The organism is Burkholderia sp. Bp8994 (assembly GCF_003853805.1).
Taxonomy (GTDB): Bacteria; Pseudomonadota; Gammaproteobacteria; order Burkholderiales; family Burkholderiaceae; genus Burkholderia.
Genome location: NZ_QTQH01000022.1, coordinates 1 through 109,866 on the forward strand (window position 1 = coordinate 1; position 109,866 = coordinate 109,866).

Genomic DNA, 109,866 nt, shown 5'->3' on the forward strand with positions numbered 1-109,866 from the left:
GGCCCCGGCCCCGGCCCCGGCCCCGGCCCCGGCCCCGGCCCCGGCCCCGGCCCCGGCCCCGGCCCCGGCCCCGGCCGCGTGCCGCGTGCCGGACCCCGGCGACGCCCGGGCGGACGGGCTTTCTCCAGGGCGCCGCCAATGCGTAGAATGCGCGCATGAGCCAATGGATCGCCGGACTGCCGATGTACAACGTGACGCCGCGCCACGCCGCGCTGTGGCGCGCGCTGCTGCGTGACGCGCTCGATGCGTTCGCGCGCGCCGGCGGGCCGGCCGGCGTCGCGTTGCTTGACGAGCCGTTCGGAGATCTGCACGCGCTGTGGCGCCGCAACGACCTGCTGTTGTCGCAGACGTGCGGATATCCGTACCGGATGCTCGGATTGCGCGATACCGCGCACCTGATCGCGACACCGGCCTTCGATGCCCCCGGCTGTGACGGCGCGCGCTACAGCAGCGTGCTGGTCGCGTCGGCGCGCGTGCATGCGGGCGGCGCGACGACGCTGGCAGCGTGTCGCGGATTGCGAGCCGCCTTCAACGGTGCGGATTCGCATAGCGGGATGAACGCATTCCGGCACGCGGTCGCGCCGCATGCGCATGACGGACGTTTCTTCGGTTCGGTCGTGCCGTTCGGCTCGCACCTGAACGTGCTGCGCGCGCTGGCCGCAGGCGTTGCCGATTGCGCGGCGATCGATTGCGTGACCTTCGCGTACGTGCGTGACGCGCTGCCCGAATTGTTGAAAGAGATCCGGATCATCGGCATGACGGCGTCGGCGCCGGGGTTGCCGTTGATCGCGTCGAAAGCGCTGGAAGGGCGGCTCGTGGAGGCGTTGCAGGATGCGCTCGATCACGCGGTCGCGCTCGATCCGGCGCGGGCGAGCGCACTGCGGCTGAAGGGATTCGAGCGCCTGCCGCCGGGCGCGTACGACACGATTGCCGGGTTCGCGCGGGACGCGGCCGCGCACGGGTATCCCGAGCTGGCGTGATCGCGTCGTCCGCGCGGCGGTGCGCTAGAACGGCAACGTGCCGGGCGGCGCGTTGCGCACCACCGCGAGTGTCGTGCCGATATGGTCTTCGAGCGCGAGCGCGGCGCGCGCATCGGCGCGGCGCATCGCGGCCTCGAACAGGCACGTGTGTTCCGCATGCACGTCGCGCTTCGAATCGCCGAGTCCGATGCACACGCGCCGGTAGCGCTCGCTTTGCTGCGACAGCATGCGCAGGATCAGATAGGTCCACGGCGTCGCGGCCGCCGAGATCAGCGCTTCGTGAAAGCGCCGGTTACACGCTTCCCATGCGGCGCGGTGCTCGATCGACACCGGCTGCTCCCACGCCGACAACTGCTCGAAGCTCTGCCGAACACGCTGCGCCCAGGCATCGTCGCCATGCCGCACGGAGTCGCGCAGCGCATCGACCTCGATATGAATGCGCAGGCGCGTGATCGCTTCCAGATCGTCGACCGACATCGGCGTCACGCGAAACCCGCGCTGCCCTTCCGCGACGACCAGCGCATCGCTGACGAGCCGCGTGAGCGCCTCGCGCAGCGTGCCCGCGCCGACGCCGTACACGTCTTTCAGGTGCTCGACGCGCAGCTTCGCGCCGGGCGGGTAATGCCCTTCGATGATGTGTTGCCGGAGCTGGTGATACGCGTGCTCGCTGAGCGTGCGGGCATGCGGTTCGGCGGCGTCGGCGGCGTCGGCGGCGGCCGGTTCGAGCGCCGGCGGCGGATCGTCGAACGGATCGGCGGGCAGGATGCTGTTCATGTCACGCGTCCTCCTGGTCCTGTCTGCGGTTGAGCCGATAGCTGAGCTGCGCGCGGGTCAGGCCGAGCAGGCGTGCGGCGGCCGACAGGTTGCCGTTCGCGCGGTCGACGGCTTCATGCAGCAGTGCCCGCTCGAGGCCGTCGAGCCCGCCGCCGCCTTGCAACTGGTCGAGGATCGACCCGCAGTCGATCGACATAGCGGCCGCCGGCCGGATCTGCCCGGCCCGGTCGACCGTCGCGCCGCCGGGTGAGCCGACGCCGGGGAACAGGTCCTTCGCGTCGACCGGACGGTTCGGCCGCGACAGGATCACCGCGCGCTCGATCAGGTTCTCGAGCTCGCGCACGTTGCCGGGCCAGCGATAGCCGCGCAGCGCGTCGTACGCGTAATCGGTCAGCGTGGGCGTCGGCTTGCCGTGCAGCGCCGCGAAGCGGTCGAGCATCGCGTCGGCGAGCGGTGCGATGTCGTCCTGCCGGTCGCGCAGTGGCGGAATCAGCACCGGATAAACGTTGATCCGGTAGTAGAGATCCGCGCGAAAAGTGCCGTCGCGCACGGCCTGTTCGAGATCGCGGTTGGTCGCCGCGACGACGCGCACGTCCACCTTCCGGCCGTCGGTCGCGCCGAGCCGCTCGACCTCGCCCTCCTGGAGCACGCGCAGCAGCTTCGCCTGCACGTCGAGCGGCAGCTCGCCGATCTCGTCGAGAAACAACGTGCCGCCGTCCGCGCGCTCGAAGCGCCCGGCGCGCGCGGTTTGCGAGCCCGTAAATGCGCCTTTCTCCGCACCGAACAGTTCCGACTCGATCAGCGCATGCGGAATCGCCGCGCAGTTGATCGCGACGAACGGCTTCGCCGCGCGCGGGCTGAGGCCGTGTAGCGCACGCGCGAAGCGTTCCTTGCCGACGCCCGTCTCGCCGGTGAGCAGCACGGCGACCTTGGTCGGCGCGGCCGTCTCCAGCAGCGCATAGGCCGCGCGGAACGCATCGGAGCGCCCGACGAGCCGGGTGCGGCCGTCGTCGGGCGTCATCTCGAGGCGCAGCGATTCGACCTCGGTCTGCAGGTCGCGGATCGTATTGATCAGCGAGTCGGCCTTGAACCACGACGTGATTTCCTCCGCGTCGGGCCATTCGTCGGCCGGCTTGCCGACGATCGTGCAGTGCGGGTCGTTCATGCCGACGCAGCTCGTTTCCTTGAACAGGATCGTGCGGCCGATGAACGCGCTGGTATAACCGGTCGCATAACCGATCAGCATCCAGCACACCGGTTCGGGCTGCGGCCCGAACGTGCGGCGGTGCACGTCGGCTTCCCATGAATGTTCCCAGCGGTATTCGCAGTAGAACGCACCCGTCGCGGGGTCGGCCTCGAACCGCAACGGGGTGACCTGCACGGCACCTTCGAGCATGTGCAGTTGCGGGCCGACGTGGAACATGTCGAACAGCGACGCGCCGCTGCGGATCTCGCGCGCGAGCGCGGCGTCGCGTTCGCCGGCCGCGAAGCCGACCCGCGTGAAGAAACGCCGCGTCTGCGCGGGGCCGACGCTTTCCATCAGTTCCTGGCGCAGCGTCGCCAGCGCGCCGGCATGCAGCAGCACCATCCGCTGTCCGGCCAGCCAGATGCGACCGTCGCTCGCCGAAAAATGGATCAGCTTGCGCAGGTCGGTGTCCGGCGGCAAAGGGGGCAGGCTGGGCCGCGTCATGTCTCCTCCGTCGAGATTTCTCGTGATTTTCAAAGTTCTCGCCAGCAGCGCCGCGGTGAGCGGATCGATTTGATCATTTCATCAAATGCGCTCGACCGAGTTGCTCAAATGATGAAAAAGGCCGCCGGATATAGGTTCCGGCAGGGTCGCCGGCGTGCGTTTGCCGTTCTGGTTAACCGCCATTGTGGATCGCGAATTCGAACTTTGCGTCAGGGCTTTCCCTGAATTATCGAGATTTTTTGAAGGTCGATCCGAACGTGGCACGGATGCTGCATTGAAGTCCGGCATGGAGGCGACACCGATCATGAATCAGCATCCGACCGATCTTTCCCCGCTCGATCCCGGCCGCAAGTGCGTCCGCGTGACGGGCACGAACGTGCGCGGCTTCGTCGAATTCGAGCTGTCGATCGGCGGTGCGCCGGAGCTGTGCGTCGAGCTGACGTTGCCTCCTGCCGCCTTCGATGCGTTCTGCCGCGAACAGCAGGTCACGCGGCTCGACGTCGAAGCGAACCCATGACATTGAGGAGCAAGAAGTGACCATCGAGCTAAAGACAGTCGACATCAAGCCGCTCCGGCACACCTTCGCGCACGTCGCGCAGCACATCGGCGGCGACAAGACGGCGACGCGTTACCAGGAAGGCATGATGGGCGCGCAGCCCCAGGCGAACTTCCATTACCGGCCGACCTGGGATCCGGACCACGAGATCTTCGATCCGTCGCGTTCGGCGATCCGGATGGCGAGCTGGTACGCGCTGAAGGATCCGCGCCAGTTCTACTACGCGTCGTGGGCGACCACGCGGGCGCGCCAGCAGGACGCGATGGAGTCGAACTTCGAGTTCGTCGAGTCGCGCCGGATGATCGGCCTGATGCGCGACGACGTGGCCGCGCACGCGCTCGACGTGCTGGTGCCGCTGCGCCACGTCGCGTGGGGCGCGAACATGAACAACGCGCAGATCTGCGCGCTCGGCTACGGCACCGCGTTCACGGCGCCCGCGATGTTCCATGCGATGGACAACCTCGGCGTCGCGCAGTACCTGACGCGCCTCGCGCTCGCGATGGCCGAGCCCGACGTGCTCGATGCGGCCAAGGCGGCCTGGACGAACGACGCCGCCTGGCAGCCGCTGCGCCGCTACGTCGAGGACACGCTGGTCGTGGCCGACCCGGTCGAGCTGTTCGTCGCGCAGAACCTCGCGCTCGACGGCCTGCTGTATCCGCTCGTCTACGACCGTTTCGTCGACGAACGGATCGCGCTCGCGGGCGGCTCGGCGGTCGCGATGCTGACTGCGTTCATGCCCGAATGGCACGCCGAATCGAATCGCTGGATCGACGCGGTCGTGAAGACGATGGCCGCCGAATCCGACGACAACCGTGCGCTGCTCGCCCGCTGGACCCGCGACTGGTCGGCCCGGGCCGACGCGGCGCTCGCGCCGGTCGCCGCACGCGCGCTGCAGGACGCCGGCCAGGCCGCGCTCGACGAAGTGCGCGAGCAGTTTCAGGCGCGCGTCGCGAAGCTCGGCATCGCGCTCTGACGACGGGCATTCACCTCACATCCCAAGGATAACCAGCATGTCCAACGTATTCATCGCCTTTCAGGCCAATGAGGACTCCAGACCGATCGTCGACGCGATCGTCGCCGACAACCCGCGCGCGGTGGTGGTCGAGTCGCCCGGCATGGTCAAGATCGACGCGCCGGACCGGCTGACGATCCGCCGCGACACGATCGAGGAGCTGACCGGCACGCGCTTCGACCTGCAGCAGCTGCAGGTGAACCTGATCACGCTGTCCGGCCACATCGACGAGGACGACGACCAGTTCACGCTGAGCTGGTCGCACTGAACACCGCGCTACGCGCACCGACAACACGGAGACACGCATGGACACGCCAACGCTCAAGAAAAAGCTCGGCCTGAAGGACCGCTACGCGGCAATGACGCGCGGTCTCGGCTGGGAGACGACCTACCAGCCGATGGAGAAGGTCTTCCCGTACGACCGCTATGAAGGCATCAAGATCCATGACTGGGACAAGTGGGTCGACCCGTTCCGCCTGACGATGGATGCGTACTGGAAATACCAGGGCGAGAAGGAGAAGAAGCTGTACGCGGTGATCGACGCGTTCACGCAGAACAACGCGTTCCTCGGCGTGACCGATGCCCGCTACATCAACGCGCTGAAGCTGTTCATCCAGGGTGTGACGCCGCTCGAATATCTCGCGCACCGCGGCTTCGCGCACGTCGGCCGGCACTTCACCGGCGAGGGCGCGCGCATCGCATGCCAGATGCAGTCGATCGACGAGCTGCGGCACTACCAGACCGAAACGCACGCGATGTCGACGTACAACAAGTTCTTCAACGGATTCCATCACTCGAACCACTGGTTCGATCGCGTCTGGTATCTGTCGGTGCCGAAGTCGTTTTTCGAGGATGCGTACTCGTCGGGCCCGTTCGAGTTCCTGACCGCGGTCAGCTTCTCGTTCGAATACGTGCTGACGAACCTGCTGTTCGTGCCGTTCATGTCGGGCGCCGCGTACAACGGCGACATGTCGACCGTCACGTTCGGCTTCTCCGCGCAGTCGGACGAATCGCGTCACATGACGCTCGGCATCGAGTGCATCAAGTTCCTGCTCGAACAGGACCCGGACAACGTGCCGATCGTGCAGCGCTGGATCGACAAGTGGTTCTGGCGCGGCTACCGGCTGCTCACGCTGGTCGCGATGATGATGGACTACATGCAGCCGAAGCGCGTGATGAGCTGGCGCGAATCGTGGGAGATGTACGCGGAGCAGAACGGCGGCGCGCTGTTCAAGGATCTCGCGCGCTACGGGATTCGCGAGCCGAAGGGCTGGCAGGACGCGTGCGAAGGCAAGGACCACATCAGCCACCAGGCGTGGTCGACGTTCTACGGCTTCAACGCGGCCTCCGCGTTCCACACCTGGGTGCCGACCGAAGACGAGATGGCGTGGCTGTCCGCGAAGTATCCCGATTCGTTCGACCGTTACTACCGCCCGCGTTTCGACTACTGGGGCGAGCAGGCGAAAGCCGGTAACCGCTTCTACATGAAGACGCTGCCGATGCTGTGCCAGACCTGCCAGATCCCGATGCTGTTCACCGAGCCCGGCAACCCGAAGAAGATCGGCGCGCGCGAGTCGAACTATCTCGGCAACAAGTTCCATTTCTGCAGCGATCACTGCAAGGAAATCTTCGACCACGAGCCGCAGAAATACGTGCAGGCGTGGCTGCCGGTGCACCAGATCCATCAGGGCAACTGCTTCCCGCCCGATGCGGACCCGAGCGCGGAAGGCTTCGATCCGCTTGCCGCGGTGCTCGACTACTACGAAGTGCAGATGGGCCGCGACAACCTCGATTTCGACGGCTCGGAAGACCAGAAGAACTTCGCGGCCTGGCGCGGCCAGGCCACCAGCAACTGACCCGCAATCGATACGCAACCTTGAACAGGACCCGCGCGCGCCACGGCGCGAACGCGGGCCGACAGGAGACAAACATGGCCGTCATCGCGCTCAAACCCTACGACTTCCCGATGAAGGACGCCATCGGGAAGTTTCCGGCGCCGCTGCTCTACGTGTGCTGGGAAGACCACCTGATGTTCCCGGCGCCGTTCTGCCTGCCGCTGCCGCCCGACCTGCCGTTCGGCGCGCTAGCCGACAAGGTGCTGCCGCCCGTCTATGGCTATCACCCCGACTTCGCGAAGATCGACTGGGATCGCGTCGCGTGGTTTCGCTCCGGCGAGCCGTGGACGCCCGACGCAGCGAAGAGCCTGGCCGACAACGGCCTCGGGCACAAGGACCTGATCAGCTTCCGCACGCCGGGCCTCGACGGCCTCGGCGGCGCGAGCTTCTGACCGCCACGCGGACGAGCGAACCATCATGAGCCATCAACTTACCATCGAGCCGCTGGGCGTGACGATCGAGGTCGAGGAAGGACAGACGATGCTCGACGCCGCGCTGCGCCAGGGCATCTACATTCCGCACGCGTGCTGTCACGGCCTCTGCGGCACCTGCAAGGTCGCCGTGCTCGACGGCGAAACCGATCTCGGCGACGCGAACCCGTTCGCGCTGATGGATTTCGAGCGCGAGGAAGGCAAGGCGCTCGCGTGCTGCGCGACGCTGCAGGCCGACACCGTGATCGAGGCCGACGTCGACGAGGAGCCCGACGCGGAGATCATCCCGGTCAAGGACTTCGCGGCCGACGTCACGCGCATCGAGCAGCTCACGCCGACCATCAAGTCGATCCGCCTGAAGCTGTCGCAGCCGATCCATTTCCAGGCGGGCCAGTACGTGCAGCTCGAGATTCCCGGCCTCGGGCAGAGCCGTGCGTTCTCGATCGCGAACGCGCCGGCCGACGTCGCGGCCACCGGCGAGATCGAGCTGAACGTGCGGCAGGTGCCGGGCGGGCTCGGCACCGGTTATCTGCACGAGCAGCTCGCGACGGGCGACCGCGTGCGGCTGTCGGGCCCGTACGGCCGCTTCTTCGTGCGCCGCTCGGCCGCGCGGCCGATGATCTTCATGGCCGGCGGATCGGGGCTGTCGAGCCCGCGCTCGATGATCGCCGATCTGCTCGCGAGCGGCGTCACCGCGCCGATCACGCTGGTCTACGGCCAGCGCAACGCGAAGGAGCTGTACTACCACGACGAATTCCGCGCGCTCGCCGAACGCCATCCGAACTTCACGTACGTGCCGGCGCTGTCCGAAGGCGCGCCGGATGCGGGCGGCGACGTCGCGCAAGGGTTCGTGCACGACGTCGCGAAGGCGCATTTCGACGGCGACTTCTCGGGGCACCAGGCATACCTGTGCGGACCGCCCGCGATGATCGACGCGTGCATCACGACGCTGATGCAGGGGCGCCTGTTCGAGCGCGACATCTATCACGAGAAGTTCATCTCGGCGGCGGACGCGCAACAGACGCGCAGCCCGCTGTTCCGGCGGGTGTGACATGGACGCGGGCCGCGTATGCGGGACGGTCCGGATCGCGCAGACCGACGAGCGCTATGCGTGCGTGTCCGGCGAGTCGCTGCTGGCCGGCATGGCGAAGCTCGGCCGGCGCGGCATTCCGGTCGGCTGCCTGAACGGTGGGTGTGGCGTATGCAAGGTGCGTGTGCTGCGCGGCGCGGTGCGCAAGCTCGGGCCGATCAGCCGAGCGCACGTGAGCGCGGAGGAGGAAAGCGACGGCTATGCGCTTGCGTGCCGCGTCGTGCCGGACGGCGACGTCGAACTCGAAGTGGCCGGCCGGTTGAAAAAGCCGTTCTTCTGCGGCGCGTCCTGTGCAGGCGCGCCGGCGATCGACAAGTAATCAGGAAACCAGGAGGAGACACATCATGGGTGTGATGCGTATTGGTCATGTCAGTCTGAAAGTGATGGACATGGAAGCGGCGCTGCGTCATTACGTGCGCGTGCTCGGCATGCAGGAGACGATGCGCGACGCGGCAGGCAACGTCTACCTGAAATGCTGGGACGAATGGGACAAGTATTCGCTGATCCTGTCGCCGTCCGATCAGGCGGGGCTCAAGCATGCCGCGTACAAGGTCGAGCACGACGCGGATCTGGACGCGCTGCAGCAGCGTATCGAAGCATACGGAATCGCGACCGAGATGCTGCCCGAAGGCGCGCTGCCGGCGGTCGGGCGTCAATTGCGGTTCCTGCTGCCGAGCGGGCACGAGCTGCGCCTGTTCGCGAAGAAGGAGCTGGTGGGCACCGCGGTCGGCTCGCTGAACCCCGATCCGTGGCCCGACGACGTGCCGGGCTCGGCCGTGCACTGGCTCGACCACTGCCTGCTGATGTGCGAGCTGAATCCGGAGGCCGGCGTGAACCGCGTCGAGGAGAACACGCGCTTCATGGCCGAGTGTCTCGACTTCCACTTGGCGGAACAGGTGATGGTCGGCCCGGGCAACACGATCCAGGCCGCGACGTGGATGTTCCGCAGCACGACGCCGCACGACATCGCGTTCGTCGGCGGCCCGCGCAACGGGCTGCATCACATCGCGTTCTTCCTCGACGACTGGGCCGACGTGCTGAAGTCGGCCGACGTGATGGCGAAGAACAAGGTGAAGATCGACGTCGCGCCGACGCGGCACGGGATCACGCGCGGCACCACGATCTACTTCTTCGATCCGAGCGGCAACCGCAACGAGACGTTCGCGGGGCTCGGCTATCTCGCGCAACCCGATCGCCCTGTCACCACGTGGACCGAGGAGGAACTCGGGCGCGGGATCTTCTTCCACTCCGGCGAGCTGAACGAAGCGTTCACGACCGTCTATACCTGACCCGCGAAGGAGCGCAGCGCAATGAACCGAAACGATACGACCCGCAGCGTCGAGCTGCGCACGATCGACTGGCCTGACGCCGCGCGTGCCGCGCAGGCGGCGGCCGAGGCCGCCGGGCGGCTCGGCGTGCGCGTGAACGTCGCGGTCGTCGATGCGGCCGGGCTGCTCGCGGCGTTCGTGCGCATGCCCGGCGCGCCGCTGCATTCGATCGACATCGCGATCGACAAGGCGTACACGGCCGCGAGCTTCGGTCTGCCGACCGGCGCGTGGCACGCCGCCCTGGCGTCGCACTCGGACGCCGTGCGGCAGGGCCTCGTGCTGCGACCGCGCTTCGTCGCATTCGGCGGCGGGCTGCCGATCGTCGACGACGGTGCATTGATCGGCGGCATCGGCGTGTCGGGCGGCAGCGAGGCACAGGACGCGCAATGCGCGCAGGCGGGGCTCGATGCGGCCGGCCTTGGCGGGTCGTGACGCGCGGCATGCGACACGGCAAGACACGGCACGACATCGCACGCGAACACGCTTCACGAACCCACGGATCACGGATTCACGACTATCGGTAACTCCATCATGTACGACACCGAACCCAACGCCGCGAAATGCGGCCCCGCCGGCGGGCAGCCGGAACCGCGGCGCGTCCGCAACTTCATCGACGGCGACTATCGCGCGGGCGAGCGCTGGTTCGACAAGCGCTCGCCGCTCGACAACGCGGTGATCGCGCGCGTGGCCGAAGCGAGCCGTGCCGACGTCGACGCGGCGGTGCAGGCCGCCCGCGCGGCGCTGGCCGGCCCGTGGGGCAGCCTGACGGTCGCGCAGCGCGTCGAGCTGCTGTATGCGGTGGCCGACGGCATCACGCGCCGCTTCGACGATTTCCTCGAAGCGGAAGTGGCCGACACCGGCAAGCCGGTGAGCCTCGCGAGCCATATCGACATTCCGCGCGGCGCCGCGAACTTCAAGGTATTCGCCGACGTCGTGAAGAACGTGCCCGGCGAAACCTTCGAGATGGCGACGCCTGACGGCGCGGGCGCGCTCAACTACGCGATCCGCCGGCCGGTCGGCGTGGTCGGCGTGATCTGCCCGTGGAACCTGCCGCTGCTGCTGATGACGTGGAAGGTCGGGCCCGCGCTCGCGTGCGGCAACACGGTGGTCGTGAAGCCGTCGGAGGAGACGCCGCAGACGGCCGCGCTGCTCGGCGAAGTGATGAACGCGGCGGGCGTGCCGCGCGGCGTCTACAACGTCGTGCACGGCTTCGGGCCGGCTTCGGCCGGCGAATTCCTGACGACCCATCCGGGCGTGAACGCGATCACGTTCACCGGCGAGACGCGCACCGGCGCGGCCATCATGAAGGCGGCGGCCGACGGCGCGCGGCCCGTCAGTCTCGAGATGGGCGGCAAGAACGCGGCGATCGTGTTCGCCGACTGCGACTTCGACGCGGCCGTCGAAGGCACGTTGCGCTCGTGCTTCGCGAACGCGGGGCAGGTCTGCCTCGGCACCGAGCGCGTGTATGTCGAGCGTCCGCTGTTCGAGCGCTTCGTCGCGGCGCTGAAGGCCGGCGCCGAGCAGTTGCAACCCGGCCGCCCGGAAGCGGCGTCGACCGGCCTCGGCCCGCTGATCAGCCAGGAGCATCGCAACAAGGTGCTGTCGTATTACCGCAAGGCGGCCGAACTCGGCGCGACGATCGTGACGGGCGGCGGCGTGCCCGACATGCCCGACGACCTGCGCGGCGGCGCGTGGGTGCAGCCGACGATCTGGACCGGCCTCGGCGACGATTCGCCGATCGCGCGCGACGAGATCTTCGGGCCGTGCACGCTCGTGATGCCGTTCGATTCGGAAGCCGAAGTGATCGGCCGCGCGAACGCGAATGCGTACGGGCTGTCGACCGCGATCTGGACGACCAGCCTGTCGCGCGCGCATCGCGTCGCGGCGTCGATCGACGTCGGCATCGCGTGGGTCAATTCGTGGTTCCTGCGCGACCTGCGCACCGCGTTCGGCGGCGCGAAGCAATCGGGCATCGGCCGCGAGGGCGGCGTGCATTCGCTCGAGTTCTACACGGAGCTGCGCAACGTCTGCGTGAAGCTCTGACCCAACCGTTACTGACCGGAACACTCTTATGGACTCCACGTTGATTACCACGCTGGGCGACCGGCTGTACGACGCGATGACGTCGCGCGAACCGATCGCGCCGCTGACGTCACAGCACGAGGACCTGTCGGTCGACGACGCGTACCGCATCCAGCAGCGCTTCTTGCAGCGCCGCCTCGATGCGGGCGAGACCGTGATCGGCAAGAAGATCGGCGTCACGTCGAGGGCGGTGATGGATATGCTCGGCGTGTACCAGCCGGACTTCGGCTACCTGCTGTCGGGCATGGTGGTCGGCGACGGCGAGTGCATCGCGCTCGACACGCTGATCCAGCCGAAGGCCGAAGGCGAGATCGCGTTCGTGCTGAAGCGCGACCTGCTCGGCCCCGGCGTGACGAACGCGATGGTGCTGGCGGCGACCGAATGCGTGATGCCGTGCTTCGAGATCGTCGATTCGCGCATTCGCGACTGGAAGATCCGCATCGGCGACACGGTCGCCGACAACGCGTCGTGCGGCGTGTTCGTGCTTGGCGACAAGGCCGTGAGCACGCGCAGCGTCGACCTGTCGACCTGCGGGATGGTGCTCGAGAAGAACGGCGACGTGATCGGCACCGGAGCCGGCGCGGCCGCGCTCGGCTCGCCGGTGAACGCGGTCGCGTGGCTCGCCAACACGCTCGGCCGCCTCGGCATTCCGCTGAAGGCCGGCGAAGTGATCCTGTCCGGCGCGCTCGCCGCGATGGCGCCGGCCGCGCGCGGCGACAACTTCCGCGTGTCGATCGGTGGGATCGGCGCGTGTTCGGTGCGGTTCGCGTGAGCGCCGCCCGTTCTCCTTTCCACGCTAACGAGGCATTCCCCATGACCCGAAAGATCCGTTGCGCGCTGATCGGTCCCGGCAACATCGGCACCGACCTGCTCGCCAAGCTGATGCGCAGCCCCGTGCTCGAACCCGTGTGGATGGTCGGCATCGATCCCGATTCCGACGGCCTGAAACGCGCGCGCGAACTCGGCCTCAAGACCACCGCGGACGGCGTCGACGGCCTGCTGCCGCACGTGCAGGCGGACGGCGTGCAGATCGCGTTCGATGCGACGAGCGCGTACGTCCACGCGGAAAACAGCCGCAAGCTCAATGCGCTCGGCGTGCTGATGATCGACCTGACGCCGGCCGCGATCGGTCCGTACTGCGTGCCGCCGGTCAACCTGAAGGACCACATCGGCTCCGGCGAGATGAACGTCAACATGGTCACCTGCGGCGGCCAGGCGACGATCCCGATGGTGCGCGCGATCTCGCGCGTGCAGCCGGTCGCGTACGGCGAGATCGTCGCGACCGTGTCGTCGCGCTCGGTCGGCCCCGGCACGCGCAAGAACATCGACGAATTCACGCGCACGACGGCCGCGGCGGTCGCGCAGGTCGGCGGCGCGAAGGCGGGCAAGGCGATCATCGTGATCAACCCGGCCGACCCGCCGCTGATCATGCGCGACACCGTGCACTGCCTGACGGAGAGCGCGCCCGAAGAAGCGCGCATCGTCGAATCGGTGCACGCGATGATCGCCGACGTGCAGCGCTACGTGCCCGGCTACCGGCTCGTCAACGGGCCGGTGTTCGACGGCAATCGCGTGTCGGTCTATCTCGAGGTCGAAGGCCTCGGCGACTACCTGCCGAAATACGCGGGCAACCTCGACATCATGACGGCCGCCGCCGCGCGCACCGCCGAGATGTTCGCCGAGGAACTGCTGGCCGGCCGCCTCGCGCTGGCATCGGCCGCGCAGGCGGCCTGATGCCCGCAGACGCGACTTCCACGACCGGACGAAAAGGAACGGAAATGAATCTCAAAGGCAAGCGAATCACCGTCCACGACATGACGCTGCGTGACGGCATGCACCCGAAGCGTCACCAGATGACGCTCGACCAGATGCGCTCGATCGCGAGCGGGCTCGACGCGGCCGGCGTGCCGCTGATCGAAGTCACGCACGGCGACGGCCTCGGCGGCTCGTCGGTGAACTACGGCTTTCCCGCGCATACCGACGCGGAATACCTCGGCGCGGTCATCCCGCTGCTGAAGCGCGCGAAGGTGTCGGCGCTGCTGCTGCCGGGCATCGGCACCGTCGATCACCTGAAGGAAGCGCACGCGCTCGGCGTGCATACGATCCGCGTCGCGACGCACTGCACCGAGGCGGACGTCTCCGAGCAGCACATCGCGATGGCGCGCAAGCTCGACATGGATACCGTCGGCTTCCTGATGATGAGCCACATGAACAGCCCGGAAGGGCTGGTGAAGCAGGCGAAGCTGATGGAGTCGTACGGCGCGAACTGCATCTACATCACCGACTCGGCGGGCTACATGCTGCCCGACGACGTGAAGGCGCGCCTCGGCGCGGTGCGCGACGCGCTGCAGCCCGACACGGAGCTGGGCTTTCACGGTCACCACAACCTCGCGATGGGCGTCGCGAACTCGATCGCCGCGATCGAGGCCGGCGCGAACCGGATCGACGGCGCGGCGGCGGGGCTCGGCGCCGGCGCCGGCAACACGCCGCTCGAAGTGTTCGTCGCCGTGTGCGAGCGGATGGGCATCGAAACCGGTGTCGACGTGTGGAAGATCCAGGACGTCGCCGAGGATCTCGTCGTGCCGATGATGGATTTCCCGATCCGGATCGACCGCGACGCGCTGACGCTCGGCTATGCGGGCGTCTATGGGTCGTTCCTGCTGTTCGCGAAGCGGGCGGGCGACAAATACGGGATTCCGGCGCGCGACATCCTCGTCGAGCTTGGCCGGCGCGGGATGGTCGGCGGCCAGGAGGACATGATCGAGGACACCGCGCTGACGCTCGCGAAGGCGCGCGCGGCGCAAGCGAAGCGGGAGGCCGCATGAACCTGTCGACCGACACGATCGAGGCGCTCGCCGCGCATCTCGACGACTGCATGCGTGAAGCATGCGACACACCGAAGATCACCGACCGTCATCCGGAGATGGACTGGGACGACGCCTACGCGGTGCAGGATGCGATCCGCCGCCGGCAGCTCGCGCGCGGCGCGCGGATCGTCGGCTACAAGGCCGGCCTGACGTCGCACGCGAAGATGCGGCAGATGGGCGTCGACACGCCCGTGTTCGGTTTCCTCACCGACGTCTACGACCTGCCCGACGGCGGCGAGTGCGACACGTCCGCACTGATCCATCCGAAGGTCGAGCCGGAAATCGCGTTCGTGACGAAGGCGGAACTGAAGGGGCCCGGCTGCCACGTCGGCGCGGTGCTCGCCGCGACCGATTTCGTCGTCGCCGGGATCGAGGTGATCGATAGCCGCTACCGCGATTTCAAGTTCGACCTGAAGAGCGTGGTGGCCGACAACACGTCGGCCGCGCGCTTCGTCGCGGGCGGCCGCCCGCTGCCGGTGGACGGCGTCGACCTGCGCACGCTCGGCATCGTGCTCGAGAAGAACGGGCTGCCGGTCGCATTCGGCGCCGGCGCGGCCGTGCTCGGGCATCCGGCCGCGGCGATCGCGATGCTCGCGAACCATCTCGGCGCGCGCGGCGAGTCGATCCCGGCGGGCAGCCTGATCCTGTCGGGCGGCATCACGGAGGCGGTGGCCGTCGCGGCCGGCGACAACGTGACGCTGCGCGTGCAGGACATCGGCTCGGTCGGCCTGCGCTTCATCTGAACGTTCCGAACGCAACGGGAGGCCATCGTGCCGGTAGCTCATCTGTACATCCTGGAAGGCCGCGACGACGACAAGAAGGAACGTCTGATCGCGGAAGTCACCGAAGCCATCCATCGCTCGCTCGACGCACCGCTCGAATCGGTGCGCGTGATCATCACCGAGATGCCGAAGGCGCATTTCGGGATCGGCGGGCAGAGCGCGAAGAAACGCGGGCGCTGACGCGCCGCGCGCCACCGAAACCGACTGGAGAAGCATCATGTCAAGCAATCCCGAACTGGGCCGCCGGATCGTCGCGGCCGGTCTCGACACCAACTATCACGACCTCGGCGACGGGCCGCCGGTGCTGCTGATCCACGGCTCGGGGCCGGGCGTCACGGCCTATGCGAACTGGCGGCTCACGATGCCCGCGCTTGCCGCGCAGTTTCGCGTGATCGCGCCGGACATGGCCGGCTTCGGCGAAACCGAGCGGCCGCGCGATTACGTGTATTCGATGGACCACTGGGTCGACCACGCACTCGGCCTGCTCGATGCGCTCGACGTCGAGCGCGCGCACGTGATCGGCAACTCGTTCGGCGGCGCGCTCGCGCTCGCGCTGGCGATCCGCGCGCCCGAACGGGTCGGCCGGCTCGTGCTGATGGGCGCGGCCGGCACGCGCTTCACGCTCACCGAAGGGCTCGACGCCGTGTGGGGCTATACGCCGTCGATCGGGAACATGCGCGGCCTGCTGGACATCTTCGCGTTCGATCGCACGCTGGTGAACGACGAGCTCGCGAAGCTGCGCTACGCCGCGAGTGTGCGGCCCGGCTACCAGGAGGCGTTCGCGAACATGTTTCCCGCGCCGCGTCAGCGCTGGGTCGATGCGCTCGCGAGCGACGAGGCGAAACTGCGCGCGCTGCCGCACGAGACGCTGATCGTGCACGGCCGCGAGGACCGCGTCATTCCGCTCGACAGCTCGACGCGGCTGCTGGAACTGCTGCCGAATGCGCAGCTGCACGTGTTCGGCCGCTGCGGACACTGGACGCAGATCGAGCACGCGGCGCGCTTCAACCGGCTCGTGATCGAGCACTTCAACGAATAGCCGGCGGGGGCGGCGCGCGGGACGACCATAAAAAATCAATTCAGTAGAACGAATATTGGAGACATCGATGAAACGAAAGGCTGCATTCGGACTGGTTTCGCTCGCCGCGTGCGCGGGCATGGCGCTGAGCACCGGCGCGTTTGCAACGGAGGGCGGCGGCGACACGATCGGCGAGGGCGCGGAAGCGTTCTTCGCCGGCGCGCTGCCGCCGGCCGGGCTGTACGCGCTGCTGTACTACACGCACTACCATGCATCGCGCTTCAACGATTCGCACGGCAACGGTTCGGTGCCAGGATTCAAGCTCGATGCCGACGTGCTGATTCCGCGCGTCGTGTGGATGTCGAACCTGTCGGTGCTCGGCGGGCGCTACGGTGCGTATGCGGTGCTGCCGATGGAGCATCTGGCGCTGGATGCGGGCGGCGCGTCGTTCGACCGCACCAATCTCGGCGACCTGATCGTCAGCCCCGCGCTGATCGCGTGGGGATCGGGCGCGTTGCGCACCGTCGCGGCGATCGAATTCGTGTTCCCGACCGGCCAGTACGACATGCATGCGGCGCTGAATACCGGCAAGAACTACTACACCGCGCGGCCGGTGTTCGGCGTGACGTGGCTGCCGAACGACAAGATCGAGGTGTCCGCGAAGATCACGTACAGCTTCAACTCGCCGAACAACGACACCCATTACCACTCGGGCAACCTGTTCCACATCGATTACTCGGCGAGCTACGCGGTCACGCCGAAGGCGCGCGTCGGGCTGTCGGGCTACTTCGTCAAGCAGACCACCGACGACATGCAGAACGGCCAGCCGGTCGCGGGCGACGGCTTTCGCGGACAGACGTTCGCGATCGGCCCCGGTGTCCGTTACCAGTTCGGCAAGGTCAGCCTGGAAGCGCGCGTCGTGAAGGAATTCTTCGTGCGCAACCGGCCGGCCGGCGAGGCCGTTTGGGCGAAGGCCGTCATTCCGTTCTGACGGTGCCGCGCGGCGCGGACGGCCGCGGGCGGTTGCGCGCGTGACGCCGCCGCGATGGGGCGTCACGCGGCACTGCGTCGCGCGTTATCGCGCGAGTGCGGCGAGGCGCGGGAACAGCGGCAGCGCGTTCGCGCGATTGAGCGCAGCGTGCCGGTCGGCGCCCAGCGCGGCATACGCGTCCTGCGCGGCGGTGAACGACGTGCCGACGGCCGGCGGCGCATACGGGAAGTCGCTGCCGTACAGCACGCGATCCGGTTGCGCGAACGCGGTGAGGCTCGGCAGCGCGGACGGCGACGACAGCGCGGTGTCGAAGTAGAACGTGCGCAGCAGGTCGAGCAGCCCGTCGCGATCCGGCACGTCGTTGCGCACGCCCGGCGCGAGTTCGGCAAAGCGGTACGCGGTGTACGGCAGGAAGCCGCCGGCGTGCGACAGGATGATGCGCACGTTCGGGTAGCGCGCGATCACGCCGTTGAGCACGAGCTGCAGCGCGGTGCGCGTCGTATCGAACGGGTAGTCGAGCAGCGGGCCGGGCATGCCGGGCAGCACGTCGATCGCGGGCTTGGCCGGATGAATGAACACCACCGCGTGGCGGCGATCCAGCGCGGCCCACACGGCGTCGAATGCCGCATCGCCGAGATAGGTGCCGCCGTAGTTGCTGAGCAGCACGACGCCGTCGGCCTTCAGCGTGTCGAACGCGTGATCAATCTCGGCGAGCGTGCCGTCGACGTCGGGCAGCGGCAGTGTCGCGAAGTTGCCGAAGCGGGTCGGCCGTTGCGCGACGAGGCCGGCCACGTATTCGTTGACCTGGCGCGCCATGTCGCGCTTGGCCTGGCCGTTCCAGCCCTGCACGCCGGGCGCCGTCAGCGACAGCACGCCGGTCTGGATCTCCAGCGAGTCCATGAACGCAAGCGCGGCTTCCGGGCTCCAGGTCGGGCTGCCCCAGCCGGACGGATCGCCGCCGTGCGACGGGAGGGCTGCGGCCCAGAACGGCGGGACGACATGCTGGTGAACATCGATGCGGTTGCGGTCGGACACGACGGGGCTCCTTGCAGGTGGGCTGTGACGCAGCGGATGACCATCAGGATGCGCGCGCTTGATTTTTCATTCCAATAGATTAAATTTCGAGATTAATCGTTTCGGGTGATCAATCGACCGTATGGACCTTCGCCATTTGCGCTACTTTCTCGCGGTTGCCGAAGAAGGGCATTTCGGCCGCGCGGCGGAGCGGCTCCATATCGTGCAGCCCGCGTTGAGCGCGCAGATCCGCGCGCTCGAGGAGGAACTGGGCGCGACGCTGTTCGAGCGCAGCACCCGCAAGGTGCTGCTGACCGACGCGGGCCGCTTGCTCGTGGCCGAAGCGCGGCACACGCTCGAGCAGGCCGCGCGCGCGAAGACGGTCGTGCAGCGCGCGGCGCGCGGCGAGACGGGCGTGGTGCGGATCGGCTTCGTCGGCAATGCGGTCGCGACGGGGCGGCTGTCCGACGACCTGAGCGCGTTTCACGCGGCGTGGCCGGAAGTGGCGCTCGACCTGCACGAAATGGCGCCGGCCGCGCAGCAGGACGCGATCCTGGCGGGCCGGCTCGACATCGGCTATTGCCCGGCCTTCGGCACGGCGTTCGATCCGAAGCTGGCCGTGCGCACGATCGGCAGCTGGGCGTGGGACGTGATGATGAGCGACCGGCATGCGCTCGCGAAGCGGCGCTCGGTGAGCGTCGCGGCGCTCGCGGACGAACCGTTCATTTTCTATGCCGCCGACGGCGACGACGAAGGGCAGCTGGCGATCCTGCGGCGGGTGCTCGGCAAGACGCCGCACATCGCGCACAAGGTGAGCAGCACGCTGTCGGTGCTGGCGCTGACGGGCGCCGGTCTCGGCGTGGCGCTGGTGCCGGCGCCGCTCAGCCGGATCGCGGCGCCGAACGTCGTGTACCGGAAACTCGCCGGCAGCGTGCCGGGGTCCGAACTCGTCGCGCTCAGCCGCAGCGGCGCGGAATGGGGCGCGGTACGGCAGTATCTGGCGATGCTGAGCGGGCGCGCGGCATGAGCGTCGCGGCGCGCGCCGGCATCACCGCGTCACTCTTCGTCCATCAACCGGACCTTGACTCGCTTGCCCTTGATCTTCCCCGCATTGAGCTTGCGCAGCGCGTCGCGCGCGACGCCGCGCTCGACCGCGACATAGGTCGAGAACTCGGTCACGTTGATCTTGCCGATCTGCTTGCCGTCGAAACCCGCATCGCCGGTCAGCGCGCCGAGCACGTCGCCCGGGCGGATCTTGTCCTTGCGTCCGCCGAGGATCTGCAGCGTTTCCATCGGCGGCAGCAGCGTGTCGTTGCCGGCCGGCTTCAGTTCCGCGAGCGGATGCCATTCGACGTCGCGCTTCTGCGCCTGCTCGATCGCGCCGACGCGGCCCATCTCGTCCATGCTGGCGAGGCTCAGCGCCCAGCCTTCCTGGTCCGCGCGGCCGGTGCGGCCGATGCGGTGCACGTGCACTTCGGGGTCGGGCGTCACGTCGACGTTGATCACGGCCTCGAGCTGCGCGATGTCGAGCCCGCGCGCGGCCACGTCGGTCGCGACCAGCACCGAGCAGCTGCGGTTCGCGAACTGGATCAGCACCTGGTCGCGTTCGCGCTGTTCGAGCTCGCCGTGCAGCGCGAGCGCGTGGAAGCCCTGCGCGTGCAGCACGTCGAGCAGGTCGCGGCATTGCTGCTTGGTGTTGCAGAACGCGATCGTGCTCACCGGCCGGTAGTGGTTCAGCAACTGGCCGACCGCGTGCAGCCGCTCGGTTTCCGTCACTTCGTAGAAGCGCTGGCGGATCTTGCTGTCGTCGTGGCGCTCCTCGAGCTTCACTTCCTTCGGATTGCGCAGGAACTGCTGGCTCAGCTTCGCGATGCCGTCCGGGTAGGTCGCCGAGAACAGCAGCGTCTGGCGCGTCGTCGGGCACATGCGCGCGACTTTCGCGATGTCGTCGAAGAAGCCCATGTCGAGCATCCGGTCGGCTTCGTCGAGCACGAGCGTGTTCAGCGCGTCGAGCTTCAGGTTGCCGCGGTCGAGGTGATCCATGATGCGGCCCGGCGTGCCGACGACGATGTGCGCACCGTGCTCGAGGCTCTGCGCCTGCGGGCGCATCGGCGTGCCGCCGCACAGCGTCAGCACCTTCACGTTTTCCTCGGCGCGCGCGAGGCGGCGCACTTCCTGCGCGACCTGGTCGGCGAGTTCGCGGGTCGGGCACAGGATCATCGCCTGCACGTCGAAGCGGCGCGCGTCGAGGCGCGCCAGCAGCGCGAGCGAAAACGCGGCGGTCTTGCCGCTGCCCGTCTTCGCCTGCGCGATCAGGTCCTGGCCGGCCAGCGCGACCGGCAGGCTCGCGGCCTGGATCGGCGTCATGTCGACATAGCCGAGCTGCGCGAGGTTCGCGAGCGTGGCGGGCGTCAGCGGCAGCGCGCTGAAGGGCGTGGCGGTCGGCTGGGTCATTCGAGGTCTCCGAGGTAAGGCTTGCCTTCCATCTGTTCGTAGGCGACGTTGCCTTCATCGTCCTCGAAGCGTTCGAGATAGTTGCGCGCGCCGCACAGCGGGCAGCGGAACAGCAGCCCCTGGCCTTCGTCCTTGATGACGACGTCGGACGTTTCCCACTGCGTGCCGCAGCTCTGGTTTCGGCAAGTAAACACGGTCTTTCTCCAGCTGAATTCGGTTGGTGGCGCGCCCGGGCGGGCGCGGCAACGAAGTGCGGCGCTCGCGCGGCTCGGGCGCGGGCCGCACCGGCGGTCGCGTGGACCGCGTCGATGCGGATGGTGGATCGGTGGCGACGGTGTCGCGCGTGCCCGCAATTCTAGCGGATGCGGGACGGTGGCTGGGGCGACCGGCCCCGCGCGGCCCGCAGCGGGGTCATCGGCAGCGGGTCGGCCGGTGGCGGAGGGCCGGTGGCGGAGGGCCGGTGGCGGACGGCCCCCGCAGCGGGCGATCGGCCGTGGTGCGGCGGGCGGTATGGCAGCCGGTGAAGCCTACGCAGGACGCAGCACGCAGCGCCGTCCGCATTCGCGATGAAAAACGGCCGCCCCGAAGGCGGCCGTGCGATGCGGCGAAACGGGACCGGACGCGTTACAGCGCCATGTCGGCCGCCGCCTTCGCGGGGCGCGCCGGAGCCGTGCCCGTCGCCTGCGACGGCGCCGTCAGGTCGATCTTCGGCGGCGGCGACAGCTGCAGCACGCCGCTCGTATAGGTCCATTCCTCGACGACCTTCGCCGGGCTGTCGTTCAGCTTCGTGCCGTAGCTCGGCACGATCTGGCGGAGCTTCTGCTGCCATTCGGGCGTCGCGACCTTGTCCTTGAACACCTTCTGCATCAGGCTCAGCATGATCGGCGCGGCCGTCGACGCGCCCGGCGATGCGCCGAGCAGGCCCGCGATGCTGCCGTCCTGCGAGCTGACGATCTCGGTGCCGAGCTTCAGCACGCCGCCCTTCTTCGGGTCGCGCTTGATGATCTGCACGCGCTGGCCGGCCTGCCACAGGCGCCAGTCTTCCTTCTTCGCGTCCGGGAAGTACTCCTTCAGCGCGTTGAAGCGGTCGTCGTCGGACAGCATCAGCTGGCCGGCGAGATACTCGACGAGCGGGAATTCGTCGACGCCCACGCGCATCATCGGCGCGACGTTGTGCAGGTTGGTGCTCTTCGCGAGGTCGAAGTACGAGCCGTTCTTCAGGAACTTGGTCGAGAACGTCGCGAACGGTCCGAACAGGATGATCTTCTTGCCGTCGATGATGCGCGTGTCGAGGTGCGGCACCGACATCGGCGGCGAGCCGACCGACGCCTTGCCGTACGCCTTCGCGAGGTGGCGCTTCACGACCTCGGGGTTGTCGGTCACGAGGAACGAGCCGCCCACGGGAAACGCGCCGTAGTCCTTCGCCTCGGGGATGCCCGACGCCTGCAGCAGGTGCAGCGCACCGCCGCCCGCGCCGATGAACACGAACTTCGCGTCGACGGCCTGCGGCGGTTCATCCGAATGCAGCTTCACCCACGACACGTGCCACGTGCCATCCGCGTTGCGCGAGATCTCGCGCACTTCGCTCGACAGCGACAGCGTGAAGTTCGGCTGGGTCTTCAGGTAGCCGACGAACTGGCGCGTGATCTCGCCGAAGTTCACGTCGGTGCCGATCGGCGTCCACGTTGCCGCGACCTTCTGGTTGCGGTCGCGGCCTTCCATCATCAGCGGCACCCACTGCTTGATCTGGTCGTAGTCTTCCGAATACTGCATGCCGCGGAACAGCGGGCTCGCCTGCAGCGCGTCGTAGCGCTTCTTCAGGAAGCGGACGTTGTCGTCGCCCCACACGAAGCTCATGTGCGGCGTCGAGTTGATGAACGAGTGCGGGTTCTTCAGCACGCCCTGCCGGACCTGCCAGGCCCAGAACTGGCGCGAGATCTGGAACGACTCGTTGATCTCGATCGCCTTCGAGATGTCGATCTTGCCGTCCGCCTTCTCCGGCGTGTAGTTCAGCTCGGCGAGCGCCGAGTGGCCGGTGCCCGCGTTGTTCCAGCCGTTCGAGCTTTCCAGTGCGACGCCGTCGAGGCGCTCGACCATCGTCATCGACCAGTCGGGCTGCAGCTCGTGGAGCCACACGCCGAGCGTCGAGCTCATGATGCCGCCGCCCACCAGCAGGACGTCGACCTTCTTCGTATCGGCGGCATGCGCGGACGACGTCGCGACGCACAGCGCGAGCGCCGACAGTATTACCCGTAACGTTTTGATCACAGCAGATCCCTTTTTCAACTTGGATGCATCGGTTTGCCATGCCGCCCGGCCGATGCGGATTCGCAACCGGATCGCGCATCCGGAGATCCGGATCGCGAATCCGGAATTCCGGACCGACCGCGTTCACCGTTGCATTTGCGCACGCGAGGCCGTTGCGAAGGACACCTTCGGATCGGCTTCATGTACGCGTGCAATCGGCTGCTTCGCGGTCGTGCGACAGGCGCGCAGGCCCTTGCTGCGGGCCTCGCCGGAAGGCGTTTCAGACCGCGTCGAAAGCGGCCGCGCGCAATGCGTTCCGCGGGGCGGGATGGCAAGGGGCGCGTAATATAACCGAACTCGATTGCCGTGTCGCTCGCGCGGAATATCCCTGATTTCGTGGGGTTTTTTGTGTGTCCGGGTTTCCGGAATGACGGTGCGCGGAACGGGAAAAACGGCGGGATCAGCGGGGCGAAACGCGCGCATCGCGCTTGCACTTCATCGGGGCGCGACGTTGCATCGCGACCCGGTCACATCGCATTACTTCACTTCGCTGCGCCGTTCCGGCAGAACTGCTCGTATCCCTGCGCCGAGTTCGCGAAGCCATGCGCCTTCGCAAGTTCCCACGGGCGCTCGCATTGTCGGGTCGTGTCGCACCAGGCATAACCGGCCGAGCCGATGCAGCCGTGCGCGTCGCGATCGCCGCCGACCATCGGCGGGGCGGCTTCGGTAGCCTGGGCGGTCTGCGTGCCCTGCGGGTCCTGCCCGGCGACATTGGGTGGAAGCGGGGCAGGCGGTTGCGTCGCGCACGCGCCCAATGCAAACGCGAGAGCGATCGCGGCGGCAAGCGGCGCGGAAGGAATGCAATGTTTCATGCGGTAGCGCTCCATGAGATGAAGGTCGACAGCGGATGCCCGTGCGCGGGCGCTTGATCGATCACGCGTCCGGCACCGGCACGCGCGACGAGAACTTGACCTCGCGCAGCGCGAGGCTCGACTGGATCGACGACACGCCAGCCTGCTTTCTCAGCACGCGTTCGACGAATTCCGCATACGTGTCGAGATCGGCGGCGACGACCTGCAGGATGTAGTCGGCCGCGCCGGTGATCTTGTGGCACGACGTCACTTCGTCGTGACGCCGCATCACGTCCTCGAAGTGATCCGAATCCTGGTCCGAATGCATGTTGAACGTGACCTGCACGAACGCGAACACGTTCATGCCGAGCGCGCGGCGGTCGAGGTTCGCCTGGTAGCCGGTGATCACGCCTTCGTCTTCTAGCCGCTTGCGCCGCCGCCAGCACGGCGTGACGCTCAGCGACAACCGTTCGCCGAGCGTCGCGTTGGACAGCGCGCCGTCTTCCTGCAGCAGGCGGAGCATCGCGCGATCGACGCCGTCCAGCTCTACCGAAGCGCGATTTTTGCTCATTTCCGGGTCTCCGTAGACGGTTTTCTCAAAATTGTACGAAACGAAGAGTTGAAAAGCAAAGTTATTGCCGGCTGGCCTCAATAGACTGTTGCCACCCCTCACAGCCTTCACTGCAACGGTCAACCATGCTCACGGTCTACAGCAGCGATCACCATCTGCACCGCGGCGTCGAACTGAAGGACGGCGCGATCACCGATTCGTTCGAGAACCCCCTTCGTGCCGAAACGGTGCTCGCGCAGGTCCGCGCGGCCGGCCTCGGCGACGTGATCGCGCCGCGCGCGTTCGACCGCTCGAGCTATGCCGGCGCGCACAGCGCGCGCTATGTCGACTTTCTCGCCGGCGCATGGGGCGAATGGGCCGCGACCGGCCGCACCTGCCAGGCGCTGCCGCTCGTGTGGCCCGTGCGCGCGATGCCGTCGGCGGCGACGCTGCCCGACTTCATCGACGGCAAGCTCGGCTTCTTCGCGATGGATGCCGGTGCGCCGATCAACGCCGGCACGTGGGACGCGGTGAGCGCGAGCGCGAACTCGGCGCTCACCGGCGCCGACCTGCTGGCGAACGGCAGCGCGCGCGCGGCGTTCGCGCTGTGCCGTCCGCCCGGCCACCATGCGGGCCGCGAGTACATGGGCGGCTACTGCTACCTGAACAACGCGGCGATCGCCGCGCAGCACGGCATCGCGAGCGGTGCGGCGCGCGTCGCGGTGCTGGACGTCGACTTCCATCATGGCAACGGCACGCAAGACATCTTCTACGAGCGTTCGGACGTGTTGTTCGCGTCGCTGCACGGCGAGCCGGCGGTGTCGTATCCGTACTTCTCGGGCCATGCCGACGAGCGCGGCGCGGGCGCGGGCGAAGGCTTCAACCTGAACCTGCCGCTGCCGAAGGGCACGCAGTGGGACACCTACTCGGCGGCGCTCGGCCAGGCCACTGCCGCGATCGCGAAGCACGCGCCCGACCTGCTCGTCGTGTCGCTCGGCGTCGACACGTTCGAGCACGATCCGATCAGCCATTTCAAGCTGCGCTCGCCCGACTACCTGCGGATCGGCGCCGCGCTCGCGCGCCTGAACCTGCCGACGCTGTTCGTGATGGAAGGCGGCTACATGGTCGAGGAAATCGGTATCAACGCGGTGAACGTGCTGCTCGGCTTCGAAGGGCGCGCGTGAGCGCATCGCTTTGCCTGCAATCGACGATGGTACGAATCACGAACCAACAGCGACAAGGAAGGAGACGAACATGAATCGGAATCGGCATCGGAACAAGGCGGCATGCGCGGTCGCGCTGGCGTGTGCACTATTCGCGCTGTCCGCGCACGCGGACGAGATCGTGCGCATCGGGCACGTCGCGCCGCTGACCGGCGCGATCGCGCATCTCGGCAAGGACAGCGAGAACGGCGCGCGGCTCGCGGTCGAGGAAATCAACGCGAAGGGGCTCGCGATCGGCGGCAGGAAGGTCACGCTGCAGCTCGACGCGCAGGACGACGCGGGCGACCCGCGCACCGCGACGCAGGTCGCGCAGCGGCTCGTCGACGACAAGGTGGTCGGCGTCGTCGGCCATCACAACTCGGGTACGTCGATTCCCGCATCGCGCGTCTATCGCGACGGCGGCGTCGTGCAGATCTCGCAGGCCGCGACCAACCCGACCTACACGCAGCAGGGCTTCAAGACGACCTATCGCGTCGTCGCGACCGATGCGCAGCAAGGGCCCGCGCTCGCGATGTACGCGGCGAAGCACCTGGGCATCAGGACGGTCGCCGTGGTCGACGATTCGACCGCGTACGGGCAGGGCCTCGCGACCGAGTTCGAAAAGGCGGCGAAAGCGGCCGGGATGAAGATCGTCTCGCGCGATGCGACCAACGACAAGGCGATCGACTTCCGCGCGATCCTAACGAAGATCAAGGGCGAGAACCCCGACGCGATCATGTACGGCGGGATGGACGCGACGGGCGGTCCGCTCGCGAAGCAGGCGCGCCAGCTCGGCATGCGCGCGAAGATCCTCGCCGGCGACGGCGTGTGCTCGACCGACCTGCCGAAGCTCGCGGGCTCGGCATCGGACAACGTCGTGTGCTCGGAAGCCGGCATCGCGCTCGAGAAGATGCCGGGCGGCGCGGCGTTCGTGAAGCGTTACGAGGCGCGCTATCGCCAGCCGATGCAGGTGTATGCACCGTTCTCGTACGACGCGGTGTACATCATCGTCGACGCGATGAAGCGCGCGAACTCGACGGACCCGGCGAAGGTGCTCGCCGCGATGCCGGCGACCGACTATCGCGGCGTGATCGGCGAAACGAGCTTCACGCCGCAGGGCGACCTGAAGCACGGTGCGATCTCGGTATTCACTTACAAGAGCGGCAGGAAGGCGCTGCTCGATATCGTCAGGATGTGATGCGAGCGGGGCGCACGGCGCAGCGCGCCATGCGCGGTCGTGCGCCCCGAGGTCTTACGACGCCTGTACGCGGCGCGGGTCGGCCCGGCGCTGCTGTTCGGCGTCATGCACGATGTGCAGTTCGCGCGTGCGGATCGGCAACGCGCAGTCCGCATCGGCGAGCGTCTTGCGCACCTGGCGCGCGAGGCGCCAGCGCATCGCCCAGAACTTGTCGGTGTGCGTCCACACGCGCATGTTCGCGATCGCCGTGCTGTCGTCGAAGCGCATCACCATCACGTCCGGTGCCGGTTCCGTCAGCACGTCGGGATCGGCTTCGGCCAGCGCGCGCAGCGCGTCGAGCGCGCGATCGATGTCGTCGTGCACCGACACTTCCACCTCGAGATCGAGACGGCGCGTCGGATTGCGCGTGTAATTGCGGATCGCGCTGCCCCACAGCGCGCTGTTCGGCACGTATTCGCAGATGCCGTCCGGCTTCGTCAGCCGCGTCATGAAGAGGCCGACTTCGTCCACCGTCCCCGCGACGCTCGAGCCGCCGTCGATGTAGTCGCCCACCTTGAACGGCCGCAGCAGCAACAGCATGATGCCGGCCGCGATGTTCTGCATCGTGCCCTGCAGTGCGAGCCCGATCGCGAGGCCGGCCGCGCCGAGCACCGCGACGATGCTCGCGGTTTCGATGCCCAGCTGCGACAGCGCGCCGACGATCGCGACGATGCGGATGCCCCACACGGCGACGTCGCAGAGGATTGGCCGCAGCGTGTCGTCGACGCGCTCCTTGTTCGCGAGCAGCCGGCTCAGCCAGTTGCCGATGCGTTTCGACAGCCACCAGCCCGCAACGAGCAGCGCGAGGGCGGCGCAGAGCCTGAGCGACAGCGTGGACAACGCGTTCCACAGGAACGTCCAGCGTTCCGGATGAAGATGATCGAGAAACATGACGGGATTCCGGGTTGAGGACAGAAGGCGCGACGGGCGGCGCACCCGCCGTGGCCCGGCGGGCATGCGCGCGTGCGCGGGCAACCCTCGACTGTACAGCCATGCGGGGTGTCACGCGACCGAAGGGGCGCATCCCGCGCATTTTTACGGCGACTTTTGTCTTTCGTTCATGTACTAAGACAACATCTGAACAAATCGGATTGGTCCTATTCGGCGATGTTGGTCGCGCCAGTACACTCGCCTCCAGGCTACCGGATCGCGACGCTCTTTCCTCCGCGATACCCGGTTCATTTCAAATTTTCATGGATAGCGAGTGACGACGCGATGCGGTTCGACCTGTGTTTACGTCTCGCACGCGAACAAGGTCGATCCGCGCAACGCGGCGCCATCCGCTTTCCCGTTCGCCGCGCGCTGCTGCGCGGTGTCATCGCGGCGGCGTGGCTTGCCGGCACACAGGGCGCGATGGCGCTGGCATCCTCCGGTGCCGTGCCGTCCGCGCCCGTGGCGGCGCAAGCGGCCGACCTTGTCGACGTGCCTTTCTTCAATTCCGCCCGCACCGTCTGGGGCGGCTTGCTTGCGTCGACGGTGGTTCCGCGCATCGTGGCGGATGCGCAGGCGGTGCGTGTGCGTGCGGAGGCCTATCCCGGCATGTTCGTCGTGCGTGCCGGCGCCTGTGCGCCGTACGTTGTCCTTTGCGATGCGGCACGGGGTGCGATCGAGCGGGGTTACGCAGGGCGTTTCGAGTATGGTTTTGCATCGCATCTTCCCGCGATCGGCACGCCTTCGGCATTCGCATCGCGTCGGGTCGAGCTGGCGTCCGCGCAACCGTTCGTGCTCGCGGAGCGGGAGAGCGGCGCGCGGGCCGGTGCGATCACCGGCAGCCTGCATGCGTCGCTGGCGCGCGCCGAATTGCCCGACGGTGTCGTGGCGCAGCTGACGCGCATGTTGGCCGGTCGTATCGACCCGAAGCTGCACGGCGCGACCGGCGACACCTTCCGTGTCGCATTCGAATCCGATGACGATGCGGCACTGCCGGACGGCGTGCGCGTGACGGCGCTCGACATCCGCTTTCGCGGCCGGCGCGTCGCGGCCGTGTGGTTCGCCCCCGGAGCGGCGGTGCCGGGCGCCTATTACGATCTCGACGGCATGCCGTTCGACGGCACCCGGTTCGCGATGCCGGTCCGGTCGACTCGCACCAGTTCGCGCTTCGGCGCGCGCGTGCATCCGGTGACCGGCGCGCGCCACGTGCATTCGGGCGTCGATCTCGCCGCGCCGACAGGGCGCGCCGTCCATGCCTCCGAGCGCGGCGTCGTGACGTTCATCGGCACCGAGCCGGGCGGTTACGGCAAGTATGTGGTGATCCGTCATGACGGTGGCTATGCGTCGTACTACGCGCACTTGTCGGCGTTCGAGCCCACGCTGCGAACCGGTGCGCGGGTCGCCCGAGGTCAACGGGTGGGCGCGGTCGGCAGTACCGGGACCGCGACCGGCCCGCATCTGCACTTCGAGGTCCGCCGACACGGCCGTCTTGTCGATCCGATCGGCCTCGTGCAGGCGGCGAAGGCAGCGAAACTGAAGGGTGAGCAGCGTGTCGCGTTCAACCGCGTGGCCTACGCCGCGCGCACGCAGTTGGCCGCGGCCAGCTTGACGTCGCCGCTCGCGATGTCGCAGCGTGGCGCCCGGCGTGACGGCTGATGTCGCGACGTCGCGCGTGCTCGCCCGGCGTACCGTGTGCAGGCGCGACCACGTCATGTTTCAGGCTATCCATCCGGTGTTTGTCATGCCCGTGTGCGATGCTCCCGGCGGGCATCGGGAGCAATAAAGGCAAGCGCCGGGCCAGTCAGCGCCCGGCGCTTGCCTTCCGTTTGACGGTCAGCCCGTCAACCCAGCGGCCAGTTCAGGATCGCGATGCCGTCGTTGTAGTCGCCGTCCGTACCGTCTTCAGAGCCGACCAGCCCGAAATAGGTCTTCTTGAAGATGTCGACCTGGCGCGAACCGATCTTCGACGGCTTGCCGTTCGCCGTCACGACCACGCGCACCTTCCCCTTGCCCGAGTTCACGACCTGCGTGTTCAGGTTCGCGTCCTGCGTGCCGGCGCCCTGGAACGTTGCGGCCGGTTTCGGGTTGTCGTCGACGAAGACTTCGATCGTCTGCTGCGCGGACGAATTGACGAGCGCCGTCACGCCGAATGCAATGTTCGGCGGCAGGTTGAAGATGCCGTCACGTTCGCCGCCGCCGGTCGTCGTGGTGTCCGGCTGCGTGGGTTGCGGTTGCGGCGTCGCCTTCGAGAAGTAATTGACCACCGCACCGACGCCGAACTTCGCCGCCGCGCCGGGCAGCACGCCGGGTGCGCCGGCCCACGTCACCGTGCAGGCGATCACCTGCCCGGCCGCATCGGCCTTCACCTTGTTCTGCCAGCTGCCGACATCGAAGCTGTACGGGATGGTCGCGATGTCGACGAACACATCGTATTGCGGCAGCTTCTCCACGAGCTGCGCGGTCATGAACTGACGCATCCGGTCGAGCACGGCCTGGTCGCCGTTCGATTGCACGGCGGTTGCATCGTTGCCGGCAAGTTGCAGCAGGGCGTAGAGATCGTCATGGGTAAACGGTTGTGACATGTCTTCCTCGTCTTGATGGAATGTCTCGCATCGCGCGGCCGGTGAGCGGATCTCGCCGTCGTCTCGCGCGGAGCGCGGCGTGGGACTGCAAATGACTGCTCGAATGAATCGCTTCACAACGGGTGGCCGGGGCGGTTGGCCCCGTCGCCATTGCGGCTTCGACGGCGGCGCGCACGCGTTGCCGCGCCGCGCATCGCCGGGTTCAGCCCAGCGGCCAGTTCAGGAACACGATGCCGTCGTTGTAGTCGTCGTCGGTGCCGTCTTCCGAGCCGACGATTCCGAAGTACGACTTCTTGAAGAGATCGATTTGCCGCGAGCCGATGCGCGACGGCTTGCCGTTCGCCGTCACGATCACGCGTACGCGCCCCTTGCCGGAGTCGAGCACTTTCGTGCCGAGGTTCTGGTCCTGCACGCCCGCGCCCTTGAACGTGGCGGCCGGTTTCGGGTTGTCGTCGATGTAGATGTCGATCGTCTGGTCGTTCGCCGCGTTGGTGAGTGCGGTCACGCCGAACTTGATGTTCGGCGGCAGGTTGAACGTGCCGTCGCGTTCGCCGCCGCCGGTTTCGGTGCCCTGATTCCCGCCGCCTTGCGACGACGATTGCGCGGCCGTGTCACCGATCGCGGAAATGCTCGCGTACGAATCGATATGCATCGCGCTGCCGCGCACGCTTTTCCACTGCCCTTTCACGAACGTGACGCCGCTGCCGACGTCGATCGTCGCGACGAGCGTGAACGGCATGCGCCCAGTGCTTTCGGGCACCTTCGAGGAATAGGTGAAGCAGCCGTCCGCGACGACGCCTTTGTCGGTCGCGATCGCGAAATAGATGCCGGGGAAATTGTTGCCGGTCGCGTACGGCGTCGGCACGTTGAGGATGACCTGCAGTTTCCCGTCGCGAATCTCTGCCTTGGCGATGTCGATATGCAGGCCGGGGATGTCGACGTACGTCTCGGACGTGACGACGGGTGCGCTGTTGATCGAAGCCGAAAGAAGCGGCATGGAAGTCTCCTGTGATAACGCTGTTCTGGATTGGGGTGCTGCGTGAGGGCCCGCTTGATGGGCGCGAACCGCTGGCCGGCCAGACGACGGTGGGCCGGCACGGCGCGGCCGCCGATCGTGCGTCAGGTCAGCCGATCGGCCACTGCAGCACGACGATGCCGTCGTTGTAGTCGCTGTCGTGACCGTCTTCCGACACGACGATCCCGAAGTTGACCGTGAACGGCGAACCGTCCGATTTCTTGCCGCTGATCGGCGCGAGGCGCGCATCGGTGGCCGACGTCTTGCCGTTTACCGTCACTTCGAAGCGCAGCTTGCCGTTGCCCGAATTCAGCGTGGCTTCGCGCGGGCCGTCGCGCGTGGTCAGCTTGTGATAAGCGGCCGGTTCCGTGCTGTCGCCGATGAAGAGCTTGATGTGCTGCTGCTCGGCAGCATTCGCGAAGAAAATCGCGCGGAAGTCGGTGTTCGGCGGAATCGAAAACTCGCCGGCGCGATTCGAGGACGTTTGAGTTTCGGCCATGCTTTCCTCCTGGAAGTCGATGGATAAGGCACTTCACCGTGTCTCGCAAACGCTTGCAGTTTCAAACACGGTTCAGTCAGCATGGCGAAAAATAAATGAAAAAATATTCGACCGGGAATGGGAATTGTTCAGAAAATCGGAAACCGAAACAGTTCGATTTAATGGTGAATATTCAATGGAGTGCCGTTCGATATATCTCGGAAATTATATCGATGCGTGTCACGCTTTTTTGAATAATGGCGGGGTGTGCAGGCGGGAATGAAGGGAATGGCGGGAGGGATCCGGCTTCGGCGCAGACGCTCGGCGTTCGCATATGGCAGCGTGTTGTTTCAACATCGTCTTTCCCTGTCGTGGCCGCGCCCACCGGCCACCATCGAGCGCCCGCGCCGAAGCCGGCTCGCAACGAAGCGGGGTGCGGCGCCGATGAAGCTCGATGACCGGCTCACTCCGAACTTGAACAGGGCATTTCACCGGCACCGCACCCGACGAAGCATATCGGCCTGCTGTCGCGACGCCTATCGGACGAGGATGATTTTTGCGCGCGATATTGCCGGGCGCCGGCCTGATATACCTGACAGGCGATCAATTTTGAGATTAGCGGTATCGTGCAAGACGCGCGTGCGCTCGCTATTCGGCGGCATTATTCATTCAATCGGCCCGTTACCGGGCCCTCACGAGGACAGTGCGATGACGAAACCCGATAGTCTGAAAGGCGAGATCAAGGGACAGGCACAGGACGCAGACCGTCACAACCTGGCGCGGCCCGCCGTGAACGGCGCGTTGTGGGCGCGCGGCCTGACGACGCAGCGCGTGGCCGACCTGTTCAGGACCCTGCCCGGCCTCCCGGGGCACTGGATGCAGTTGCAGAACGAAGTCAACGCAGGGAACCGCTATTTCTATGGTGTCCAGAACGGTCACCAGACGACCGACGAAGGAAAGGAACTGATTCGCTGGATTGCCGATGCGGTGGTCAGCGCCGCGCAGAAGGCGGGATTCGATTTCCCGTTGCAGCAGCTCAGGTTTACCGCCGACACGGGGTGGCTGAAGCTTCAGCGCGTGTCGGGGCGGGTGATGGTGTTGTCGAGGCCGTGAGCGTCGCCGATGGTAGTCGAAGTGCCGGCGAGTCGGCGGTCGAATCGGTCGCGGCTGCGGGAACGCGCGCTGCCATCGCCGATCGATCGTGGCGTCGAGCAGGCTGCCGACGACATCACTGACCGAAACGCTGCGCCACCGCGTCCTTCAAGCGCGCGGCGGTGAGCTCGCCCATGTGCGATTCGACGAGCTCGCCTTTCGCATTGAAGAACAGCGTTGTGGGCAGCCCGCGCGATCCGTACGCATGCATCGCATGCAACGACGGATCGAGCAGCACGTTGTCGAAGCGCAGCCCCTGCTGTTCGAGGAACGCGCGCACGGCCTGCGCGTTTTCCCCCTGGTTGAGCATCAGCACCGTAATGCCCGGATGATCGCGTTGCGCCTGTTCGAGGAGCGGCATCTCGCGCCGGCACGGTGCGCACCACGTCGCCCACAGGTTCACCACGACCGGCTTGCCTGCAAAGCGTTGCGGCAGGACGGGCGTCGCATCGAGCGCTTCGAGCTGCAGCGCGGCGAATGGCGGCGCGGTTCGCTGCAGTGTCGCCAGCGTGCCTTGCGCGATGCCCCACGCGGCGAGGCCCGCGACGATGCCGGCCGCCACGGGTTTGCGCAGCGCGGGCAGGCGACGCAGCCGCCAGACGGCGAACGCCAGTGCGGCGGCGATGCCGATGCGCCAGTCGAAGCCGCCGTCACCGAGCGCGACGATGGCGCGCGGCGTCGTCGCGTAGTCGCGCCACCATTGCGCGACATAGCCGATACGCGCGGCGACCAGCCCGAGCAGCAGCACGTCGAGGATCAGGCTCGACGCGCTCTTGTGATGTCCGTCGGGTGGGCGGCGCTGGATGAAACGGGCAACGAGCCACGCCAGCAGCGCGGCGGCGGCTACCGCGACGACGCGGATCGAGAAGGGACCGATGCTCAACATGGGGAGAAAAGGGTGCGGGGATCGTGGATCGACCGGCGAACGCGATGCCGTCGACGGTCATGTGACGTTTCGACCCTACGGGACGCACACGGGTTCCCTTGGCGACCGCGCGCCATGCACCGCCCGACGCGTGCGAATCGCATGCCGGGCGCCGGCATTCAGGACGACGTCGTTTTCGTCGAAGTCTTGCGACGCATCAGGCCGCCGACGTTCGCGCAGGCCAGGTAATTACTGCCTGCTTCCGCTCGAGCCGGAAGGCGCACCGCCAAGCCGGTACGCGGTAAAGAATTCGTACCACGGCGAACCCTGTCCGGCCGGCACGCCGAGTGCCGACGTCCGCTGCTTCAAGGCCGCGAACACATCGTTGATGCGCGCAGCCTGTTCGGCATCACTGAACGGACGCGGCTTCGCCCTGCCGGCCGCGAATGCGCCGTAGGCGATGGCGAGCAGGCGCGCGCCGTCGTCGATCGAGGTGACGGACCCGTTGATCGCCTCGACGAAGCGTGGCCGGTCCGCTTCCCGCGATGCGGCGATGCACTGAAACACGATCGCCGACACTTCGTGCAGGTCGCTCGCGCGCAGCAATGCCGGCAGGCGCGCAGCGATCCGGTCGGCCGGTTCCTCGTGCAGCGCGGCGGCGAAGTCGAGCACGGCGGCCATCGGATTGCCGTCCTGCTGCACGCGATCGAGCGCCGATGCGGGCGCCGCCGCCGCTTGCGCGACGTCGCCGGGTGCGCCGCGCAGCACGTCCGCGACCTGCCGTTGCCACGCCGGAAAGATCATCCGCACGTTGCCGAACTGCTCGCCGCCTTGCGCGGCCGGATTCCACCGATAGACGATCGTGCCGCCGCGAATGAACGGCGAATACAGATGCTCGGGCGTTTGCGGCAGCGGCCGCCCGTTGATCGGCAGCCATGCGAGCGTGAGCCAGTCGTAGCGGCCGGTGGCGGGCACCGACGGGCTGGAACTCGCGACGACCTGCCAGGTGCCGCGGTTCGCGTAACGCCGACGCGCGTCGGGCACTGCGACGGTTTGCCGTTTCGCGGTATCGAAGTAGGTATTGCCGGTCACGTTTTCGCCGCTGTCCGGGGCCGGCGTGAGGGTGGCGATGACCCACGATGACCCGTCGGCCGAACGATAGTCCGACGGCTGCAGCGTGGCGACGTCGTGCACCATCCGCGTTTCGGCGGCGACGGGGCTCGGCGGCAGATCGGCGGGGCCGGCGACGATACTCGGCATGGACGTTCCTCGGAATCGGGGGTGTATCGGCACGCGCGCCGAACGCGAACGATGTCCGGCGGCGCATGTCGTCCGTCGTAACAACTGTAGAACGCCGCCGCCGGAAACGGAAACCGGCCGCGGCGGCCTCGAGCCGCGCAACGCGCTCACGCGCACCGCCGCTTCGGCTTACCATGCGCATCCTGGGCCCGCACGACGAACACCGATCGGGAGCGAACATGACCGACAGCAAAACCATCACGGAACACTGGACTCACGTTGCCGACCAATGGATCGACTGGGCCGGCAGGCCGGGCCACGATGCGTTCTGGAAGTATCGCGACGGGCTGGCAGCCTACCTCGGCCGCGGCACCGGCCGCGCACTGGAGATCGGCTGCGGCGAGGGACGCGTGAGCCGCGAGCTGAAGGCGCTCGGCTACGACGTGACCGCGAGCGACGCGGTGCCCGCGATGCTCGACGCCGCGCGTCGCGCCGACTCGGCGCACCGCTACGCACTCGCCGATGCCGCCTCGCTGCCGTTCGATCCGGCCAGCTTCGACATCGTGATGGCATACAACGTGCTGATGGACCTCGACGACATGGCGGCCGCGTTGCGCGAGGCACGTCGCGTGCTGAAGCCGGGCGGGCTGCTGTTCGTGTCGCTCGTGCATCCGTTCCGCGATCGCGGCCGTTTCGCGGGGCCGCAGCCCGACGCGCCGTTCGTGCTCGAAGGCACGTATTTCGGCAGCGAGCATTTCGAGGGCGTGGAAACGCGCGACGGGCTGTCGATGCACTTCGCGGGCTGGTCGCTGCCGCTCCGGGCCTACATGGATGCGCTGGAGGCGGCCGGCTTCGCGATCGTGTCGCTGCGCGAGCCGCTGCCCGATCGCGCCGACACGGACACGCTGAAGCAGTGGTCGCGCGTGCCGCTGTTCCTGTGGATCAAGGCGCGGCCGCTGGATTGAAACCGTCGCGGCCGCGCGGCGTGCGGCCTGCGGCACGCCGCATGATCAGCGCGGCAAGACCTTCCGGTAGATCACGAATCCGGTTTTTTCCGCGACGGTGTCGTAGAGCCGCATCGCCGTGCGATTCGTCTCGTGCGTCTGCCAGTACACGCGTTCGGCGCGCTGCGCCTGCGCGGCGTCGTACACGGCTTCGATCAATGCGCGGCCCACGCCCTTGCCGCGTTCGCGCTCGAGCGTGAAGAGATCCTGCAGATAGCAGGTCGGCCCGGCCAGCGTCGTGCTCCGGTGATACAGGAAATGCACGAGCCCGACGAGCCGGCCGTCGCGTTCCGCGACACGCGCATGCACGGGCTCGTAGCCGTCGAAGAAGCGCGACCACGTGAGCTGCGTGATCTCGCGCGGCAGCGCGGTATCGCCGAAGCGGCCGTAGAAGCGGTTGTAGCCGTCCCACAGCGGCAGCCAGTCGTCGAAATCGTCTTCGCGCACGGGGCGCACGGTCAGGCCGGTGTCGGTAGCGTTCATGGTCGCGAACCTCTCGAGGATGGATGGAATGAAGCGTTGCCGGCACGGCCGGAAACGCGCGCAGACATCTACGATAGAAAGTTCGTGGCACCATGTGTAGACCCATGACATCCACACAATCTGGAGCCACGATGGATTACGCGTTGCTGCTGTCGACCTTCGAGCGCGAAGCGGGGCCGCACGCGGCCACGCGGATGTCGCAGCAGCAGCGGCTGTACGCGTGCCTGCGCGACGCGATCCTGAGCGGCCGGATCGCCGAGGGCACGCGGCTTGCCGCATCGCGCACGCTGGCCGACGAGCTCGGCATCGCACGCAATTCGGTGCTGTACGCGTACGAGCGGCTCGCATCGGAAGGGTTCGTGACCGGCACGCGGCAGGGCACGGTGGTCGCCCGGATGGGATTGCGCGGGTCGCAGGTCGCCGCCGCGGCGCCCGCCGGCGCTACGGCGGCGCTGTCGCGGCGCGTCGCGCAGACCGAGCGCGCGACGAGCGGCCTCGACGAATCACTGCCGTTCATGCCGGGCGTGCCGGCCGTCGACGCGTTCCCGCTCGAGCAGTGGCGGCGCTGCGTCGAGCGCGCATGGCGCTCGGCGGGGCCGGCGCAGCTCGGCTATCAGTCCGCGGAAGGCGACGCGGTGCTGCGCGACGCGATCGCCGGCTATCTGCGCGCGTCGCGCGGTGTGCGCTGCGACGCCGCGCAGGTGATCGTCACCGACGGCACGCAGGGCGCGCTCGACCTGTGCGCCCGCGCGCTGGCCGACGCGAGCGACGTCGCATGGATCGAGAACCCCGGCTACCACGGCGCGCGCAACGCGTTTCTCGCGGCCGACCTGCGCGTCGAGCCGATCGGCGTCGATGCGCAGGGGCTCGCGCCGCATCCGGACGACTGGCGCGATCGTCCGCCGAAGCTCGTCTACATCACGCCGTCGCACCAATATCCGCTCGGCGCGGTGATGAGCCTCGAACGGCGGCTCGCGCTCGTCGCGCAGGCGCGCGCTGCCGGCGCATGGATCGTCGAGGACGACTACGACAGCGAGTTCCGTCACCACGGCACGCCGCACGCGGCCGTGCAGGGGCTCGCCGACGACGCGCCGGTGATCTACCTCGGTACCTTCAGCAAGGTGATGTTTCCGGCGTTGCGGCTCGGCTTCATGGTCGTGCCGCCCGCGCTTGCGCAGCCGCTGCGCGACGCGGCGGGCGCACTGATGCTGCAGGGCCGCGCCGTCGAGCAGCGCGCGCTCGCGGATTTCATCGACGCCGGGCATTTCACGCGCCATCTGCGGCGCATGCGCCGCGTGTATGCCGAGCGGCGCGACGCACTGCACGACGCACTGGCGCGGCGGCTGAATACGCGGCTGACGGTGTCGGGCGGCGCGGGCGGCATGCATCTGTCCGCGCGGCTCGACGTGCCGGTGGCCGACACGGAACTGAGCCGCGTCGCGCAGGCGCACGGGCTGATCCTGCGGCCGCTGTCGTCGTTCTGCCTGCCGGGCACCGCGGCGGGTTACAACGGGCTCGTGCTCGGCTACGGCGGCGTGCCGGCCGAGCGGATGGACGGGCTCGCGCGGCGGATCGGCGAGATGATCGACTGTGTGCTGGCCGCGCGGTGACGGCCGTCGCGCCGTGTCGTCGCTACGTCGTTATGCCGTTACGCCGCTATGTCGCTAGGCCGTTACGCCGTTACGACGCTGTGTCTCCACGCCGCTACGTCGCTATGTCGCTATGTCGCTATGTCGCCACGTCGCCACGTCGTTGCATCATTGCATCGGAGCGCGACGGTCCGCTGCTCCGCCTACCCGCGCATCGGCGGATTGAGCCGCGCGAACGCGTCCTGCCGGCGATACGGGAAGTACGGATACGGCGCTTCGATCGCACTCGCCGCATCGAGCTTCGCGACTTGCGCATCGGTCAGCGACCAGCCGAGCGCACCGAGGTTCTGGCGCAACTGTTCCTCGTTGCGCGCGCCGATGATCACCGACGACACGGTCGGGCGTTGCAGCAGCCAGTTCAGCGCGATCTGCGGCACGGTCCTGCCGGTTTCCTCGGCGATCGCGTCGAGCGCGTCGACCACGTCGTACAGCCGTTCGTCGTCGACCGGCGGCCCGAAGCCGGCCGTATCGTGCAGGCGGCTGCGTTCGGGCAGCGGCGCGTGGCGGCGGATCTTGCCGGTGAGCCGGCCCCAGCCGAGCGGGCTCCACACCAGCGCGCCGAGGCCCTGGTCCGCGCCGAGCGGCATCAGGTCCCACTCGTAGTCGCGGCCGACGAGCGAGTAGTAGACCTGGTTCGCGACGTAGCGCGACCAGCCGTGCCGGTCGGCTAGCGCGAGCGATTTCATGATCTGCCAGCCCGCGAAATTCGACACGCCGATGTAGCGCAGCTTGCCCGCACGCACGAGGTCGTCCAGCGTCGACATCACTTCCTCGACCGGCGTGGCCGCGTCGAACGCATGGAGCTGCAGCAGATCGATGTAGTCGGTATCGAGGCGGCGCAGCGCGTCGTCGACCGCGCGGATCAGCCGTGCGCGCGACGTGCCGGCGTCGTTCGGGCCATCGCCGGTCGGCAGGCCCGTCTTGGTCGAGATCAGCACCTGGTCGCGCCGGCCGTGGATCGCGGCGCCGAGCACGCGCTCGGATGCGCCGTCCGAGTACACGTCGGCGGTGTCGAACAGGTTGACGCCGGCTTCGAGGCAGATGTCGACCAGGCGGCGCGCTTCGTCGACGTCCGTGTTGCCCCAGGCGCCGAACAACGGGCCGGTGCCGCCGAACGTGCCTGCGCCGAAGCTCAGCGCGGGAACCTTGAGGCCGGAGCGGCCGAGCGTGCGGTATTCCATGGCGGGTGTCCTTTCGTCGTCGAGGCCGGCGCGAGCGGGCGTCGGCAAGGTGAGCGTTCACTCTAGCGCTTGCGGTTCATCCGGATAATTGGGCAGACTTCGAAAATATCCTTCGGAGGAAGCGAAGAATGCTGCTCGACAACCTCGCGCTGTTCCTGCGCATCGTGGAGAAGGGCGGGCTGGCCGCGGCCGGCCGCGAGGTCGGCCTGTCGCCTGCCACGGTTTCCGAGCGGCTGACGGCGCTCGAGCGCCACTACGGCGCGGCGCTGCTCACGCGCACGACCCGCGCGATCAGCCTGACCGACGAGGGCCGCACGCTGGTCGCGGGCGCGCGGCGCCTGCTCGCCGAGGCCGACGAACTCGAAAGCCGCGTGCGGCTCGGCGCGCAGACGCTGTCGGGGCCCGTGCGGCTGAGCGCGCCGGCCGATCTCGGGCAGGCGCGCGTCGTGCCGGTGGTCGACGCGTTCCTGGCCGAGCACCCGGGCGTCACGGTCGACCTGCATCTCGGCGACGGCTACGTCGATCTCGTCGGGCAGGGGCTCGACTTCGCGATCCGTCGCGGCCAGCTCGCGGACAGCGCGCTGCGCAGCCGCTCGCTCGGCCGCTCGCGCCGCGTGGTGTGCGCCGCGCCTGCGTATCTCGCCGCGCACGGCACGCCGCGGCATCCGGCCGAACTTGCCGCGCACGACTGCATCGTGATGCGCTTCGGTCAGGAGCTGTATGCCGAGTGGCCGTTCCGTATCGACGACGAACCGAAGCGCGTGACGGTGCGCGGCCGGCGCGTCGCCAACGACGGCGCGCTCGTGCGCGCGTGGTGCGTCGCGGGGCACGGGATTGCGCTGAAGTCGCTGCTCGACGTCGAGCAGGATCTGGCGTCCGGCGCGCTGGTCGAGATCCTTCGCGAGTTCTCGCCGGGTGAAGTCGACCTGCAGATCGTCTATCCGGGCGGCGCGGTGCAGCCGCGGCGCGTGCGGGCGCTGATCGAACGGCTGGCGCAGGCGTTGGCGGCGGGGTGAGCGCAACCGGATCGCGCCGCGGCCGATGCGTTCGCGCGTCAGCGTCCGACGCGATGACGCCAAATGCGGCGCAGTAGCGGAACGGGGCCGCTTCCCCCGCGACAGTGAACGCAAGATCGCCCGCGAAGCGGGTTGTCCACGTTTCGTCATTTAGCTAATATTCAAAACGTCAAACGAGACCGGAACCATGGACGACGTCACCCGCATCAGCGCACTGGCCAACGAAAGCCGTCTGGCCGTGATGCGCTGGCTCAAGCAGCCGCGCAAGCATTTCCCGCCGCAGCCGCACGGCGACTTCGACGAGCTCGGCGTGTGCTGCACGTACATCACCGAGAAGCTCGGCATCGCACCGGCGACGACCACGCGCCACATGCGGATCCTCGCGGATGCCGGGCTCGTGCGGGCGACGCGCGTCGGCAAGTTCACGTACTACAAGCGGATCGACGATGCGCTGCATCGGTTGGGCCGCGACCTCCTGCAACTCTGATCTTCACAGAGGCAATCGACATGGATGAACTCGCCCTGCTGGCCGATGCCGACCGGCGCGCGCACGCGTATCTCGCCGCGACCGACGAACGGCGCGCCTATCCCGACGCCGCGGCGCTCGCGGGTCTTGCGGCCTTCGATGAGCCGCTGCCCGATGCGGGCCGCCCGGCCGACGACGTGCTGCGCCTGCTCGACGATAAGGGCACGCCCGCGACCGTCGCATCGAACGGCCCGAACTACTTCGGCTTCGTGATCGGCGCGACGCTGCCGGCCGCAGCAGCCGCCGAGCGGCTGATGCTCGCGTGGGACCAGTGCGCGTCGTCGTTCGCGAATTCGCCGGTGGCCGCGACGATCGAGCGGCAGGCCGCGCGCTGGGTCGTCGACGTGCTCGGGCTGCCGGAAGGCAGCGCGGTCGGCTTCGGCACGAGCGCGACGGCCTGCACGCTGGTCGCGCTGGTGGCCGCGCGGCGTGCGCTGCTCGCGCGCAAGGGCTGGGACGTCGACGCGGACGGCCTGATCGGCGCACCCGAGGTGAAGGTCGTGCTCTCGGAGCTCGCGCACATCACCGTGAAGAAGGCGCTGCGCGTGCTCGGCTTCGGGATGAAGCGCCTGATCGTCGCGCCGGTCGACGCGCACGGCCGCATCGACCCCGCGCAATTGCCGCCGCTCGACGACATGACGATCCTCTGCGTGCAGGCCGGCGAAGTGAACACCGGCGAATTCGATCCGTTCGCGGCGCTGATTCCGCGCGCGAAGGCCGCCGGTGCCTGGGTGCACGTGGACGGCGCGTTCGGGCTGTGGGCGCGCGCGTCGTCGAAGCGCGCGCTGACCGACGGCATCGACGGCGCGGACAGCTGGACCACCGACGGCCACAAGTGGCTCAACACGCCGTACGACGGCGCGATGGTGATCTGCCGCGACGCGGCCGCGCTCGCGACCGCGATGAACAGCGATGCCGTCTACCTGAGCGGCGCGCAGGATGCGCAGAAGAACCTGAACCTCGAATTCTCGCGGCGTGCGCGCGGCATTCCGGTGTGGGCCGCGCTGCGTGCGCTCGGCCGCGCCGGCGTGGCGACGATGGTAGAGCGGCATTGCGCACAGGCCCAGCGCGTCGCGGATGGCCTGCGCGCGGCCGGCTACGACGTGCTGAACCGTGTCGTGCTGAACCAGGTGCTCGTGCGCGCCGGCACCGACGACGAGACGATCGCGATCCTTCAGGCCGCGCAGGATTCGGGCGACGTATGGTTCGGGCAGACCGTATGGCAGGGGCGGCCGGCGTTCCGGATCAGCGTGTCGTCGTGGCGCACGGAGGACGAGCACGTCGACCGTCTCGTCGCGTTGCTGACGACGCTGCGCGGCGTGCATGTGGGTTGAGCGGCGGCGGCGAATGCGTCGCGCGCGTGCCGCCGCCGCCGGCTATCCGTATCTGGAAATGTGCAGCTCGTCTGCGTGAAAATGTCGGACAATAACGCGGCATGCGCGCCGTGCCGGCCCGGGCGGCGCGCTCAACCGCAGCATTCACGCCGACGAGATCCCCATGTCCACGACACCTCCCCGGGAGCTGCTGAAAGCCGCCGACATCGCGAAGATGGAACCGACGCGCGCGGTGCATTCGCTCAATCCCAATGCCGTTCGCCTCAAACGACAGCTCAGCGACCTGACGGGCCTCACGCAGATCGGCGCGCACCTGCTCACGCTGATGCCCGGGCACGAATCGGCCGAGTATCACCGCCACCTGTACGAGGAAGAATGCGTGTACGTGCTGTCCGGCACCGGCTCGGTCACGATCGGCGAACGCACGTGCGAAATCGGGCCGGGCGATTTCCTCGGTTTTCCGCGCGGCGGCGACGCACACACGTTGCAGAACACCGGCGAGGTGCCGCTGGAACTGTTCATCCTCGGCCAGCGCCTCGAACACGACGTCTGCGAATACCCGAGAATCGGCAAGCGGCTTTACATCGCCGGCGAGCTCGAGGATTTCGTCGACCTGCCGAAACGGCCGTAGACGGCACGCATCCGCATCGGCCGTCGTCATGCTTATGATGCGGGAACGCCACTGACAGGATTCCACGCCATGGACGCGCCGCATCCGCCGATCAACGCCCCGATTTCCGAAACGGAACCTGAAACCGAAACCGTCGCCGAGCCGCGCGCGTCGCGCGTGCATCGGCCTGTCGCGCTCGTCACCGGATCGACGTCGGGAATCGGCGCGGCCATCGCGCGACGCCTGGCGGCGGACGGCTACGCGGTGATCCTCCATTCGCGCAGTTCCGCCGACACCGGTCGCGCGATGGCGCGCGAACTCGGCGCGACCTACGTGCAGGCCGATCTCGCCGACGATGCGCAACGCGTGCGGTTGATTCGCGACGCGCTGGCGGTGCACGGCCGCCTCGACGTGCTGGTCAACAATGCGGGCGTCAGCCGCGTGATTCCGCACGACGATCTCGCCGCCGCGACGCCCGACGTGTGGCGCGAGATGCACGAGATCAACGTGATCGCGCCGTTTCGGCTCGTCGCCGAAGCGCAGCCCGCGCTGCTCGAGGCGGCGTCGGGCGGGCGTGCCGGGTGCGTCGTCAACGTCAGTTCGCACGCCGGCGTGCGGCCGAAGGGGGCGTCGATTCCCTATGCGGCGGCGAAGGCCGCGCTGAATCACACGACTCGCTTGCTGGCGCGTACGCTCGCGCCGGCGATTCGCGTCAATGCGGTGGCGCCGGGGCTCGTCGATACGCCGCTGACCGCAGACTGGACCGACGCGCAGCAGCTCTGGCGCGAGCGCGCGCCGATGCGCCGTGCGGCGACGCCGGACGACGTCGCGCAGACGGTTGCGATGCTCGTCGCGTCCGATTATGTGACGGGCGAGATCGTGATGCTCGACGGGGGAATGAACCTGACGTGACCGGTAAAGGCTCTCCAGGTCAGCCGAGGTTCGACCGCAGCCGCGCGAGCGCCTGATCGTGCGTGCGTTCGAACTTCAGCGGCGTGACCGCGATATAGCCTTCGCCGAGCGCGGCCGTTTCCGAATCCGCATCGTCGTCGCGCGGTGCGCGCGCCAGTTTCAGCCAGTGGTATTCGATGTCGCGCGGATCGCGCCCCGACACGATGTCGACGCCTTGCAGCGTGCCGGCGCCCTGGTTCGTCACCTTCAGGCCGCGCACGTCGTCGGCCGGCCGCGCCGGGAAATTCACGTTGAGGCAGGCGTCGCTGTCCCAGCCGGCCGCGACGAGCCGGCGAATCACGTCCGGCGCGTGCGTGAGCGCCGTATGCCACGGCACCGCGTTGCGGTCGACGAACGCCTGGCTCAGCGCGATCGCCGGCACGCCGACCAGCATGCTCGTCATCGCGGCGCCGACCGTGCCGGAGAACACCGTTTCGGTGCCGAGGTTCGCGCCGCGATTGACGCCGGACAGCACGAAGTCGGGCCGCGCGTCCTTCATCAGGTGGCTGACCGCGATCGCGACGCAATCGCCCGGCGTGCCGCGCACGGCAAAACGGCGCTCGCCCTTGCGATGCACGCGCAGCGGTTCGTGCAGGCTCAGCGAATGCGACGTGCCGCTCTGGTCCTCCGCCGGCGCGACGATCCAGACTTCGCGCGCCAGTTCCGTGGCGACCTGTTCGAGCACTTCAAGGCCGGGGGCGTCGAATCCGTCGTCGTTGGTGAGCAGGACGCGGTCGAACAGCGGGCGGGTTTCTTGCATCGGGACGATCCTCGCAGGTAGGCAATGAGAGGGGAAAGGCATCGCGGGTACACCCGCAAGGCTAGCATCCCGTCGCGGCGCATGTTGTGTCGTGTCATGCCGCACCTCAGCGCACCTCAGCGCAGCGCACCCCGCACGCGGATACGAAAACGGGCGCATCGCGCGCCCGTCTTCCGGTTCGATGTGCCGCCCGCGTGATCCGATTACCCGAGCAGATGCCGCAGCAGGCCGGCCGACACGACGCCGACGATCACGGTCGGCAGGATCGACAGGCGGGTCGCCGCGATCAGCGTGACGGCGAGCGCGAGCAGGTCGGCCGGGCGCGTCGACACGAAGGCCGGCGCGATTACCGAGATCAGCACGCAACCCGGCACGTTTTCCATCACCGATGCCATTCGCGGGCTCAGCGTGCGGTTGCGCAGCAGCACGTAGCCGAGCACGCGCGACAGGTAGGTGGTCGACGCCATCAGCACGATGGTCGCGACCGTCGCGAAATCAGGCAGCATCGCGCGGCTCCCACAGCAGCGCGGCGATCAGCCCCGCGCACGCCCCGGCCGCGACGTACCACGCGCCGGGCACGGCCAGGTGCGTGCCGGCTGCGACGACAAGGCTCACGAACCACGGGCGGCCCGCTCGCATGCCCTTCCACATTCCGCGCAGCAGCACCAGAAACACGGCCGTAAATGCCATGTCGAAGCCGTACTGCTCGACGTTGCCGATCGTCGGGCCGACCGCCGCGCCGAGCGTCGTCATCGAGATCCACGTCAGGTACAGCCCGGAACAGATGCCCGCGTAATAGGGGACACTGATGTGCGAGGCCGAGCGCGAGCGCGCGTCGGCGAGCGACATCGCCCAGCTTTCGTCGCACATGAAGAACAGCGCCGCGAACGCGCGGCGGCGCGGCAGGCGCCGGATGTATGGCGCGAACGCGGCCCCCATCAGGATGTGGCGCGAATTCACAAGGAACGACATCGCGACGATCAGCGCGATATGCGGTGGCGACGTCCACAGATGGATCGCCGCGAATTCGGAGCCGCCGCCGAAGTTCAGGCCCGTCATCATCGGGACCTCGAGCAGGCTCAGCCCTTTTTGCGCGGCCTGTGCGCCGAGCACCAGCGCGAACGGCACGAAACCCAGCATGACGGGCAGCGCCGCGCGCAATCCGCGGCCCATCTCGGCGACATAGGCGGGCTTGTCGCGAAGCCCGGACGACGTTGAAACGCTACTGCTCATTACTCCTCCTTCGGGGGAGTAGGATTGTCTGCTTTTTTGACTCGAATCGGGTTGCGTTGCGGACCAATATTCCTGAGAATTTGGCATTGAACGAGTGATTTGCGATTTTTTTGGAATTTGATGCCAATGAAGCTGGATGCTATCGACCGGCGGATCCTGAGCGCGCTGCAGCGTGACGGCCGCATGCAGAACGTGGAACTCGCGCACGAGGTCGGGCTGTCGCCGTCGCCGTGCCTGCGGCGCGTGCGGCTGCTCGAGGAAGCGGGCGTGATCGAGAAGTACGTGGCCGTGCTGAACCCGGCGAAGGTCGGCAAGGGGCTGACGATCTTCACTCGCGTGTGGCTGAAGGGGCAGGACGCGGAATCCGTGAACCGCTTCGCCGAGGCTGTCCAGCAGATGCCGGAAGTGGTCGAATGCCACCTGATGGCCGGCGACTGCGATTTCCTGCTGCGCGTGGTGGCCGCCGACATCGACGACTACCGGCGCTTCCAGATGGAATACCTGACGCGCATCCCGGGCGTGCTGAGCGTCAAGACCGACATTCCGATGCAGAAGGTCAAGCTCACGTCGGCGCTGCCGACGTAACGCGGGCGGTTGCATGACGACGATTCGGCAAATCGTCACCGGTCGGTGACATTCGGCCGATACACTGGCGGGACGAGCCGCATCGCCGCGCACCGGCTGCATCACGGTGCGGCTTCGATGCGCAAGCAACTAACGGTCAACCGCGAGGCAATCGACGAACACGCGCGCCGTGCGCGATGCGATCCGCCGGGCGGTGCGTCTTTCTTGTCGAGCCATTCATGCAGCCATTCAACAATCCGTGGAATTCGCTGGAAATCGTCAAGCTCGTGCTCGGCGTGCTGACGCCGTTGTCGGTCGCGTGCCTGGGCTGGCTCGTCGCGCGCCGGCTGAAGCGGCTCGAGCTCGTGCAGTGGACCAACCAGCGGCTGATCGAGAAGCGGCTCACGCTGTACGACACGGTCGCGCCACAGCTCAATGCGCTGCTGTGCTTCTACACGTGGATCGGCTACTGGAAGGACATCTCCCCTGACGACGTGATCCGCGCGAAGCGCGAACTCGACCGCACGTTTCACATCTACCGCTACCTGTTCGACGACGACGTGTACGACGCGTATCACACGTTCATCCACGCATTGTTCGAGATGCATACGGGGCCGGGCCGCGACGCTCGGATCCGTTCGCTGATCCACGCGCCGGACGGCGACCGCAGCGTGCACGGCACGTATGAATGGAAGGCGGCGTGGTCCGAGCGGTTCTCGACCGCGAACGTGGCGGACAAGGCCGATGTGGTGCGGCACTACACACGGCTGATGGAGCGGCTGCGCGTGGCGCTGGGCGCGAATCGCTGACGATTGCGCGCGCGCCGCGCGCCAGTACCGGAATTCGCTCCCGCGGGGCGCGGAGCGATTCCCCGATGCGCGATGTGGCCGCGGCTGACATGCTCGCGGTCATCCCGCTCGAGTGAGGTTCGCATGTCGATCGACACGGGTTCTCAGCTGCTCATGGTGCGCCGGCAGGGCATACGCTGGCGCCATCTTTTCGCTGTCGGTACGGTCGAGCCGGACACGATGCCGTTGCCGGTCGAACCCGAGATCGGCGACATCGTCTTCATCCGCGTGACGGTGCGGCCGTTTCTCGAAGTCGCGAGCGCGGCGGCGAGCCGCTCGTCGCGGAAAGCACGTTTCCGCTGTCGCGCGTGACGACGATGTCGCGGTTTCTCGCACGCTCGGATCGCGGCGCGTGCGTGATCGCGCGATTGAAGCAGCCGCCCGACGCCGCGCGGCGGCACGGCCTCGTCGACGTGGCAATGCGCCGGATCGGCGTGCTCTATGACACGGGTTTCAATCTCGCGTCACGCCGGCAGTTCTGCTCGCGTCTCGTGCGGGAAGTCGTGCGTGACGCGACCCGGATCACGCATCGTGCAGTTGCACCCGCAATTAACAATTCGGTCACGAATTTTCGTACGTGATCTAAATACATGCGAAATGTCTGTCTGTAGCATTCGGCGCTTGAGTTAAAGCTGGCGAGTGCCTCGCCGGCGAGGTCCGAATGTGTTCCATGCGAGTAGATCCTATGCAAGTCGTCGGCCGTCGTCGCGTCGAAATCGGTAACGTTGAGGCGACGCGGTCACCCGGCGCCTGTTTGTATGTCGTGTCGCGTGGAGCAAGCGTGGCGCCGAGGGCCCGTCACGCATTGTGCGTTGCCCTGATCTGCGGCGGTGCTGCGGGCCTGTTCGGGTCGGCACATGCGCAAGTCCCGGACGCGGGTCGCGCGATGCGCGACATCGAGGCGCCGCGTCCGGATCTGCCGGCGGAAACCACGCCCGAGCTGACGGTACCGCCGTCTCAAGAGGCCGCCGAGAGCGCGCCGGAGTCCGGGCCGCGCGTGTTCGTTCGCGCGTTCGCGCTCGACGGCAATACCGTGTTCGCCAGCGACAAACTGCTGCCGCTCGTCGCCGATCTGGCTGGCGGCACGTTGAGTTTCGCGGAACTGCAACGCGCTGCGGGGCGCATCACCGCGTACTATCGCCGCCATGGCTACGTGCTTGCACGTGCATACCTGCCTCGCCAGGACATCGACGACGGCGTCGTGCGTATCGAGATCGCCGAAGGGCGCTACGGCGAAATCAAGATCCAGAACCATTCGCGCGTGTTCGGCGTCGCGCTGCGCCAGCCGCTCTCGGCGCTGCGTCCGGGCGATGTCGTACGCGGGCCCGATCTCGAGCGCCGCCTGTTGCTGCTCGACGACCTGGCCGGCGTCAGTGCGCGTGGCACGTTGCGTCCGGGCGAAATGCCCGGCACCACTGATCTCGTCGTCGACGCCGACAAAGGGCCGCTCGCGTCCGGATCGCTCGAATTCGACAACTTCGGCGACGTAGCGCTCGGGCGCTACCGTCTCGGCGCCAGTGTCGACGTCAATTCACCGCTGCGGCTCGGCGATCGCCTGAGCGTGCGTGGGCTCCTCAGCAACGGGTTGCAGCGCTACTACCGTGCCGCCTACCAGGTACCGGTCGGGCCCGCGTCGACGCGGGTCGGCGTCGCGTATTCGTCGCTGCGCTACCGGCTCGGCGGCGCTTTTTCCGATCTCGAATCTCAAGGCCGCGCGAGCGTGCAAACCGCGTACGTGACGCAGCCACTCGTGCGCGCGCGCAACCTGAGCGTCACCGCGCAGATCCAGTACGAAAACAAGAACCTGCGCGACGACTACGGCATATTCGACGTCCGGCGCGACAAGAACGTCGGCCTGTGGACCTTCGGCGTCAGCGGCAATAGTCAGGACGGCTTGCTGGGCGGCGGCCGCAACGGGTTCTCGGTGATGTTCGGCATCGGACGGCTGCGCAACAACGATCCGTTCGGGGCGGATACGTGGAAGAAGTCGATCGGAAGTTTTGCCAAGCTGAATGTGAGCGCGCTGCGTGTGCAGGCGCTGGGGCGCCGGTTCGAGTTGTACACGCAATTCAGCGCGCAGCTTGCATCGCACAACCTCGATGAATCGGAGAAGTTCAGTCTTGGCGGCCCGTACGGCGTGCGCGCGTATGCGCTCGGTGCCGGCAGCGGCGACCAGGGCTGGCAGGCCAGCGCGGAGTTGCGTTATCTCGTCGCGCCGGGGTGGCAGGTCAGCACATTCGTCGATGCCGGGCGCGTGCAGGACAACAAGCACCCGTGGACGCACGAACGAAACATGCAGAACATGCAGGCCGGTGGCATTGGCGCGAGCTGGTACGGCGCGAAGCGCCAGGTGACGCTGACGGCCGCGTGGCCGCTCGGCGCGGCGTTCGGTTCGCCGACCCCCGCGCCGAGCGTATGGGTTCAGGCCGCTCAGTATTTCTGAGCAGGCGTGATCGGTCCGTCCAGAAAGGCGGGGCTTCCACAACAAATTAAAGAGGATACCAAAATGAACAGGGCCTATTCATTGGTATGGAGCGAAGCGCAGGGTGGTTGGTGCGCGGTCGGGGAAACGGCGCGCCGTCGCGGCAAGTCGAGCGGCGGCAAGCGTCTGCTCGCGGCGGGCGTGTCGCTGCTGGGGCTGGTGGCGTCGGGTGCGCCACGACGCCAAGACCGAACTCCAGCACGAATGGCTGACCGAGATGGCCGACGACGGTCGCGCCGCGTGGGTCGAAAACGGCCACGCATGCGCACAGCAACGCAAGCGTCAGCGCGGCAAACACGGTCGCATGACGTGCACGCACGCAGCCGAGCGCGGCCGCGACGACGAGATAGAACAGCATCTCGTACTCAAGCGTCCAGCCGTTGAGATTCAGCGGCCCCCAATGGCCGTTTTCCTTTACGTACGGGATGAACAGCAGCGACTTGACGAGATAGTCGGGCGCCGCCGTCGTCGTGTTCAGCCAGTGAGGACGCAGCAGCGCGATCGCGTAGATGCCGAGCGTCGTCACCCAGTAGAGCGGCACGATCCGGATCAGGCGCTTGACGAGAAAGTCGCGCCCCTCGTGCGGCGCGACGCACGACATGATGAAGCCGCTGATCACGAAGAAGACGTCGACGCCGGCCTGCCCGGACGGCAGCACGTGCAAGTGATAGGCGACCACCGCGAGCGCGGCGAGCGCCCGTGCGGACTGGATGTTCAGGTAGATCGGCTGGCGCCGGATGTTTGCGATCACATGTACCTCCGAACCGTGCGCCGCGAAGGCGAGATGGCGGACGGAGGCACGTGCGCTTCGACACCGCTTGCGGCGCCGCTATCGGCGCCCGGCACGGACACCGACCGACCTGCCCGGCGTACCGGGCGCGCGAAACCGACGAACTGCATCGCGCACAGCAGCGACACGCTCGACAAATGGCGCGTGTAGCTGCCGAGATCGGGCTCGAACAGCATCGACACGGCGACATGCCCGATGACGAGCGACGCGAGCACGTCGCGGGCCAACAGGCCGTCGCCGGGCGCGCGCCGCCACGCGGCGGCCAGCGCGATCCACACAAACCCCTGCATGGCGATTTCCTTCGGCCCGGGCGAGAACAGCATCGGCAGATTCAGCCGCAGCGGCGAGCACGATGTCGGCCGGGTTGCGGCCCTGGCGCAGCAACTGCGTCAGGTCGAGCGGATGCGTTACGCCGTCGCGCACGAGCGTCATCCGGCTCTGATCGGCGGCCGGATTCAGGCCGCCTGCGCGGCCGAGCGCTTCATAGAGCGTCATCGGCACGTCGTTGACAGGCTGGTTGCCTGGCGCGCGGACTTCGCCGTCGATATAGACCTGCTTCGAACGGAACGACGCGACGCGCAGCGTGACCTGCGGATTGCGGTAGGCGCGCGCGAGCGCATCGGCGACGCGCGTGCGCGCGGCGTCGGCGGTGAGGCCCGCGACGTGAACCCGGCCGGCGAACGGGAATGCAAGATCGCCGTTCTGGTCGACGACGAAACCGGTGACGGGATCGGCGGCGTGCGGCGCGTTCGGCGCTGCCGCGCCTTGCGCGGCCGCCAGCTCGGGGTGATCCCATACGGTGATCTGCAGCACGTCGCCCGGGCCGATCCGGTAAGCGCCGGGCGACGCCGTCAGCAGATCGGCCTGCGCGGCCTGTTGCCGTGCCGCCTGCGCCTTCAGTTGGCGAATCAGGTCGGGGCCGATTTTCCGGATCTCGTAATGCGGCGTTTCACCATCGGGCCGGGCATCCGCCGCGGAAGACGGGGGCGATTCGGCCATGCGCATGCCGGGGGCGAGCGCGCAGGCGGACAGCGCGACGCTGAGCGTCGCGATCGACAGGATCGGCAACAGGCGGGCGCCGCGCGGGCGCGCGGCTCCGGGCCGCACGTTTGCGGCGGATTCCATAGGCATGGCTTTCTCCAGGGATGGGCGCCGTGCGGCGGCGCCCCGCGCGTGATCAGTACGCGTTGTGATGTGTCCAGCCGGACGTGATCGTCGCGGCGACGATGCGCATGTCGAGTGCGAACGACCAGTTGCGCAGGTAATGAAGATCGGCTTCCACGCGGCGCTGCATCTTCTCGATGCGGTCGGTTTCGCCGCGCAGGCCGTTGATTTGCGCCCAGCCGGTGATGCCGGGCTTGACGCGATAGCGATGGATGTAGCCGTCGACGATCGTGTGATACAGGTCGTCGTGTTCGAGCGCGTGCGGACGCGGGCCGACGACGGACATCTCGCCGCGCAGCACGTTGATGAACTGCGGCATTTCATCGAGGCTCGTGCGGCGCAGGAACGCGCCGATGCGGGTCACGCGTGGATCGTTGGGCGTCGCTTGCCGCACGCCGCCGTCCGCGTCGGCATGCATGTGCATCGTGCGGAACTTGTAGATCGCGAACGCCTTGCCGTTCGCGCCCTTGCGCAACTGGCGGAACAGCACGGGGCCGGGCGAAGACAGCCGGACGGCCAGCGCGATCGCGAGCAGCAGCGGCGCCGTGCCGACCAGCACCGCCGCCGCAAACAACCGATCGAAAATCGCTTTCTGAAGCAGCGCGCGGGGCGACAGCGGAGAGGCGACCAGGTTGATCGCCGGCGCACCCACCAGATCGACCATCGCGCCGTCGAACATCGCGAGCTGGCTGACGTCGGGTACGAGGCGGACGTCGACGAGGTCGTGCCGGAATGTATCGAGCACGCGAACGATGGCGCTGGTTTCAGTGATCGGCAGCGCGATCCAGACTTCCGGAATCGCATGCGCCCGCACGTGCGCGGCGAACGCGTCGAGCGTGGAAAAGGCTTCGATGCCGTTCGCGCCGGGTTGTGCGGAGCGGTCCGGATCGAGCACGGCTGCCGCGCGATAGCGCGCCGACGGCGATTGCGCGATCCGTTCGAGCACGGCGACGCAATGTGCACCGCCGCCGACGATCGCGACTGGCCTGGTGCGTTCGCCCACGTGGACGATCCGTTCGACTGTCGCGCATACGGCGAGCCGAAACGCGACGAGTGCGATGCCGCTTGCCGCCGCCCAGAGCAGGAATCCGCTCGGCGGCACCGGCAACGCGCCGCGCATCGCGAACATGACGATTGCCGATCCGGCGAGCGCGAGCAGCCATGCCGAGACGGTAAGGAATACGATGCGACCGGTCGCGCGATCGCGCGGTATGCGCGCCACGCCGAACGCCGGGAACAGGATCATCGCGAACACTGCCGTGCTCGCGACGATCGCCACGTTGTCGGACGGATCGATGCCGTCGCCGGGAGAAAACCAGGCTGCCGCCGCGGCGCCGAGCGCGATCAGCGTGATGTCGACGATGCGCGTGAGGAACCCATGGATCGCCGACGGAGCGGCGGCGCGTTGCTGTTCGAGTGCCGTATGCATATACCTTCGCTACCGATGTATTCGATGCGGCGTCCGTCGCCTCGCGCAGGACGCAACGAGCCGTACCGCGCCGGGATAAATCCGGGCGGTGCCGTTGCTTCCGTTTCACGGGAGTGGTTGACGAGGGGAAGGGACGCTGCCTGCCTTAGAGGTCGATCGCGTGCATCGCATTGGCCGGATTTTTGATACGGACGGGTCCGTGCCGGGGAGGGCGATGCGTTGGATTCGACTCAACCCATGGCAATTTTGGGTAACCTGGGATGCGATTTAAATGGGACGAGTATTAAATGCGGTCGTCATCAATTGATACACGTACTAATGCGATGCGAGGGAGTTTTCGCGATGCGTGTGTTGCGAACGACCGGGCATCGATCGCACGGGTTGTCGGCGCCGTGTTTGCGCGAGCATGCCGGCATGCTCGATGCATGGACGATATGTGGTGCCGCGATGGGCCTACATGCTTGGCGGGCGGTGGGATGTGTCGCGAGCGCTTCGGCGTCTTCGAATGACGGACGACGTGATTTGCCGTCGAGATGGCCGGTGATTTTCGCGGAGGAGGGTTTGAATCAGGACATCAAATCGTGAAAATGACGGGGGGCGAGGCCGTCATCGATCGCGTTGAATGCGGGCACGGGTATCACGGCAGGTGCGTGCATACGCCTGCGCCCATTGGCGAGATGCATGTGCGTGCCGCGCATCGACGCGCGGCATCATTGCCCCGGCCGTCGCTCAGCCCTTCGCGACGACGTCGATGCGCAGCGCTTCGCCGCCGGCGACGATCGCGAGCAGGCGATCGACGTTCGGGTGTGCGCCGGGGCGGTTGCGCGCATCGGCGGTGTGCTCGGCGAACACGGCCAAGCCATGCTCGGCAGCCTTCGCGTCAAGCGTGCCGAATGCCTGCTTCAGGTAGTGGTACACGGCGAGCGAACCCTGTTTGCCGGGCTGGTTCTCGATGGTGGCGACCACGTCGCCGTTCGCGCCGACGAGATCGATGCGTGCGATGCCGTCGATGGCCGGCAATTGCGCGAGGTTGTCCTTGAATACTGGGGTAGCTTGAATCACTGAAAACACTCCGTCGGTTCGGTCATGGGCCAATGAGGGTGGCCGGCCGTATCTTATCCGATCGGCCGTGGCGTACCGGCCGGCGCGGCCGCGTCGCGCGAGCGCTCGATGTCGGGGCTGCGATACGCGTGCTCGGGAATCTCGGCGAGCCGCGACGCGTGCACCTGATGCGGCGCGAGTCCATAGAACTTCTGGAAGCTCATGATCAGCGGCGACCATTTGTCGGGATCGATGCGGTCCGGATGGCCATCCATCAGCAGGTCGGGATGCACGTGCACGCGCTGGATGCGCAGCTCGAACAGCGTGATCTTGCCGCGCAGGTCGGGTGTTTCGTCTGCGAGGCCGTGCGCGGCCGCGACGACCGATTCCAGGTGAACCGGGCATTCGAGCGCGCGCGGCGGCGACACGGTTTGCGATGCCGCCTCGGTAAGCCCGGCCGTGCCGAACTTGTCGGGTTCGTAAACATAACCCTTGGCCCGCTTTCCGTCGGGCACCGGACAGGTGCCTGTCGTGCGCGCGATCCGGTCGACCGCGTGCGCCTGCGCCGGCGACGGCAGGTTCAGCACGCATTCGCCGGTGCGCAGCAGGTTGCGGGTGGTCTGCGAGCTGGCGGCGATGCCGATCACGCCGCGCCAGCCGAGCCAGAACGCGGACGAGATCGGCGCAAGATTTGCTGTGCCGTCCTCGTTCAGCGTGCTGACCAGCACGACGGGCGTGCCGAAATAGAGGATGTTCGGTTCGGTGACGCGATGCGGAGCGTTCATGGTCGGGGCCTTCGTTTCGTTGGCGGGTCAGTCCGCATGCTGATCCCGTCGCGGCCGCGCGGCGCTCCGATTCTTGTCGTGTCATCCGGAGGGGCGGCGCGACGGAGGAACGGGAATTGCGCGTCATGCGCAGGCGGCGCACGGCAGGCGTCGGCCATTGCGACGGCGGGTTTGCGCGTCCGCGCGCCGGCATCGCGCCGGCTTTTCCGCTACAGTAGGACATCGCCGATCGCACCCGCCGACCCGGCGCGATCACGTTCCAGAATTGCACATGAGGGCACCGATGCACACCCCGCAACGCTATTCCGAAGAAGCGCCCACGCGCGCGGAAGTCGACGCACTCGCCGGCGCGACGGTCATCGAATTCGGCGCGAACTGGTGCGGGATCTGCGCGGGCGCGCAACCCGCGATCGTGGCGTCGTTCGCGGCACACCCCGCCGTGCGCCACCTGAAGATCGAGGACGGCCCGGGCCGCCCGCTCGGCCGTTCGTTCCGCGTGAAGCTGTGGCCGACACTGGTGTTCCTGCGCGACGGCGTCGAGGTCGCACGCGTCGTGCGCCCGGCCGATGCACAGCAGATCGAAGCCGACGGCTTTGCCGCGCTGGCCTGAAGGCATCGCCATGCAACAGGCCATCACGCACATCGCCGTCGACACGCGCGGCAGCGGCCTCGTCGAATTCACGCCGCAGGTGCGCGCGTTCGTCGACCAGCAGTCGATTCGCACCGGCCTGCTCACCGTGTTCTGCCGCCATACGTCCGCCTCGCTGCTGATCCAGGAGAATGCGGATCCGTCGGTGCAGCGCGATCTCGAACGCTACTTCGCGACGCTCGCGCCCGAGGACGACACGCGTTACGAGCACGACACCGAAGGCGCCGACGACATGCCCGCCCATTTGCGTACGGCACTCACGCAGGTGCAGCTGTCGATCCCGGTCGAGCACGGACGCATGGTGCTCGGCACCTGGCAGGGCATCTATCTGTTCGAGCATCGTCGCGCCCCGCATCGTCGCGATATCGTACTGCATCTGATCGGCGAGTAGGCGCGGAACCGCGCCACGGGCGGTCAGAGGGTCCGCCCGTCACGCGTCGCGGCCACGCTCAGCCGAGCAGCTTCTCGACGAGCGCGCCAAGTTCGCGCAGGTGAACAGGCTTCGGCAGGAATTCGTCGAACACCCGCTGGTTCTCGCGCAGCGCGGCCGATTCATATGCGCTGACACCGACAATGGACGGAAACTTTCCGTCGTCGTCCGGTTGCGCGACCATCCGGATGCGGTGCGCGACTTCGAAGCCGCTCAGGTCGGGCAACTCGAGATCGAGCACGACGAGGTCGTAATGCGTGTCGCCGAAACGGGCGACGCCTTCCTGGCCGGTGCCGCACAGATCGGCGTCGAGGCCGAGCGCCGACAGCATCGCGCCGAGCGTTTCGCGCGCGTTGTCGTTGTCGTCGACCACGAGCGCGCGGCGGTTGCGGTGCGCGGCGGCGGCCGGCCACGCCGGCGCGTCGCCGGCCGTTTCGCCGGCATCCGGCACCTCGGCAGGCAGCGTCACGACGAACTCGCTGCCCTCGCCGACGACGCTGCGCACGTCCACGTGGCCGCGCAGCGTCGTCACGATCTCGCGCACGACGGCGAGCCCCATCCCGATGCCGTCCACATGCAGGCCGACCGCGTCGTTCGCGCGATAGAACGGCTCGAAGATCTTCGACAGATGCTGCTTTGCGATGCCGGCGCCGGTATCGCGCACGACGAGTTTCAACTGCCGCCCGGCCGGCGCGTCGACGAGCGCGATCGACACGTCGATCGATCCGTCGACCGTGTACTTCACCGAATTCTCGATCAGGTTCGACAACACCTGACGCAACAGCTTGCGGTCGGAGCGGATCGCGAGGTCGCGAGGCTCGACGCGCTGTGCGACGGCGATCCGCTTGGTCGCGATCTTCTCGCGCAGCGGATCGAGCACCTCGGCGAGCAGCGACGCCATGTCGACCGTTTCGGTTTCGGCGAGGCGCTTGGTCGAGCGCAGCTTGATGTAGTCGGTCAGGTCCTTGACCAGCGCTTCGAGCGACGACGCGGAATTCTGCAGCCGCCGGATCGTCTTCAGGTTCGCGTCGGATTGCGGCCGCGCGAGCAGGATCTCGATCGATCCGCAGATCGCCTGCAGCGGGGTGCGCAGTTCATGGCTGACCATCCCGAGGAACGCGTTCTTCGCCTCGATCATCTCGAACGCGCGATCGGATGCCTTGCGCTCCGCATCGAGCGCCGCGTCCTGTCGTTCGAGCAGGTCTTCGCGCGTGCGCATCGTATAGAACAGCAGCAGGAACAGCGCGCACAGGATCACGCCGAGGATGATGCCGAGCGACAGGATCGCCCGCTGCTTTTCCTTCAGCTGATGGAACGTGAAGTCGCGCTGCGCCATCTCGATTGCGCGGAAGTAGTTCGCGAGGCCGTTGACCTTCGGCCAGTACGCGTTGACATCGTCGATCACGTGTGGCGCATCGTTCCGCGCATCGCGCAGCAGCGGCACGTCGTGCTTCAGGCGCGCCATGAATGCGCCGAGCACCGCGATTTCGGCACGCGCGCGCGGGATGCGCAGCCAGTATTCGGACACTTCGGACGGCCGCTGCAGGAACCCGAACGACACCGACAGGCTGTCGAGCTGCATCTGAACGTGGTCGAAGTCGTCGTCCACGTGCGTCGAGTAGAGGATCAGTTGCCGGTCGAAGCGCGCATACGCGTTCCGGTATTGCGCGGCGGTCCAGAACACGCCTTCGCGCGGCCCCTCGAGCACACCCTCGTTGACCGACGTCGCGAGCAGGTCCCACAGCAGGAATGCCCACGCGGCGAATCCCAGGATCCACAGCGATCCCAGGACCAGGATGATTTTTCTGTTCTTCCACCGCACGCGCATCATGCCGCGCGCTTACTTCACGGTCAGGCCGATGATCTGCCACGCGAACTTGGCTTCGCCGAGCGGCGTCTTCAGCTCGTCGGGGTACTGGTCGCGCGGATACATGATCCACAGCGGGCCGTAGTTGTCGTTGCCGAGCACCTTGCCGTTCATCGTGCGCGCGAGGATCACGCCGTACTTGTCGGCATCGGACACGGGGATCGTGAACGTGTATTCGTCGATGCAGCGGAACTCGATCTGCGTGCCGTGCGCGTCGACGGTCTTCAGCACGTCGGACAGGCGCGGGCCGGTGAAGGTCGCCTTCGGCGTCCAGCTCGTCGACGTGACGATCGTGTGCTGCGGCAGCGCCATCAGCGCCTGCTCGGTAAAGACAAACACCGTCTTGCCGGGCTGGTTGCTGCGGCCGATCTTGCCGTCGACGGTGAACGTGAACGACGCGGCCCAGCTCGCGGCGGCGATGCCGAGCAGGCCGGCGGTGAGCAGGCTCTTGATCCAGATGGTCGAAATTCGCATGTCGGTCCCTTCGTTCGTGTGCGCGTGGTGATGGGTTTTCGGGGGGGCTCTCAATTCGCGGCGGCGACCGCGGCCGGCGCCGGCTGCGTGAGCTTCAGTTCGCGGGCGACTTCGGCGAACAGGATCGGCAGGCGCACCGGCTTCTCCTCGCAGCGCGCGTTGTAGTGCGACACGATGTGCGCGATTTCGTCCTCGCTCGCCTCGCCGGTGGAGATCTTGCCGGTCAGCAGGAAGATCGGCGCGCCGCCGTTTTCGCTCGACCGGATGCCGCGCACGAGCTCGGCCGCGGTCTCGTCGCCGAGCATCCAGTCGAGGATGTAGGCGTCGAAATCCTCGAGCTCCAGCGCCTTGCGGAACGACGCGCCGTCGTAGTACGGAATCGCGTTCACGCCTTTTTCGAGGAAGTATTCGCATACGGTTTCGGCGACGTCCTGCGAATCGTCGACCACCGCGATCCGCGCCGCGTAGACGGTCGGCTGGCTCGAGCGCAGTTCGATCACGTCGACCGGATAGAGGCGGCCTTCGCGCGCGTGCTGGCGTTCGGTGACGATCCATTCTCCCTGCCACTGCAGCGCGACGAAATCCGTGTCGATCTGGCTGCTGGCCTTCGCCGAGATCGCCGCACGGCAGCGAAAGCGGCGCGACTCGATCACGAGCGTCGCATCGATCATCTCGGCGGCGGCCGGTTGCGTGCCCTTGTCGTCGAGCAGGATCGCGGGCGGCACGCCGAAGTGCGTCGCGATGTCCTGCAACTGCGACAGGTTCCACGGGATCAGGCCTTTCATCTTGCGCGTGACGACCGAGAAACTGAGGCCGAGCACGTTCGCGATCGTGGTGTTGTGACTGCGCGGCGGAATGCCGTTGCGCGTCAGCAGATCGTGCACCTTGGTGGCGGTGATGAGATCGACGTTGGCCTGCTCGCTATTGGGCATCTCGATGGGGTCTCCTGGGTTTGAGCGACGAAGAGCATATTCAAAAGTGACGCAATACGCAAACTTTGAAAATGCGAATCACCTTGACATGCCATTTTTCTCCATTATTATTGCTCACCGCGTCACTATTGTTTGTCGCGTCAGGTTTGGGGGCCGGTGTCGACACATTCGGCCCGGCGAAACGCGGCAGCCAGCGCGTGACTGAACGATTCGAAGAGAGCCACAGAGAGCCTGAGAGAGCCTTGGACTGCGTGTCGGCGTGGGTGAATTGTATTCGCCTCGCCGCGCGCAAGCCGGGTACGCGCCCGCGCGGGCGGGATAGCGCGAAGCAGTGCGGCGCAAATAAAACATGAGGAAAGTGGAAACGGTTCGCCGTTTGCCGGCGCCGCGGCTGCTGCTGTCGGCCGCTGCGCGCAGGGGCTGTCCGTCATTGGCAGCACGATGTCGTGGATCCACGTGAAGGACCAGACGCAGTCGTCGACCTTCACGTACCGGTCGGTCGCGATTCCGCTCGGATCGAGGCGGCTTTCCAGTGGGAATCGACAGGAGGCGGCCCACCCGCGAGGCAGTGCCGACCTCACGCAGGCCTCGCCGGTCTGCTGCGTCGCCAGATCAGCCTTCCCGAAAAATCCCGCTATACGCGCTCAACGCCGGTACGCCGCCAAGGTGCGCATACAGCACCTTCGACCCTGGCTCGAATTCCCCGCGCCGCACCTTGTCGATCATTCCGTGCATCGATTTCCCTTCATAGACGGGATCGGTCAGCACGCCTTCCAGTCGCGCACACAGACGAATCGCGTCCAGCGTGCCATCGTTCGGCAGCCCGTATTCCGGCCCGGCATAGCGCGTGTCGAGCACGACGTCCTTCTCTTCGATATCGCGCCCCAGGCCGACCAGTTCGGCCGTATGCCGCGCGATGCGCGTGATCTGTTCGCGCGTCTGCTCCGGCTTCGCCGACGCGTCGATGCCGATCACGCGATCCGCGCGCCCGTCGGCCGCGAAGCCGACGACCATCCCCGCCTGCGTGCTGCCCGTGACCGAGCAGACCACGATGTAATCGAACTTGAAGCCAAGCTGTGCTTCCTGCTCGCGCACTTCTTCCGCGAAGCCGACGAACCCGAGTCCGCCGAGCGGATGCTCGGAACACCCGGCCGGAATCGGATACGGCTTGCCGCCCGCCTGCCGCACGCTCTCCATCGCTTCTTCCCAGCTGCGGCGAATGCCGATGTCGAAACCGTCGGCGACGAGCCGCACATCGGCGCCCATCATTCGTGACAGCTGGATGTTTCCGACGCGGTCGTACACCGGATCCTCGTAGTTGACCCAATGTTCCTGCACGAGCACGCACTTCATCCCGAGATGCGCGGCGACGGCCGCGACCTGGCGTGTCTGGTTCGACTGCACGCCGCCGATCGACACGAGCGTGTCGGCGCCTTGCGCAAGCGCGTCGGGGATCAGGTATTCGAGCTTGCGCGTCTTGTTGCCGCCGAACGCGAGGCCGCTGTTGCAGTCCTCGCGCTTCGCGTACAGCTCGACCTTGCCGCCGAGATGCGCGCTCAGGCGCTTGAGCGGCTGGATCGGCGTCGGGCCGAACGTGAGCGGATAACGGGGGAAACGTTGCAGGTTCATCGAGAGTCTCCGAAAGACGGTGGGCAGGAAATCGGATCGGTCGCGTGCGGCCGGTGAGCCGTGTCCCGATGCAAAGATGATAGGCAGGACGCCGGGAAATGAGCTTGCGAAATAAATGATGAACGCCTACGTTATCGATGTATAAAAGCAGAGGCAGATAATTTTGGTTCGCAGAATCAATCGGAGACGCAATGAAATTAGATCGCAGCAGCGCCGCCCCCGCCGATGCCGCGCCGACGCTCGACCGCATCGACCGCGCGATCCTGCGGCAGCTGCAGCAGGACGCGTCGATCTCGAACGTGAGCCTCGCCGCGAAGGTGAAGCTGAGCGCGCCGGCATGCCTGCGGCGCGTCGAGCGGCTGAAGGAGATGGGGTTGATCCGCGGCATCGTCGCGTTGCTCGATCCGAAGCCGCTCGGTGCCGGGATGCTGGTCGTGATCGGCTTCGTGCTCGATCGTTCGACGCCGGAGGCGTTCGCCGAATTCGAGAAGGCCGCGCAGAAGGTGTCAGGGTGCGTCGAGTGCCACGTGGTGACCGGCGAATTCGACTACTTCATGCTGGTCCGCACGCGCGACAACGAGAGCTTCAATCGCTTGCACGCCGAACAGCTGCTGTACCTGCCCGGCGTGCGGCAGGTGCGCTCGTTCATGGTGCTCAAGGAGATTTTGTCGACGCATGCGCTGCCGGTTTAGTGCAGCGGGATGTGGATGGCGTACTCACTTCGCTTCGACTCCTATCGCTTGCGCTGTCTGGGGTCGATGCCGTTTTGCTCGAGTAGCTTTCGCAGTCGTGCGTTATCGCCCCACAGCGTTGCGAATGCGATCACTATCATCAGGGTGGGAAACCATTCGCCGGTCGCGGCGATGATGGTCCATCCTACGGCGGTGCAAATCAGCGCCGTGACGATGAGGAGCAAATGATCCACAATCCACTTCATCGTGTACTCCGGATTGCAGTGTTTGCCTTCAACCCGAGATAGCTATGCGGCCGGGCGCGAGAACTTCAGGATGCCGCAGGATTTGCGCCATGATCAATGGATGAACCGCAAGGCGATGGCGCGCGCCCCATTGCGCAACCGCCAAGGACAGGTCGGTTCCCCGTTTGCCGACGCAGCATCTGTCGCGACCATCAGGCTACCAATGACCGCGCCCAGATAGACGCTGCCGAGGATCGCCCCAACGACGGTTGCTACTTCGAGTTTCGTGGTCGCGCCAAACAATTCCGCGACCTTCGCATCCGGACCTAGTGTCTTGAGCGCGCCCATCATCGTGCTGACACTCGCCACCGCGGTTTGCAGGGTCGCAAACAGCGTTGTGGGAACGGGCATATGCAGCGCGGTCATGTTTGCTTGAAACGCTTCGGAAAAGCTCGAACATCTCGGTGTTGGCACGGGCAATTCTCCTGACGAATGGACTTATTCTACCTATTCGTCTTCGCCCGCCATCTCGAAAATGGGCGCTACATGGCGCGCTCAGCGTTGCCACGGCGCCGCGCCCGGCTGCTGCCGCACCGTCTTGCCGAGCCGTTCGCGCGCAGTATCCAGCGCCGCCGCATCGAGTTCCCCGTCATCAGCCAGCGCCTTCAGCGCGGCGAGCACGATGCTCGCGCGATCGACTTCGAAGAACGCGCGCAGCGCGTCGCGCGTGTCGCTGCGGCCGAACCCGTCGGTGCCGAGCGTCACGTAGCGGCGCGGCACGTACGCGCGGATCAGTTCGGGCACCGCACGCACGTAATCGGTCGCGGCGATTACCGGGCCATGCGTTCCTTCTAGCATCCGCGTGACATACGACGATGCCGATCCGTCGCCGAGCCGCGACTGCCGTTCGGCTTCCATCCCGTCGCGCTGCAACTCGCTGAAACTCGTGACGCTCCACACGGCTGCATCGATATTCCAGTCGTCCTTCAGCATCCGCTGCGCGGCGAGCACCTCGCCGAGAATCGCGCCCGCGCCGAACAACTGCACGCGCGCGGTCGCGTTCACTGCGGACGGCAGCCGATGCATGCCCTTCAGGATGCCTTCGCGTCGTGCGGCCGGATCGTCGTCGGGCATCGACGGCTGCGCATAGTTCTCGTTCATCACGGTCACGTAATAGAACACGTCGCGCTGCTGTTCGACCATCTCGCGCATGCCGGCATCGATGATCGTTGCGACTTCGTACGCGAACGCCGGGTCGTAAGCGCGGCAGTTCGGAATCGTCGACGCCGTGAGATGGCTGCTGCCGTCCTGATGCTGCAACCCTTCGCCGCCGAGCGTCGTGCGCCCGGACGTCGCGCCGACGAGGAAGCCGCGCGAGCGCTGGTCGGCGGCGGCCCAGATCAGGTCGCCGATCCGCTGGAAACCGAACATCGAGTAGTAGATGTAGAACGGCAGCATCGGCAGGTCGTGCACGCTGTACGCGGTCGCGGCGGCGATCCACGACGACACCGCGCCGGCTTCCGAAATCCCTTCTTCGAGAATCTGGCCGCGCGTGTCCTCGCGGTAGTAGAGCATCGAGCCGAGATCCTCCGGTTCGTAGCGCTGTCCGAGCGGCGAGTAGATGCCGACCTGCCGGAACAGACTCGCCATGCCGAACGTGCGCGCCTCGTCGGCCACGATCGGCACCACGCGCGGACCGATGTCGCGATCCTTGATCAACGCGGCGAGCATGCGCACGAGCGCCATCGTCGTCGACATCTCGCGGCCGGCCGCCTCCAGCGCGAACGCACCCCAGGCCGGCATCGAAGGGACGGTCAGCCCATTCGATGCCGCCATCCGCCTTCTGGGCAGATAGCCTCCCAGGGCAGCCCGGCGTGCATGCAGGTAACGCATTTCCGGGCTGTCTTCCGCTGGTTTGTAAAACTTCAACTGCTCGACGTCGCCGTCCGACAGCGGCAACCGGAAACGGTCGCGGAACGCCTTCAGGTCATCGACGTCGAGCTTCTTCTGCTGGTGAGTGGTCATCCGCCCCTGGCCGGCCGCGCCCATTCCATAACCCTTCATCGTTTTCGCGAGGATCACGGTCGGCTGGCCGCGATGGGCGAGCGCGCGCGCATACGCGGCGTGCAGCTTGCGCGCGTCGTGGCCGCCGCGGCGCAGGCGGTCGATTTCCGCATCGGTGAGCTGGGCGGCCAGCGCTTCGAGCGCCGGGTCGCCGCTGAAGAAGCGCGCGCGGTTGTACGCGCCGTCGTTCGCGGAGAAGGTCTGGAACTGGCCGTCGACGGTGTCGGCGAACGCGCGCGCGAGGGCGCCCGCGTGATCGCGCGCGAACAGCGGATCCCAGTCGGAGCCCCACAGCACCTTGATCGTGTTCCAGCCGGCGCCGGCGAACAGCGCTTCGAGCTCGTCGATCACGCGGCCGTTGCCGCGCACCGGGCCGTCGAGCCGCTGCAGGTTGCAGTTGATCACGAACACGAGGTTGTCGAGCCCTTCGCGCGCGGCGAGCGACAGCGCGCCGAGCGATTCGGGCTCGTCCATCTCGCCGTCGCCGAAGAAGCCCCACACGGTGCGGCCGGCGGTGTTCGCGAGCCCGCGATGCTGCAGGTAGCGCATGAAGCGCGCCTGGTAGATCGCGTTGATCGGGCCGATGCCCATCGAGCCGGTCGGGAACTGCCAGAAATCCGGCATCAGCCACGGATGCGGATACGAACACAGCCCGGGCCCGGCGATTTCACGACGGTAGTGCTTCAGGTGATCTTCAGTGAGGAAGCCTTCGAGATAGGCGCGCGCATACACGCCCGGCGACGAATGCGGCTGGAAGTAAACGAGGTCGCCGCCCGGGCCGCTTTCATGGCCTGCGTCGGCCGGCGCCGCGCGGAAGAAATGGTTGAAGCCGACTTCGAACAGGTCCGACGCCGACGCGTAGCTCGCGATGTGGCCGCCGAGTTCGCCGTATGCGCGGTTCGCGCGCACGACCATCGCGAGCGCGTTCCAGCGCAGCGCGGCGGACAGCCGTTCCTCGAGCTCGGCGTCGCCCGGATACGGCGTCTGCTCGTGCGCGGCGATCGTGTTCAGGTACGGCGTGACGGGGCCGCGCGGCGCCGCGAGCCCGCGGGTGTGCGCATGCGCGGCGAGCCGGCCGAGCAGGTACTGCGCGCGTTCCTTGCCGACGTGCGCGACGACGGCGTCGAGCGCTTCCAGCCATTCGGCGGTTTCTTCCGGGTCGGCGTCGGCGTGAGCCGCGCCCGCGCGCCGTGTGGCGTCGATTCCGTTCGACAGGTCCGTCATCGCAGGTCTCCCCGCGCGCCGGTTCGGAGCGGCGCGCAATCAGTGGCAATCGGTCGGATCATGCTACCCGCCGATCCGCAAAATATGCGTCTGATTTCATTGGGATTTCGCTCACGGATAGTGTAAATATTCCGGTTGTGGCCACTCTTCCGGAATATTTCGACCATGAGCGCAAACCCGCGTCGGCTCGACCGCATCGACATCGGCATCCTGAACCAGCTGCAGCAGAACGCGCGCATCACGAACGCGGAACTCGCGCGCGCGGTGAACTTGTCCGCCACGCCGTGCTTCAACCGCGTGCGCGCGCTGGAGAAGCTCGGGTTGTTCCGCCAGCAGGTCACGCTGCTCGATCCCGAGCCGCTCGGGCTGCGGATCAACGTGTTCATCCAGGTCAGTCTCGAGAAGCAGGTCGAGGATGCGCTGCAGCGTTTCGAGGAGGCGATCTCGCAGCGGCCCGAGGTGATGGAGTGTTACCTGATGTCGGGCGACGCCGACTATCTGCTGCGCGTCGTGATGCCCGACATGCGCACGCTGGAGCGCTTCATCATCGAGCGGCTGACGACGATTCCCGGCGTGTCGAACATCCGGTCGAGCTTCGCGCTGAAGCAGGTGCGCTACAAGACCGCGCTGCCGCTGCCGGCGTCCGGGCTGACGCTCGTCGATCCGGACGAGTCGGCGTCCGACTGGGGCTGAGTGCGGGGCGCCGGCGCCCGTCCGGTTTCAGGTTTCAGACGAAACGGCGCCAACGCGCCGACGATTGCCCGACGCCGTCGAAAGGGGCGGACTGCCGCAGATCCGGTCGCTGCGCGTCGCTGCGCCTTGCCGCGCGGGGCGCCCGCGTCTTCACGACGCCGCGCGGCACGATCGCGTATGCTCGTTCGGTCAGCGGCGAAGGCGGCTGCCGGAGTCGATTCAATCGTGTGACGACCGATCAACGAGCGAGGGCATGATGGCTAGACAGACGATGGCGGAATACCTGGCGAAGACGCTGGCGGCAGCGGGCGTCGAGCGCATCTGGGGCGTGACGGGAGACAGCCTGAACGGCCTGTCGTTCAGCCTGAGCCAGATCGGCTCGATCCGCTGGATGCATACGCGGCACGAGGAAAGCGCGGCGTTCGCCGCGGGCGCGGATGCGGCGTCGACCGGACGGCTCGCGGTGTGCGCGGGCAGCTGCGGCCCCGGCAACCTGCACCTGATCAACGGGCTGTACGACTGCCACCGCAATCACCAGCCGGTGCTCGCGATCGCCGCGCACATTCCGTCGACCGAGATCGGCCTCGGCTACTTCCAGGAAACCCATCCGCAGGACCTGTTCCGCGAATGCAGCCATTTCGCGGAACTCGTGACGAACGCGTCGCAGTTCCCGCGCGTGCTCGCGCGCGCGATGCGCACCGCGATCGAGGAGCGCGGCGTCGCGGTGATCGTGCTGCCGGGCGACATCGCGCTCGGCGACGGCCCGGAAGAAGCGCCCGCGTGGAGCGACTCGGCGCCGTCGTCGATCCTGCCGGCGGACGCCGATCTCGACCGGCTCGCGGCGCTGCTCAATGGGTCGGACGCGGTCACGCTGCTGTGCGGCAGCGGCACGCAGGGCGCGCACGACGAAGTGGTCGCGCTGGCCGACACGCTCGGCGCGCCGGTCGTGCATGCGCTGCGCGGCAAGCCGTTCGTCGAATGGGACAACCCGTTCGACGTCGGGATGACGGGGCTGATCGGCTTCAGCTCCGGCTATCACGCGATGGAATCGTGCGACACGCTGCTGATGCTCGGCACGGACTTCCCGTACCGGCCGTTCTATCCGACGAATGCGAAGGTCGCGCAGATCGACTGGAAGGGCTCGCAGCTCGGCCATCGCGCGCCGCTCGCGCTCGGGCTCGTCGGCACCGTGAAGGAAACGATCGCCGCGCTGCTGCCGCGCCTCACGCGCAAGACCCAGCGGCGCTTCCTCGAGAACGCGCTGAAGCACTACGCGGCCGCGCGCAAGGGCCTCGACGATCTCGCGGTGGCCGAGCCGCCGGGCCGCGCGATCCATCCGCAATACCTGACGAAGATCGTCGACGAAGTCGCGGCCGACGACGCGATCTTCACGGCCGACGTCGGCACGCCGACGCTGTGGGCCGCGCGCTACCTGACGATGAACGGCAAGCGCCAGCTGCACGGTTCGTTCAATCACGGTTCGATGGCGAACGCGATGCCGCAGGCGCTCGGCGCGCAGGGCGCGCACCCTGGGCGGCAGGTCGTGTCGCTGTCGGGCGACGGCGGGCTGTCGATGCTGCTCGGCGATCTTCTGACTGCGCGCCAGCTCGACCTGCCGATCAAGATCGTCGTCTACAACAACAGCCTGCTCGGCTTCGTGTCGATGGAGCTGAAGGCGGCCGGCTATCTCGACACGAACGTCGACCTGAGCCCGACCGACTTCGCGGCGATCGCGAAGGGCGCGGGGATCTTCAGCGTGCGCGTCGAGCATTCGGAGAACGTCGAGCACGCGCTGCGCACCGCGTTCGCGCACGACGGGCCGGCGGTCGTCGACGTCGTGACGTCGAAGTACGAACTGGCGATGCCGCCGAAGATCGAGTTCGCGCATGCGAAGGGCTTCAGCCTGTTCATGCTGCGCGCGATCATCAGCGGGCGCGGCGACGAGATCGTCGAGCTGGCGCGGACCAATCTGCGGTGAGGCGGCGGGGCGGCGCGAACCGTCGAGCGGCGAACCGTCGGCGATCGGGACGGGCCTGCGGCAGGTCACGATCGTCGGCGCGCGGTATCCCGCGCAGCTTCGGCGGCGCGTCGACCGCCGAGCGGGAAGCCGTCGATTGCACGGCCGGCAGTGGCGGCGCAATCAGGGACAATCTTCACGTCGCCTTAAGTTTGCATTTCCTAGAATCGATGGAGCGCCGCGCGTGCGTGGCGGACGGATTTGTTCAGGAGGATGCACGTGAAAGAGCCCCGTGGCGTCGTAGCCCTGTTACAGGCAGTCATTGGCACGCCGAAGCTGATGGCGCAACCGCGCAAGGTTGGCCGATGATCTGGCCGAACGCGTTGCGTGTCTCGGCACTGTTCGTGCGAGAGTGGGTCGGCCGCCCGGCCGCGGTGGGCGCGTTGTGCCCGAGTTCGCGGCATCTGGCGCGCGAGATGGCCGATGCGGTGCCGGACGGCGACGGGCTCGTCGTCGAGCTCGGCGGCGGCACCGGTGCGATCACCGCCGCGTTGCTCGAACGCGGCGTCGCGCCGGGGCGCCTCGTCGTGGTCGAGCGGGCGCCGGCGTTCGTGCAGCACCTGCGGCGGCGCTTTCCCGGGATTTCGGTCGTATCGGGCGACGCGCGGCAGCTCGAGCGGCTGCTGCCGCCCGATGCGCGTGTCGACGCGATCGTGTCCTGCCTGCCGCTGCGCACGTTGCCGCGCGAGGATGTGACGGCGATCGTCGGTCAGTGCGAGCGCGTGCTGTCGGTCGACGGCGTGATGATCCAGTTCACCTACGACCTGCGCGTGCCCGAGCGTCACCCGCTGCGCGATCCGGCATTCGTTGCCGATGCCAGCCGGATCGTGTGGGCAAATATTCCGCCCGCGCGCATCGTCACGATGCGCAGGGCCGCCATCGGACAGGTGGCGTGATGCCCGCATCCTGACACGCTTCCTTTCATCGACCCTGCGGAGGCCGTCGGTCGCGGCTCATGTTGCGGCGTCCGGCACGCGCGCCGCAGGCCGCGACGCGACCCGCCTGACGAAGCGGTCGAGCGGCGTCGCGTAGCCGCTTCATCACGCACGATCTCGACGACGCATCGCGGATCGGCGACCGGATCGCGATCCTGCGCGACGGCACGCCGGACGACATCCTGTCGCGTCCGGCGGACGATGATGTGCGGCGGTTCGTCGAGAAGAAGAGGAGTGCGAACCGAGCTGGCGGGAGCGGCCAGTGAAGCACGGGGGCGTTTCGCCTGTGTTTTGAGCGGCAGCCTGCCGGTACCCGCACGCGGTTGCACCGCAGGCAGCCCGTGGGTCACGTGCGGCGCACCTCGGGGGGATTTGCGTCGCCATTCCACGGCGCTTGCCGTCAGGAATCCTCGTTCCGGCCGATAACCGGACTCGCGCGCGCCCGCGCTCGCCGCGGACAGGATCCGAGGAAAAAGCGCCGAATCATAGTCGAAACATTTCTAAATGGCACTCCATGCGGGATTTTGATGCCTCATCGGAATGAATTCGGCGGGCGTCCTTGCCGGGCCTGCGTTTGCGATTGGGATTGAATATCCGGTGCTACGGGCATACCCGTATGGGCCGGCCGCGGCCGTTCAAAAGTGAAACATTCCGCGCTTGCAGGGACCTTCTTCGGAAGATCGGACAAGCGTTTGAATACAGAGAGAAATCCATCCGCGGGTCGAGGGTGTCCCGGCCCCGTGCCGATCGACACGTTTCAGACCTGAAACATAAATCGCATGCCGTAATCGGGCGAAGTGGGTTCTGTCGCGCAAAGCATCCAACCGGCTCCCTGTCGTCAGGCAGCTGGCGGGATTGGCATCGCCGATGCGTGTTGTCCTCCGGATTGGTGCAGTTGGCCAAGCCGTTCCTCGTTACTTCAGGAGGATTTCATGCGCAAAACTCTATTGGCGTCTGCTGCGCTTCTCGCCTTGGGATGCAGCGGCTACGCAATGGCGAATCCATGCAGCAGCGATACCAGTTCGACATGCAGTCAGAAAGCCGATGACGGATCGAACACTCTCAGCAACGCAGTCAGCTCAACCCAGACCAGCTCCACCGGGTCCAATGCGAATGAAGTTTCGCCTGGCGCGAGTGTCTACCAGGATTCGTACAACAGCACCAAGATCGTCGCGATCAGCAAACTCGACGGGTACGTGAGCAATGTCCAGGTCTGGGGCATCGGCAACAACGCGACCAACTCGGGCAGCGCGGCCGGCGGAAGCGGCGGCAAGGGCGGCAACGGGTATGGCTACGGCGGCATCGGAGGTAATGGCGGAAGCGGCGGTGCAGGCGGCGCCGGCGGCAAAGGCGGCAGCGCGCATAACGGCAGCGCCACGGCGGGTAACGCCAGCAATGGCAGCGCGACGGCCGGCACCGGCAACGGCGGCGGCGGCGGAGCCGGCGGCTCGCCTGACGCCAGCGGCGGGGGCGGCGGCAATGCCACTGCGAGCGGCGGCTCCGGCTCCGGCACGGGCGGCGGCGCGATCGCGGCCTCGGTCGGCGTAGGCGGTTCCGGCAAGGGCAGCGGCACAGGCTGGGGCGGCGGCACCGGCACAGCCAATCCCGGCTCCGCGTGGGCCAGGAATCATGGCAGCGGAAGCGCGTCGGCATCGGCCGGCAGCGGCACCGGCACCGGCACGGGTACCGGCACCGGCTCGGGCAGTGGCTCAGGCGGCGCAGGGTCGGCGGGTACGTCGACCGCTTCGGGCGGATCGGGCGCAGGCATCGGCGGCGCGGGTGCGGCCGCGGGCGGCACCGGCGGCGCGGCGGCGGCCACGGCGGGCAACGGCGGTGCCGGTGGCGCGGGCACGGGCGGCGGCGCGACGAACGGCGGCGCGACGACGACGGCCAGCAATGGCGGCGCAACCGCGGGTAGCGGCGCGGTGGGCGCGATGGGCGGCGCGGGCGGTGCAGGCGGCACCGGCAACGGCGGTGTCGGTAACGGCGCGGTCGGCGGCGCGGGTGGCGCAGGCGGAGCCAATGCGGTCAACGCGGGGACGTTCAACATGTCCAACGCGATGGCGAGCGTCGGCCAGACCGCCGCGGGCATCATGGTCGCCAACCAGAACAGCGGCATGGCGTCGTTGGTTCAGCAGGCTGTGACCGTGCAGGCGAACCTGTCCGTAGGACGTTAGCCGGCCGGCCGGTCCTTGCGAGCCGGATGCATTGACGCGGGCGCAGGCGAGCCCGCGACTTGCGTTCCATCGCCGATGGACAGGACCGCCGGCGAGGGCGGGATGGCCGAACGGCCGTCTCGCTCTCGCTGGCGCAGGCCGGGCTGATTTCCGTCGATCGACGGTCACGCGGATTCCGCTCCCTGTGCGCCGGTTTCGGGCCGGCTCGCGCAGGGACCAAGGAGACAGCCATGCGAATCCGAACGGCACTTTTGCTGGTGATATTGCCTGCGGCGCTGCTGCCGGGCCTGACGGCCCATGCCACGGCTGACGGGTCGCGAACCGTTGCGGCGGAGGCCACCGCCGATGTTGCGCCGGCAGCCGCAGCTTCCCCACCCGCCGCGCGCGCGGATCACGCCGATCCGGCCGCGGCCGTCGCGCCCCCTGCGGCAGCCATACCCGCTGCGACCGACACCGCGACCGCTCAAGCGGGCAGCTTCGGTGTCGCGATGACGCCTGACCAGCTCGACGAGCATCGGGGCGGCGATGCGCTGATCGGCCAAAACTATCTGACCGGCGCGGTGACCGACAACGTGGCGAACCGCGTGTCGACCGGCTCGAATTCGATCGCCGACGGCTCGTTCGCCAATGCGAGCGGCCTGCCTACGGTCATCCAGAATACCGGCGCCAACGTGCTGATTCAGAACGCGACGGTGCTCAACGTGCGCTTCGGGAACTGAGCGATGAGACCGGTTGCCGCAGCATGCATCGCGGCGCTCGCTTACGCGCTGTCCGTCCCGGTTGCATGGGCGGACGAGATGACGGTCGTCGATCCGGCGGGCGCAGGCTATGCGATGCACGTCACGAGTCTCAAGGAGGCCCGCTTCAAGCGCACCGTCAAGCAGCAGTTCGATTTCAGTTGCGGGTCGGCTGCCGTCGCGACGCTGCTGACTTATCAGTACGACTATCCGATGACCGAGCAGACCGCCTTCGCCCAGATGTGGGAGAACGGCAATCAGGAGAAGATTCGCCAGCAGGGCTTCTCGCTGCTCGACATCCGGCGGTTTCTCGACGCGCACGGCTTCGTCGCGGACGGGTTCGAGCTGCCGTTGCAGACGCTCGCCAGGACGCACACGCCGGCGATCGTGTTGATCACCGAGCACGGCTATCACCATTTCGTGGTCGTGAAGGGGCTGCGTGACGGGCGTGTGCTCGTCGGCGATCCTGCCACCGGCACGCGCCCGATGTCGCTGGCGAGCTTCGAGCAGAAGTGGGAAGACCATGTGATTTTCGTGATTCACAACCGGCCCGAGCTGGCGGTGTTCAACGACCCGCGTGACTGGCGCGTCGCGCCCAGCGCGCCGCTCTACACCGGTATCGCGCGCGACGGCCTGTACAACGTCGTGATGCCGAAGCACGGCCCGAACGACTTTTGAGGACCGTCATGAGATCCCAGACCAGGAACATCGCCGGCATCGCCGTGATGGTGTGCGGCGGGGTGACGTCCGTGAGTGCGGCGGCGATGCAGGACGACGCGCTGGCCGCGGCCGACGTGCCGGTCGCGCAGACGAGCGGCGTCGTCGAGGCATCCGCCGCGAACGCGGGCGCCGATATGGCGCCTGTGGAGTCGCGGGCCGGCGAGGTGCCGATCCTGCGTGCCGCGCCGCTCGCGATGGCGGAGTGCGCGGCAGGGCCGCCGGCCGTGGAGCCGGGCGGCGCGCAGGAACGGAACTGGCCGGCAGCCGGCGCGATCGCGCTCAGCGACGCGCGCCTCGATGCGATGCGCGGCGGCTTCGATATGCCGAGCGGTCTGAAGGTTTCGTTCGGCGTGTCGCGTGTCGCGTTCGTGAACGGCAATCTGGTCACGACAACCAGCTTCAACATCCCGGACATCAGTCATATCACCGCGCAACAGGCGCAGGCGCTGGCGGCCGCGAACGCGGGCGCGCTGATCCAGGTCGGCGCCGGCAACGCCGCGCAGCCCGCCGCGCTGCCGGCGCTGACCGGCGCGGTGATCCAGAACACGTTGAACAACCAGCAAATCCAGGCGGTGACGACGATCAACACGACCGTCAACACACTGTCGACGTTCAAGAACCTGAACGTGATGTCGACGCTGAACAATGCGTTGATCGGCGTGTTGCCGGGGCGATGAAGGCTCGGTGAGCGACCGATGAATGGCAGATGAGCGCGCACTGGCGCGCCGGGGCCCGCGTGCGGCGCGCGGCCCGCCGCACGCGCACGCTGGCGATCAGAATGCAATCGGCACGCGCAGCGTCATGACCACGTCCGGCGTGTCGCGTGTGAGGCCGGCGCCGATCGAGAGATTCAGCGTGGTCTTCGGCGACAACCGGTACGAGTAACCGAGGAGCAGTGAGCCGAGGATCACGCGCACCGAACTGGGCACCGTCTGGCCGTTCTGTTTCGTCGGCAGTACGATGCTCTGGTCGTAGCCGAGGCTCACCGACGCTTTCTCGTTCAGCGCGAGGCCCATGCCGATATTGAAACCCCAGATGTCGCCGGGCTGCACCTTGCCGATGAAGTCCTTCTGTCCATCGCGAATCGTGAGGCTGAGATTGTCGCGGCTGAAGCTGTGCAGATAGCTCAGGTTGCCGAAGAACACCACCGGGTCGGACGGAAAGAGCCACGTGAGGCCAGGCTGGATCGCGTAGAAGCCGGAGCCCGTCGGCTGCTCGAGCGGCAGGCCGGTGCCGGTGGCATTGCCGACGCAGCGCGTGACGCAGTCGGTGACGACGTCGAACGGGCTCTTGCCGGTGGCGCTCTTGAAGCGCAGCCAGCCGATGTAATAGAACTTGTCGGGGCCGCCGGTATTGAACTGGTAGCGCAGCGTCATTTCGACGTCGCCGAGGCCCTTGCCGTGGCTGTTGAACGCGTTGTCCTGGGCGGTGCCGGTGAAGATCTCGCGGCTGATCGTGTCGTTCGTCGAGTACACATAGGGGACGCGGACTTCGACTTCCATCCGGTTGGTGATCCCGTAGCGCACCGCGACCGCGCCCGTCAGCGTGGTCGTCTTGACTTCCCGCACGTCGACCAGGCCGATCAGCAGCGCCGGGATGATCGTGTAGCCGACGAGTGCGACGCGGTTCGACGACGAATAGCTGAACTGGAACGACGGCTCGACGACGAACTTGTTCTTCGGCGTCAGCACGCCGGGCTGATCGAAGATCGGCGCGACAGGCGGCGGTGTGGTTTCCGCCACCGGCGCCTGGCCGACCGGCCGGCTCGGTGGCGCGGCGGACCCGGCCGAAGATTGCACGTTGCCGGGGGCGTTGCCGGCCGCGCCGGGCGCGCTGCCCGGGGAGCCGGTATCGGCCTGCGTCGCCGCGTCGCCGGAGCCGCCGGCATCGCCGGTGCCCGCGCCACGCCGGGCCGCGAGTTCGCGGTTGTCCAGCGCCCGGCTCAGGCGCGAGAGATTGGCTTCCTCGTCGGCCAGTTTGCGCTTGAGCGCACTCAGTTCCTGCAGATGGCGATCGACTTCCTGGCGCAGCGCGGAAATGTTCTCCTGCGTCGACTGGGCGTCCAGCGACTGCGCTTGCGCCTGGGCCTGAAAGAGCAGCACGCTTGCATAGCTGATGGCATGGATGCAGCGAAATGGCATGCGCTTCACGGTGCGTCTCCACGATCGGGCCTGCGGTTCCCCGGTGCACACCGACGGCTGGCCGGCGCGCGTGTTGCCCCGGATCGCCTCGCGTCACATCGCGCGCGAGCCAGAGGATGTTTCTCCGGCGGCAACGACATGCGTGATCGAACGCAATGAAACTTCGGCAGCGAGGCCGCGCGCCGACACTCGATTGTCAATGTGCACGACGTCATGTCCCGCCGGCCGAACGACGCGGGGGCAGACCTCACGAGGCTAGTGCAGGCGGGCATCGAAAGCCAACCAGACAAACCCTTGCCCGCGTACGGTGGACGACGGACGTCACGGTTCTCCCTGTTTCACGGGGGCTTGCGTCAAAACCGAATGCACGTTTCGAGCCCGTGCGCGCAGGCTGCACGGCGGAATCATGGCAGTGTTTTCCCGTGTGCCGGCGGGCGTTGTTCCGACCAGACGATGCAGGGGGCCGACCGTCGTTGCCGGAGAGGCGATCGCGCGGAAGTCGCGCGTTCCCTTCCATCCGTGCGGCGCGTCGGTTGCGCGGGAAACGATTCGACGCGAGCGCGATCGTGCCGCGGCTCGTCGGCCGGCACGGGTTGAACGCGATCAGGTATCGGGAATACGGCTCGGGCTTGATGCCCGCGCGATATGTCGCGCTCGTCGTGCGGCATGGGGATGCCTGACGTCGAGGTGGCACGCAGCGTACCGGCGAATCGTGGGCGGCTGTCCTGTCAGCGTTGACCGGGCGCACGCACGACCTGCGCCGAATCACGTTGCCTCGCGTCGTCGCGGCGCGAAACAAAAAACCCGCCGGCAGGCTGGCGCTTGCGGGCGGGCGAAGACACCTCGGGCCGAGCGGCGCGGGTGTCGCGTGAAGAACGGAGAACCGGGTTGCGTCAGAACTTGTGGCGCAGCGCGAGACGCACGGCCACCTGGTTCGACGTCGACGACGGCGCGTCGGTGCCGGGGATGAACGCGTTGTCGAGAATCGAGTTCGTCTTGTCGCCGGCGATGTGCTGGTACGCGGCCTGCACGTACACGTCGGTGCGCTTCGACAGGTTGTAGTCGGCCATCAGCCCGACCGAGTGGATCTTCGGCTTCGCGTCGCCGGTCGATGCGTCGTACTTCTCGAGCGACAACACGTACTGCGCGCCGACCATGAACGCCGGCGTGATCTGGTACGAACCGTTCACCTCGAAGTTCTGGTACTTGATCGCGCTGACGGTCGCACCCGGTGCGACGATCGCGCCCGGCGTGCCGAGGTAGCCGTTGCCGGTCGGGTTCTTGTAGTTCGAGTTCGTGTACGCGAAGCCGACCGTCGCGGGTCCGAACGTGTAGTTGATGCCCGCGCCGAACACGCGCATGCGCTCGGCGATGTAGCTCGCGTCGTTCGCGGTGATCGCACCGGCCGAGCCGTCGCCCGGACGGTTCGCCTGCAGGTAGGCGGCGCCGATCAGCAGGCCGTTGTTCTGGTATTGCGCGCCGAAGCTGTACGCACGGTTGTCCGAGAAGTTCGTGCTGTTGCTGAAGCTGTATGCACCGCCGAACTGGAAGCCGCCGAAGTTCGGGCTCGCGTACTTCACCGTGTTGTCGAGGCGGAACGAGTTGTCGGTGTTGTCGTTGTCGAACGGGTGCGCGAGCAGGTAGCCGCCCCAGTTGCCGTTGGCCGTGGTCGGCGCGAGATAGTCGACGACGGAGTCGTACTGGCGGCCGAACGTCAGCGTGCCGTACTGCGTCTGGCTCAGGCCGACGTATGCCTGGCGGCCGAACATGCGGCCGCCCTGGTTGAGCCGGCCGGTGTTCACGTCGAAGCCGTTCTCGAGCTGGAAGATCGCCTTCATGCCGCCGCCGAGATCCTCGCTGCCCTTCAGGCCCCAGCGGCTGCCTTGCGCGTAGCCGCTCGCCATCTCGTAGACGTGGCCGGTGCCGACGTTGTTCGTGTAGTTCAGGCCTTCGTCGATCACGCCGTACAGCGTGACGCTGCTTTGCGCGAACGCGGGGGCTGCGAAGGTTGCCGTTACGGCGAGCGCCGTCAGGGTCTTTTTCATTGAGAGATCTCCGGGATATCCAGCTTCTTGTATCGGTTGTCGTGAGCGCGTCCGGCGAGGCGCGCCCCGTCATCCGGGGCGACCCGGCGCAGCGCGCGCGGCGCCGGAAGCGCGCGATGCGCGGCGGCGCGGCGACCGGCTGGGTCGGGTCGTGTCTCCTCCGATGACACCGCGCATTCTTCCCAAGCCGAAACGGATTCGAAAGCGAGTAATTTCGATGGATGGGATCGGGTTCGCCAATGGGGCGCGGCGGGTCGCTTCGACGGTCGAAACGGTGTGCGCGGCGCCGCGCTTCAACGCGGGGCGAGCGGTGCCCGAACAGGGCTCGATGTAGCCCGTTCCGGGCCGCGCGCGGGCCCGGTGAATCGGCTGAGAGGCCCGTCCGGCGGGCCACGCGAGGCATCCGACGATCGATTGGCGCTGCCGATTGCAATGATCGGAATTACTCGTTTCCCTAAACATATTGGTGGCTCGACCATGCAGCCTGACCGGACGTGGCTGGCTTCGCGATTTGCCGGTCGCCGCGCATGCCGCGACGCACAAACAACAGATTCGATTTGGAGACGACCCACCATGCAGATTCGACGACTGAAAACGGTCCTTCTCGCCGCCGCGGCGATTCTTTCCGCGCCCGCGGCCCATGCGGCCGGCGGCGCGTGCGCCGACGGCAAGACGGTCCATTTCGCGGGCATCACGTGGGAGAGCGGGTCGTTCGCGACCGAAGTGCTGCGGCAGATCATGGAGAAGGGCTACGGCTGCAAGACGGACGTCGTGCCGGGCAGCACGGCCGCCACCGAAACGGCGCTCGCGCGCAACGACCTGCAGATCTGGGCCGAGCAGTGGACGGGCCGCAGCGAGATCACCGCGAAGGCCGTTTCGTCGGGCGCCGTGAAGCTGATCGGCGACACGCTGCCGGGCGGCACGACCGAAGGCTGGTTCGTGCCCGACTACGTGGTGAAGGGCGATCCGGCGCGCAACATCAAGCCGGTCGCGCCCGGGCTCGTGTCGGTCGACGATCTGCCGAAGTTCAAGCAGGTGTTCGCCGACGAGGAGGAACCGGACAAGGGCCGCTTCCTGAACTGCCCGACGGGCTGGGACTGCGAGCGCGTGAACACGCGCCTGCTGAAGGTGCTGAAGCTCGACCAGTCGTACACGAACTTCCACCCGGGCACCGGTGCGGCGCTCGACGCGGCGATCGCGTCCGCGTACCAGCGCGGCGCGCCGATCGTGTTCTATTACTGGGGCCCGGCCGCGCTGATGGCGAAATACAAGTTCACCGCGCTGAAGATGCCGGCCTATAACGAAGCATGCTGGAAGACGTTGCGCGACGAGAGCAGCACGCACCAGTGCGCGTCGTCGTACATGGTGTCGCGGCTGACGGTCGGCGTGTCGAAGCCGTTCGCCGATGCGAATCCCGATCTCGTCGGCGTATTCGGCAAGGTGCGTTTCCCGATGGACTTCCTGAACCAGACGATCCTCGAGATGACGACGAAGAAGATCGACGGCGCGGCGATGGCCACGCAGTTCCTGAAGACCCGCCAGGACATGTGGAAGCAGTGGGTGCCGGCCGACGTCGCGCAGAAGATCGCCGGCAGCCTGAAGGGCGCGTAACCTGCGCGCGGCGGCGGGCCCGCGCCCGCCGCCGCCGTCACGCGCCTTCGCGGCGCGACGGAGAATCAACATGAACGGCTTCTTTCTGCACCTGTCGATCGCCGACTGGGTGAACAGCGCGCTCGAGACGTTCGTCGCGCAATACGGCGACAGCTTCCATCACTTCAGCGCGCTCGTGTTGCGCTACCTGCTCGTGCCGCTCGAAGGCGCGCTGCGCGTCGCGCCGCCGTGGCTCGTGCTGCTGGTCGTCGGCGCGATCGCGTGGAACGCGACGCGCCGCATCGGCCTCGGCGCGCTCTTCATGCTGCTGCTCTACGCGATCGGCTGCTTCGGCCTGTGGGACAAGCTGATGCAGACGCTCGCGCTGATGCTCGTCGCGACGGTGCTGTCGGTTGCGATCGGCGTGCCGGCCGGCATCCTCGCGTCGCGCAGCGCATGGCTGCGCCGGATGCTGCTGCCCGTGCTCGACGTGATGCAGACGCTGCCGAGCTTCGTGTACCTGATCCCGGTGCTGATGCTGTTCGGCCTCGGCAAGGTGCCCGCGATCCTCGCGACGATCATCTACGCGCTGCCGCCGCTGATCCGCCTGACCGATCTCGGCATCCGCCAGGTCGATCCGGACGTGACGGAAGCCGCGCGTGCGTTCGGCACGACGCGCTGGCAATTGCTCGTCAACGTGCAGTTGCCGCTCGCGCGGCCGAGCATCATGGCCGGCATCAACCAGACGACGATGATGGCGCTGTCGATGGTCGTGATCGCGTCGATGATCGGCTCGCGCGGGCTCGGCGAGGACGTGCTCGCGGGCATTCAGACGCTCGACGTCGGCAAGGGCACGCAGGCCGGCCTCGCGATCGTGATCCTCGCGATCGTGATCGACCGGATCAGCCAGGGCTTCGGCCAGGAGCGGCGCGCGCGCCGCCGGCTCGCACAGCAGCGCCGACGGAAGGGCGCGTCGCGCGTGCCGTACCGGCTGCCGCGCAAGGCGGAGTCGGCGGGCGTCGATTCGAATCAGGCGACGCAATCGTCGCGCGCATAGGAACGGAGGCAGACATGGCGACCATCGACGTCAAACACGTGTACAAGCTGTTCGGGCCGCAGGCCGCGCATGCGCGCGTGCTCGACCTGCTGCGCTCGGGCAAGCGCAAGGCCGACGTGCTGGCCGAAACGGGCTGCAACGTCGGGCTCAACGACGTGAGCCTCGGCATCGAGTCGGGCGAGATCTTCGTGATCATGGGGCTGTCGGGTTCCGGGAAATCGACGCTCGTGCGGCACTTCAACCGGCTGATCGAGCCGACGGCCGGCGAGATCGTGATCGACGGCAGCGACGTGATCAAGCTCGACGCGCACGGCCTGCGCGAGCTGCGCCGCTTCAAGGTCAGCATGGTGTTCCAGAACTTCGGGCTGCTGCCGCACCAGACCGTGCTCGACAACGCCGCGTATGCGCTGCGCACGCGCGGCGAGAAGCGCCACGACGCGGCCGAGGCCGCGCGCAACTGGCTGACGAAGGTCGGGCTCGACGGCTACGGCGATCATTATCCGGACGAGCTGTCGGGCGGGATGCGGCAGCGTGTCGGGCTGGCGCGCGCGCTGGCGGCCGATACCGACGTGCTGCTGATGGACGAGGCGTTCTCCGCGCTCGATCCGCTGATCCGCACCGAGATGCAGGATCAGCTGCTCGAACTGCAGGCGACGCTGTCGAAGACGATCGTGTTCATCACGCACGATCTCGACGAGGCGCTGCGCATCGGCGACCGGATCGCGATCCTGCGCGACGGCACGCTCGTGCAGGTCGGCACGCCGGACGACATCCTGTCGCGTCCGGCGGACGATTACGTGAAGCGGTTCGTCGAGAAGCGCACGAGCGTGAACTGACGCGCCGTGCCCGGTCAGGCCGCGCGGTGCGCGGCCGTCGTCAGCACGATCTTGCCGACGTGCACACCGGAGTCGATCAGCACGTGCGCGCCGCGCGCGTCGTCGAGCGGGAAGGTGCGGAACACCTGCGGCCTGACCGTGCCGGCTGCGACGTGCGGCCACAGGTGCCGTTCGAGTTCGGCGATGAGCGCGCCCTTCTCCTCCGGCGTGCGCGAGCGCAGCGTCGAACCGATGTGCGTGAGGCGCTTGGTCATCATCGGCCACACGTCGAGTTCCTTCGCCGGCCCGTTCAGCGCGCTGACCTGCAGGATCCGCCCGTTCATCGCCGCGGCCCGGTAATTGCGCGCGACGTAGTCGCCCGCGATGATGTCGAGGATCACGTCCACGCCCTTGCCGGCGGTGATCCTGTCGACTTCGGCGACGAAGTCTTCTTCCCGGTAGTGCACCGCGTGATCCGCGCCAAGCTGCAGGCTCGCGGCGCGATGCGCTTCCGAGCCGACCGTCGTGATGACGGTCGACGCGCCCATCGCCTTCGCGATCATCGTCGCGGTGGTGCCGATGCCCGACGCGCCGCCGTGGATCAGCACCGATTCGCCCGCCTGCAGCCGCCCGCGCTGGATCAGGTTCAGCCAGACCGTCAGGAACGTTTCCGGCAGCGCCGCGGCTTCGATCATGTCGAGGCCGGGCGGCAGCTTCATCGTCGTGAGGTGATGGGCGACCGCGTATTCCGCATAGCCGCCGCCCGTCACCAGCGCGCTGACCCGGTCGCCCGGCGCGAAGCCGCGCACGGCTGCGCCGGTCGCGACGACTTCGCCCGCGATTTCCAGGCCCGGGATGTCGGATGCGCCGGGCGGCGGGTTGTAGTGCCCCTTGCGTTGCAGCACGTCCGGGCCGTTCACGCCGGCGGCGTGAACCCGGATCAGCACTTCGTCGGCCTTCGGCCGCGGCACGGGGCGACGTGCGGTCGCCAGGACTTCGGGGCCGCCGGGGCGCGTGATTTCGACTGCCGCCATGTCGGCGGGAACGGGGGAGAGCGTATCGGACATGTTTGCCTCGAAAAGACTGGTGAGTGGTCGGTGAAAAAAGTATAGGCTTGGGCCTTGATGAATTCGCGCAGCGATTTTCACGACCACAGATGCAAATTTGCATCACACCGGAGAAACCGCTTGAACTGGGACGACGCACGCATTTTTCTCGCGATCCACCGCGAACGCAGCCTGCGCGGCGCCGCGCGGGCGGTCGGGCTCGACCAGGCGACGGTCGGCAGGCGGCTCGCGGCGCTCGAGCGCGCGCTCGGCGCGACGCTGTTCCTGCGCACGTCGGCCGGGTACGTGCCGACCGCGGTGGGCGAGGTCGCGCTGCGCAACGTGGAGAAGATGGAGCAATCGGCGATCGACCTGGTGCGGCAGACCCAGGGCGTCGACCGGCGTCTTGCCGGCGACGTGCGCGTGACGACGACCGATACGATCGGGCTCGAATTCGTGATGCGCGCGATGCGCGACCTGCACGACGAGCATCCGGACGTGCGCGTGCTGCTCAACACGTCGACGCAGGTGGAGAACCTGGCCAAGCGCGAGGCGGACATCGCGATCCGCACGATCAAGCCCGACAATCCCGATCTGCTCACGCGCCGGCTCGCCGCGTGGCCGACGGGGTTGTACGCGTCGGAGGAATACCTGGAGCGGCATGGCGAACCGGTGCCCGGCACCGGCTTCGAAGGGCATGAGCTCGTGTGCTTCCTGCCGCACCTGAATGCACGCGGCCCGCTCACGGTGGTCGGCGAGCCGGTGCGCGCGGGGCGGATCGTGTCGGGGCTGAATTCGAATCTGATGTTGCGCGCGGCGGCGCGCGCCGGGCTCGGGCTCGCCGAGCTCCCGGTGCCGATCGCGGAGCGCGACGCGCTGGTGCGCGTGTGGCCGGCGCGTACGTCCGCGCGTCCTTATGAAGTCTGGATGGTGACGCACAAGGACTTGCGGCATACCGCACGGATGAGCGCGATGATCGATCACATCGTGCGGGTGTTCGACGAGGTGGGCGTGCGGAGCGGGGCGCGGGACTGGAGGTGAATTGAAGTACGAGATGCGGTTCACTGCAGTGTGTCGACGATCTGCGGGATCGGCCCGGGCGGGTGTGACCTGTTCGATGCCGGCGAACCGGCCTTCGGGGCGTGAAAAACGAACGGCGGTAGTGATTTTCCGATGAACGAGAGGGCTCGATGAACCGATTCAGCGTGGACGGAAAAGCGCTTGGCGATTGGGCGAAGTTTCACGACTACTTCGCGAGCGAATTCGGATTTCCGGGTTACTACGGCCGGAACATGGATGCATGGAACGATTGCATGAGCGACTATTGCTACGAGCACGGCATAGTGTCGCTGCGGATCGACGATGCGGGAGCGTTGAAGGATCGCAATCCGGAGATATTCGCCGCGCTCGTCGAGTGCAGCGCGTTCATCAACTGGCGAGCAACGAAGGAAGGGGGCGACCCGTTGATCGTGTTGTCCTATTGGGCGTAGTCGTGGCGTTGACGTTGCGTTGAGTTGAGTCGCATCGTGAAGCCGATCGCCGGGCCGGCACGCAACCGCATCGCGCGCGCCTGCCCGCATCGTCGAGAACGCAGCCGCCTTAATGCGTGACCGTTTCCCGTTCGCTTGCTCTCACGGCAGCCGCGTCGCCACGCCCCGCATCCGCCAGAACCAGATCCGCGCCTTTCTCCGCGACCATCATCGTCGGCGCGTTGATGTTGCCCGACGTGATGTTCGGGAACACCGATGCATCGACGATCCGCAGCGCCTGCAGCCCGTGCACGCGCAACGACGCATCGACCACCGACGTCGCGGCGTCCGGCCCCATCGCGCACGAGCCGCACAGGTGGTAGATCGAACCCGACTGCTCGCGGAAATACTGCAGCATCGCTTCGTCGGAATCGACCTGCGACCCCGGCGAGATTTCCTCGACGGTCATCGACTTCAGCGCCGGCGCGCGCATCAGCGCACGAATCACCTTGCTGCCCTGCACGGCCTCGTCGAGATCCTTCTGCGTGGTCAGCGCATTGATGTGGATCTTGGCGGCATCTTCCGCGCGGTTCGAGGCGATCTCGATCGTGCCGCGGCTCGTCGGCCGGCACGGGTTGAACGCGATCAGGAATCCGGAGTAAGGCTCGGGCTTGATGCTCGCGCGGTCGCTCTTCGGGATCCGGTACGACAGCGGGTTGAAGTAAAGCTGGATGTTCGGCTCCTGCGCATCGGCCGTGCCGCGGAAGAAGCCGCCCGCCTGGTTCACGCTCATCGCGAGCGGGCCGCGCTTCGTCAGCAGGTAGCGCAAGCCGATCTTCATCTTGCCGAGCAGGGTGCCCATCTCGTCGTTCAGCGTCGGCCGGTTCGCCTTGAAGTAGAAGCTCACGCACAGGTGGTCCTGCAGGTTGCGGCCGACGGCCGGCAGCGCATGCACGAGCGGCACGCGCCGGCGCGCGAGCAGCGCCGGATCGCCGACGCCCGACAGTTGCAGCAGCTTCGGCGTATCGACCGCGCCGGCCGCGAGGATCACCTCGCGCGCGGCGACGAGCGTTTCGTCGCCATGCCCGCCCGCGACGACCACGCCGGTCGCGCGCGTGCCGTCGAACGTCACGCGCCGCACGAGCACGCCCGAGCGCAGCGTGAGGTTCGCGCGGCCCAGCGCGGGACGCAGGTACGCGAAGCTGCTTGAACAGCGTTCGCCGTGCTTCGTGTTCAGGTCGTAGATGCCCGCGCCCTCGAACTGCGCGCCGTTGAAATCGTCGGTGCGCGGCAGGTTCAGTTCGCCGCAGCCCTTCAGGAACTCGTGGACGATCGGATGCACGTCGGCCTTCATCGACGTGATGTGGATCGGCCCCGTCGCGCCGTGATGCTGCGGATCGGTCGCGCCGGCCGCGTGGGTTTCGAGCTTGCGGAAGTACGGCAGCACGTCGTCGTACGCCCAGCCCGGATTGCCGGCGGCCGCCCAGTCGTCGTAGTCGCTGCGCTGGCCGCGCACGTAGACCATCGCGTTGATCGAGCCCGAGCCGCCGACCACCTTGCCGCGCGGGCAGTACAGCTTGCGATCGGCGAGCTGCGCCTCGGGCTCGCTGTAGTACATCCAGTTGTAGCGGCGGTTGTAGTAGGTCTTCGTGAAGCCGACGGGCACCTTGAACCAGAACGACGCGTCGCGCTCGCCCGCTTCGAGCAGCAGCACCGAGTGCCGGCCCGATTCGCTCAGGCGGTTCGCGAGGATGCAGCCGGCCGAGCCCGCGCCGACGATGATGTAGTCGTAGCTCATGTCTGTCCTTTGCGCTCAGCCCTTCGCGGGAGCGAGATCCTTCACGTCGACGGGGTGTTCGCCCATCTGCAGGTGCAGCCGTTCGCCGGTGTACGGCGTGTGGCGCCTCACGACGTCCATGTCGAGTTCGATGCCGAGGCCTGGCTCGTTCGACGGGACGATGTAGCCGTCTTCCCAGCGGATCGGCGTCTTCACGACTTCGGCGTGGAAACCGCCCCACGTCATGATGCTTTCCTGGATCAGGAAGTTCGGCGTGCAGGTCGCGAGCTGGATGCTCGCGGCCGCGCCCACCGGCCCGTTGTACAGGTGCGGTGCGATCTGCGCGTAGTGCACTTCGGCGAGCGTCGCGATCTTCTTCGCTTCGAGCAGGCCGCCCACACGCGCGACGTTCAACTGCAGGATCGATGCGCCGCCCGCCTGCAGCAGCTTGTGGAATTCGTACTTGGTGGTCAGGCGCTCGCCGGTCGCGATCGGAATCGACGTGTGCTTCGCGACTTGCGCGATCGCCTCTTCCTGGCCGGGGGGCACCGGCTCCTCGAACCACAGCGGGTCGTATTTCTCGAGCCGCTTCGCGAGCCGGATCGCCGACGACGGCACCATCTGCCCGTGCGTGCCGAACAGCAGGTCGGCCTTGCTGCCGACGGCTTCGCGCACCTTGCGGCAGAACGTCTCGCAGCGGTCGAGCACTTCGAGCGACAGCTGGTGGCCCGAGTAGGCCGTGTACGGGCCGGCCGGGTCGAACTTGACGGCCGTGAAGCCGAGCTTCACGTTCTGCGCCGCGCATTCGGCCGCGAGGTCGGGATCGTCGTAGTCGTATTCGCCTTTCGCGTTCTTCGGGTACAGGTACGTGTACGAGCGCAGCCGCTCGTGGATCTTCCCGCCGAGCAGTTCGTACACGGGCTTGCCGGCGGCCTTGCCGATGATGTCCCAGCACGCCATTTCAAGGCCGCTGACGACACCCATCATCGTGAGATCCGGTCGCTGCGTGAAGCCGCTCGAATAGGCCTGGCGGAACAGCCGTTCGACGTGATGCGGGTCGCGGTTCAGCAGGTGGCGTTCGAACACGTCGTCGATGATCGGCGCCATCGCCTTCGGGCCGAACGTCGCCGAGTAGATCTCGCCGACGCCTTCGATGCCGTCGTCGGTCTTCAGCTTCACGAAGATCCAGTACATCCCGCCGACATGCGGCGGCGGCACGGCGACGATATGGGTTTCGAGCGAAACGATCTTCATGCGGACTCCTGGATACGGGAAAGGCGGTTGAGGCGGTATTTGAGGAACGCGGCCGCGCCCGCGCCGCAGAGCGCGATCGCAGCGATGTAGCCGAAATAGAGCTGGTAGCCGTGCGCGCCCGGCCAGGTATGCGTCACGTAGCCGTTGATCAGCGGCACGAACACGTCGGGCGAATAGCCGAGCACCGAGATCAGGCCGATCGCGAGGCCCGCGCAATGCGTCGGCACCTTGCAGTCGTCGAGCAGCGACCAGTAGAGGCCGCGGATCGCATAGGTGAGGATGCCGATGAACAGCACGAGCACGACGAGCATCGCCTGCGGGCTATGCGCGGGTGCTGCGATCAGCCCGACGAGCGACAGCGCGGCGAGGACCAGCGCCCAGAACAGCACCGACACCTTCGAGACGCGGTCGCCGAGGAAGCCGCCGCCGATGCCGCCGACGGGGCGCATCCACAGCTTGAGCGTCGTGATGAAGCCGGCCGCCGTCGCGCTGAGCCCGAAATTGCCTTCGTGCAGGTAGGCCGAGAAGCTGTAGGTCGCCCAGAACACCTGGTAGCCGCAGAACACGATCGCGGCGACGAGCCACAGCTCGGGGATCGCCGCGAGCGTCTTCAGGTCGGTCAGCACGCTGCCTTTTCGGCGTTCCGTCACGGCCTTGCGATCGCCCGCGCCCGCCGGGTCCTTCACCAGCGCGAGCAGCACGCCGAGCGCGATGCAGAAGAACGCGTACAGATGCACGACGAGCGTGAAGCCGGCCGCATCGGTGCCGCCGCGCGCCTGCGTCACGTAGGCGAACAGCGTGATCGCGATCGTCGCGAGCAGCGCCTCGACGAGCCCGCGGCCGCCGTCGAGCAGCCCGAAGAAACGGCCCTGTTCGTCGGGGCCCGCGATCATGTTCACGCGCTTGATCACGGCGGCCCAGAACGTGAGGCCGGTGGTCAGCCCCCAGCCGCCGAAGATCAGCACGAGCGTGTCGAACGACGGCCCGGTCGCGTAGACGAGCCCGAGCGCGCCCGTCGCGAGCAGCGAGAAGCAGATCAGCCAGCGCGGCGACAGGCGGTCGGCCAGCCAGCCGCTCGGCAGGTAGCTGACGAGGAAGATCGTGCCGAGCGATGAATACAGGTAACCGAGCTGCACGTCGTCGATATGGAAAAACTGCAGCATCGTCGGCTGGTACACCTGCCGCAGATACAGCATCGGGTAGATCGCGCCCGCGGCAATCACGAGCAGCAGCAGTTGCAGGTAGCGTTGCGCGCGGGAATGCTGCGACGCGTGAGCGTCGTCGTGCAGCGCGAGCGACGCGGCGGGCGTCGACGGTTGGGTCGGCATGATGTCTTCCTCCATCAGGCGTCCTTGAGGCGGATGCCTGCAGGTTTTTTATGTTCTGGTGGGTCAGGGCGGCGCGCGGCGGGTGTCGTCGCGCGCGCGCCGGAAACGGTGCTTGGGTGCGGCGGTGTCAGTACTTCATGACGACGAGGCGCGTCTGCGTGAATTCAAGCATCCCGTGCTTGCCGTCGTCGCCGCCGAGGCCCGAGCGCTTCCAGCCGGCGTGGAAGCCCTGGTACGGATCGGCCGGCGTGCGGTTCACGTACAGCTCGCCGGCCTCGATCGCGTTCGCGACGGTCATCGCGGTGCGGTAGCGCTCGGTATAGAGCACCGACGACAGGCCGAACTGGTGGTCGTTCGCCTGCGCGATCGCTTCGTCGATCGTCGTGTAGCGCAGCACGGGCATGATCGGGCCGAAGGTTTCCTCCTGCACGATCTCCATGTCCTGCCGCACGCCGGTGAGCAGCGTGGGCGGGTAGAAGAAGCCGGGGCCGTCGGGAATCGCGCCGCCGGTTTCGAGCGTCGCACCCGCCGCGATCGCACGTTCGACCATCCCGTGGATGTGCGCGCGCGCCGATGCGCTGACGAGCGGGCCCATCCGCGTGGCGTCCTGCGCACGGTCGCCGATGCGCACGGCGGCCATCTTCTCCTTCAGCAGCGCGACGAAACGGTCGTGCACGCTGTCGTGCACGTACACGCGCTCGATCGCCGTGCAGAGCTGGCCGCAATGGGTCGTCTTCGACGCGACGAGCGCGGCGGCCGCGCGTTCGAGGTCGGCGTCGGGCTCGATGATCGCGGGCGTCTTGCCGCCGAGTTCGAGCGACGGCTTCGCGATGTTCGCCTTGCAGTAATCGAGCACCTTGCGGCCCGCGTTCACGCTGCCGGTCAGCGTGATCATCCCGACTGCCGGGTGCGTGCACAGCGCTTCGGCCGTCGCGTGATCCATCGTCAGGATGTTGACGACGCCAGGCGGGAAGCCCGCTTCGTCGGCCGCCTTCGCGATCTCGAACGCGGACACCGGCGTGTGGTTGCTCGGCCGCACGACCACGGTATTGCCGGCGATCAGCGCGGGCGCGACCTTGCGCAGCAGCGTGTAGACGGGATAGTTGAACGGGATCAGGCATGCGACGACGCCGATCGGCTCGCGCTGCAGGAACAGGTTCTCGTCGGGCGTGTCGCTCGGGATGATCTCGCCCTCGATCCGGCGCGCCCACTCGGCGTGATAGCGCGTGATCTGGCCCGCGTAGACGGCCTCGTTCGACGCGTCCTCGATGCTCTTGCCGGATTCCTGCGCGAGCGCCGCGCCGATTTCGGGGGCACGCGTGGTCAGCGCGTCGGCTAAGCGGTGCAGGTACACGGCGCGCTCGGCGCTCGGCAGCTTGCGCCACGCCTTCTGCGCGGCGGCCGCGGCGTCGACGGCGGCGAGCGCGTCGGCCGGCGTCGCGGCCGGCACGTGCGCGAACGGCGCTTCGGTGGCGGGATTGTGGACCACGATGAACGCGTCGCTTTCCGGGGCGACGAAACGGCCGTTCACGTAGTTGCGTTCGGTGCGCATGAAGTGACTCCTCCGATGAATGCGGGCGGATCGCTTCGGGTGGCGACACGCGCGGTACGGGACAGAGGCCATTCTCTTCATGCGTTTAACACACGACAAACGACTTATTTTCGCGTCGAGCATGAGAAAAACGCACGTTACTCGTTCGATCGGCCGGAATCGCGCGTCCGGCAAGGCTTGCGTGGCGCGGGCCGGTAGCGGGACCGGCGGTGGCGAGGCCGCATTTTTTCCGACTGATCCGGATGCGCGCGCGAGCGGGAGCCGGTAAGGTGTCGGCCGCGGTTGACGCTTCGGCGCGGCGCGGGGCGGTCGGCTACGCTTGGGGCGCGGATCGTGTGCTAGGCCAGCGGCACTTGCGGCAGCGGCGACGACGGTTCGAGATGGCGCTTCGCGAGCCACACTTCCTGCTGCAGCCAGTCGCGGAACTGGACGATGTGCGGCAGGTTCGTCTGCTCGGGCCGCGTGACGAACCAGTACGACTGGTGGCCGTCGACGTGTACGTTGAGCACCTGCATCAGCTGCCCGGTCGCCAGTTCGCGCGCGACCATGTGGCGATCGGCGATCGTGATCCCGAGGCCGTCGATCGCCGCGCGGATCGCGTGGTCGAGCAGGTCGAATTCGTAGCCGCCGCGCGTGTCGACGTCGGCGATGCCGGCGGCCTTCAGCCAGTGCTGCCAAGTCAGGTAGCGCTGGTCGTCGGTGGCGAGCACGTGCAGCAGCGTGAAGCGGTTCAGGTCGATCGGCGCGCCGTCCTGTCGCAGCCGCGCATACAGCGCGGGCGCGCAGACGGCGATATGCTGCTCCTGCATCAGCAGTGCGTTGTCGAAACCGTCCCATTCGCCGTCGCCGAAGCGGATCGCGCAGTCGAGCACGCGCGATTCGCCGAGACTGTCGTGGATGCGGGTCGTGAGGCTCAGCTCGAATTCGGGATGCGCGTCGCGCAGCCGGCCGAGCCGCGGCATCAGCCAGCGCGCGGCGAAGGTGGGCGGCACGTTCGCGCGCAGGCGGTTCAGGTGGGTTTTTTCCTGCAGGCTGCGAACGGTCAGCTCGATCTTGTCGAACGATTGCTGCAGCGCGCGCAGCAGCACGCGGCCGGCCGCCGTCAGTTCGAGCTGGTGATGGCGGCGCTCGAGCAGGGTTTCGCCGAGCTGGCCCTCGAGCTGGCGAACCTGGCGGCTCACCGCGCTCTGCGTCACGTTGAGCAACTCGGCCGCGCGTGTGAAGCTGCCGGTGCGGCCGGCCATCTCGAAGGCTTTCAGCGCGTTCAGCGCCGGCATCTTGCGTCTCACGGGGCGGTGTCGTGTCTGGTGCGGGATGCTTATTGTAGGCGGGCGGCGCGGGCGCGGGGACGGTCAATGGATGCGACGGAGCGCGCGGGCCTCAGGGGCTTTTACGGCGCGGCGGTTGGCGCGCCTCGTTGCGACCGGGCTGCCCGCAGGATGGTCGGCGGCGCCGGCTCGCAACAGCACGAACGATACGAACGATACGAACGAAAGGGACACACATCATGCGACGCCTGCCATCGTTGATCGCGCTGCGATTTTTCGAGGAGACCGCGCGTCACCTGAGCTTCAACCGTGCGGCGGTTTCGCTGTGCGTGACGCAGGGGGCGGTGAGCCGGCAGATCCGGCTGCTCGAGGAGGCGCTCGGCGCGCGGCTGTTCGAGCGCGATCACAAGGGCGTGCGCCTGACCGATGCCGGCCAGCGGTTGCTGCCGTTCATCGGGCAGGCGTTCGATACGATCGAACGCGGCGTCGACGAAGTCGCCGCCACGCGGCCGGGTGCGAAGCGGCGCCTGACGGTGTCGCTGCCGCCGACGTTCGCGACGCAGTGGTTTTCGCCGCGGCTCGGCACGCTCGCGCAGGCGCTGCCCGACGTCGAGCTGTCGATCCGCACCGAGCCGGCCGACGACTGCCATTGCCACATCCGCTTCGGGCGCGCGGCGCGCGCGGGGATGCAGTCGGAGCTGCTGCTGATGGAGCGGCATGCGCTCGTCGGCGCGCCGCGTTATCGCGGTGATGCGCTCGACGTGCTGCTCGGCCGGCTGCCGTCGCTGCACGTGCTGCACGAAGGCAAGCGCCTGACGCTATGGGCCGACTGGTGCGAGCAGGCCGGCGTGCCGGTGGCGCGGATCACCGACGGCATCGAGTTTTCCACGCTCGAACAGGCGATCCGCGCGGCGCGCAAGGGCGCGGGGCTCGCGGTGGTCGACCTGAACATGATCGAGGAGGAGATGGCCGAGGGCAGCCTCGTGCGGCTGTCGCCGGTGCAGCCGATCGGACCGTTCGGCTATTGGCTCGATGTCGAGCCGGAGAGTATCGCGGTCGAGCACGTGGTTGCGTTTGCCGCGTGGTTGCGGGGGCAGGCGGGGCGGCGGGGGTAGGGCGTGGTCGGGGCGACATGATCGTGTGCCGATACCCGTTGTCACGAGGTCGTGCGGATCGCCCCGGTCGCTGTCGTCGATTCTGTCAGAGAGTGTCACCAGCCGAGGAATACAAATCGGGGTCCAGGCCGAAGTGCATGAACGTTTCGCGGCCCCCGATGGCTCTGGCCTCGGCTTCCGAAATGATGGGTAACTTGCACTTCGACGGATCGATGCGTCCCACGTTGAAGACGGTTCTCGGCAGCGGCGCGGCGGGCGTGCTGATCGGCGGTGCGGCCAGTTCGGCGGAGGACGCACGCGCGAGATTGCGACGGAGTTCGTATGCGAGGAATTCTTCAAGGAGTCGTCGCATTTCCGCGCGCCGGACGACACGATTCCCGTTCGTCGTGCGCCTGCGTGCCGCTGACGGCCGCGCAATCCGGAATCGGGTTATCGGGCTATGCTTTTCTGGCATCGTAAATCCCCTTCTCGATCAAGTAATCGCGTAGCGCCAGCACGGATGCGCCATGCGATGCAACGCCGAATGTCATCCACCGATGTGATCCGGCGGCTCGCCAGAAGTCTCGTCCGATTCGAGTCGTATAAAGCATGCGTAGTGATCGAAGCGAGCCATCGGCCAGCCCGACCGGGTATCCCCGAAAGAACTGGAACAGCGCGGCTTCGTCTGCGTGCGCGCCAGGAATGGAAGCGTCGAAGCCGAACCTCGGCCACGCGTAGTATCCGTAGAGCCGCTGGCCGCCCGACTCCGGCGGCGCTTTGCGGCCGCCGATCGCGAAGGCGGTGATCCGGGCGATGCCCAACGTATCACATGCTCGAACGATTCTCCAGAGCATAGCCGCGCCGAGCCCGGCGGCTGCGCTGTCGACCAGATCGATTGAGCGAAGTTCGAGTACCTGCGAGTCGCCAGTTTGGAAGACGGATATCCGGTTTTCCGATTGGATCAACGTCGGGTGTGTGACGGAGAACGTCAGTCTGCCCGCACTGTCGAGATAGGCCTGTACGTCCGATCCGGACGGCGCGCCGCATAACGAAGCGAGCAACCCGTCAGGAACTTCGTCATCCATACCAAGCAATGCGGAGATGTCCAGATCGTTACGCTCGATCGCCAAGTGACCGTCGAAAAATGCCTTCTCGTACGGCAACGTATGACTGAGATCGACGGGTTGGGTAGACATGGCGGCCGGAAGAATGGAAAACCCCAGCATATCGCCGCGAATCCGCCGCGCCGAGTCCGCCGAACGGCCAACCGCGAGACGGAACGCCCGCCGTCCCGCCGGCCTTACGACCAGTCGAACGTCAGCAGCGCCGCGCGGCCGACCGGCTCGTATGGCCTGTTGCCCGGTGTAATGCGCGTCCAGTTTCTTGCGAAAGCCTGCGCCGTACGTGTCGGGCGGGTTCTCCGGATAGAAGTAGCGCGGGTCGCCGAGCAACGTATAGCGGTTGTTTTCGTCGAGCCGGAACCCGATCCAGTTCGCGCGCAGATAGTCGTTGTGGTGCGCGGCCGTGTCCTGTCCGACGACCCCGTCATAAGGTTCGACCGGGCTGAGCGGGTAGATTCAGCCTTCCCAATACGGATCGATCGCCGACAGGTCGATCGACACGAGCGGATGCAAATGGCGCGCGAGTGCGGCCTGGTGCGCGGCGAGGACGTCGGTGTCCGACGCATAGACCTTCAGGCCGGGTTGTGGCGTGACGATGTCTTCGATCATGATCGGTGTCCGCATGGTGAGCGTTCGGCAAGGCTTCACGAGTGAAGGCGAAAACCGGATGAATGCCGGCGCCGCAGCAGCCTGTCGGAATGAGGTTCCGTTCATCCGGCCGATCGGATGTGAAAGCATTCGCGCTGCCCCTCTGGAGATCGTCTTCTTGATAATAGTTGATAACCGGGATACGCTTCATGGATCGAATTCAATCCGTTCGGGAGGTCGACATGATCAGTGCGGAACTGGGCCAGCAACTGGAGGCTTATGTCGCGAAGCTGGTCGAATCGGGGCGTTACGGGTCCAAGAGCGAAGTGCTGCGCGAAGGCGTGCGCCTGATCCAGGATCGCGAGGCGCAACTGAACGCGCTGGACGCGGTGATCGCGCGCAGCCTGGCCGATGCGCAAGCAGGGCGCGGCGCCGAGGCGGCGGAAGTCTTCGATCGTCTCGAGGCGAAGTATCGGGCGCAGGCGGATCGGCAGGCCTGATCGTGCGCCTGTCCGATTTTGCGATTGCCGAACTCGAAGCGGTCGCCGATTACATTGCACGCGACAACCCGCAACGTGCCGTGACGTTCGTGCGGGAGATTCGCGACAAGTGCATGAGTCTGGCCGCGATGCCGCTGGCGTTTCCGCTGGTGCCGCGCTTCGAGCGTTACGGCGTGCGGCACCGCGTGTACGGCAACTACCAGATCTTCTATCGAGTCGTCGGCGATCCGCCGACGCGGATCGACATCCTTCACGTCCTGCACGGCGCGAGGGACTACGCGTCGATTCTGTTCTGAGCGAACGCGAGCATCTCATCGCGCCCGGAATGAGCGAGCCCGCCCACGACCGGGTGCGACAGAATCGCGCTCGGTGTCGCCGGCGCGCATCGGCGGCGAGTCGAGGCAAAAGCCTCGCGCGCGATGAAGCCGGCGGCCACGCAGCCCGCCACCCTCGTCAATGCCCCGACGCTTCCTCCAGCGTCAGATGCTTCGTCTCCGGCGCCCACGCGATGGACACGATCATCCCCACCAGCAACACGCCCGCGAGCGCGAACATCGTCGCGTGAAAGCCGAGCGTCGCGATGCCGGCCGGCAGCAGGAACGTGCCGATCGCCGAACCGAGCCGGCTGCACGCGATCGCGAGGCCCACGCCGCTCGCGCGCACTTCGGTCGGGAAGCACTCGGGCGGGAACACGCCGACGAGGTTGCTGAACGCCGACATCGTCAGCGTGAAGATCGCGAACGCGACGATCATCGCGACGGCCGCCGCCGACGGCAGCACCGCGAGCGCGACGAGCGACGCGCACGTCACCGCGAACGAGCCGATCAGGAAGCCGCGTCGCGACAGCCGGATCGTCAGCCAGATGCCGATCAGCGCGCCCAGCACGAGAAACGCGTTCAGCAGCAGGTCCGCACCGAAGCCTTCGGCGAGGCCGATCGTCTTCAGGATCGTCGGCAGGAACGTGTAGATCGCGAAATACGGAATCACGAGGCACACGAAGAACGCGCAGTTGAAAAGCGTGCGGCGGATCAGGTCACGCCGGAACAGTCGCGCGAAGCCGGCATTCGCCTGCGGTTCGGCCGAACCGTCGAGCGTCACGTGCGGCCCGAAATGTTTCGCGACGATGGCGCGCGCTTCCTGCACGCGGCCCTTGCCGAGCAGCCAGCGCGGCGATTCGGGCGTGCCGATCCGCAGCACCAGCACGATCAGCGCAGGCAATGCAGCCGACGCGAGCAGCCAGCGCCATGCGTCGGGCGCGGCGTCGCCGTACGCGAGGCCGAGCACGTTCGCGGCGACATAGCCGAGCGTCCAGATCACGCTGAACGAGCCGAGCAGCGCACCGCGATGCTTGCGCGGCGAGAATTCGGCGAGGATCGCGTGGCCGACGGTGAAGTCGCCGCCCATCCCGAAGCCGATCAGCACGCGCAGCACGCACAGTTCGAGCGGCGACGTGACGAAGAACTGCGCGAACGCGGCCGCCGTGATGATCACGAAGCTCGTCAGGAAGATCTTCTGCCGGCCCATCCGGTCGGACAGCCAGCCGAACACGAGGCTGCCGAAGAAGATGCCGATCAGCGCCGAGCTGCCGATCATCCCCATCCAGAACGCGTCGATCGGCATCTGCCTGCCGAGCGCGGCGAGCGCATAACCGATCGTGCCGAGCGTGTAGCCTTCGGTGAAATGCGCGCCGAACGTGAGGCCGGCGATCTTCACGTGGAAACGGTTGAGCGGCACGTCGTCGAGCGCGACGGGGCGGTGCGGCGCCTCGGCGCCACGCGACAGCGGCAACGCGCGCGCGGTGCCGGATTGAACGTTGGCTGGGGTCAAGCTGCCTCCTGGGTTGTCATGCGCGATGCAGCGGCCTGCGCGGGCAGGAATGCCCGCGAGCGCCCTGCAAGGCGCCGCGCGCCCGGGCGGCGCGCGGCGCGGGTCGACCGCGGGGAGCGGTCAGCGGCCGAGGCCGGCCATCAGCGTGTACTTGAGTTCCACGTATTCGTCGAGGCCGTACTTCGAGCCTTCGCGGCCGAGCCCCGATTGCTTGACGCCGCCGAACGGCGCGACTTCGGTCGAGATGATCCCGTCGTTGACGCCGACCATCCCGCTCTCGAGCGCACCCGACACGCGCCACGCGCGGCCGAGGTCGCGCGTGTAGAAGTACGCGGACAGCCCGAACGGCGTGTCGTTGGCCGCGGCGACGGCCTCTTCCTCGGTCGTGAAGCGGAAGCAGCCGGCGACGGGACCGAAGGTTTCCTCTTCGGCGATCAGCATGTCGGGCGTCATGCCGGTCAGCACGGTCGGCTCGTAGAACGTGCCGCCGAGCGCGTGGCGCTTGCCGCCGGTGAGCGCGTGCGCGCCCTTCGCGGTTGCATCGGCCACGTGCCGCTCGACCTTGCCGAGCGCCGCCTCGTTGATCAGCGGCCCCTGGTCGACTTCACCGGCGAGCGCGTTGCCGACGCGCAGCGTGCGCACGGCGTCCGCCAGCTTGCGCGTGAACGCGTCGTACACGCCGTCCTGCACGAGAAAGCGGTTCACGCATACGCAGGTCTGGCCCGTGTTGCGGAACTTCGACGCGATCGCGCCCGTGACCGCCGCATCGAGATCGGCATCGTCGAACACGATGAACGGCGCGTTGCCACCGAGTTCGAGCGACAGCTTTTTCAGCGTGTCGGCCGACTGCTTCGCGAGCAGCTTGCCGACCCGCGTCGAGCCCGTGAACGACAGCTTGCGCACGACGGACGAACTCGTCAGCGTCTCGCCGATCGCGACCGCGTCGCCCGACACGACGTTGAACACGCCGGCCGGCACGCCCGCGCGCTCGGCCAGCACTGCGAGCGCGAACGCCGACAGCGGCGTTTCCTCGGACGGCTTCAGCACCATCGTGCAGCCGGCCGCGAGCGCGGGGCCGGCCTTGCGCGTGATCATCGCGAGCGGGAAGTTCCACGGCGTGATCGCCGCGACGACGCCGACCGGCTCGCGCGTGACCACGATCTGCGAATCCGGCTTCGGGCTCGGGATCACGTCGCCGTACATGCGCTTCGCTTCTTCCGCGAACCATTCGAAAAAGCTCGCCGCGTACGCGACTTCGCCGCGCGCTTCCGCGAGCGGCTTGCCTTGCTCGCGCGTCAGCAGCTCGGCGAGCGCATCGCGATGCTCGAGCATCAGCTCGCCCCAGCGCTTCACGCGTGCGCCGCGCTCCTTCGCGGTCAGCGCGCGCCACGCAGGAAACGCGTGCGCGGCCGCGTCGATGGCGCGCTGCGTGTCGTCGGCGCCGCCTTTCGCGACTTTCGCGATCGTCTCGCCGGTCGCGGGGTTCAACACCGGATAGGTCGCATCGCTCGCGCCATGCGATTCGTGCCATTCGCCGCCGATGTAATGGCCGGTCCTCAGAAATTCGTTCATGGTGTGTCGTTCCTTCAGTGCATCGGAGCCGCAGCCCTTCAGTCCGTTGCGAAGCTGCCCTGCGCCGGACGCGACGCGCGCGCGATGCGCTTGCCGGCCGTGTAGTCGTTGATCAGGTCGCACGGCGTGTAGTTGCGTTCCAGTTCGTGCAGTTCTTCTTCGGTGAGCTGCGTTTCGAGCGCGCCGAGCGCGCTGTCGAACTGCGCGACGGAATCCGCTCCGACCAGCATGCTCGCGACGCCGGGGCGGCTCAGCACCCACGCCTGCGCGATCTGCGCGGGCGGTACGCCGCGGCGCTTCGCGACCTTCGCGACCGATTCCGCGATCGCGAGCGACGCAGCGTCGCCGTACATCTGCGCGGTGAAGAAGTCGGTCTGGTTGCGCGTCGATTGCGGCTCGCAGGTCAGCAGGCCGCGCGCGAGCGGGCTGAACACCGACACGCCAACGCCCTGGTCGATGCAGTACGGCACCATCTCGCGCTCTTCCTCGCGATACGCGAGGTTCAGCTGCAGCTGCATGTTGATCGGCTTGTCCCAGCCGTTTCGTTCGCAGGCCTGCATGATCTTCGCGAACTGCCACGTGTACATCGTCGATACGCCGATATAGCGCGCCTTGCCCGCGCGCACGATGTCGTGCAGCGCGCTCATGGTTTCCTCGACGGGCGTGTTCACGTCGAAGAAGTGCAGCATGAAGATGTCGACGTAATCCATCCCGAGCCGCTTCAGCGACCCGTCGATGCCGTCGAGCACGTGCTTGCGCGAATGGCCGCCCGCGTTCGGATAACTGCCCATGTCGTAGCCGACCTTGGTCGTCACGACGAGCTCCTCGCGGCGTGCGTTGCGCTTCAGGATGCGACCGACCACTTCCTCGCCGACACCCGTCGAATAGAAGTCCGCGAGATCGATGAAGTTGACGCCGGCGTCGAGCGCGCGGCGCACGATCGGCTCGCTCTGCGCTTCGTCGAAGATCCAGGGCTTCCATTCGGGGGTGCCCATGTTCATCGTGCCGAGACACAGGCGGGACACCTTCAGGCCGGACTGGCCGAGGCGGACGTATTCCATGTTTCCTCCAGGTGCGGCCTTGTGTCGGCCGCTTGTCGTCGTCAGTTTTTCTTCGGGGTGTAGAACGGGTTCGACACGTCGCGCGCGGCGGCGAACACCGCATCGCGATGCGGCAGCCCTTCCATCGCGGCGACGATCGCGTTGCGGCACGCGCGATAGTTGTTCTCGAACACGGCATCGAGATCGTCGGTCTGCGGGTTCACCCAGTTCGCCGACACGACGACCCAGTCGTTTTCCGCCTCGGGCGGCAGCGTGCCGTTCTCGAGCGCTTCGGCCACGGCCTTCGCGATGCCGGCCTGCGACGCGCCCCACGTGGCGTTGCCGTGGAAATCGTTGGCGATCTGCGCCTTGTTGACGTACAGCGTGAGCGGCTTGGTCGGCACGCCCGGCTGCGCGATCACGACGAACGGCGCATGGCCGGCCGACGGCGTCGCGAGGGCCGTGGCGAACGCCTGGCCCGCCGGGCCGTTGCGCGGGCCGACCAGCACGTTGATGTGCGCGAGGTTGACGCCGGGGCCTTCGAAGCCTTCGCCGATGTAAAGCTGCCTGGGTTGAGATGCGGTCATTGCGGTGTCTCGTCGATTAGGTTGGGAGTGAGGCGATTGTGGTGGGCCGCGGCGCGGCCGGTGAATCGATGTTTTCTGATCGGGCTATGAGTTTTCGTCGTCTCCGGGAATGCCCTGAGCCCGGCGCGCGGAGGCCCGCCGGGCGGGCCTCGGCCGGCGTCGTGACGGCGGGCGGGGCGGGATCGGCGGGTGGGCATTCGCGAACCGGCTCCGGGTTTGTCATACCCGGGCAGGGGTTGGAGGGCCGGGCGCTTCCGGACAACAATCGGCGTGCTCCGAGCCCTATCTTTCGTCTTCCCTTCTTTTTTCGAAAGCGAGTAATTCCGATGGCTGCCATTCAAAGGCCCGATTGGTCGAAGCTCAGTTCGCTCGATCCCGAGCTGATCCGCGCATTCGTCGCCGTCGTCGAGAGCGGCGGCTTCACCGCTGCGGCCCGGCAACTGCATCGCACGCAATCGACGATCAGCCTGCGCATCCGCACGCTCGAGGAGCGGCTCGACACGCACCTGTTCATGCGCAACAGCCGGCGGCTCGAACTGTCGCGCGACGGCGAGAATTTCCTGATCCATGCGCGCCGCATCATCCAGGTGCAGAACGACGCGATCCTCGCGCTGAAGCAGGCGAGCAGCGATCGCGGCGTCGTGCGTTTCGGGCTGCCCGAGGACTATGCGGAGCTTTGGCTGCCCGACCTGCTGAAGTCGTTCTATGCGATGCGGCCGGGCGCGCGCTTCCACGTGCATTGCCGCACCTCGCTCGAACTGCTCGAACGGCTGCAGGCCGGCGAGCTCGACGTCGCGCTCGTCGTGCGGCACGGGCCGAACGCGGGCGGGCGGCTGCTCGGCCGGCACGAGGTCGTGTGGGCCGCGCACCGCGATTTCGCGCTCGGCCCGCAGGCGTCGGTGCCGCTCGCGCTGTTTCCGGAGACGTGCTGCTACCGGCAGCGCGGGCTGCAGGCGCTCGCGACGGCCGAGCGGCCGTATCACGTCGTCTATACGAGCCAGAGCCCGACCGGCATCAAGATCGCGGTGAACCACGGCGCGGCCGTGACGATGATCGACCGCTGCACGCTGCCCGAGAACTGGCGCGTGCTCGACGAGACCGACGGGCTGCCGCCGCTGCCGGCGGCCGATCTCGAACTGCATCGCTCGCCGGGCATCTGCGATCCGCTGACCGACGATCTGGTTTCGCTGATCGAATCGATGGTCGACGAGCGGCGGCGCGCGTCGCTCGAAGCGTTCGCTTAGCGGGGCAGGGCGGCGCAAACGCGGGTGAGATTGACGCGAACCGCGGCGCGCGGTCGCAACGCGCGCATGACGACCGCGCGGCCCGCCGCAGCTCGGTGTCGTGTTATGTCCCCCGTGCCGTTTTTTGCACGGGCGGCCCGTTTTTTTGCACGACGTTTATCCGGTCTCTTCTAAGCTGGGGACGTGTCGAACAGCCGGGACGGCCTCCGTCCGCTCCATGACCTTCATTCATCCCGTTCCCGCCTGCGATGTCGCCGGCCGCCAGTTGCGCGCCGGCGCACCCGGCAATGTCATTCCGTTCCCGCCGCCGCGCCCGCGCCTGCAGTTGCCCGTCACCTTGACGGCCGATTCCGGCGAGCGCGCGCACGCCCGGCTCGCGGCGCTGCTGCATTCCCCGCTCGGCGTGTATGTCGTCAGCGCGCGTGCCGTGCGCGACGTGGTCCACGTGCACTTCGACATCGCGCCGGAAGACCTGGATTTCACCCTGCACATGCTGATCGCGCAGCAGGCCGATGCGGTGATCGGGCCGGTCGCGCGCCGGTTGCATGTCGGGCCGACCGGATGGTAAAGCCGGGAACGCTTGTTGCTCGTGGGTTGTCGTTCGTTCCTTGATGGCTTGTCCGATCCGCCGCCCGATCGCCGGTCGCCGTGTCGTCCGCCCGCAGGCGGCGAACCGGCGCGCGATGCTGCGTGCGCGGCGCCGATCACGAATACGGAGGAGTCATGGATCTATTGGAAGCCGTACCTGTCGCGCGGCCGACGAGCGGCCGGTTACGGACGGCGTTGCTGCCGTCCGGCCAGCAACTCGCGCGTCAGCTCGTGACGACGGTGCGCGTGGCCGAAATGCTGCTGCATCAGGCGATCGTCGTGCCCGACCGGCACCAGTGGTCGGTGGACACCGAGCGGGTCGACGCGGCCGGCGGGCCGCTCGAGGCCTGGGAGAGCTTCGTGACCTGGCGGATCGGCAAGGTGTTCGCAGCGTCGGTGAGCCCCGCCGCGCGCGTCAACGATCGCGACCAGGTCGCGGTCGAGATCCGGCTCTGCCTGCCCGAGCAGGACTACGTGGCCGGGCGGCGCGTGAGCACTTTCGGCCGCCGCCATGGCAACCGCTTCGGCGCGACGCTGTCGGTCGTGTCGGGCGCGCAGTGGGGCTGGCAACGCGCGGAGCACGTCGCGCCGGAACACGCGCAGGTATGCGGCGATACGCTGGAAGCGCTCGTCGATCGGGTGGCCGCGAACGTCAATGCGGCGCTGGGCGCGGCCGGGTTCGGCGCGACGCGCTGATCACGCGTCGCCGGTCTGCCCGGTTTGCCGCTGCAGGTCTTCCATCAGCTGTTCCGCGAGAAAGTCGCATGGCGGGCGCTTCGATTTCGTGCTGCGCGCGAGGATCAGTTCGAGCGGCGGCAAATCGGGCAGCCCGTGCGAGCGGCCGAGCATCGACAGTTGCGCGGGTATCGCGCAGCGCGCGAGCGGCGCGACCGCGAGGCCGGCCTCGACCATGCTGAGCAGACCGAGCAGGCTCGGGCTTTCATACGAAGTGCGGAACGGCAGCTTCGCGCGTTCGAGGCTGCGGATCGCGTTCTCGCGCGCGACGCTGCCCGGCATGAACACCGCGATCGGCAGCGGCCGTTCTTCCCATACGCGCGGCCCGTTCGTCATCGCGGCCCACGCCATCGGCTCGTGGCGGATGAAGTCGCCGGACAGCCCCTTGATGCGCGTGCCGCACACGAGATCGACCGTGCCGTCCTTCAGGAGCGGCGCGAGCGCGCTGCTCGGCAGCCCGATCACCTGGATCTCGACCTTCGGATAGGTCGCCGAAAATTTCTTCAGCACCGACGGCAGCAGCGACGACGCATAGTCGTCCGGCACGCCGATGACCACCTTACCCGTCACTTCCGGCCGCACCACGGCCGCCCACGCCTCGTCGCGCAGCGCCAGCATTCGTCTGGCGAATCCCAGCAGCACCTCGCCTTCGCGCGTCAGCACGATGCTGCGCGGCTTGCGCACGAACAGCGGCCGGCCGATCGCGTCTTCCAGGCTCTTGATCTGCATGCTCACGGCCGATTGCGAGCGGTTCACCGCTTCGGCGGCGCGGGTCATGTTGCCGGTTTCCGCGACGGCGACGACGGTGGCCAGCACGTCGTGATCGAGCATCTTCATCGGTATCAGGAAAACTGAACGTAACGATCAGCATTATGCGTTTTTATTGTCGCTGTGTGTCTGCCATAGTGGCATCGAGCCGGCCGCATCGTTCGATGCGGTGCGGCGATCACGCCGGCGTGCCCGGCACGCAGCGCCGAACAGGGAAGAGTGGTGTACCGATGATGGATCATCCATTGCGTGCCGCACTGGCCGCGGAATTGCATGCGCGGCCGTTCCTGCGGCTCGCCGAAGCCGTGTCGCTCACGCACTACGCGATCTACGCGGACGGCCAGCCCGACATCCACGAAACGCTGCTGCACGCGTTGTGCCGCGACACCGGCATTGCCGCGCCGCAGGACGGCGCGACCCACTACGCGGTGCAATCGCCGGGCGGCTGGTACCTGAAGTGGGAGCGCCATACCGAATTCTCGACCTTCACGTTCGTCGCGCCGCGCCGCGACACCGGCTATTTCGACGATCTCGCGATCGAAGGGATCCCGGCCGCCTGGTTCGCACGGCTCGCGGGCATCCGCTTCGTCGCGGTGCGCATGGAGTTGCTGTCGGGCGATGCCGCGCGGCTCGTGTGCGGCGACCTGCGCCGCTGGATCGACGGGCCCGCGCTCGTCGGCAGCAACGTGCTCGGCGGCGGCAAGGTGTACTGCGACTGGCACGTGCGCGACGACGGCTTCATGCGCTTTCTCGTCGTCGACGAGGATTTCCGCGAGGAGCAGGGCGGCCGCCTGCTGCAGCGCCTCCATGAAATCGAGACGTACCGGATGATGGCGCTGCTCGCGTTGCCGGTCGCACGGCGCATGAGCCGCGAGCTCGACGAGATCCACGCGGCGCTGCATGCGCTGATGCAGCGGATGGACGCGGGCGGCGCCGACGGCGACGACGCGGCCTTGCTCGTGAAGCTCACGCATCTCGCGGTGCGGGTCGAAGCGCTGTCGGGGTCCGGCGGCCGCTTCAGCGCGTCGCGTGCTTACGAAAAGCTCGTGCTGGCGCGCATCCACGAGCTGCGCGAGGAGCGCATCGAAGGGATGCCGACGATCGCGGAGTTCATGGAGCGGCGCTTCGCGCCGGCGATGGAAACCTGCCGCAGCGTGTGGGCGCGTCACGAGCAGATCGCCGCGCGGATCGCGCGCGCGGTCGACCTGCTGCGCACGCGTGTGAATCTCGCGCAGGAAAAGGACGTCACGCGCCTGCTGGCGGGCATGGAGCGCACCGCGCGCAACCAGCTGCATCTGCAGCACGCGGTCGAAGGGCTGTCGGTGGCGGCCATTTCGTACTACGTGCTGTCGCTCGCGACCGCGGCGTTCAAGGCGCTGCACGTGATGAACCTGCCGGTCGATCCCGAACTGGCGGAGGGCCTGTTGATCGCGCCGGTCGTGTTCGCGGTGATTCACATCACGCGGCGCACGCGCGCGCAGCTCGCGCGGTCGGAGGCCGCGCATGGCGGCGCAGCCGTGCAAGCGGCGGCGTTGAAACAGGCAAATTGAATCAGAACATCGACGACATATCGAAAGGAGTGGAGATGACTTTTACGCAATCGCAAGCGGTTTTTTTCACTGGCTACGACGCATTCGACGAACCCGTTCGGGATGACGCCGGCGCGCCGGAAGAGGTGCGCGTGACGTCGTATCAGGCCGTGCTGCAGGAGCCGATGACGTCGCTCGTCGGCAGCACGATCGATCGGCCGGATGTCGCGGCGGTGGCGATTCTCGGGTACAACTGACGCCTGGTCGTTTCGCGTCGATTCACGACGTCCGCCGTGGGCGCTGCAGGCCCGGCGGCCCCTTCACGTACACCTTCACGCCATGAACGCGCATCCCGCCGTTTCGCTTCAACTGACCGACATCGAGCAGCCGGCCGCACGCGACCTCATCAGCCGCAAGCTCGGCGAGTTCAACCACGCGATGACGGGCCGATCCGACACGGCGGCGCTCGACGTCTACGTGACCGATCCCGCGACCGGCGAGGTCGTGGGCGGCCTCACCGGCCGGACGTCGCTGGGCCTCTTCTTCATCGACCTCTTTTACCTGCCGGAGTCGCTGCGTGGCGGCGGTTTCGGCAGCCGGCTGCTGCGCGAGGCCGAAGCGGAAGCGAAGCGGCGCGGGTGTGCCCGCGCGGTGCTGTACACGATTACGTTCCAGGCGCCGGACTTCTACCGGAAGCACGGTTACGAGGCGTTCGGCGAGGTGCCGTGCGAGCCGGAAGGGACGGCACGCGTGTTCATGGTCAAGACGCTTTGAGCGAGGTAGCCTGACGTCACCGCGCCGGCGTCGCTACCGAAGACCGGCGGGATCGCAGCATGTGCTGCATCGACGGCGACGGGTAGCGCGACGCCGTCCACGCCGACCCGGAGGCATATCGTGACAACGCCACCCGATCAATACGCCAGACAGTACGTGCGATTCGAAGACGAACGCACGCGGCCTGTCCGCGACCTGCTGGCCGCCGTGCCGGACACGCCGATCCATACCGCGCTCGACATCGGCTGCGGGCCCGGCAATTCGACCGAAGCGCTGATCGCGCGTGCACCCGACGCGACGGTGCGCGGGATCGACGCGTCGCCGGACATGATCGCGGCCGCGCGCAAGCGCCTGCCCGCGCTGCGTTTCGATCTCGCGGATGTCTCCACGTGGGACGATCCGGGCGGCTACGACCTGATCCTGTCGAACGCGGTGCTGCAATGGGTGCCGGCGCACGACACGCTGTTTCCGTCGCTCGTCGGCCGGCTCGCGCCGGGCGGCCATCTCGCGGTGCAGATGCCCGACAACCTCGACGAACCCGCGCACCGGCTGATGCGCGCGGTCGCCGGGGGCGGGCCCTGGGCGGACAAGCTCAAAGGCGCGGCGCGCACCGAGCGGTTCGACGCGCGGTATTACTACGCGCTGCTGTCGCCGTCGTGTTCGCGGGTGGATGTCTGGCGCACGACCTACTACCATCCGCTGCGCGGCGGCGCCGATGCGGTCGTCGAATGGTTCAAGGGCAGCGCGCTGCGGCCGTTCCTCGCGGCACTCGATGAAGGCGAACGCGACGCGTTCGTCGCGCGCTATCGCGATGCGCTCGCCGGTCCGGATGGCTACCCGTCGCTCGACGACGGCACCGTGCTGCTGCCGTTCCCGCGCCTGTTCATCGTCGCGACGCGGAAGTAAGGCGAGCAAAGGCGAAAGCAGGACCGGAGCGGGCGGCGGCGGGTCGTCGGTCAGGACAGCGGCCGCATCGATTCCGGATCGACCGTCCGGCTCTTCGCGCTTTGCCCGTCGCGCAGATCCTTGTACCAGAAGAGGGCGACTTCCCCGTCGTTCGCGCCGTCGGCGTACAGGAAGCGGTCGTGGCCGCCCACGACGAAGCCCGCCCGCGCGTACGTGCAGCAGGCCGCGACGTTGTTCGCCTGCGTTTCGAGCCGCATGAAGCCGAACCCGCGGCTGCGCGCCCACGCTTCCGCTGCCGCGAGCAGGAACTGGCCGATCCCTTGCCGCCGGCAGCTGCGATCGACCGCGAGTTCCGCGATCTCGGCCATCCCGTTCCAGCTTTCCGTGATCGCGACGAATCCCGCGAGGCGCCCGCCCGCGCTCGCGCGGAACAGCGCGGTGCCGCCGGACGCCTCGCGCGCCCAGCCGGCCGGATCGAAGCCGTAGTCCTTGCGCTGCACGGGCAGCGCGCGCAAATCGAGCAGATCCTGGTACGGCGCATTCAGCTCCCACGCGATCTCGAACGAAAAGTCGCATCCGTTCAGTTCGTCGGCGGGCAGATCGACCGCCTGTTCGATGCTGATGTGCTCGGCTCGGTCCATGTGTCGGTGTCCTGTCTTCAGCGGGATTGCCTGGTCTTCCCCCGGGGCGGCCGCCGCCGCCTTGCAGCGAGAGCCGGATCGCACCCGTTCCTGTTTTGAATTGATGCGCTCGCACGATGTCTCTTCCCGCGGCGGCGCTCAACGCCCGATTATGCGGGATATCGGCGCGGACTCATCCGCATCTCGTCTCGTGGCGGAGCGCCGATCGCGGCCATGCCGCGTATTCATCGGCGCGTTGCTTCACCTGGCAGGGCGATGCGACCACGCAACGGATTGCTCATACGGAATCCACACGGCCCGATTGCCGGAGACCCTCATGGGGGCCGCTTCGCGGTTCGACTATGCTGAATTGTCCGCGGCGCGGAATTCCGCGCCGCGACGCGGCGAACCTGCGATGACGGGAGGGGGCGATGAGCGAGCAAGACAACGTGCAACTCGTGCAGCAGGCATACGCGGCGTTCGGCCGCGCGGATATCGAGGGCATTCTGCAGACGCTGTCCGACAGCGTCGACTGGTTCATCCCGGGGCCGGCCGACGTCGTTCCGTTCGTCGGCAGACGACATGGGCCGCAGGCGGTCGCGGCGTTCTTCGCGGCGCTTGCGTCGACGCAGACCGCGGAACGCTTCGAGCCGCTCGAGTTCATCGCGAGCGGCAACCGGGTCGTCGTGCTCGGCACGCAACGCTGGCGTGTCCATTCGACCGGGCGCACTTACGAGGACGACTGGGTGCACCTGCTCACGATCGAAAGCGGGAAGATCGCGGCGTTCGTCGAGTATCACGATACGGAGGCCGAAGCGGCCGCGCATCGACGGTGACGGTGCCGAAGATGCGCCGGGCCGCTGTGCCCGGCGGCTTCGGCATCCCGCGCGGCCGGCATGGCCCGCGGTGCCGCGCCGGCCCGCCGGGGATGGTGCCGCCGGCGGCCTGAACGGCCGCGCAGGTCAATCGATCGCGCGCATCGCGTGGCGCAGTTCCTGGTAGCTGCGCAGGCCCGTCACGCCGAGTTCGCGGCCGATTCCGCTGAGCCCGAAGCCGCCCCAGCACACATGCGGGTAGATGAGTTGCGGCGCGTTGATCCACACGAGTCCGGCACGCACGCGTGCCTGAAACTGCTTCGCGATTTCCGCGTCGCGCGTCACGACGGTCGCGACGAGCCCGTAGCGCGTGTCGTTCGCGAGCGCGATCGCCTCGTCGTCGGTACGGAACGACTTCACGCACGCGACCGGGCCGAACACCTCGTCGGTCCACAGCAGGTTGTCGGCGGGCGGCTCCGCGACCACGACGGGCGCCATGAAGAAGCCGTTGCCGCCGGCTTCGGCGACGCGCCCGCTGAACGCGACGCGCGCGCCCGCCGCGATGCCTTGCGCGAGCATCGCCTCGACGCGCGTGCGGTGCGCGGCCGAGATCATCGGCCCCATCGCGACCTCCGCGGTGGCAGGCGGCGCGACGACGAGCGCGCGCACGGCCGTCTCGAAAGCGGCCATGAAGCTGCGATAGAGGCTGTCGTGCACGAGGATGCGCGCGGTGGCCGAGCACATCTGGCCCGCGTTCGTGAAGGCGCCGGCGACCGCGAGCGACACCGCGACGTCGAGATCGGCGTCGTCGCGCACGATCAGCGACGACTTGCCGCCGAGTTCGAGCGTCACGCGCTTCATGTCCTCGGCCGCGGCCTGCATGACCTTGCGGCCGGCGGCCGTGCTGCCGGTAAACGAGATCTTGTCGATCAGCGGATGCGCGGTCAGCGCCGCGCCGACCTCGGCGCCGCCGTTCACGACGTTGACGACGCCGTCCGGCACGCCGGCTTCGGCGATCAGGTCGAGCAGCGCGTGCTCGGCCGGCGACGTCAGTTCGGACGGCTTCAGCACGACCGTGCAGCCGGCCGCGAGCGCGGGCGCGAGCTTCCACGCGGTCGTGACCATCGGGAAGTTCCACGGCACGATCAGCGCGGCGACGCCGAGCGCGTCGTGGAAGCGTTCGGCCGCGACGGTGTCGCTCGGCAACGCGACGGGCTCGGCCTCGAACAGCGCCGTGTTTCCGCACAGCGTCGCGTAATACGCGAACGTCGCGGCGACATCGCCGACGTCGGCGTCGGCCTCGAAAGGCGGCTTGCCGCTCACCTGCATCTGCAGCGCCGCGAGCCGCTCGCGGTCGGCTTCGACGCGCTCGGCGATCGTCGCGAGCAGGCGGCCGCGCTCGGCGGCCGGCGTGTCGCGCCAGCCGGCGAACGCGTCGCGCGCGGCGCGGACCGCGGCGTCGACGTGCGCAGCCGTCGCGAATTCCTGCCAGCCGATCGTCGCGCCGGTCGACGCATCGAAGATCGGCGCGCCGGCTTCATCGGAATGCGTGCGCACGGGCTGGCCGGCGATGCGCGCGGCGGGCAGCACGATGGCCGCGGCGGAAGGGGAAAGCTCGGCGGTGGACATGAACGTGTTCCTGTCGATCGGATTAGCGGTAGGCGACGCCCGGCATCACGCAGAGCATCTCGAATGCGAGGTTCGCGCCGACGAGCGCGGTGGTGCCGGTCGGATCGTACGGCGGCGACACTTCGACGAGATCCGCGCCGACGATGTTCAACCCCTTCATCCCGCGAATGATCTCGAGACCCTGCTGCACCGACAGGCCGCCGATTTCCGGCGTGCCGGTGCCGGGCGCGAACGACGGATCGAGACCGTCGATGTCGAAGCTGAGATACACAGGCGTGTCGCCGACGCGTTCGCGCACCTGCGCCATCAGCGGCGCGAGCGACCGGTTCCAGCATTCCTCCGCCTGCACGACGGTGAAGCCCTGCTGGCGGCACCAGTCGAAATCGTCCGCGTGATAGCCGGTGCCGCGCAGGCCGATCTGCGTGACCTTGTCGCATTGCAGCAGGCCGTCTTCCACCGCGCGGCGGAACGGCGTGCCGTGCGCGATCTTCTCGCCGAACATCGTGTCGTTCACGTCCGCGTGCGCGTCGACGTGCACCACGGCGACCTTGCCGTATTTCCTGTGCAGCGCGCGCAGGATCGGCCACGCGATCGTGTGGTCGCCGCCGAGCGTGATCGGCCGGCAGCCGTGCGCGACGATCTCGTCATACGCGTGCTCGATGCGGCGCACCGAATCCTTCAGGTCATAAGGGTTGGTCGCGACGTCGCCGATGTCGGCGACCTGCAGCGAATCGAACGGCGCCGCGCGCGTGGCCATGTTGTACGGGCGCAGCAGCACGGATTCGGTGCGGATCTGGCGCGGGCCGAAGCGCGAACCCGAGCGGTTCGACGTGCCGAGGTCGAGCGGCACGCCGACGAAGCACACGTCGAGGCCGTCGGTCGTGTCGGCCTGCGGCAGGCGCATCATCGTGGCGATGCCGCCAAAGCGCGGCATCTCGTTGCCGCCCATCGGCTGGTTCAGTTCGCGGTGCATGGGGCCGTCTCCTCTTTATGGTGAAAAGCGATCGGCCGATGGTAGAGGAGAACGCGGGCGCGAAGATCTTGAAGTCGCAACGTTTACATCGACGGGTCTCGATGCGAACGGCGGCGCCGCATCGACGCGGCGCGACCGGCTGCGGGCGACCGGCTGCGGGCGACCGGATCAGCCGGCGATCGCGGGCGGCGTGCCGGCGTCGTCGCCGTCGTTGCCTGCGTGGTCACGCGTTGCGGCCACAGGAAACGCCGGCACGGCCGAGCCCCACGCAGCCAGCTCGCGCTTCGTGCGCACCCCGAGCTTCGCGAACGCACGCTTCACGTACGACTCGGCCGACGCGACGCGCACGCCGAGGATGTCGGCGGTTTCCGGCACGGTCTTGCCGGAGATCAGGTGCTTGCAGGTTTCGTATTCGCGCTTCGACAGCTTCACGCCGTCGGCCGCGATCCGCGCGTCGAACTGCGCGAGCGGATGCACGTCGGGCGTCGGGTGCGCGATGCGCCGCGCGGCGGTGGTCGATGCGTGCAGCTCGAGCAGCGGGAACAGCACGTCGCTGATGCTGCGAAAGCGGTTCATTTCGGCGAGCGTGAACGGCGGGCGGTCGCGGCCGCGTTCCAGCGCGATCGAATGCTGCGCATAGCGGGTGCCGCGCGCGAGCACGCATTCATGGCCGATATGCACGTCGTCGAACAGCCGCTGGCGGAATTCGCCGGGTGGGATCGCCGCGATGTCGCGCACGACCAGCATCGTGCCCGTCTTGCCGCGCAGCCCCGCGAACAGCGGGTCGCTGTCGAGAAAGCGCTCGTAGTAGAGCGTCATCACGTCGGAGATGTCGGCGGTCGCGGTGCCGATGCCGCTGCTGCCGATCCATTCGCAGCGGTAGCCGGTGGGCATCGTGCCGTCGACGCGCGAGCGCTCGACGTGCGCGACGTCGAGCGGCACGACGTCGTTCAGCAGTTGCGTGAGACGCGGCACGAAGTGCGGCGTG

Annotated in this window: 111 protein-coding genes and 4 pseudogenes (1 of these 115 only partly in view); 63 read left to right on the forward strand and 52 right to left on the reverse strand. The window is 67.5% G+C overall.

The window, feature by feature from the left end; translation table 11 throughout:
* Positions 1–155: 155 nt before the first annotated feature.
* Positions 156–980, forward strand: a complete 825-nt coding sequence (locus DIE04_RS23145; protein WP_044845470.1) for a phosphate/phosphite/phosphonate ABC transporter substrate-binding protein — start codon at positions 156–158, stop codon at positions 978–980.
* 24 nt (positions 981–1,004) lie between these two features.
* Here DIE04_RS23145 and DIE04_RS23150 read toward each other — a convergent pair whose 3' ends face one another.
* From DIE04_RS23150 to DIE04_RS29870, 3 genes are all read right to left on the reverse strand, one after another.
* Positions 1,005–1,754 carry a GntR family transcriptional regulator gene (locus DIE04_RS23150; protein WP_124520942.1) on the reverse strand — a complete coding sequence of 250 codons (750 nt, stop codon included), beginning with the start codon at positions 1,752–1,754 and terminating at the stop codon, positions 1,005–1,007.
* Position 1,755: 1 nt separating this feature from the next.
* Positions 1,756–3,444, reverse strand: a complete 1,689-nt coding sequence (locus DIE04_RS23155) for a sigma-54-dependent Fis family transcriptional regulator (protein ID WP_124520940.1) — start codon at positions 3,442–3,444, stop codon at positions 1,756–1,758.
* An 81-nt stretch (positions 3,445–3,525) separates the two neighbouring features.
* Positions 3,526–3,750 (reverse strand): hypothetical protein, encoded by a 225-nt coding sequence (locus DIE04_RS29870; protein WP_185500417.1) that lies wholly within the window; start codon positions 3,748–3,750, stop codon positions 3,526–3,528.
* Here DIE04_RS29870 and DIE04_RS23160 point away from each other — a divergent pair.
* The 17 genes from DIE04_RS23160 to DIE04_RS23240 all read left to right on the forward strand — a co-directional run bounded on the left by DIE04_RS23160 (position 3,749) and on the right by DIE04_RS23240 (position 17,496).
* Entirely contained in the window at positions 3,749–3,961 is a 213-nt protein-coding gene (locus DIE04_RS23160; protein WP_311766337.1) for a phenol hydroxylase subunit, read from the forward strand. The two genes, DIE04_RS29870 and DIE04_RS23160, sit on opposite strands and share 2 nt — an antisense overlap.
* A 16-nt stretch (positions 3,962–3,977) precedes the next feature.
* Positions 3,978–4,973: a phenol hydroxylase gene (locus DIE04_RS23165; protein ID WP_124487101.1), complete on the forward strand. Its 996-nt coding sequence runs from the start codon at positions 3,978–3,980 to the stop codon at positions 4,971–4,973.
* Between the two features lie 37 nt (positions 4,974–5,010).
* Complete coding sequence (locus tag DIE04_RS23170; RefSeq protein ID WP_044845465.1) at positions 5,011–5,280, forward strand: MmoB/DmpM family protein; 270 nt, start codon at positions 5,011–5,013, stop codon at positions 5,278–5,280.
* Positions 5,281–5,317: 37 nt separating this feature from the next.
* Entirely contained in the window at positions 5,318–6,868 is a 1,551-nt protein-coding gene (locus DIE04_RS23175; RefSeq protein WP_124520938.1) for an aromatic/alkene/methane monooxygenase hydroxylase/oxygenase subunit alpha, read from the forward strand.
* 74 nt (positions 6,869–6,942) lie between these two features.
* Positions 6,943–7,299, forward strand: a complete 357-nt coding sequence (locus DIE04_RS23180) for a phenol hydroxylase subunit P4 (RefSeq protein ID WP_124520936.1) — start codon at positions 6,943–6,945, stop codon at positions 7,297–7,299.
* A gap of 25 nt (positions 7,300–7,324) precedes the next feature.
* Complete coding sequence (locus DIE04_RS23185) at positions 7,325–8,389, forward strand: NADH:ubiquinone reductase (Na(+)-transporting) subunit F (protein WP_124520935.1); 1,065 nt, start codon at positions 7,325–7,327, stop codon at positions 8,387–8,389.
* A 1-nt stretch (position 8,390) separates the two neighbouring features.
* Positions 8,391–8,747 (forward strand): 2Fe-2S iron-sulfur cluster-binding protein, encoded by a 357-nt coding sequence (locus DIE04_RS23190; RefSeq protein WP_044845461.1) that lies wholly within the window; start codon positions 8,391–8,393, stop codon positions 8,745–8,747.
* Between the two features lie 25 nt (positions 8,748–8,772).
* Complete coding sequence (locus DIE04_RS23195) at positions 8,773–9,717, forward strand: catechol 2,3-dioxygenase (RefSeq protein ID WP_124520933.1); 945 nt, start codon at positions 8,773–8,775, stop codon at positions 9,715–9,717.
* A gap of 21 nt (positions 9,718–9,738) precedes the next feature.
* Positions 9,739–10,188, forward strand: a complete 450-nt coding sequence (locus DIE04_RS23200) for a heme-binding protein (protein ID WP_124520930.1) — start codon at positions 9,739–9,741, stop codon at positions 10,186–10,188.
* Positions 10,189–10,287: 99 nt separating this feature from the next.
* Entirely contained in the window at positions 10,288–11,799 is a 1,512-nt protein-coding gene (locus DIE04_RS23205; RefSeq protein ID WP_124520928.1) for a 2-hydroxymuconic semialdehyde dehydrogenase, read from the forward strand.
* Positions 11,800–11,827: 28 nt separating this feature from the next.
* Positions 11,828–12,610, forward strand: a complete 783-nt coding sequence (gene dmpE / locus DIE04_RS23210; RefSeq protein WP_124520926.1) for a 2-oxopent-4-enoate hydratase — start codon at positions 11,828–11,830, stop codon at positions 12,608–12,610.
* Between the two features lie 41 nt (positions 12,611–12,651).
* Positions 12,652–13,572 carry an acetaldehyde dehydrogenase (acetylating) gene (locus tag DIE04_RS23215; RefSeq protein WP_124520924.1) on the forward strand — a complete coding sequence of 307 codons (921 nt, stop codon included), beginning with the start codon at positions 12,652–12,654 and terminating at the stop codon, positions 13,570–13,572.
* 44 nt (positions 13,573–13,616) lie between these two features.
* Positions 13,617–14,663, forward strand: a complete 1,047-nt coding sequence (dmpG, locus tag DIE04_RS23220) for a 4-hydroxy-2-oxovalerate aldolase (RefSeq protein WP_044845455.1) — start codon at positions 13,617–13,619, stop codon at positions 14,661–14,663.
* Complete coding sequence (dmpH, locus tag DIE04_RS23225) at positions 14,660–15,448, forward strand: 2-oxo-3-hexenedioate decarboxylase (protein ID WP_044845454.1); 789 nt, start codon at positions 14,660–14,662, stop codon at positions 15,446–15,448. Before dmpG ends, dmpH begins: the two co-directional genes overlap by 4 nt.
* Before the next feature lie 24 nt (positions 15,449–15,472).
* On the forward strand, positions 15,473–15,667 hold the full coding sequence (locus DIE04_RS23230; RefSeq protein WP_257129466.1) for a 2-hydroxymuconate tautomerase: 195 nt from the start codon (positions 15,473–15,475) through the stop codon (positions 15,665–15,667).
* Between the two features lie 37 nt (positions 15,668–15,704).
* Entirely contained in the window at positions 15,705–16,526 is an 822-nt protein-coding gene (locus DIE04_RS23235; protein ID WP_124520922.1) for an alpha/beta fold hydrolase, read from the forward strand.
* A gap of 67 nt (positions 16,527–16,593) precedes the next feature.
* Positions 16,594–17,496 (forward strand): transporter, encoded by a 903-nt coding sequence (locus DIE04_RS23240; RefSeq protein WP_124520920.1) that lies wholly within the window; start codon positions 16,594–16,596, stop codon positions 17,494–17,496.
* Positions 17,497–17,580: 84 nt separating this feature from the next.
* Here DIE04_RS23240 and hndA read toward each other — a convergent pair whose 3' ends face one another.
* On the reverse strand, positions 17,581–18,531 hold the full coding sequence (hndA, locus tag DIE04_RS23245) for a 2-hydroxy-1-naphthoic acid nonoxidative decarboxylase (protein ID WP_124520918.1): 951 nt from the start codon (positions 18,529–18,531) through the stop codon (positions 17,581–17,583).
* Positions 18,532–18,652: 121 nt separating this feature from the next.
* On the opposite strand from hndA, the gene DIE04_RS23250 reads away from it, so the two are divergent.
* Positions 18,653–19,537: a LysR substrate-binding domain-containing protein gene (locus DIE04_RS23250; RefSeq protein ID WP_124520916.1), complete on the forward strand. Its 885-nt coding sequence runs from the start codon at positions 18,653–18,655 to the stop codon at positions 19,535–19,537.
* A 29-nt stretch (positions 19,538–19,566) separates the two neighbouring features.
* On the opposite strand, the gene dbpA is transcribed toward DIE04_RS23250, so the two are convergent.
* From dbpA to DIE04_RS23275, 5 genes are all read right to left on the reverse strand, one after another.
* Positions 19,567–20,964 carry an ATP-dependent RNA helicase DbpA gene (gene dbpA / locus DIE04_RS23255; protein WP_124520914.1) on the reverse strand — a complete coding sequence of 466 codons (1,398 nt, stop codon included), beginning with the start codon at positions 20,962–20,964 and terminating at the stop codon, positions 19,567–19,569.
* The gene (locus DIE04_RS23260) at positions 20,961–21,158 is read right to left on the reverse strand and encodes a hypothetical protein (RefSeq protein WP_044845448.1); all 198 of its coding nucleotides are present in this window, start codon (positions 21,156–21,158) and stop codon (positions 20,961–20,963) included. Before DIE04_RS23260 ends, dbpA begins: the two co-directional genes overlap by 4 nt.
* Positions 21,159–21,588: 430 nt before the next feature.
* Complete coding sequence (gene mqo, locus DIE04_RS23265; protein ID WP_124487085.1) at positions 21,589–23,232, reverse strand: malate dehydrogenase (quinone); 1,644 nt, start codon at positions 23,230–23,232, stop codon at positions 21,589–21,591.
* A gap of 521 nt (positions 23,233–23,753) precedes the next feature.
* Positions 23,754–24,083: a hypothetical protein gene (locus DIE04_RS23270; RefSeq protein WP_124521005.1), complete on the reverse strand. Its 330-nt coding sequence runs from the start codon at positions 24,081–24,083 to the stop codon at positions 23,754–23,756.
* Between the two features lie 61 nt (positions 24,084–24,144).
* A complete protein-coding gene (locus tag DIE04_RS23275; protein WP_044845446.1) occupies positions 24,145–24,633 on the reverse strand; it encodes an Lrp/AsnC family transcriptional regulator in 489 nt (162 codons plus the stop codon).
* Positions 24,634–24,758: 125 nt separating this feature from the next.
* On the opposite strand from DIE04_RS23275, the gene DIE04_RS23280 reads away from it, so the two are divergent.
* Together DIE04_RS23280 and DIE04_RS23285 are read left to right on the forward strand one after the other, a co-directional pair.
* The gene (locus tag DIE04_RS23280; RefSeq protein WP_124520912.1) at positions 24,759–25,796 is read left to right on the forward strand and encodes a histone deacetylase family protein; all 1,038 of its coding nucleotides are present in this window, start codon (positions 24,759–24,761) and stop codon (positions 25,794–25,796) included.
* A 70-nt stretch (positions 25,797–25,866) separates the two neighbouring features.
* The gene (locus DIE04_RS23285) at positions 25,867–27,012 is read left to right on the forward strand and encodes a branched-chain amino acid ABC transporter substrate-binding protein (RefSeq protein WP_124520910.1); all 1,146 of its coding nucleotides are present in this window, start codon (positions 25,867–25,869) and stop codon (positions 27,010–27,012) included.
* Between the two features lie 54 nt (positions 27,013–27,066).
* Here DIE04_RS23285 and DIE04_RS23290 read toward each other — a convergent pair whose 3' ends face one another.
* Positions 27,067–27,942 carry a mechanosensitive ion channel family protein gene (locus DIE04_RS23290; protein ID WP_124487080.1) on the reverse strand — a complete coding sequence of 292 codons (876 nt, stop codon included), beginning with the start codon at positions 27,940–27,942 and terminating at the stop codon, positions 27,067–27,069.
* Positions 27,943–28,266: 324 nt separating this feature from the next.
* On the opposite strand from DIE04_RS23290, the gene DIE04_RS23295 reads away from it, so the two are divergent.
* Complete coding sequence (locus tag DIE04_RS23295) at positions 28,267–29,637, forward strand: M23 family metallopeptidase (protein WP_124521004.1); 1,371 nt, start codon at positions 28,267–28,269, stop codon at positions 29,635–29,637.
* 185 nt (positions 29,638–29,822) lie between these two features.
* Here the strand turns inward: DIE04_RS23295 and DIE04_RS23300 are convergent, their stop codons facing one another.
* From DIE04_RS23300 to DIE04_RS23310, 3 genes are all read right to left on the reverse strand, one after another.
* On the reverse strand, positions 29,823–30,563 hold the full coding sequence (locus DIE04_RS23300; RefSeq protein WP_124520908.1) for a fucose-binding lectin II: 741 nt from the start codon (positions 30,561–30,563) through the stop codon (positions 29,823–29,825).
* 202 nt (positions 30,564–30,765) lie between these two features.
* Positions 30,766–31,560 carry a fucose-binding lectin II gene (locus DIE04_RS23305; RefSeq protein WP_124520905.1) on the reverse strand — a complete coding sequence of 265 codons (795 nt, stop codon included), beginning with the start codon at positions 31,558–31,560 and terminating at the stop codon, positions 30,766–30,768.
* A 127-nt stretch (positions 31,561–31,687) separates the two neighbouring features.
* Positions 31,688–32,077 carry a fucose-binding lectin II gene (locus DIE04_RS23310; protein WP_124520903.1) on the reverse strand — a complete coding sequence of 130 codons (390 nt, stop codon included), beginning with the start codon at positions 32,075–32,077 and terminating at the stop codon, positions 31,688–31,690.
* Here DIE04_RS23310 and DIE04_RS23315 point away from each other — a divergent pair.
* Together DIE04_RS23315 and DIE04_RS23320 are read left to right on the forward strand one after the other, a co-directional pair.
* A complete protein-coding gene (locus tag DIE04_RS23315; RefSeq protein ID WP_124520901.1) occupies positions 32,076–32,339 on the forward strand; it encodes a hypothetical protein in 264 nt (87 codons plus the stop codon). The genes DIE04_RS23310 and DIE04_RS23315 overlap by 2 nt on opposite strands.
* Positions 32,340–32,764: 425 nt before the next feature.
* Positions 32,765–33,169 (forward strand): hypothetical protein, encoded by a 405-nt coding sequence (locus tag DIE04_RS23320; RefSeq protein WP_044845438.1) that lies wholly within the window; start codon positions 32,765–32,767, stop codon positions 33,167–33,169.
* 115 nt (positions 33,170–33,284) lie between these two features.
* On the opposite strand, the gene DIE04_RS23325 is transcribed toward DIE04_RS23320, so the two are convergent.
* Positions 33,285–34,094 carry a TlpA disulfide reductase family protein gene (locus tag DIE04_RS23325; RefSeq protein WP_124520899.1) on the reverse strand — a complete coding sequence of 270 codons (810 nt, stop codon included), beginning with the start codon at positions 34,092–34,094 and terminating at the stop codon, positions 33,285–33,287.
* 228 nt (positions 34,095–34,322) lie between these two features.
* Positions 34,323–35,333, reverse strand: coding sequence for a hypothetical protein (locus DIE04_RS23330; RefSeq protein ID WP_124520897.1), 1,011 nt, complete (start codon positions 35,331–35,333; stop codon positions 34,323–34,325).
* 218 nt (positions 35,334–35,551) lie between these two features.
* On the opposite strand from DIE04_RS23330, the gene DIE04_RS23335 reads away from it, so the two are divergent.
* Complete coding sequence (locus DIE04_RS23335; RefSeq protein ID WP_124520895.1) at positions 35,552–36,277, forward strand: bifunctional 2-polyprenyl-6-hydroxyphenol methylase/3-demethylubiquinol 3-O-methyltransferase UbiG; 726 nt, start codon at positions 35,552–35,554, stop codon at positions 36,275–36,277.
* A 45-nt stretch (positions 36,278–36,322) separates the two neighbouring features.
* Here DIE04_RS23335 and DIE04_RS23340 read toward each other — a convergent pair whose 3' ends face one another.
* Positions 36,323–36,799, reverse strand: coding sequence for a GNAT family N-acetyltransferase (locus tag DIE04_RS23340; RefSeq protein WP_124487073.1), 477 nt, complete (start codon positions 36,797–36,799; stop codon positions 36,323–36,325).
* Between the two features lie 131 nt (positions 36,800–36,930).
* On the opposite strand from DIE04_RS23340, the gene DIE04_RS23345 reads away from it, so the two are divergent.
* Positions 36,931–38,409 carry a PLP-dependent aminotransferase family protein gene (locus DIE04_RS23345; protein WP_124520893.1) on the forward strand — a complete coding sequence of 493 codons (1,479 nt, stop codon included), beginning with the start codon at positions 36,931–36,933 and terminating at the stop codon, positions 38,407–38,409.
* Between the two features lie 182 nt (positions 38,410–38,591).
* Here the strand turns inward: DIE04_RS23345 and DIE04_RS23350 are convergent, their stop codons facing one another.
* A complete protein-coding gene (locus DIE04_RS23350) occupies positions 38,592–39,629 on the reverse strand; it encodes an aldo/keto reductase (RefSeq protein WP_124520891.1) in 1,038 nt (345 codons plus the stop codon).
* Between the two features lie 128 nt (positions 39,630–39,757).
* Here DIE04_RS23350 and DIE04_RS23355 point away from each other — a divergent pair, with 128 nt between their 5' ends.
* The 5 genes from DIE04_RS23355 (at position 39,758) to DIE04_RS23375 (ending at position 44,027) form a co-directional block, all read left to right on the forward strand.
* Positions 39,758–40,645, forward strand: a complete 888-nt coding sequence (locus DIE04_RS23355) for a LysR family transcriptional regulator (RefSeq protein WP_124487070.1) — start codon at positions 39,758–39,760, stop codon at positions 40,643–40,645.
* Between the two features lie 187 nt (positions 40,646–40,832).
* A complete protein-coding gene (locus tag DIE04_RS23360; protein ID WP_040139054.1) occupies positions 40,833–41,132 on the forward strand; it encodes a helix-turn-helix transcriptional regulator in 300 nt (99 codons plus the stop codon).
* Positions 41,133–41,152: 20 nt separating this feature from the next.
* Complete coding sequence (locus DIE04_RS23365) at positions 41,153–42,505, forward strand: pyridoxal-dependent decarboxylase (protein WP_124520889.1); 1,353 nt, start codon at positions 41,153–41,155, stop codon at positions 42,503–42,505.
* Between the two features lie 163 nt (positions 42,506–42,668).
* On the forward strand, positions 42,669–43,136 hold the full coding sequence (locus DIE04_RS23370; protein ID WP_044845430.1) for a cupin domain-containing protein: 468 nt from the start codon (positions 42,669–42,671) through the stop codon (positions 43,134–43,136).
* 69 nt (positions 43,137–43,205) lie between these two features.
* Positions 43,206–44,027: an SDR family NAD(P)-dependent oxidoreductase gene (locus DIE04_RS23375; RefSeq protein ID WP_124520887.1), complete on the forward strand. Its 822-nt coding sequence runs from the start codon at positions 43,206–43,208 to the stop codon at positions 44,025–44,027.
* A 19-nt stretch (positions 44,028–44,046) separates the two neighbouring features.
* Here the strand turns inward: DIE04_RS23375 and surE are convergent, their stop codons facing one another.
* The 3 genes from surE to DIE04_RS23390 form a co-directional block, all read right to left on the reverse strand.
* Positions 44,047–44,826 (reverse strand): 5'/3'-nucleotidase SurE, encoded by a 780-nt coding sequence (surE, locus tag DIE04_RS23380; RefSeq protein ID WP_124520885.1) that lies wholly within the window; start codon positions 44,824–44,826, stop codon positions 44,047–44,049.
* A 203-nt stretch (positions 44,827–45,029) separates the two neighbouring features.
* A complete protein-coding gene (locus DIE04_RS23385; protein ID WP_162999222.1) occupies positions 45,030–45,332 on the reverse strand; it encodes an AzlD family protein in 303 nt (100 codons plus the stop codon).
* Positions 45,322–46,059, reverse strand: a complete 738-nt coding sequence (locus tag DIE04_RS23390) for an AzlC family ABC transporter permease (RefSeq protein WP_124487066.1) — start codon at positions 46,057–46,059, stop codon at positions 45,322–45,324. The genes DIE04_RS23385 and DIE04_RS23390 overlap by 11 nt, the downstream gene beginning before the upstream one ends.
* Before the next feature lie 126 nt (positions 46,060–46,185).
* Here DIE04_RS23390 and DIE04_RS23395 point away from each other — a divergent pair, with 126 nt between their 5' ends.
* From DIE04_RS23395 to DIE04_RS30220, 5 genes and pseudogenes are all read left to right on the forward strand, one after another.
* A complete protein-coding gene (locus DIE04_RS23395; protein WP_006486309.1) occupies positions 46,186–46,644 on the forward strand; it encodes an Lrp/AsnC family transcriptional regulator in 459 nt (152 codons plus the stop codon).
* A gap of 218 nt (positions 46,645–46,862) precedes the next feature.
* Positions 46,863–47,432, forward strand: a complete 570-nt coding sequence (locus DIE04_RS23400) for a hypothetical protein (protein WP_124520883.1) — start codon at positions 46,863–46,865, stop codon at positions 47,430–47,432.
* A 123-nt stretch (positions 47,433–47,555) separates the two neighbouring features.
* A pseudogene (locus tag DIE04_RS30320) lies at positions 47,556–47,995 on the forward strand (YiiX/YebB-like N1pC/P60 family cysteine hydrolase); the annotation flags it as partial.
* A 362-nt stretch (positions 47,996–48,357) separates the two neighbouring features.
* Positions 48,358–49,914: a ShlB/FhaC/HecB family hemolysin secretion/activation protein gene (locus tag DIE04_RS23410; RefSeq protein ID WP_260426241.1), complete on the forward strand. Its 1,557-nt coding sequence runs from the start codon at positions 48,358–48,360 to the stop codon at positions 49,912–49,914.
* 63 nt (positions 49,915–49,977) lie between these two features.
* Positions 49,978–50,061: pseudogene (locus DIE04_RS30220) on the forward strand (ESPR-type extended signal peptide-containing protein); the annotation flags it as partial.
* 136 nt (positions 50,062–50,197) lie between these two features.
* Here DIE04_RS30220 and DIE04_RS23420 read toward each other — a convergent pair.
* The 5 genes and pseudogenes from DIE04_RS23420 to DIE04_RS23445 all read right to left on the reverse strand — a co-directional run.
* Positions 50,198–50,704, reverse strand: a pseudogene (locus tag DIE04_RS23420) (acyltransferase family protein); the annotation flags it as partial.
* A 78-nt stretch (positions 50,705–50,782) separates the two neighbouring features.
* A complete protein-coding gene (locus tag DIE04_RS23430) occupies positions 50,783–51,868 on the reverse strand; it encodes a polysaccharide biosynthesis/export family protein (protein WP_260426240.1) in 1,086 nt (361 codons plus the stop codon).
* A gap of 52 nt (positions 51,869–51,920) precedes the next feature.
* A complete protein-coding gene (locus tag DIE04_RS23435) occupies positions 51,921–53,336 on the reverse strand; it encodes an undecaprenyl-phosphate glucose phosphotransferase (RefSeq protein WP_124520881.1) in 1,416 nt (471 codons plus the stop codon).
* A 729-nt stretch (positions 53,337–54,065) separates the two neighbouring features.
* Positions 54,066–54,398, reverse strand: coding sequence for a DUF2322 family protein (locus tag DIE04_RS23440; RefSeq protein ID WP_124487065.1), 333 nt, complete (start codon positions 54,396–54,398; stop codon positions 54,066–54,068).
* A 53-nt stretch (positions 54,399–54,451) separates the two neighbouring features.
* Positions 54,452–55,162, reverse strand: coding sequence for a flavin reductase family protein (locus DIE04_RS23445; protein WP_124520879.1), 711 nt, complete (start codon positions 55,160–55,162; stop codon positions 54,452–54,454).
* A 283-nt stretch (positions 55,163–55,445) separates the two neighbouring features.
* Between DIE04_RS23445 and DIE04_RS23450 the strand changes: the two genes are divergently transcribed.
* Complete coding sequence (locus tag DIE04_RS23450; protein WP_047901862.1) at positions 55,446–55,772, forward strand: thioredoxin family protein; 327 nt, start codon at positions 55,446–55,448, stop codon at positions 55,770–55,772.
* 10 nt (positions 55,773–55,782) lie between these two features.
* Positions 55,783–56,202: a secondary thiamine-phosphate synthase enzyme YjbQ gene (locus tag DIE04_RS23455; protein WP_124520877.1), complete on the forward strand. Its 420-nt coding sequence runs from the start codon at positions 55,783–55,785 to the stop codon at positions 56,200–56,202.
* A gap of 58 nt (positions 56,203–56,260) precedes the next feature.
* Here DIE04_RS23455 and atsR read toward each other — a convergent pair whose 3' ends face one another.
* The 4 genes from atsR to DIE04_RS23475 all read right to left on the reverse strand — a co-directional run bounded on the left by atsR (position 56,261) and on the right by DIE04_RS23475 (position 61,143).
* Positions 56,261–58,072, reverse strand: coding sequence for a hybrid sensor histidine kinase/response regulator AtsR (gene atsR, locus DIE04_RS23460; protein ID WP_124520875.1), 1,812 nt, complete (start codon positions 58,070–58,072; stop codon positions 56,261–56,263).
* A gap of 9 nt (positions 58,073–58,081) precedes the next feature.
* On the reverse strand, positions 58,082–58,582 hold the full coding sequence (locus tag DIE04_RS23465; protein ID WP_124487060.1) for a molybdopterin-dependent oxidoreductase: 501 nt from the start codon (positions 58,580–58,582) through the stop codon (positions 58,082–58,084).
* A 50-nt stretch (positions 58,583–58,632) separates the two neighbouring features.
* Positions 58,633–59,514 carry a helix-turn-helix domain-containing protein gene (locus tag DIE04_RS23470; protein WP_124487059.1) on the reverse strand — a complete coding sequence of 294 codons (882 nt, stop codon included), beginning with the start codon at positions 59,512–59,514 and terminating at the stop codon, positions 58,633–58,635.
* A gap of 612 nt (positions 59,515–60,126) precedes the next feature.
* Positions 60,127–61,143: a 1-aminocyclopropane-1-carboxylate deaminase gene (locus DIE04_RS23475; RefSeq protein ID WP_124487058.1), complete on the reverse strand. Its 1,017-nt coding sequence runs from the start codon at positions 61,141–61,143 to the stop codon at positions 60,127–60,129.
* A gap of 191 nt (positions 61,144–61,334) precedes the next feature.
* Between DIE04_RS23475 and DIE04_RS23480 the strand changes: the two genes are divergently transcribed.
* Positions 61,335–61,835, forward strand: coding sequence for an Lrp/AsnC family transcriptional regulator (locus DIE04_RS23480; RefSeq protein WP_124520873.1), 501 nt, complete (start codon positions 61,335–61,337; stop codon positions 61,833–61,835).
* A 41-nt stretch (positions 61,836–61,876) separates the two neighbouring features.
* Here the strand turns inward: DIE04_RS23480 and DIE04_RS23485 are convergent, their stop codons facing one another.
* The 3 genes from DIE04_RS23485 to mdeB all read right to left on the reverse strand — a co-directional run bounded on the left by DIE04_RS23485 (position 61,877) and on the right by mdeB (position 65,347).
* Positions 61,877–62,080, reverse strand: coding sequence for a hypothetical protein (locus DIE04_RS23485; protein ID WP_124487056.1), 204 nt, complete (start codon positions 62,078–62,080; stop codon positions 61,877–61,879).
* Positions 62,081–62,173: 93 nt separating this feature from the next.
* Positions 62,174–62,485 (reverse strand): hypothetical protein, encoded by a 312-nt coding sequence (locus tag DIE04_RS23490; RefSeq protein WP_260426915.1) that lies wholly within the window; start codon positions 62,483–62,485, stop codon positions 62,174–62,176.
* Between the two features lie 129 nt (positions 62,486–62,614).
* Entirely contained in the window at positions 62,615–65,347 is a 2,733-nt protein-coding gene (mdeB, locus tag DIE04_RS23495; protein ID WP_124520871.1) for an alpha-ketoglutarate dehydrogenase, read from the reverse strand.
* A gap of 165 nt (positions 65,348–65,512) precedes the next feature.
* Between mdeB and DIE04_RS23500 the strand changes: the two genes are divergently transcribed.
* From DIE04_RS23500 to DIE04_RS23530, 8 genes and pseudogenes are all read left to right on the forward strand, one after another.
* Entirely contained in the window at positions 65,513–66,040 is a 528-nt protein-coding gene (locus tag DIE04_RS23500; protein ID WP_124520869.1) for an Lrp/AsnC family transcriptional regulator, read from the forward strand.
* A 256-nt stretch (positions 66,041–66,296) separates the two neighbouring features.
* Entirely contained in the window at positions 66,297–68,018 is a 1,722-nt protein-coding gene (gene poxB / locus DIE04_RS23505) for a ubiquinone-dependent pyruvate dehydrogenase (protein ID WP_124521002.1), read from the forward strand.
* 344 nt (positions 68,019–68,362) lie between these two features.
* Complete coding sequence (locus tag DIE04_RS23510; RefSeq protein ID WP_124520867.1) at positions 68,363–68,953, forward strand: class I SAM-dependent methyltransferase; 591 nt, start codon at positions 68,363–68,365, stop codon at positions 68,951–68,953.
* Positions 68,954–69,093: 140 nt separating this feature from the next.
* Positions 69,094–69,213: pseudogene (locus DIE04_RS30225) on the forward strand (glycine betaine/L-proline ABC transporter ATP-binding protein); the annotation flags it as partial.
* Between the two features lie 711 nt (positions 69,214–69,924).
* Positions 69,925–71,169 carry a hypothetical protein gene (locus tag DIE04_RS23515; RefSeq protein ID WP_124487052.1) on the forward strand — a complete coding sequence of 415 codons (1,245 nt, stop codon included), beginning with the start codon at positions 69,925–69,927 and terminating at the stop codon, positions 71,167–71,169.
* 230 nt (positions 71,170–71,399) lie between these two features.
* A complete protein-coding gene (locus DIE04_RS30230) occupies positions 71,400–71,888 on the forward strand; it encodes a hypothetical protein (RefSeq protein WP_124520865.1) in 489 nt (162 codons plus the stop codon).
* Between the two features lie 3 nt (positions 71,889–71,891).
* Positions 71,892–72,584 (forward strand): C39 family peptidase, encoded by a 693-nt coding sequence (locus DIE04_RS23525; RefSeq protein WP_124487050.1) that lies wholly within the window; start codon positions 71,892–71,894, stop codon positions 72,582–72,584.
* Positions 72,585–72,592: 8 nt separating this feature from the next.
* Complete coding sequence (locus tag DIE04_RS23530) at positions 72,593–73,303, forward strand: hypothetical protein (RefSeq protein WP_124520863.1); 711 nt, start codon at positions 72,593–72,595, stop codon at positions 73,301–73,303.
* Between the two features lie 96 nt (positions 73,304–73,399).
* Here the strand turns inward: DIE04_RS23530 and DIE04_RS23535 are convergent, their stop codons facing one another.
* On the reverse strand, positions 73,400–74,776 hold the full coding sequence (locus DIE04_RS23535; RefSeq protein ID WP_124520861.1) for an acetate kinase: 1,377 nt from the start codon (positions 74,774–74,776) through the stop codon (positions 73,400–73,402).
* Positions 74,777–75,660: 884 nt separating this feature from the next.
* Positions 75,661–76,812 (reverse strand): porin, encoded by a 1,152-nt coding sequence (locus DIE04_RS23540; RefSeq protein ID WP_124520859.1) that lies wholly within the window; start codon positions 76,810–76,812, stop codon positions 75,661–75,663.
* A 573-nt stretch (positions 76,813–77,385) separates the two neighbouring features.
* Between DIE04_RS23540 and DIE04_RS23545 the strand changes: the two genes are divergently transcribed.
* The 3 genes from DIE04_RS23545 to DIE04_RS23555 all read left to right on the forward strand — a co-directional run bounded on the left by DIE04_RS23545 (position 77,386) and on the right by DIE04_RS23555 (position 80,295).
* Positions 77,386–78,423, forward strand: a complete 1,038-nt coding sequence (locus DIE04_RS23545) for an ABC transporter substrate-binding protein (RefSeq protein WP_044848040.1) — start codon at positions 77,386–77,388, stop codon at positions 78,421–78,423.
* Positions 78,424–78,493: 70 nt separating this feature from the next.
* Positions 78,494–79,459, forward strand: coding sequence for a proline/glycine betaine ABC transporter permease (locus DIE04_RS23550; protein WP_124520857.1), 966 nt, complete (start codon positions 78,494–78,496; stop codon positions 79,457–79,459).
* Positions 79,460–79,473: 14 nt separating this feature from the next.
* Positions 79,474–80,295, forward strand: a complete 822-nt coding sequence (locus DIE04_RS23555) for a glycine betaine/L-proline ABC transporter ATP-binding protein (RefSeq protein ID WP_124487045.1) — start codon at positions 79,474–79,476, stop codon at positions 80,293–80,295.
* A gap of 14 nt (positions 80,296–80,309) precedes the next feature.
* Here the strand turns inward: DIE04_RS23555 and DIE04_RS23560 are convergent, their stop codons facing one another.
* Positions 80,310–81,341: an NAD(P)H-quinone oxidoreductase gene (locus tag DIE04_RS23560; RefSeq protein ID WP_124520855.1), complete on the reverse strand. Its 1,032-nt coding sequence runs from the start codon at positions 81,339–81,341 to the stop codon at positions 80,310–80,312.
* 120 nt (positions 81,342–81,461) lie between these two features.
* On the opposite strand from DIE04_RS23560, the gene DIE04_RS23565 reads away from it, so the two are divergent.
* A complete protein-coding gene (locus DIE04_RS23565) occupies positions 81,462–82,361 on the forward strand; it encodes a LysR family transcriptional regulator (RefSeq protein WP_124520853.1) in 900 nt (299 codons plus the stop codon).
* Positions 82,362–82,510: 149 nt separating this feature from the next.
* Positions 82,511–82,810: a barstar family protein gene (locus DIE04_RS23570; protein ID WP_124487042.1), complete on the forward strand. Its 300-nt coding sequence runs from the start codon at positions 82,511–82,513 to the stop codon at positions 82,808–82,810.
* A gap of 109 nt (positions 82,811–82,919) precedes the next feature.
* Here DIE04_RS23570 and DIE04_RS23575 read toward each other — a convergent pair whose 3' ends face one another.
* The 5 genes from DIE04_RS23575 to DIE04_RS23595 form a co-directional block, all read right to left on the reverse strand.
* The gene (locus DIE04_RS23575; protein ID WP_124520851.1) at positions 82,920–84,587 is read right to left on the reverse strand and encodes a GMC family oxidoreductase; all 1,668 of its coding nucleotides are present in this window, start codon (positions 84,585–84,587) and stop codon (positions 82,920–82,922) included.
* 15 nt (positions 84,588–84,602) lie between these two features.
* Positions 84,603–85,820 carry a mandelate racemase/muconate lactonizing enzyme family protein gene (locus DIE04_RS23580; protein WP_124520849.1) on the reverse strand — a complete coding sequence of 406 codons (1,218 nt, stop codon included), beginning with the start codon at positions 85,818–85,820 and terminating at the stop codon, positions 84,603–84,605.
* On the reverse strand, positions 85,817–87,148 hold the full coding sequence (locus tag DIE04_RS23585; RefSeq protein WP_185500414.1) for a nitrate/nitrite transporter: 1,332 nt from the start codon (positions 87,146–87,148) through the stop codon (positions 85,817–85,819). The genes DIE04_RS23580 and DIE04_RS23585 overlap by 4 nt, the downstream gene beginning before the upstream one ends.
* A gap of 127 nt (positions 87,149–87,275) precedes the next feature.
* Entirely contained in the window at positions 87,276–88,700 is a 1,425-nt protein-coding gene (aldA, locus tag DIE04_RS23590; protein ID WP_124520845.1) for an aldehyde dehydrogenase, read from the reverse strand.
* Positions 88,701–89,038: 338 nt separating this feature from the next.
* Positions 89,039–89,977, reverse strand: coding sequence for a LysR substrate-binding domain-containing protein (locus DIE04_RS23595; RefSeq protein WP_011356424.1), 939 nt, complete (start codon positions 89,975–89,977; stop codon positions 89,039–89,041).
* Positions 89,978–90,207: 230 nt separating this feature from the next.
* On the opposite strand from DIE04_RS23595, the gene DIE04_RS23600 reads away from it, so the two are divergent.
* The gene (locus DIE04_RS23600; protein WP_124520842.1) at positions 90,208–91,083 is read left to right on the forward strand and encodes a LysR family transcriptional regulator; all 876 of its coding nucleotides are present in this window, start codon (positions 90,208–90,210) and stop codon (positions 91,081–91,083) included.
* A gap of 85 nt (positions 91,084–91,168) precedes the next feature.
* Here the strand turns inward: DIE04_RS23600 and DIE04_RS23605 are convergent, their stop codons facing one another.
* From DIE04_RS23605 to DIE04_RS29880, 3 genes are all read right to left on the reverse strand, one after another.
* On the reverse strand, positions 91,169–91,435 hold the full coding sequence (locus DIE04_RS23605; RefSeq protein ID WP_124487036.1) for a hypothetical protein: 267 nt from the start codon (positions 91,433–91,435) through the stop codon (positions 91,169–91,171).
* Positions 91,436–91,520: 85 nt separating this feature from the next.
* On the reverse strand, positions 91,521–92,513 hold the full coding sequence (locus DIE04_RS23610; protein WP_260426238.1) for a hypothetical protein: 993 nt from the start codon (positions 92,511–92,513) through the stop codon (positions 91,521–91,523).
* A gap of 126 nt (positions 92,514–92,639) precedes the next feature.
* Complete coding sequence (locus DIE04_RS29880) at positions 92,640–92,792, reverse strand: hypothetical protein (protein ID WP_185500415.1); 153 nt, start codon at positions 92,790–92,792, stop codon at positions 92,640–92,642.
* 221 nt (positions 92,793–93,013) lie between these two features.
* Between DIE04_RS29880 and DIE04_RS23615 the strand changes: the two genes are divergently transcribed.
* Both DIE04_RS23615 and DIE04_RS23620 read left to right on the forward strand, forming a co-directional pair.
* Positions 93,014–93,271 (forward strand): type II toxin-antitoxin system ParD family antitoxin, encoded by a 258-nt coding sequence (locus DIE04_RS23615; protein WP_124521000.1) that lies wholly within the window; start codon positions 93,014–93,016, stop codon positions 93,269–93,271.
* On the forward strand, positions 93,268–93,567 hold the full coding sequence (locus tag DIE04_RS23620; protein ID WP_044848069.1) for a type II toxin-antitoxin system RelE/ParE family toxin: 300 nt from the start codon (positions 93,268–93,270) through the stop codon (positions 93,565–93,567). Before DIE04_RS23615 ends, DIE04_RS23620 begins: the two co-directional genes overlap by 4 nt.
* 157 nt (positions 93,568–93,724) lie before the next feature.
* Here the strand turns inward: DIE04_RS23620 and DIE04_RS23625 are convergent, their stop codons facing one another.
* The 4 genes from DIE04_RS23625 to fae form a co-directional block, all read right to left on the reverse strand.
* Positions 93,725–95,059, reverse strand: coding sequence for an MFS transporter (locus DIE04_RS23625; protein ID WP_260426244.1), 1,335 nt, complete (start codon positions 95,057–95,059; stop codon positions 93,725–93,727).
* Between the two features lie 159 nt (positions 95,060–95,218).
* Positions 95,219–96,670: an NAD-dependent succinate-semialdehyde dehydrogenase gene (locus tag DIE04_RS23630; protein WP_124520838.1), complete on the reverse strand. Its 1,452-nt coding sequence runs from the start codon at positions 96,668–96,670 to the stop codon at positions 95,219–95,221.
* A 38-nt stretch (positions 96,671–96,708) separates the two neighbouring features.
* Positions 96,709–97,731, reverse strand: coding sequence for an aldo/keto reductase (locus DIE04_RS23635; protein WP_124487033.1), 1,023 nt, complete (start codon positions 97,729–97,731; stop codon positions 96,709–96,711).
* Between the two features lie 41 nt (positions 97,732–97,772).
* Positions 97,773–98,297: a formaldehyde-activating enzyme gene (gene fae / locus DIE04_RS23640; RefSeq protein WP_124520836.1), complete on the reverse strand. Its 525-nt coding sequence runs from the start codon at positions 98,295–98,297 to the stop codon at positions 97,773–97,775.
* A 326-nt stretch (positions 98,298–98,623) separates the two neighbouring features.
* Here fae and DIE04_RS23645 point away from each other — a divergent pair, with 326 nt between their 5' ends.
* The 3 genes from DIE04_RS23645 to DIE04_RS23655 all read left to right on the forward strand — a co-directional run bounded on the left by DIE04_RS23645 (position 98,624) and on the right by DIE04_RS23655 (position 100,825).
* Positions 98,624–99,541 (forward strand): LysR family transcriptional regulator, encoded by a 918-nt coding sequence (locus DIE04_RS23645; RefSeq protein WP_044848054.1) that lies wholly within the window; start codon positions 98,624–98,626, stop codon positions 99,539–99,541.
* Between the two features lie 217 nt (positions 99,542–99,758).
* Complete coding sequence (locus DIE04_RS23650; RefSeq protein ID WP_124520834.1) at positions 99,759–100,109, forward strand: hypothetical protein; 351 nt, start codon at positions 99,759–99,761, stop codon at positions 100,107–100,109.
* A 155-nt stretch (positions 100,110–100,264) separates the two neighbouring features.
* A complete protein-coding gene (locus DIE04_RS23655) occupies positions 100,265–100,825 on the forward strand; it encodes a hypothetical protein (protein WP_124520832.1) in 561 nt (186 codons plus the stop codon).
* Here the strand turns inward: DIE04_RS23655 and DIE04_RS23660 are convergent, their stop codons facing one another.
* Positions 100,826–101,701, reverse strand: a complete 876-nt coding sequence (locus tag DIE04_RS23660; protein ID WP_044848057.1) for a LysR family transcriptional regulator — start codon at positions 101,699–101,701, stop codon at positions 100,826–100,828. It lies immediately after the preceding gene.
* Between the two features lie 161 nt (positions 101,702–101,862).
* On the opposite strand from DIE04_RS23660, the gene DIE04_RS23665 reads away from it, so the two are divergent.
* From DIE04_RS23665 to tam, 4 genes are all read left to right on the forward strand, one after another.
* Positions 101,863–103,182: a DUF3422 family protein gene (locus DIE04_RS23665; RefSeq protein ID WP_124520830.1), complete on the forward strand. Its 1,320-nt coding sequence runs from the start codon at positions 101,863–101,865 to the stop codon at positions 103,180–103,182.
* 35 nt (positions 103,183–103,217) lie between these two features.
* Complete coding sequence (locus DIE04_RS23670; RefSeq protein WP_124520828.1) at positions 103,218–103,418, forward strand: hypothetical protein; 201 nt, start codon at positions 103,218–103,220, stop codon at positions 103,416–103,418.
* Between the two features lie 82 nt (positions 103,419–103,500).
* On the forward strand, positions 103,501–103,935 hold the full coding sequence (locus DIE04_RS23675; RefSeq protein WP_044848060.1) for a GNAT family N-acetyltransferase: 435 nt from the start codon (positions 103,501–103,503) through the stop codon (positions 103,933–103,935).
* Between the two features lie 120 nt (positions 103,936–104,055).
* Positions 104,056–104,841, forward strand: coding sequence for a trans-aconitate 2-methyltransferase (gene tam, locus DIE04_RS23680; RefSeq protein WP_124520826.1), 786 nt, complete (start codon positions 104,056–104,058; stop codon positions 104,839–104,841).
* 50 nt (positions 104,842–104,891) lie between these two features.
* Here tam and DIE04_RS23685 read toward each other — a convergent pair whose 3' ends face one another.
* Positions 104,892–105,482 carry a GNAT family N-acetyltransferase gene (locus DIE04_RS23685; RefSeq protein WP_044848062.1) on the reverse strand — a complete coding sequence of 197 codons (591 nt, stop codon included), beginning with the start codon at positions 105,480–105,482 and terminating at the stop codon, positions 104,892–104,894.
* Between the two features lie 410 nt (positions 105,483–105,892).
* On the opposite strand from DIE04_RS23685, the gene DIE04_RS23690 reads away from it, so the two are divergent.
* Positions 105,893–106,297, forward strand: coding sequence for a nuclear transport factor 2 family protein (locus DIE04_RS23690; protein WP_044848063.1), 405 nt, complete (start codon positions 105,893–105,895; stop codon positions 106,295–106,297).
* A 126-nt stretch (positions 106,298–106,423) separates the two neighbouring features.
* Here the strand turns inward: DIE04_RS23690 and DIE04_RS23695 are convergent, their stop codons facing one another.
* From DIE04_RS23695 to DIE04_RS23705, 3 genes are all read right to left on the reverse strand, one after another.
* Positions 106,424–107,905, reverse strand: a complete 1,482-nt coding sequence (locus tag DIE04_RS23695) for an aldehyde dehydrogenase family protein (RefSeq protein WP_124520824.1) — start codon at positions 107,903–107,905, stop codon at positions 106,424–106,426.
* Positions 107,906–107,927: 22 nt separating this feature from the next.
* Complete coding sequence (gene speB / locus DIE04_RS23700; RefSeq protein ID WP_044848300.1) at positions 107,928–108,878, reverse strand: agmatinase; 951 nt, start codon at positions 108,876–108,878, stop codon at positions 107,928–107,930.
* Positions 108,879–109,046: 168 nt separating this feature from the next.
* Positions 109,047–109,866, reverse strand: the 3' portion of a protein-coding gene (locus DIE04_RS23705) for a helix-turn-helix transcriptional regulator (RefSeq protein ID WP_124520822.1). It continues 89 nt past the right edge of the window; the window shows 820 of its 909 coding nt (coding positions 90–909); its start codon lies beyond the right edge, outside the window; its stop codon occupies positions 109,047–109,049.

Excerpts from the sequence above, each read along its gene's own strand:
- DIE04_RS23145 (WP_044845470.1), top strand. The coding sequence starts at position 156 with ATGAGCCAATGGATCGCCGGACTGCCGATGTACAACGTGACGCCGCGC.
- DIE04_RS23150 (WP_124520942.1), bottom strand. The coding sequence starts at position 1,754 with ATGAACAGCATCCTGCCCGCCGATCCGTTCGACGATCCGCCGCCGGCG.
- DIE04_RS23155 (WP_124520940.1), bottom strand. The coding sequence starts at position 3,444 with ATGACGCGGCCCAGCCTGCCCCCTTTGCCGCCGGACACCGACCTGCGC.
- DIE04_RS23160 (WP_311766337.1), top strand. The coding sequence starts at position 3,749 with ATGAATCAGCATCCGACCGATCTTTCCCCGCTCGATCCCGGCCGCAAG.
- DIE04_RS29870 (WP_185500417.1), bottom strand. The coding sequence starts at position 3,750 with ATGATCGGTGTCGCCTCCATGCCGGACTTCAATGCAGCATCCGTGCCA.
- DIE04_RS23170 (WP_044845465.1), top strand. The coding sequence starts at position 5,011 with ATGTCCAACGTATTCATCGCCTTTCAGGCCAATGAGGACTCCAGACCG.
- DIE04_RS23175 (WP_124520938.1), top strand. The coding sequence starts at position 5,318 with ATGGACACGCCAACGCTCAAGAAAAAGCTCGGCCTGAAGGACCGCTAC.
- DIE04_RS23180 (WP_124520936.1), top strand. The coding sequence starts at position 6,943 with ATGGCCGTCATCGCGCTCAAACCCTACGACTTCCCGATGAAGGACGCC.
- DIE04_RS23185 (WP_124520935.1), top strand. The coding sequence starts at position 7,325 with ATGAGCCATCAACTTACCATCGAGCCGCTGGGCGTGACGATCGAGGTC.
- DIE04_RS23190 (WP_044845461.1), top strand. The coding sequence starts at position 8,391 with ATGGACGCGGGCCGCGTATGCGGGACGGTCCGGATCGCGCAGACCGAC.
- DIE04_RS23195 (WP_124520933.1), top strand. The coding sequence starts at position 8,773 with ATGGGTGTGATGCGTATTGGTCATGTCAGTCTGAAAGTGATGGACATG.
- DIE04_RS23200 (WP_124520930.1), top strand. The coding sequence starts at position 9,739 with ATGAACCGAAACGATACGACCCGCAGCGTCGAGCTGCGCACGATCGAC.
- DIE04_RS23205 (WP_124520928.1), top strand. The coding sequence starts at position 10,288 with ATGTACGACACCGAACCCAACGCCGCGAAATGCGGCCCCGCCGGCGGG.
- dmpE (WP_124520926.1), top strand. The coding sequence starts at position 11,828 with ATGGACTCCACGTTGATTACCACGCTGGGCGACCGGCTGTACGACGCG.
- DIE04_RS23215 (WP_124520924.1), top strand. The coding sequence starts at position 12,652 with ATGACCCGAAAGATCCGTTGCGCGCTGATCGGTCCCGGCAACATCGGC.
- dmpG (WP_044845455.1), top strand. The coding sequence starts at position 13,617 with ATGAATCTCAAAGGCAAGCGAATCACCGTCCACGACATGACGCTGCGT.
- dmpH (WP_044845454.1), top strand. The coding sequence starts at position 14,660 with ATGAACCTGTCGACCGACACGATCGAGGCGCTCGCCGCGCATCTCGAC.
- DIE04_RS23235 (WP_124520922.1), top strand. The coding sequence starts at position 15,705 with ATGTCAAGCAATCCCGAACTGGGCCGCCGGATCGTCGCGGCCGGTCTC.
- DIE04_RS23240 (WP_124520920.1), top strand. The coding sequence starts at position 16,594 with ATGAAACGAAAGGCTGCATTCGGACTGGTTTCGCTCGCCGCGTGCGCG.
- DIE04_RS23250 (WP_124520916.1), top strand. The coding sequence starts at position 18,653 with ATGGACCTTCGCCATTTGCGCTACTTTCTCGCGGTTGCCGAAGAAGGG.
- dbpA (WP_124520914.1), bottom strand. The coding sequence starts at position 20,964 with ATGACCCAGCCGACCGCCACGCCCTTCAGCGCGCTGCCGCTGACGCCC.
- DIE04_RS23270 (WP_124521005.1), bottom strand. The coding sequence starts at position 24,083 with ATGAAACATTGCATTCCTTCCGCGCCGCTTGCCGCCGCGATCGCTCTC.
- DIE04_RS23275 (WP_044845446.1), bottom strand. The coding sequence starts at position 24,633 with ATGAGCAAAAATCGCGCTTCGGTAGAGCTGGACGGCGTCGATCGCGCG.
- DIE04_RS23280 (WP_124520912.1), top strand. The coding sequence starts at position 24,759 with ATGCTCACGGTCTACAGCAGCGATCACCATCTGCACCGCGGCGTCGAA.
- DIE04_RS23285 (WP_124520910.1), top strand. The coding sequence starts at position 25,867 with ATGAATCGGAATCGGCATCGGAACAAGGCGGCATGCGCGGTCGCGCTG.
- DIE04_RS23290 (WP_124487080.1), bottom strand. The coding sequence starts at position 27,942 with ATGTTTCTCGATCATCTTCATCCGGAACGCTGGACGTTCCTGTGGAAC.
- DIE04_RS23295 (WP_124521004.1), top strand. The coding sequence starts at position 28,267 with ATGCGGTTCGACCTGTGTTTACGTCTCGCACGCGAACAAGGTCGATCC.
- DIE04_RS23300 (WP_124520908.1), bottom strand. The coding sequence starts at position 30,563 with ATGTCACAACCGTTTACCCATGACGATCTCTACGCCCTGCTGCAACTT.
- DIE04_RS23305 (WP_124520905.1), bottom strand. The coding sequence starts at position 31,560 with ATGCCGCTTCTTTCGGCTTCGATCAACAGCGCACCCGTCGTCACGTCC.
- DIE04_RS23315 (WP_124520901.1), top strand. The coding sequence starts at position 32,076 with ATGCTTTCCTCCTGGAAGTCGATGGATAAGGCACTTCACCGTGTCTCG.
- DIE04_RS23310 (WP_124520903.1), bottom strand. The coding sequence starts at position 32,077 with ATGGCCGAAACTCAAACGTCCTCGAATCGCGCCGGCGAGTTTTCGATT.
- DIE04_RS23320 (WP_044845438.1), top strand. The coding sequence starts at position 32,765 with ATGACGAAACCCGATAGTCTGAAAGGCGAGATCAAGGGACAGGCACAG.
- DIE04_RS23325 (WP_124520899.1), bottom strand. The coding sequence starts at position 34,094 with ATGTTGAGCATCGGTCCCTTCTCGATCCGCGTCGTCGCGGTAGCCGCC.
- DIE04_RS23330 (WP_124520897.1), bottom strand. The coding sequence starts at position 35,333 with ATGCCGAGTATCGTCGCCGGCCCCGCCGATCTGCCGCCGAGCCCCGTC.
- DIE04_RS23335 (WP_124520895.1), top strand. The coding sequence starts at position 35,552 with ATGACCGACAGCAAAACCATCACGGAACACTGGACTCACGTTGCCGAC.
- DIE04_RS23340 (WP_124487073.1), bottom strand. The coding sequence starts at position 36,799 with ATGAACGCTACCGACACCGGCCTGACCGTGCGCCCCGTGCGCGAAGAC.
- DIE04_RS23345 (WP_124520893.1), top strand. The coding sequence starts at position 36,931 with ATGGATTACGCGTTGCTGCTGTCGACCTTCGAGCGCGAAGCGGGGCCG.
- DIE04_RS23350 (WP_124520891.1), bottom strand. The coding sequence starts at position 39,629 with ATGGAATACCGCACGCTCGGCCGCTCCGGCCTCAAGGTTCCCGCGCTG.
- DIE04_RS23355 (WP_124487070.1), top strand. The coding sequence starts at position 39,758 with ATGCTGCTCGACAACCTCGCGCTGTTCCTGCGCATCGTGGAGAAGGGC.
- DIE04_RS23360 (WP_040139054.1), top strand. The coding sequence starts at position 40,833 with ATGGACGACGTCACCCGCATCAGCGCACTGGCCAACGAAAGCCGTCTG.
- DIE04_RS23365 (WP_124520889.1), top strand. The coding sequence starts at position 41,153 with ATGGATGAACTCGCCCTGCTGGCCGATGCCGACCGGCGCGCGCACGCG.
- DIE04_RS23370 (WP_044845430.1), top strand. The coding sequence starts at position 42,669 with ATGTCCACGACACCTCCCCGGGAGCTGCTGAAAGCCGCCGACATCGCG.
- DIE04_RS23375 (WP_124520887.1), top strand. The coding sequence starts at position 43,206 with ATGGACGCGCCGCATCCGCCGATCAACGCCCCGATTTCCGAAACGGAA.
- surE (WP_124520885.1), bottom strand. The coding sequence starts at position 44,826 with ATGCAAGAAACCCGCCCGCTGTTCGACCGCGTCCTGCTCACCAACGAC.
- DIE04_RS23385 (WP_162999222.1), bottom strand. The coding sequence starts at position 45,332 with ATGCTGCCTGATTTCGCGACGGTCGCGACCATCGTGCTGATGGCGTCG.
- DIE04_RS23390 (WP_124487066.1), bottom strand. The coding sequence starts at position 46,059 with ATGAGCAGTAGCGTTTCAACGTCGTCCGGGCTTCGCGACAAGCCCGCC.
- DIE04_RS23395 (WP_006486309.1), top strand. The coding sequence starts at position 46,186 with ATGAAGCTGGATGCTATCGACCGGCGGATCCTGAGCGCGCTGCAGCGT.
- DIE04_RS23400 (WP_124520883.1), top strand. The coding sequence starts at position 46,863 with ATGCAGCCATTCAACAATCCGTGGAATTCGCTGGAAATCGTCAAGCTC.
- DIE04_RS23410 (WP_260426241.1), top strand. The coding sequence starts at position 48,358 with ATGCGCGACATCGAGGCGCCGCGTCCGGATCTGCCGGCGGAAACCACG.
- DIE04_RS23430 (WP_260426240.1), bottom strand. The coding sequence starts at position 51,868 with ATGGAATCCGCCGCAAACGTGCGGCCCGGAGCCGCGCGCCCGCGCGGC.
- DIE04_RS23435 (WP_124520881.1), bottom strand. The coding sequence starts at position 53,336 with ATGCATACGGCACTCGAACAGCAACGCGCCGCCGCTCCGTCGGCGATC.
- DIE04_RS23445 (WP_124520879.1), bottom strand. The coding sequence starts at position 55,162 with ATGAACGCTCCGCATCGCGTCACCGAACCGAACATCCTCTATTTCGGC.
- DIE04_RS23450 (WP_047901862.1), top strand. The coding sequence starts at position 55,446 with ATGCACACCCCGCAACGCTATTCCGAAGAAGCGCCCACGCGCGCGGAA.
- DIE04_RS23455 (WP_124520877.1), top strand. The coding sequence starts at position 55,783 with ATGCAACAGGCCATCACGCACATCGCCGTCGACACGCGCGGCAGCGGC.
- atsR (WP_124520875.1), bottom strand. The coding sequence starts at position 58,072 with ATGATGCGCGTGCGGTGGAAGAACAGAAAAATCATCCTGGTCCTGGGA.
- DIE04_RS23465 (WP_124487060.1), bottom strand. The coding sequence starts at position 58,582 with ATGCGAATTTCGACCATCTGGATCAAGAGCCTGCTCACCGCCGGCCTG.
- DIE04_RS23470 (WP_124487059.1), bottom strand. The coding sequence starts at position 59,514 with ATGCCCAATAGCGAGCAGGCCAACGTCGATCTCATCACCGCCACCAAG.
- DIE04_RS23475 (WP_124487058.1), bottom strand. The coding sequence starts at position 61,143 with ATGAACCTGCAACGTTTCCCCCGTTATCCGCTCACGTTCGGCCCGACG.
- DIE04_RS23480 (WP_124520873.1), top strand. The coding sequence starts at position 61,335 with ATGAAATTAGATCGCAGCAGCGCCGCCCCCGCCGATGCCGCGCCGACG.
- DIE04_RS23485 (WP_124487056.1), bottom strand. The coding sequence starts at position 62,080 with ATGAAGTGGATTGTGGATCATTTGCTCCTCATCGTCACGGCGCTGATT.
- DIE04_RS23490 (WP_260426915.1), bottom strand. The coding sequence starts at position 62,485 with ATGACCGCGCTGCATATGCCCGTTCCCACAACGCTGTTTGCGACCCTG.
- mdeB (WP_124520871.1), bottom strand. The coding sequence starts at position 65,347 with ATGACGGACCTGTCGAACGGAATCGACGCCACACGGCGCGCGGGCGCG.
- DIE04_RS23500 (WP_124520869.1), top strand. The coding sequence starts at position 65,513 with ATGAGCGCAAACCCGCGTCGGCTCGACCGCATCGACATCGGCATCCTG.
- poxB (WP_124521002.1), top strand. The coding sequence starts at position 66,297 with ATGGCTAGACAGACGATGGCGGAATACCTGGCGAAGACGCTGGCGGCA.
- DIE04_RS23510 (WP_124520867.1), top strand. The coding sequence starts at position 68,363 with ATGATCTGGCCGAACGCGTTGCGTGTCTCGGCACTGTTCGTGCGAGAG.
- DIE04_RS23515 (WP_124487052.1), top strand. The coding sequence starts at position 69,925 with ATGCGCAAAACTCTATTGGCGTCTGCTGCGCTTCTCGCCTTGGGATGC.
- DIE04_RS30230 (WP_124520865.1), top strand. The coding sequence starts at position 71,400 with ATGCGAATCCGAACGGCACTTTTGCTGGTGATATTGCCTGCGGCGCTG.
- DIE04_RS23525 (WP_124487050.1), top strand. The coding sequence starts at position 71,892 with ATGAGACCGGTTGCCGCAGCATGCATCGCGGCGCTCGCTTACGCGCTG.
- DIE04_RS23530 (WP_124520863.1), top strand. The coding sequence starts at position 72,593 with ATGAGATCCCAGACCAGGAACATCGCCGGCATCGCCGTGATGGTGTGC.
- DIE04_RS23540 (WP_124520859.1), bottom strand. The coding sequence starts at position 76,812 with ATGAAAAAGACCCTGACGGCGCTCGCCGTAACGGCAACCTTCGCAGCC.
- DIE04_RS23545 (WP_044848040.1), top strand. The coding sequence starts at position 77,386 with ATGCAGATTCGACGACTGAAAACGGTCCTTCTCGCCGCCGCGGCGATT.
- DIE04_RS23550 (WP_124520857.1), top strand. The coding sequence starts at position 78,494 with ATGAACGGCTTCTTTCTGCACCTGTCGATCGCCGACTGGGTGAACAGC.
- DIE04_RS23555 (WP_124487045.1), top strand. The coding sequence starts at position 79,474 with ATGGCGACCATCGACGTCAAACACGTGTACAAGCTGTTCGGGCCGCAG.
- DIE04_RS23560 (WP_124520855.1), bottom strand. The coding sequence starts at position 81,341 with ATGTCCGATACGCTCTCCCCCGTTCCCGCCGACATGGCGGCAGTCGAA.
- DIE04_RS23570 (WP_124487042.1), top strand. The coding sequence starts at position 82,511 with ATGAACCGATTCAGCGTGGACGGAAAAGCGCTTGGCGATTGGGCGAAG.
- DIE04_RS23575 (WP_124520851.1), bottom strand. The coding sequence starts at position 84,587 with ATGAGCTACGACTACATCATCGTCGGCGCGGGCTCGGCCGGCTGCATC.
- DIE04_RS23580 (WP_124520849.1), bottom strand. The coding sequence starts at position 85,820 with ATGAAGATCGTTTCGCTCGAAACCCATATCGTCGCCGTGCCGCCGCCG.
- DIE04_RS23585 (WP_185500414.1), bottom strand. The coding sequence starts at position 87,148 with ATGCCGACCCAACCGTCGACGCCCGCCGCGTCGCTCGCGCTGCACGAC.
- aldA (WP_124520845.1), bottom strand. The coding sequence starts at position 88,700 with ATGCGCACCGAACGCAACTACGTGAACGGCCGTTTCGTCGCCCCGGAA.
- DIE04_RS23595 (WP_011356424.1), bottom strand. The coding sequence starts at position 89,977 with ATGCCGGCGCTGAACGCGCTGAAAGCCTTCGAGATGGCCGGCCGCACC.
- DIE04_RS23600 (WP_124520842.1), top strand. The coding sequence starts at position 90,208 with ATGCGACGCCTGCCATCGTTGATCGCGCTGCGATTTTTCGAGGAGACC.
- DIE04_RS23605 (WP_124487036.1), bottom strand. The coding sequence starts at position 91,435 with ATGCGACGACTCCTTGAAGAATTCCTCGCATACGAACTCCGTCGCAAT.
- DIE04_RS29880 (WP_185500415.1), bottom strand. The coding sequence starts at position 92,792 with ATGATCGAAGACATCGTCACGCCACAACCCGGCCTGAAGGTCTATGCG.
- DIE04_RS23615 (WP_124521000.1), top strand. The coding sequence starts at position 93,014 with ATGATCAGTGCGGAACTGGGCCAGCAACTGGAGGCTTATGTCGCGAAG.
- DIE04_RS23630 (WP_124520838.1), bottom strand. The coding sequence starts at position 96,670 with ATGAACGAATTTCTGAGGACCGGCCATTACATCGGCGGCGAATGGCAC.
- DIE04_RS23635 (WP_124487033.1), bottom strand. The coding sequence starts at position 97,731 with ATGGAATACGTCCGCCTCGGCCAGTCCGGCCTGAAGGTGTCCCGCCTG.
- fae (WP_124520836.1), bottom strand. The coding sequence starts at position 98,297 with ATGACCGCATCTCAACCCAGGCAGCTTTACATCGGCGAAGGCTTCGAA.
- DIE04_RS23645 (WP_044848054.1), top strand. The coding sequence starts at position 98,624 with ATGGCTGCCATTCAAAGGCCCGATTGGTCGAAGCTCAGTTCGCTCGAT.
- DIE04_RS23650 (WP_124520834.1), top strand. The coding sequence starts at position 99,759 with ATGACCTTCATTCATCCCGTTCCCGCCTGCGATGTCGCCGGCCGCCAG.
- DIE04_RS23655 (WP_124520832.1), top strand. The coding sequence starts at position 100,265 with ATGGATCTATTGGAAGCCGTACCTGTCGCGCGGCCGACGAGCGGCCGG.
- DIE04_RS23660 (WP_044848057.1), bottom strand. The coding sequence starts at position 101,701 with ATGAAGATGCTCGATCACGACGTGCTGGCCACCGTCGTCGCCGTCGCG.
- DIE04_RS23665 (WP_124520830.1), top strand. The coding sequence starts at position 101,863 with ATGATGGATCATCCATTGCGTGCCGCACTGGCCGCGGAATTGCATGCG.
- DIE04_RS23670 (WP_124520828.1), top strand. The coding sequence starts at position 103,218 with ATGACTTTTACGCAATCGCAAGCGGTTTTTTTCACTGGCTACGACGCA.
- DIE04_RS23675 (WP_044848060.1), top strand. The coding sequence starts at position 103,501 with ATGAACGCGCATCCCGCCGTTTCGCTTCAACTGACCGACATCGAGCAG.
- DIE04_RS23685 (WP_044848062.1), bottom strand. The coding sequence starts at position 105,482 with ATGGACCGAGCCGAGCACATCAGCATCGAACAGGCGGTCGATCTGCCC.
- DIE04_RS23690 (WP_044848063.1), top strand. The coding sequence starts at position 105,893 with ATGAGCGAGCAAGACAACGTGCAACTCGTGCAGCAGGCATACGCGGCG.
- DIE04_RS23695 (WP_124520824.1), bottom strand. The coding sequence starts at position 107,905 with ATGTCCACCGCCGAGCTTTCCCCTTCCGCCGCGGCCATCGTGCTGCCC.
- speB (WP_044848300.1), bottom strand. The coding sequence starts at position 108,878 with ATGCACCGCGAACTGAACCAGCCGATGGGCGGCAACGAGATGCCGCGC.